We start from the raw sequence: 115,343 nt of genomic DNA, 5'->3' as shown, positions 1-115,343 counted from the left end.
GCGGAGGTGCGCGCCGGCTGCGACGAGGCGGCCGCGCGCGCGATCCTGCCGGTGATTCGCGCGGCGCTCACGCGGGCGCATGGCGTGGCTCCGGCGCGCATCGTGCTGCTGTGGCGCGGGAGCATCCTGCGCACGTCGAGCGGCAAGACCCGCCGGATCGCCACGCGCGACGCGCTGCTGCGCGGCGAGCTGCGGATCGTGGCCGACGACGGCGGCGACGCGGCCGACGATGCGCTCCTGGCCGAGATCGCCCGCTTCGTGCCCGGGGCCGCGACCGATCCCGCCGCCCGGCTCATCGACCTCGGGCTCGACTCGCTGTCGGCCGCGCGGCTGGCTGCCGCCGTGCGCGCGCGTCACGGCGTGGAACTGTCGTTCGCGACGCTGTTCGCAGCCTCGGCCGGGCAGCTGCGCGACATGATCGCCGACGGCCCGCGCGCGCCCGCCGCCGCGCCCGCCGCATTGCGGCAGTACGCCGCCGGGGAGCCGTTCGAGCTGTCCGAGATGCAGCAGGCCTACTGGATCGGCCAACAGGGCGGCGTGCCGCTCGGCAGCGTGGCGCCGCACATCCGCGTCGACTTCGAGGTCGACGCCGCGCGCGTGCCCGAGCTGGGCCGGCGCCTCGCGCAGCTCGTCGCGCGTCATCCGTCCTTGCGGATGACGGTGTGCGCGGACGGGCGCGGGGTGTTCGATGCGCACGCCTATGACCTGCCCCTGCCGCAGCAGGATCTGCGCGGACTCGACGCGGCGGCCGCGGACGAATGCCTGCGCGCGACGCGCGCGCTGCTGGCCGAGCGCGATGCGCAGCCCGTCGTCGCGGCCGTCACCCGCCTCACCGACAGCACGGCGATCCTGCACCTCCGGCTCGGGCTGCTGGCGGGCGACCTGCGCAGCTTCCTGCTGCTGATGCACGAACTGGTTCACGGCGCGGCCGACACGCCCGCGCCGTTCATCGCGCCGCTGCCGCCGCCGTCGCTGCCCGACGCGCACCGCGAGGCATGGCTGCGCCGGGTCGAATCGGTCGCGCCGGCCCCCGAACTGCCGATGACGATGGCGCTCGCCGAGGTCGCGGAGCCGCGTTTCGCCGCCTGTCGCGCGGAACTGAGCGCGCCGCTGTCCGCCGCGCTGACGGCGCGCGCGCAGGCGCTGGGCGTCACGCTCACGTCGCTGTGCATTGCCGCGTTCGCCGACGTGCTGCGGCTGTGGGCGGCGTCCCACGCCTTCACGCTCAACGTGACCTGCAATACGCGGGCGGCGCAGGCTGGGCAGGCGATCGGCGACTACACGAGCAATACCCTGCTGACGCTGAGCGCGCATCACGCATCGTTCGGCGCGTTCGCGCAGGCGGTGCAGCAGCAGGTGTGGGCCGATCTGGACGCGCCGTGGTGCTCCGGCGTATCGATCCTGCGCGAGCTGGCCCGCCGCAACGGCGCGCCCGTGCTGATGCCGGTGGTGCTGACGAGCCTGCTGTCGGGCGATCCGGCCGACGATCTGGCGATCCTCGACGGCATCGGGCGCGTGGTCGACATGGCCAATCCGACGCCGCAGGTGTCGCTGCACGCGATTCTCGGCCGGCGCGGCGAGCAGCTGGTCGTGATGTGGGAATCGGTCGCGCAGCTGTTCCCCGACGGCCTGGTCGACGCGATGTTCGCGACCTTCCTCGGCGCGCTGGAGACGATCGCGACCGAAGCGGCCGCCGTCGAACGGCCGACGATCGCGCGGCTCGCGCCGGAGCAGGCGGCGCGGCGCGCGGCCGCCAACGCCACCGGGGTCGCGCGCGCGCCGCGCCGGCTGGAGACGCCGATCGTCCATCATGCGCGGGCGACGCCCGAGGCGATCGCGGTGATGCAGGGCGGGACGACGTTGACGTATGGCGCGCTGCTGCGCGACGCGGAGGATATCGCCGGCGCGCTGCGGCAACGCGGCGTCGCGCGCGGCGAGGTGGTGGCGGCGATCGTCGCGCCGGGCCCGCGCGCGGTCGCGGCGCTGCTCGGCATCGTGTTGGCGGGCGCGGTGTACCTGCCGATCGAGCCGTCCTGGCCGATCGCGCGCATCGAGGAGCTGCTCGGGGAGGCGGGCGCGCGTCACGCGGTCACGACGGCGGGCGACCTGGCGCTGCCGGTGCCGACGCTGCGCCTCGACCTGCGGCTGCCGCGCAGCGCGCCGGAGCCGGACACGAGCACGGACACGAGCACGGACACGAGCACGGACACGGACACGAGCACGGACACGAGCACGGACACGAGCACGGACACGAGCACGAGCACGAGCACGAGCACGAGCACGGACACGGACACGAGCACGGACACGGACACGGACACGGACACGGACACGGACACGGACACGGACACGGACACGGACACGGACGACGCGGCCTACGTGATCTTCACGTCCGGTTCGACGGGGCGGCCGAAGGGCGTGCTGATCGCGCACGCCGCCGCCGCGAACACGATCGACGACCTCAACGCGCGTTTCGCGGTCGGCCCGGCCGATCGCGCGCTGTGCGTATCGTCGCTGGCCTTCGACCTGTCGGTCTACGACATCTTCGGCCTGCTCGCGGCGGGCGGCACGGTAGTGTTCCCCGAGCGCGCGCGCGATCCCGATGCGATCGCGCAGGCGCTGCGCGACGCACAGGTCACCATCTGGAACTCCGTGCCGGCCGTGCTCGAACTGCTGCTCGACGTGGCGGCGCCGCGCTCGCCGGATCTGCGCCTCGCGCTCCTGAGCGGCGACTGGATCGCGCCCGGGCTGGCCGCGCGGCTGCGCGACGCGTTTCCGGCGCTGCGGCCGATCAGCCTGGGCGGGGCGACGGAAGTGTCGATCTGGTCGGTCGTGCATCCGATCGCGCCCGCCGACGCGGCGCTCGCGTCGATTCCCTATGGCCGGCCGCTGTCGAACCAGCAGTGCTTCGTGCGCACGGCCGACGGCCGCGAGCGTCCGGACGGCGTGGTGGGCGAGCTGCTGCTCGGCGGACGCGGCCTCGCGCTCGCCTACCTCGGCAACGACGCGGAAACCGAACGCCGCTTCTTCCTCGACGCCGAGGGCCGGCGGCTGTACCGCACGGGCGACCTCGCGCGCTGGCTGCCCGACGGCGAACTCGAACTGCTGGGCCGCATGGACGGGCAGGTCAAGGTGCAGGGCTACCGGATCGAGCTGGGCGAGATCGAGGCGGCCGCGATGCGCGCGGGCTGCGTCGCGCGCGCGGTGGCGTCGGTGGCCAAGCGCAGCGGCGCGACGGTGATCCAGCTGCACGTGGTCGCGCACCCGGGGTCGCACGGCGACGTCGTCGCGGCCGTGCGCACCGAGCTGGTCCTGCATCTGCCCGCCTACATGCAGCCGCATCACGTGATGGTGCTCGATGCGCTGCCGCTCACGGCGAACGGCAAGGTCGACCGCGCCCGTCTCGCCGCCATGGCGGCCCCGTCGGCCGCGTCCGCCGCTCCGGTCCAGGCCCCGGTCGCGGCGCGCCGCGACACCTCGCTCGAGGCGACGATGCGCGCCGCGTTCGCCGAGGTGGTCGGCGTCGAGATCGACCCGCAGCAGGGTTTCTTCGATGCGGGCGCCACCTCGATGCACATCGTGCGGCTGCGCGCGCTGCTCGCGTCGCGCGGCGTCGCGGTGCCGCCGCTCGTCGAATTCTTCTCGCTGGCCACGATCCGCGCGCTCGCCGCGCGCGCCGGCTCGGGCGAGGCAACCCTTTCACCTACGACTGACGTCGACGGCGTACGCGCCTATCGACAGCGCGTACGCGCACGCAAGGAGGCTTTGTGATGACTTACGAAACACCCGTCGACGCCGTTGCCATCATCGGCGCCAGCTGCCGCCTGCCCGGCGCCGCCACCCTCGAACAGTTCTGGTCGATGATCGCCGACGGCCGGGTCGGGATCGAGCGCTTCGGCGCCGACGCGGCGCGCCGCGAGGGCGTGCCGGAGACGGTGCTGGCCCAGCCCGGCTTCGTCGGCGCGGGCGGCCCGCTCGACGGCGTCGACCAGTTCGACGCCGCGTACTTCGGCATCCCGCCGTCGCAGGCGGCGGCCATGGACCCGCAGCAGCGGATCTTCCTCGAATGCGTGCACGAGGCGCTCGAACGCGCCGGGCACGGCGCGGTGCGCGGCGCGCGCGTCGGCATCTGGGCCGGCTCGGCCAGCGTCGACTATCTCGTCGACCACGTGCGCGACCGGCTCGATCGCGCCTCGCCGAATCGCTATCTGCAGCAATGGGTCGGCGTCGACAAGGATTATCTCGCGACGCAGGTCGCCTACCGGCTCGACTTCGGCGGCCCGGCCATCACGCTGCAGACGGCCTGTTCGACCTCGCTCGTCGCGGTGGTCCAGGCCTTGCAGGCGCTGCTGAGCTTCCAGTGCGATTTCGCGGTCGCGGGCGGGGTCAGCGTCGCGCTGCCGCAGCGGCAGGGGCATGTATACGAGGAGGGCAGCATCCTGTCCGCGGACGGCGCGTGCCGGCCGTTCACGACCGACAGCAGCGGCACGGTGTTCGGCAACGGCGCGGGCGTGGTGGTGCTGCGCCGCCTGGAGGACGCGCTCGCCGACGGCGATCCGATCATGGCGGTGATCCGCGGCGGCGCGGTCAACAACGACGGCGCGGCGAAGGTCGGCTTCACCGCGCCGGGCGGCCGCGGGCAGAACGACGTGATCCGCCAGGCGCTCGCGCTCAGCGAGGTCGACGGGGCGTCGATCGGCTATGTCGAGACGCACGGCACGGGCACGGCGATCGGCGACGAGGTCGAACTGGCCGCGCTGCGTGCGGCGCTGGGCGAGCGCGCCGACGCCGACGCACGCTGCGCGCTCGGCACGCTGAAGGCGAATGTCGGGCATCTGAACGCGGCGGCGGGCGCGTGCGGGCTGATCAAGGCCGCGCTCGCGGTCGAGCACGGGCAGATTCCGGGCGCGCTCGGCGCGGCGCAGGCGATCGACGCGCTGCGCGGCGAGTCGGCGTTCTACCTGCCGGCGGCGACGACGCCGTGGGCGGCGCCGGTTCGACGCGCGGGCGTGAGTTCGTTCGGCATCGGCGGCACCAATGCGCACGTGATCATCGAGGCCGCGCCGCCGCGCGCGCCGCGCACGCCGCACGTCGCGCCGCTCCTGCTGCTGTCGGCGCGCGGCGACGCGGCGCTGTCCGCGTTGTGCGCGGACTATGCGGCGTTTCTCGAACGGAATCCCGAACTGCGGATCGAGGATGCGTGCCTGACGGCGGCCCTCGGGCGTCGTCATTGGGAGCAGCGCGCGGCGTTTCGCGCCGAATCCCGCGCGGAACTGATCGGTGCGCTGCGCGCATTCGCCGCCGGCGAGCGCGAAGCGGGCGTGATCGCGGCGGCGCTGCCGGCGCGCGTGCCGGAAGTGAGTTTCGCGTTCGGCGGCGTGCGCGACCTCGATGCGGCGCTGGCCGGCGTGCAGGCCTGGCAGGCGAGCGGCGTCACGCCGGCCAGCGTGTGCGCGACGGGCGACGGCGTGTTCGCGGCGGCCTTCGCGGCGGGCGCGCTGAGTCTCGACGATGCGCGGCAGCGCCGCGTGGCGCGCGCCGTCGCGCCGTCGCTGCTGTGGATCGGGGCGGCCTCGGGCCTGCCGCTCGACAGCGCGGAAGCCGTGCGCGACGAACTCGCGAACGCGAACGCGACGGCGGACGCCGCCGCCACGGCGGCGCTGGAAGCGGCGGGCGCGGAATACGTGCTCGATTTCGGCGAGGTGGCGCTGGGCGCGCAGGCGGCCGGCATGGCGTCGCTCGATCCGGCTTCGCCGGACACGCTCGCGCGGCTGTGGACGGCCGGCGTGACGCTCGATCTCGCACAGCACTACCGCGACGGCAACCGCGTGGTGCTGCCGACCTATCCGTTCCAGCGCGAACGCCACTGGATCGACCGCGCGCCGCGCTTCGCGACGGGCGGTGCGAGCCCGTTCCTCGGACGGCGTACTGACGCGCCCGCGCTGAACGCGATCTTCTTCGACGCCGAATGGAGCGTGGCCACGCTGCCGTTCCTGCAGGATCACGTGATCTACGACAAGGTCGTGGTGTCCGGCGCGGCGCTCGCGGTGATGATCGCCGACGGCGTGCGTGTGCTCACGGAATCGGACGCCTGCGTGCTGAGCGACCTGCGATTCCCGGCCGCGCTGGTGATTCCGCCGGGTGCGGCGCGGCACGTCCAGCTGCAACTGGTGCGGGACGGCGAGGGCTTCGAGGCCACGGTGCTGACGCCCGATTCCGCCGACATCCATGCGACGGCGCGGGTCGACGCGGGCGAAGCGCCGGGCGTCGCGCCGGCGCAGCCGGTGCAGGGCGAAGCGATCTCCGCCGCGCTGCTCGACGGCTGGCTGCGCGCGCGCAGCGTTGTCATGGGGCCGACCTTCCGGCGGCTCTCGGAGATGGTGGTCGGCGATGGCGAAGCATCCTGCGCGATGCGCGCCGACGCCGACGACGCGGGGTGGCAGCTGCACCCGGGGATTCTCGATTCGGTGCTGCAGCTGGTGGCGGCCGCCGCGCGGCCCGACGGCAGCAAGGCGTTCGTGCCGACCCGCATCGCGCGGCTCGCGCTGCACGGGCGCACGGGCGCCGGGATGCGCTGCCATGCGTCGGCCGGGCGCGGCGCGGCGAGCGTGTTCGACGCCAACCGGATGCTGATCGAGCTGACCGGCCTCGAATCGCGCGAGGTCACGCGCAATGAATTGCTGCGCATCGAGCCGCTGCGCGAGGGCTACGCGGTCGAATGGCGCGACGTGGCGGACGGCGAGCGCGCCGCGTTGCCGGAGCCGATCGTGATCCTGCGCGACGCGGGGCAGGTCGCGGCGGGCTTGGCCTCGCTGTTGCGCGACGAGCGCAAGGACACGCTGGTCGTGGCGAGCGTGGACGAGATTCCGTTCGACCGGGCGGGCCTGATCGTCGATTGCCGCGGGATCGAGGCGCGCGCGGACGCGCCCGCGCCGGCGCTCTACGAAGGGGCGCTCGCGTTGTTCGCGACGGCCGCGCGGCGCGACCTGCCGTGCCGGATCGCCGTCGTGCTCGCGCCGGATGCGCCCGCGGCCGCGCCGCTGCAGGCGCTGTCGCGCGCGGTGGCGATGGAAACGCCGCATCTCCAGACGCTCGCGCTGCATGCGGGCGACGCCCGCGCGATCCGTCGCGGCCTTGACTTCATCGACCGGGAGACCGAAGTCGCGGTGCGCGGCGAGGCGGTCAGCGCGCCGCGCTTCGACGAGCGCGCGCTGCCGCGCCGCGCGGATCTCGCGCTCGCGGGCGACGCGACCTGGCTGATCACGGGCGGCCTGGGCGAACTGGGCCTGCGCGTCGCGGGCTGGCTCGCCGCGCTCGGCGCGCGCACGCTGGTGCTGACCGGCCGCCGGCCGGCCGATGCCGCCGCCGAGGCGGTGCTGGCCGCGCTGCGCCGCGACGGCGTCGAGGTGCGGGTGAAGCAGGCCGACGTGGCGGTGGCGGCGGACGTCGATGCGCTGCTCGCCGAGATCGACGCGACGCTGCCGCCGCTGCGCGGGATCTGCCATCTGGCGGGCGTGGTCGAGGACCGCCTCGTCGTCGACGTCACGCCCGAGTCGCTGGCCGCGACCCTCGCCGGCAAGGCCCAGGGCGCATGGCTGCTGCACGAGTGCACCCGGCGTCATCCGCTCGAGCACTTCGTGCTGTTCTCGTCGGCCGCCGCCGCATTCGGCGCCGCGGGACAGTCGACCTACGCGATGGCGAACGCCTACCTCGACGCGCTCGCCGCGCACCGTCGCGCGCAAGGGCTGCCCGCGCAGTCGATGGCCTGGGGGCCGTGGCAGGACGTCGGCATGCTGGCCCGCACGAGCGCGACCGCGAAGCGGCGGCTCGCGCAGCTGGGCATCGGCCAGATCGACACCGAGTGCGGCCGCGCGACCTTCGAGATCGCGCTGGCGGCCGAGCTGCCGCCGCACATCGTGCTGCTGCCGGTCGACTGGCCGCGCCTGATCGAGCAGTGGCCGCCGCATGTGCCGGCGAGCCGCTTCGCCGGCATCGCCACCGCGCAGCCGGGCGCCGGCCTCACGTCGTCGGTCAGCGAGCTGCTGGCGCTGCCCGCCGACGAACGGCGGCCGCGCCTGTTCGCGCTGCTGGCGGAAGACGCGGCGGCCGTGACCGGCACGCCGCTCGCCTCGCTCGATCCGGAGCGCTCGCTGTTCGACTACGACCTCGATTCGCTGCTGATCACCGATCTGCGCGTGCGGCTCGAAAAACGTTTCGGCCGCACGATCTCGACCACGGTGATTTTTTCGAATCCGACCATCGCCGCGCTCGCGGACCATCTGGCGCGCACGCTGTTCGGCGCGACGGACAGCGCTCCGGCGACGCAGCCGGTGCCGGCTTCCGCCGCGCGGGCTCACGCCGCCGAGATCGAGCCGTCGACCGATACGGCGCAGCTGTCTCAAGAGGAGATCGTCGAAATGCTGTCCGCGAAACTGGACGAACTTCGCGGAGCGGGGGCGCGATGAGCCAGATCGATACGACTGCCCTGATGCAGAACGCGCTGCGCGAGATCGAGCGTCTGCAGCGCAAGCTCGGCGGCGTCGAGCAGCAGCTGCACGCGCCGATCGCCGTGGTCGGCATGGGTTGCCGCTTCGCGGGCGCCGATTCGCCGGAGGCGCTGTGGCAGCGCCTGCTCGACGGCGCGGACGGCGTGCGCGAGGTGCCGGCCGAGCGCTGGGACGCCGAGCGCTACTTCGATGCGGACCCGGACGCGAGCGGGCGCATCTACTGCCGGGCCGGCAGCTTTCTCGACGATGTGGCGTCGTTCGACGCCGGATTCTTCGGGATTTCGGCGCGCGAGGCGGCGATGCTCGATCCGCAGCAGCGCATGCTGCTCGAAGTGGTGTGGGAAGCGATCGAACGCGCCGGCATTCCGGCCGCCGAGCTGAAAGGCTCGGCGACGGGCGTGTTCGCGGGCGTGATGCACCAGGACTACGCGCACCGTTTCCGCGACGCGGACGACGTCGACCTGTACACGGCGTCGGGCAATGCGCCCAGCGTGCTCGCGGGCCGCGTGTCGCACGTGCTCGGCCTGCACGGGCCGACGCTCACGATCGACACGGCCTGTTCGTCGTCGCTGGTCGCCGTGCATCTTGCCTGCAATGCGCTGCGCGCGGGCGAATGCGACATCGCGATCGTCGGCGGGGTCAACGTCGTGCTGTCGCCGTTGTCGACCGCGGCCGAGTGTCGGGCGCACATGCTGTCGCCGAGCGGCCGCTGCCGTTCGTTCGACGACGGTGCGGACGGCTTCGTGCGCGGCGAGGGCTGCGGCGTGGTCGTGCTGCAGCGGCTCGCCGACGCGCAGGCCGCGGGCCGCGCGATCGATGCGCTGATCGCGGGTTCGGCGGTCAACCACGACGGCCGCAGCGCGGGGCTGACCGTGCCGAACGAGCATGCGCAGCGCGAGCTGGTGCGCAGCGCGCTGCGCGCGGCGCGCATCGACGCGTCGCAGGTGCGCTATGTCGAGGCGCACGGGACCGGCACCGCGCTCGGCGATCCGATCGAGGCGGCGGCGCTCGCCTCCGTGTTCGCGGGCCGCGCGCCGGACGCGCGCGTGCTGCTCGGGTCGATCAAGAGCAACTTCGGGCATCTCGAAGGCGCGGCCGGGATCGCCGGGCTGATCAAGGCGGCGCTCGCGGTGCGTCATGGCGTGGTGCCCGCCACGCTGCACGTGCGCACGCCCAATCGCGGCATCGAGTGGGACACGCTGCCGCTGCGCCTCGCGCTCGGCAACGAGCGCATCGACGCGGGCGACGCGCCCTGTGTCGCGGGCGTCAGTTCGTTCGGCTTCAGCGGCACCAATGCGCATGCGGTGGTCGTCGCGCCGCCGCGCGTCGATGAGGGCGGAGCGGCGCGTGATGTGGCCGAGGCTGAGGTTGAAGCTGAGGCGGGCGAGTGCTTGTTGACCGTCTCCGCGAAATCCGACGCCTCGCTGCGCGGCAATGCCGCGCGTTATGCCGATCACCTGACGGGTCTCGACGCGTCGGCGTGGGCGGCGGCCTGCCATGCGTCGCATGTCGCGCGTTCGCATTTCCCGCACCGGCTCGCGGTGGTCGCCGCGAGCGCCGACGCGATGGCGCGCGAGCTGCGCCGCTTCGCGCGCGGCGAGGACGCGGCCGTCGCGAGCGGCGTATGCGGCGCGATGCCGATCGGCCGCGCGGCGGCAACCGCCGAGGCTGACGCGGCGCAGGATCCGGCCGCGCGCCTGGCGGCGCTCGCGCAGCGCTACGTGGCCGGCCAGCCGGTCGACTGGCCGGCGGCGATCGTCGCCGGCGGCCGTCTCGCGCCGCTGCCGACCTATGCCTTCGACCGGCAACGCTACTGGGTCGACGAGCGCCGCGCGAACGCGTCGTCGCCGCTGTACCGCGTCGCCTGGCAGCCGGCGCCGACGCCGGCCGTCTCGCGCCGCCCGGGCGGCCGGATCGTCGCGGGCGATCCGGCGTGCTGCGCGGCGGTGGCGCGCGCGCTCGACGCCGTGGGCGAACGCTGCACGATCGTGGCCGCCGAGATCGAGGCGATCCGCGCGGCGGGCTCGGCCGAACACGGCATCGTGCTTGCGTTCGACGACGCGGCGCGCGAATCCGCGCGCGAGCCGGTGGCGGCCGTCGCGCGTCACGGCGCGCTGCTGGGCGCGCTCGCGCGCCATCTGGCCGAGACGCCGTCGGCGGGGCCCGTCACGGTCGTCACGCGCGGCGCGCTGGCGACCGGGCCGGCGGAGGACGTCGACCCGGTCGCCGCCGCGTTGAGCGCCGCCGTGCGGGTGGCGCGACGCGAGCAGGGCGAGGCGTGGCGCGGCACGATCGATGTCGACGGTGCGCCGGCCTCGTTCGACACGCTCGCGGCGCTGCTTGGCGACGCATCCGCCGAGGAGCAGCAGGCGGTGCGCGGCGCGACCGTGCTGGTGCCGCGCCTGCGGCGCGCGGGGGCCGGCGCGGCCGACGCGATCCCGGCACTCGACGCCGACGCGGCCTATGTCGTGACGGGCGGCACCGGCGCGCTCGGTCTCGCGACCGCGCGCTGGCTCGCGGGCCGCGGCGCGCGTCATCTGCTGTTGATCAGTCGCGGGGGCGAAACCGGCGAGGCCGTGCAGGCGGCCTGCGCGCGCTTGCGCGCCGACGGCGTCGAGGTGCGCGCGGCGGCGGCCGACATCGCCGACGAAGACGCGTTGCGCGAGGCGCTCGCCACGGCCGGCCGGCCGATTCGCGGCGTCGTGCACTGCGCGGGCGTCGTGCGCGATGCGCCGCTCGACACGCTGGACGCGGCGGCGTTCACGGCCGCGCTGCGCGCGAAAGTGGGCGGGGCGGTATTGCTGGAGCGCCTGACCGATGCGCAGCCGCTCGACTTCTTCCTGCTGTACTCGTCCATCTCGGTCGTGGTGGGCCGCCACGGGCAGGCGGCGTATGCCGCCGCGAACGCGTATCTCGACGCGCTCGCGCAGCGGCGCAGCGCGCGCGCGCGCCCGGCGCTGTCGATCGGCTGGGGGCTGTGGGCGGCCGGCATGGGGGCGGCGGACGCCAGGACGGCCGGCCGGATCCGTGCGGGCGGCCTGCATCCGCTCGGCGAAGCCGAGGCGTTCGCGGCGCTGGAGCAGGCCTTCACGGGCGAGCCGCATGTGATCGTCGCGGCGATCGATCTTGCGCGGATCGCCGCGCAGCCCGACCTGCCGCGCCTGATCGAAGGCCTCACCGGCCGCCCGCCGGCCCCGCGCGCGCGGACCTTGTCGTTCGAGCAGCTGCGCGGGCGCACGGCCGACGCGCGCCGCGCCTTGGTGGCCGAGTATCTCGACGCCGAATTGCGCGCGGTGCTGTCGAGCCCGGCGGCGCTGCCGCATCAAACCTCGCTGCTGGATCTCGGCGTCGACTCGCTGACCGGCGCGGAACTGCGCAATGCGCTCGAACGCGCGTTGGGCGTATCGGTTGCGATCACGCACCTGATCGACGGCTCGTCGCTCGACGCCTTGATCGCGCGCGTCATGACGCAGGTGGAACGACGGCTCGTGACCGAACAGACCTCGGCCGCCGGCGCCGACACGGAGGAAATCACGCTATGACCCTGGTCAGACTCATGACCGATCTCGCCGACGCGGGCATCACGCTGCACCGCCGCGGCGACCAGCTTCACGTCCAGGGGCCGCCGGGCGCGCTCGGCGGCGCGCTTGTCGCGCGGCTGCGCGACGCCAAGGAAGCGCTGCTGCGCGTACTCGACGACGACGAGGCGTCGCGCGCGAGCCCGCTCGCGCCGGCGCGGCCGGGCGAAGGCGGCGACGCGGCGGCGCTGTCGCCGGGACAGGCGCGCCTCGTCGCGGCGACGCGGCTCGGCGATCCGGCGATGTACAACGAACAGGCCGCGATCGAACTCGCGGATGCCGTCGACGCGGCGGCCATCGCCCGCGCGTTCGCGTCGCTCGCGCGCCGGCACGACATCCTGCGCACCGTGTTCGTCGACGGCGAGCCGCAGCGGCAGGCGGTATTGCCCGAGCCGGTCGTGCTGCTCGAACGGTGGGCGGTCGACGGCGACGACACGTTGCGCGCGCGCGCGGCGGAGCTGGCCCGCATGCCGTTCGCGAGCGGCGCGCCGATGTGGCGCGTCGATGTGTTCTCCACGCCCGAGCGGGCGGCCGTGCTCGTGCTGACGATCCACCATGCGATCTTCGATCGCTGGTCGATGAGCGTGCTGATCCGCGACTTCAGCGCGTATCTCGCTTCGCCGGATGCGCCGCCGGCGTCGACGCCGCCTCTGAGCTACCGCGACTTCGCGGCCTGGCAGCACCGCTGGATGGCGACGCCGGACTATGCCGCGCAGCTCGAGGACTGGGTGGACACGCTCGCCTCGGTCGACGAGGTGCCCGCGATCCGCGGCGATCGTGCCCGGCCGCCCGCGCCGAGCGGGCGCGGCGGCACCCTGCGCGTCGCGCTGCCGGCCGACTGCATCGAAGCGGCGGCGGCGTTCTCGCGGACGCACAACACGACGCTGTTCACGACCCTCTTCAGCGTGTTCGCGCTGCTTCAGCATCGCTATACGGGCGAGGCCCGGGTGCTGGCGCTGACGCCCGCGGCGAACCGGCCGTTCCAGGCGGCCGAGGACATCGCCGGCTACTTCGTCAATCTGGTCGCGCTCGCGGCGGACCTGCGCGACGGCGACAGTTTCGGCGCGCTGGTCGGCCGGATGCGTGACGTCACGGCGCGCGCCTTCGCGCGGCAGGGCGTGCCGCTCGATGCGATCGTCGACCGGCTGCGCGCGCGCGGCGGGCCGCGCCACGACCAGTTCGCGCAGACCGTGTTCGCGTTTCAGAACGTTCGCCTGCCCGCGGTGCACACCGCGAGCGGCACGGCGAGCCCGTTCGATCTCGACAGCCCGTTCGCGCGTTTCGATCTCTACCTGTCGATCGAAGGCGACGAGCGCGGCACCTTCGCGGTTTGGCAATACAACACCGACCTGTTCGACGCGGACACCATCCGCCAGCTCGGGGCGCATTACATCGCGCTCTTGCGCGCGGCGCTGGCCGCGCCGGAAGCGGAGGCGCACGCGTTGCCGATGCTGTCCGGCGACGATGAGGCGCAGCTGCGCGCATGGGGGCGGCATGCCGAGCCGTATCGCTCCGACGCCACGATCGTCGAGTTGTTCCGCGCATGCGCGGCGGCGCATCCCGAGCGCACCGCGCTCGAACAGGGCACCGCGCGCTGGTCCTACGCGGACCTCGATCGCTGGTCGGCGCGCGCGGCCGCACGCCTGCGCGCGGCGGGCGTCGCGCCGGGCGCGGTGGTGGGCGTCGCGGGCGAGCGCTCGCCGCGCCTGCTCGCCGCGTTCCTCGCGGTGCTGAAGGCGGGGGCGGCCTATCTGCCGCTCGATCCCGGCTATCCGGCGGCGCGCCTGGGCGCGCTGCTGGCCGACGCGGCGCCCGCGCTCGTGATCGTCGCCGACGGGCTCGACGCGGGCTGGCTCGGTGACTACGCCGGGCCGGTGCTGGGCCTGTCCGATTGCGAGGCCGAGGCGGACGGAGCGCCCGAGCGCGAGGCCCCCCGCGCCGAGGCGGACGACCTGGCCTACGTGATGTACACGTCGGGCTCGACCGGCCAGCCGAAGGGCGTGGCGATTCCGCATCGCGGCGTCGTGCGGCTCGCGACGGGCGGCGCGTATGCGCGGCTGGACGCCTCGACGGTGATGCTGCAGCAGTCGCCGCTCGGCTTCGACGCGTCGACGTTCGAGATCTGGGGCTGCTGGCTCAATGGCGGGCGGCTGGTGCTCGCGGCGTCCGGCATGCCGTTCTTCGATGCCGTGTCCGAGGCGATCGCGCGCGACGGCGTCACGACGATGTGGCTCACGGCCGACCTGTTCCGCATGATGGTCGAGGAGGAGCCGGCGGCGCTCGGCGGCCTGCGCGAGCTGCTGACGGGCGGCGACGCGCTGCCCGTCGCGAGTTGCCGCGCGTTTGTCGAGGCGTGCCCCGGTGTCGCGCTGATCAACGGCTACGGTCCGACGGAGAACACGACGTTCACCTGCAGCCACCGCGTGACGGCGGCCGACGTGCGGCGCGGCGCGATCCCGATCGGCCGGCCGATCGGCAACACCGAGGTACGCGTGGTCGACGCGCGGGGCGGCCTGGTTCCCGTCGGCGTGCCCGGCGAGCTGTGGGCGGGCGGCGACGGGCTGGCGCTCGGCTATCTCGGGCGCGCCGATCTGACGGCCGAGCGCTTCGTCGACGCACCGTCGCCCGACGGCGGGCGCTGGTATCGCACGGGCGACCTCGTGCGCTGGCGGCGTGACGGGGTGCTCGAATTCCTGGGCCGGATCGACTCGCAGGTCAAGCTGCGCGGCTATCGGATCGAACTCGGCGAGATCGAGGCGACGCTGGGCCATCACCCGGCGCTGAGCGGCTGCGCGGTGGCCTTGCGCCGCAGCGCGGCGGACGAGAAGCAACTGGTCGGGTATCTGGTCGCGCGGCCGGAGGCGGGCGAGGCCGTCGAGGCGGGCGAGGTGCAGGCCTGGCTCGCCGCGCGGCTGCCGGGCTATATGGTGCCGCGCACGTGGGTCCGGCTCGATGCGTTGCCGCAATCGGCGAACGGGAAGGTCGATCGCAAGCGCCTGCCGGAACCGGAGATCGAGATCGGGTCGGCGGCGGCGAGCAGCGAGGCCGAGGCCGCGCTGGTGGAGATCTGGCAGGGCCTGCTCGGGTTGGCGCGGGTGGGGGTGCGGGACAACTTCTTCGCGCTCGGCGGCGATTCGATCCTGAGCATCCAGATGGCGTCGCGCGCGGCGGAACGGGGGCTGCGCATCAGTCCGCAGCAGGTGTTCAGCTATCCGACGATTGCGGAGCTGGCCGCGCAGGGTTGCGAGGCGGAAGACGTTTCGGGCGTGGCGGCGGAGCAGGGCGAGGTGCGGGGCGAGGTGATGGCGGGGCCGATCCAGGCGTGGTATCTGGGCTGGCCGGGCGAGGACTGGGAACAGTTCAGCCAGGGCGCGTATCTGGAGCTGAACGAGCCGCTTGAGCCCGAGGTATTGATCGCCGCGCTGCAAGCGGTCGCGCAGCGGCACGATGCCTTGCGGATCGCGTGGCGGCACGACGGGAGCGCATGGCGTCAGGAAAGCGGCGCGGGTGCATCGGTCGAGGTGGAAATCGAGGATCTGCGGAGTCTGTCCGAGGCGGAGGCCGAGCAACGGCTGGAAGCGAGTGCGGCCGAACTGCAAGCGGGCCTGAGATTGAGCGGCCCGAGCCTGTGGGCGGCGCGCCTGTATCGAATGGAACGAGGCTGGCGACTGCTGTGGCTGGTGCATCACGCGTCGGTGGATGGCGTGTCGTGGCGGATCCTGTCGGACGATCTGTGGCGCGCGTATGCGGCCCTGCAAAAGGGCGAGCCGGTGAAGTGGCCGGCCAAGAGCGTGTCGTATCAGGCGTGGTCGCGGGAAATGTCGGCATGGTCGCGCGCGTTGCCGGAAGCGGAATTGCGGTACTGGCAGGAGATGGACGTGCCGGGTACGCCGCTGCCGGTGGACGGCGGGCATGTGTCGGAAAACACGGTCGCCACGGAGTCGCGCGTCTCGCTGGACTGGGATGCGGAAACGACCGAATGCTGGTTGCGGCAAGCGGGCGACGCCTACCGGATGCGCCCGGAAGAACTGCTGGTCGCGGCGCTGGCGCGCACCTTGTCGGACTGGACCGCGACCCCCGAATGCGTGCTGGACCTCGAAGGTCACGGCCGGGACGGTTTGACGGGCGTGGACGTCTCGCGGACGGTCGGCTGGTTCACGAGCCTGTATCCGCTGCGCCTGCCGCTGAGCGGCGATCTGTCGCGTGACCTGAAGTCGGTGAAGGAGCGGATGCGCGGCGTGCCGCACGGCGGGATCGGCTACGGGGCGCTGCGCCACGGCGCGCAGGCCCCGGAACTGGGCGCGCACGACCGCACGGTCTGCTTCAACTATCTGGGCCAATGGCGGCTGGACGAGGGCGGCGAACCACGCTCGGCCTGGCTCGGCGAAGCGCCGGGCGGCACACGCTCGGCCGCGATGCGGCGGCGCTACGCGCTCGACGTCGTGGCGCAGGTCCACGACGGCCGCCTGCGCGTCGACTGGCGCTACAGCACGGCGCTGCACGAAACAGCCACGATCACGGCGCTCGCCGCCGGGTTCCGCGATGCGCTGGACGCCGTGCTGGCCCACTGCCTGTCGCCGCGGGCGGGCGGCCTCACGCCGTCGGACCTGCCGCTCGCCCACCTCGACCAGCACGAGATCGACGCGATCGAGCGCGACCACCCGCGCCTGGAAGCGCTGTACGGCGTCACGCCGCTCCAGCAGGGCATCCTGTTCCATTCGATCGCCGACGGGAGCGCGTCGCTGTACGTCGAGCAGCTGCACTGGAAAATGACCGGCGCATTCGACGCGGCGCGGTTCCAGCGCGCCTGGTCGGACGTGGTCCAGGCGCATGCGTCGCTGCGCACGACCTTCCGCTGGCGCAACCTGAAAAGCGCGGTCCAGCTCGTCCACGACCGGCTCGAACCGGACTGGGACGTGCTCGACTGGGGCGCGCTGCCCGCCGACGCCCGCGCCGGCCGCTTCGCCGCGCTGGGCGAGCAGGACCGCGCACGCGGCTTCGATCTCGAACGCGGCCCGCTGCTGCGCGGCACGTTGATTCGCGAGCCCGGCGATGCGTGGCGCTTCCTGTGGAGCTACCACCACGCCGTCGTCGACGGCTGGTCGGTGCCGCTGATCCTGAAACAGGTGCTCGACCGCTACGCCGCGCTGCGCGCGGGCGACGCGCGTCCGCTGCCGGGCAGCCGCTTCCTGCCGTTCGTGAGCTGGCTGGCCGCGCGCGACCCGCGCGAGCAGGCCGCGTACTGGAAGCAGGTGCTGGACGGCATCGACGAGCCCACGCCGATCGGCTTCGCCTCGCCCGCGCGCGGCCCGCAACCGCAGGGCCAGGGCCGGCGCGCGTTCGCGTTCGACGCGGCGCTGCGCGATCAGGTCGACCGCGCGGCGCGGCAGGCCGGCGTGACGCGCGCGAGCCTGCTGACGGGCGCGTGGGCGCTGACGCTCGGCTATGCGGGCGGCGGGCGCGACGTTGTGTTCGGCACGACCCTGTCCGGCCGCCCCGCGACGCTGCCCGGCGTCGAACAGATGGTCGGGCTGTTCATCAACACGGTGCCGGTGCGCGTCGGCATCGACGACGACGCGCGCGTGTCGTCGTGGCTGCAGGACCTGCATCGCGGGCAGAGCGAACGGGCGCGGCTCGGCGCGGCGTCGCTCACGGACATCCAGCGCTGGGCGGGCTACGACGGCGGCGAGCTGCTGAGCAGCCTGTTCGTGGTCGAGAACTACCCGGTCGACCGGACGCTGGCCCGGCGCGACGTCGGGCTCGACGTCAGCGAGTTCGCCGCCGCCGAGACGCGCACCAACTATCCGCTCGTCGCGCAGCTGATCCCGGGCGCGGAAACCGTGCTCTACGTCGACTTCGATACGTCGCGTTATGACGACGAAGGGATCGGCCGGCTCGGCGCGAGCTTCCTGCACGTGCTCGCGCAACTTGCCGCGCGGCCGGACGCGCGGCTCGGCGAGATCGCGCTCGTCGACGACGGCGAAGCGCACCGGCTGATACACGCGTGGAACGCGACGCCGCCCGTCGGCGCGGGCGATCTGCTGCATGCGGGCATCGAGCGGCACGCGCGGCTGACGCCGCTCGCGCCCGCGATCGTCGGCGCGGACGACGCGATGAACTATCGCGAGCTGGCCGACGAGACGCTGCGCGTCGCGCGGGCCGTGGCGGCGGCGGGCGCGCGGCGCGAGCCGGTCGCGGTGCTGCTGCCGCGCGCCGCGCGCACGGTCGCCGCGTACTCGGGCGTGATGCGCGCGGGCTGCGCGTACGTGCCCGCCGATCCCGCGATGCCGCCGGGACGGCTGCGCGACCTGCTCGCGACGGTCGGCTACGTGCTGACGACGCGCGCGCATCTGCCGCTGCTCGAGGGCGTCGCGGCGCGCGCGATCGTGCTCGACGAGAGCGAGGCGGCGGATGCTGCGGCGGTCGATACCGCGGCGGTCGACACCGCGGCGGTCGCTACCGCATTGCCGGATGCCGCGCTGCCCGAGGTCGCGCCCGACGATCTCGCCTACGTGATGTTCACGTCGGGTTCGACCGGCAAACCGAAGGGCGTGATGATCACGCACCGCGCCGCGTCGCTGACGATCGAGGCGATTCTGCAGCGCCATGCGATCGGCGCGTCCGACCGGCTGATGTGCGTGTCGGCGGCGGGCTTCGACCTGTCGGTGTTCGATTTCTTCGGGGCGTTCGCGGCGGGCGCGGCGGTCGTGCTCGCGCCGGAATCGTCGACGGTCGCGCCGGGCGTCTGGCTCGACCTGATGGTGCGCGAGCGCGCGACCGTATGGGAATCCGTGCCGGCCGTGGTGGAGTTGCTGCTGCTCGAATGCCGGCAGCGCGGGCGCGCGCTGCCGCCCGCGCTGAAGCTCGTGATGATGAGCGGCGATCGCGTGCCGGTCGGGCTGCCCGCGCAGATCCGCGCGGCCGCGACCGCCGACATCGAGGTGTTCGCGCTCGGCGGCGCCACCGAGGCGGCCATCTGGTCGTGCTGGTACGACACGCGCGGGCTCGCGCCCGACGCCGCGTTCGTGCCGTATGGCCGGCATTTGCCGGGGCAGCGGCTGTATGTGCTGTCGTCGTCGCTGCAGGCGGTGCCGGTCGGCGTGCCGGGCGATCTGTGGATTGCCGGCGCGGGGGTGGCGCTCGGCTATCTCGGCCAGCCCGACCTGACGGCCTACCGGTTCGTCGACAACCCCTATGTGCCGGGCGAGCGGATGTACCGGACCGGCGACCGCGCGCGCGTGCTCGCCGACGGCAACCTCGAATTCCTCGGGCGGGTGGACGATCAGGTCAAGATCGGCGGCTTCCGGATCGAGATCGGCGAAATCGAGGCCGCGCTCGGGGCGGCGCCGGGCGTCGAACGCGGGGTGGCGTCGGTGATCGAGCGCGAGGGGCGGCGGATGATCGCGGGCTACGTGCTGTTGCGCGCGGACGCGACGTTCGACCTCGACGCGATCCGCGACACGCTCGCGCGGCGTCTGCCGCCTTACATGCGGCCCGCGTCGGTCATGGCGCTCGACAGCGTGCCGCTGAGCGCGAACGGGAAGGTCGACCGCAAGCGCCTGCCGGAACCGGAGATCGAGATCGGGTCGGCGGCGGCGAGCAGCGAGGCCGAGGCCGTGCTGGTGGAGATCTGGCAGGGCCTGCTCGGGTTGGCGCGGGTGGGGGTGCGGGACAACTTCTTCGCGCTCGGCGGCGATTCGATCCTGAGCATCCAGATGGCGTCGCGCGCGGCGGAACGGGGGCTGCGCATCAGTCCGCAGCAGGTGTTCAGCTATCCGACGATTGCGGAGCTGGCCGCGCAGGGTTGCGAGGCGGAAGACGTTTCGGGCGTGGCGGCAGAGCAGGGCGAGGTGCGGGGCGAGGTGATGGCGGGGCCGATCCAGGCGTGGTATCTGGGCTGGCCGGGCGAGGACTGGGAACAGTTCAGCCAGGGCGCGTATCTGGGGCTGCACGAGCCGCTTGAACCCGAGGTATTGATCGCCGCGCTGCAAGCGGTCGCGCAGCGGCACGATGCCTTGCGGATCGCGTGGCGGCATGACGGGAGCGCATGGCGTCAGGAAAGCGGCGCGGGTGCATCGGTCGAGGTGGAAATCGAGGATCTGCGCGGTCTGTCCGAGGCGGAGGCCGAGCAACGGCTGGAAGCGAGTGCGGCCGAACTGCAAGCGGGCCTGAGATTGAGCGGCCCGAGCCTGTGGGCGGCGCGCCTGTATCGAATGGAACGAGGCTGGCGACTGCTGTGGCTGGTGCATCACGCGTCGGTGGATGGCGTGTCGTGGCGGATCCTGTCGGACGATCTGTGGCGCGCGTATGCGGCCCTGCAAAAGGGCGAGCCGGTGAAGTGGCCGGCCAAGAGCGTGTCGTATCAGGCGTGGTCGCGGGAAATGTCGGCGTGGTCGCGCGCGTTGCCGGAAGCGGAATTGCGGTACTGGCAGGAGATGGACGTGCCGGGTACGCCGCTGCCAGTGGACGGCGGGCATGTGTCGGAAAACACGGTCGCCACGGAGTCGCGCGTCTCGCTGGACTGGGATGCGGAAACGACCGAATGCTGGTTGCGGCAAGCGGGCGACGCCTACCGGATGCGCCCGGAAGAACTGCTGGTCGCGGCGCTGGCGCGCACCTTGTGCACGTGGACCGAGACAACGGAGTGCGTGCTGGACCTCGAAGGTCACGGCCGGGACGGTTTGACGGGCGTGGACGTGTCTCGAACGGTCGGCTGGTTCACGAGCCTGTATCCGCTGCGCCTGCCGCTGAGCGGCGATCTGTCGCGTGACCTGAAGTCGGTGAAGGAGCGGATGCGCGGCGTGCCGCACGGCGGGATCGGCTACGGGGCGCTGCGCCACGGCGCGCAGGCCCCGGAACTGGGCGCGCACGACCGCACGGTCTGCTTCAACTATCTGGGCCAATGGCGGCTGGACGAGGGCGGCGAACCACGCTCGGCCTGGCTCGGCGAAGCGCCGGGCGGCATGCGCTCGGCCGCGATGCGGCGGCGCTACGCGCTCGACGTCGTGGCGCAGGTCCACGACGGCCGCCTGCGCGTCGACTGGCTGTACAGCACCGCGCTGCACCGGACGCAGACCGTCACCGCCCTTGCCGCCGGGTTCCGCGACGCGCTGGACGCCGTGCTGGCCCACTGCCTGTCGCCGCAGGCGGGCGGCCTCACGCCATCGGACCTGCCGCTCGCCCATCTCGACCAGAACGATATCGACGAAGTGCTACAGCTATTGAACGAGCAATCATGAATCCAACCTTGTCGAACACCGCCCAGCAAGCCCGCTCGAACGTCGAGACGATGCTGCCGCTGACGCCGACGCAGCAGGGCCTGCTGTTTCACACGCTGAAGGCGCCGGAGTCCGGCGTCTATTACGAGCAGGTCGGCTGCACCTTCCAGGCCGCGCTCGACGTCGCCGACTACCGGCGCGCGCTCGAAGCGGTGGTCGCACGCCACGGCGTGCTGCGCACCGGTTTTCTGTGGGATGGGCCGTCGAAGCCCGTCCAGGTCGTCTTCCGCCACGTCGAGCTGCCGTGGATCGAGGAAGACTGGCGGCACCTCGATCGCGACGAGCAGCAGCGCCGCCTTGCCGCCTATCGCGAGGCGGACCGGCGGCCGGGCTTTCACCTGAGCCGCGCGCCGCTGATGCGCTGCGCGTTGTTCCGCACCGGGGCGCAATGCTACGAATTCGTCTGGAGCTACCACCATCTGCTGCTCGACGGCTGGTCGGTGCAGATCGTGCTCGGGGAAGCGCTGGCCTGCTACGACGCGTACCGGCGCGGCGACGCGCCGGCCTTGCCGCCGCCCCAGCCGTACAGCGCGTTCCTGCGCTGGCTCGACGCGCAGGACGGCGCGGCGGCCGAGGCGTTCTGGCGCGCGCGCCTGGGCGACGTCCGCGCGGCCACGCCCCTGCCGCTCGCCGATGCCGCGCGGCCCGGCGACGCGAGCGGCCACGGCACGCTCGAACGCCTGCTCGATCCGAGCGCGAGCGATGCGCTGCAACAGCTGGCCCGCGCCTGCGAGGTCACGCCGAGCACGGTGATCCAGGCCGCGTGGGCGCTGCTGCTCGGCCGCGCGAGCGGCCGCGACGACGTGGTGTTCGGCACGACCGTCTCCGGCCGGCCCGCCGGCCTGCGCGGCGTCGAGCAGATGGTCGGGCTGTTCGTCAACGCGCTGCCGACGCGCGTGGCCATCGACCCGACGCTCACGCTCGGCGACTGGTTCCGGCGCCTGCATCGGCAGCACGTCGAGGCCGAGGCGTATGCATACACGCCGCTGCACGTGATTCCGGGCTGGAGCGGCGTCGCGCCCGGCGCGCCGCTGTTCGAGAGCCTCGTGGTGTTCGAGAACTATCCGGCGCACGCGGCGGCGAACCGCTATCGCGAGCAGCTGGGCGTGGCCGGCGTCGAGGTCGTCGAGCAGACCAATTACCCGCTGACCGTCGTCGCGATTCCGGGCGAGCGCCTGTGCCTGCGTGTGCACTTCGATCGGCAGCGCCTCGCGGAAGCGTCGGCGGCGCGCCTGCTCAAGATGCTCGCGACGCTGCTCGACCAGTTCCTGCGCGGCGGCGCGGCGCTGCGCGTCGGGCAGGTCTCGCTGCTCGGCGACGAGGCGGGCCGCGCGCTGGTCGCGCAGTGGAACGCGGCGGCGCGGCCCGCCGCCGACCCGGCGCGGCTGTGCCTGCACCGACGCTTCGAGGCCCAGGCGCGGATGCGGCCGGATGCGATCGCGGTGCAGTACGACGGCCGCTCGCTCAGCTACGCCGAACTCGAGCGTCGCGCGAACCGGCTCGCGTGGCGGCTCGATGCGGCGGGCGTGCGCGGCAACGTGCCGGTCGCGCTCGCGTTCGAGCGCGGCATCGACAGCATCGTCGCGATGCTGGCCGTGCTGAAGGCGGGCGCGTTCTATGTCCCGCTGGATCTCGACCATCCGCCGGAACGGCTCGCGTGGATGCTCGACGACATGCAGGCCGGCGTGCTGATCTGCGACGACGCGCGGCGCGAGCGCTTCGATGGCTTCGGCGGCGCGCGGCTCGTGATCGATGCCGATGTGGAGGCGGCCGCCGTGGACACGGCCGCCGTGGAGACGGCCGACGTCCGCGCCGAAGCGCCGCCGCCGCGCGATGCCTCGCCCACCGACCTCTGCTATGTGATCTACACGTCGGGTTCGACCGGGCAGCCGAAGGGCGTGTGCATCGAGCATCGCAATGTCGACCACCTGTTCGCGGCGACGCGGCAGACCTACGGCATCGGGCCGACGGACGTCTGGACCCAGTTCCACTCCTATGCGTTCGACTTCTCGGTGTGGGAAATCTGGGGCGCGCTGCTGCACGGCGGGCGGCTCGAAGTGGTGCCCTACGGCTGCTCGCGCACGCCGAACGCCTTTCTCGCGCTGCTCGCGCGCGCGGGCGTGACGATGCTGAGCCAGACCCCGACCGCGTTCAAGCAGCTGCTGCGCGCGCTGGACGACGCGCGGCAGCCGCTGCCGGCGAGCCTGCGCTACGTGTTCTTCGGCGGCGAAGCGACGATTCCGAGCCAGTTCGCCGCGTGCCTGAACGATGCGCACGGCGTCACGCTCGTCAACCTGTACGGGATCACCGAGACCACGGTCCATGTGACCGAGCGCGTGCTCGGCCCGGGCGACGCGCAATCGTCGCGCAGCCCGGTCGGCCGGCCCTTGCCCGGCTATCGCGTCTACCTGCTCGACGCGGCCGGGCATCCCGTGCCGCCGGGCGTGCCGGGCGAGATCCATGTCGGCGGAGAAGGCGTCGCGCGCGGCTATCACAACCGCCCCGAACTCGATCGCGCGCGCTTCGTCGCCGATCCGTTCGCGCCCGGCGCGCGCCTGTATCGCAGCGGCGATCTCGGCCGCTTCGATGCGCACGGCGAACTCGACTATCTGGGCCGCATCGACGATCAGGTCAAGATCCGCGGCTTCCGGATCGAGCTGGGCGAAGTGGAGGCGGCGCTGGCCCGGCACCCGGAAGTCGTCCACGCGGCGGTCATGGTCGACGACGCGACCGTCGATGGCCATGCGCAGCTGGTGGGGTTCATGGTGTTGCGCGACACCGGGCGCGTGTCCGGCGCGGCGCTGCGCGACTGGCTCGCGCAGCGCCTGCCGCCGCACGCGCTGCCCGCGCGCCTGATCGAGCTCGATGCGATTCCGCTCACGACCAACGGCAAGCTCGATCGCCGCCGGCTCGTCGACGCGCTGGCGGCCGACGGCGACGCGGCGCGACCGCACGTCGCGCCGCGCAATGCGGTCGAGCAGACCCTGGCCGATGTCTTCGCGTCGGTGCTCAAGCGCTCGACGGTCGGCGTCACGGACAATTTCTTCGAGCTGGGCGGCGACTCGATCCTGAGCATCCAGATCCTGTCGGCCGCGCACAAGGTCAGCATCGATTTCTCGCTCGACGACCTGATGCAGTCGCTGACCATCGAGCGGCTCGCGCCGCGCGTGCGGCCCGTCGGGGCGGCGGCGCCGGCCCCGGCCGCCCCGGCCGCGCGCGCGACGCCGTCGCGCGACCAGCCGTACGACGACGCGTATCCGCTCAGCGCGATGCAGATGGCGATGCTCGCCAACGAGATGCGGCACGGCCACGACTCCGCCTATCACAACGTCAACGATCAGCGCCTGGCCCTGCCGTTCGACGCCGCCGCGCTCGAAGCGGCGCTGCGCGGCGCGTTCGAGCGCCATCCGGCCTTGCGCACCGCGTTCGACCTGGCCGCCGACGACGAGCCGCTGCAGTACGTGCATCGCCGCGTGCCGTTGCCGCTGACCGTGCGCGACTGGCGCGGCCTCGATCCCGTGCAGCAGGACGCGCGGATCCGCGACTGGCGCGCGGCCGAGCAGCGCCTGCGGTTCGATGTCGCGCGTCCGCCGCTGATCCGCTTCACCGTGCATCGTCTGAGCGACGACACGATGCATATCGGCGTGACCAAGCATCACGCGATCCTCGACGGCTGGAGCTTCAATCTGCTGCTGTCCGAACTGATCTCCGACTACGCGGCGCGGCTGGCCGGCCGGGCGCTGACCCTCACCGCGCCCGCGAGCCGGTTTCGCGAGTTCGTCGAGCAGGAACGCGCGGCGGTCGGCTCCGACGCGCTGCGCGCCTGGTGGCGCGCGCGGCTCCAGGCGCTGCCCGTCACGCGGCTCACGCACGAGCCGGACGGCGATGCGACGCCGATGGCGGTGCCGATCTCGGCCGAGCAGTCGGCGCGCCTCGAAGCGCTCGCGGTGCGTGCGGGCGCGTCCGTGAAGAGCGTGCTGCTGACGGTGCATCTGCTCGCGCTGTCGCGCATCACGGGCATGCATGCGGTGACGAGCGGCGTCGTGTTCAACGGGCGCAGCGAGGGCGTCGACGGCGACCGCGTGCTGGGCCTGTTCCTGAACAGCCTGCCGCTCAGCTTCGACCTGACGGCCGGCACCCGCGACGCCGTCGCGCTGGTGCGCGCGGTGCAGGCGACCGAGATGGAAATCTTCAGTCGCCGGCGCTACCCGCTGATCGAACTGCATCGGCAGATCGGCACGGTGTTCGACGTGCTGTTCAACTTCACGCACTTCCGCGCGCTCGAGGAGGCCGTGCGCGACATCGACGTGTCCGAAGGCTACGCGACCGACATGACGAACGTGCCGCTCGTCGTGCAAAGCAGCGTCGACGGCCGGCACGGCGTGCTGCGGATCACGCTGGTGCCGTCGCGGCGGTATTTCTCGGCGGGGACCGTCGGCCGCTTCGTGGGCCACTACACGGACGCGATGCGCATGATGCTCGGCGAATCCGGGCCCGCCGGGCAGGCGGCCGATATGACGAACGCGGGCGACGCCGCCCGCCGCGGCGAGGCGTCGGCGCCCGCGGGATCGGCCGGGGGCGGGGTGTCCGCGGCCAATGCGCCCGCCGTCGCGCGACCGCATGGCGCGGCGCTGCGGCGCGAGCTGCGCGCGCTGTGGGCGGGCGTGCTCAAGCGCGAGGTGCCGTCCGACACGGCAGATTTCGGCGCGCTGGGCGGCGATTCGCTGCTGATGCTGCGGATCTGCTCGCGGGCGGGCCGGGCGTTCGGGCTCGACGCGCAGGTGGTGGCCCGCCTGCTGACGGCGCAGACGGTGGCCGAGCAGGCGCGCATGATCGAGACGGACGGCGCGGGCGGGGACGGGGCCCAGGTCGGCGCGCTCGTCGCGCTGTCCGCGCCCGGCGATGCGCCGCCGTTGTTCTTCGCGCCCGGCGCGGGCGGGCAGGCGTCGTATCTGCGCGCGCTCGCGGCCGAACTGCCGGATGCCTTCGCGGTCTGGGGCATGGCGCTGCCCGGGCCCGACGAAGGCGGCTCCGGCGCGAGCCGCGTCGAATCGATCGCGGCGGCGCTGCTCGCCGACATCCGGCGCGTGCAGCCGAGCGGCCCGTACCGCCTCGGCGGCCATTCGTTCGGCGGCTGGGTCGCCTTCGAGATCGCGCGGCAACTGCGCGAACAGGGCGAGGCGGTGGACTGGGTCGCGGTCGTCGACAGCCTGCCGCCGGGCCTCACGACGCAGCAGTCGCTCAAGTGGAACTGGTCGGGCGGGCGCTGGGTCGCGGAGATCGGTAACAGCTTCGCGCGCCTCGCCGATGCCGCGCTCGTCTTCGACGAAGGCGAATTCGACGGGCTCGACGACGCGCGGCAGGTCGAGCGTCTGCGCGCGCGCCTGATCGAGGCGGGCATCGTGCCGGACGAACTCGGCCTGTCCGAATTCGCGGCGCGCGTGCGCGCCTTCATCGCGCATTCGCTGACCGACTACGCCCCGGCGACGCGCTACGCGGGCGCGCTGCGCGTGATCGTCGCCGACGACGACCCGGATCGCGACGCGGGGGCGACGGAGCGCGACGCGCGCGTCGACGGATGGCGCGCGGCGGCCGCGGGCGAGGTGGCGGCGATCCGCTTGCCCGGCGATCACGTCGGCATCATGCGCGCGCCGTTCGTGGCCGGGCTCGCCGCCGCCCTGCGCGCGTGGCCCGAGCCGCGCGCCGTTTCAGTCATGGAAATCGAGGGAGAACAATGAATACACGAGTCACGGCATTCGCCGCTGTCGAGGCGGCGCTCGCGGAACCGGAAGCGGCGCTGGCGAACGGCGATTTCGAGGCGGTCGAACGCCTGATGAGCGACATCCGCGCGGCCAACCGGAGGCGCGGCCTCTGGCTGCCGCAGGTGTCGCGCGCGGACGGCGGCCTGGGCTTGAACCTGCTCGAACTGGTCGAGGTGGGCGAACTGCTGGGCCGCTCGCCGCTCGGCCATTACGCGGTCAACTATCAGGCGCCCGACGCCGGCAACATCGACGTGCTGCTCGAATACGCGACCCCCGCGCAGCGCCAGCGCTGGCTGGAGCCGCTGCTGCGCGGCGAGGTGCGCAGCTGCTTCGCGGCGACCGAGCCCGAATCCGCGGGGTCGAATCCGTCGTCGCTGAAGACGACGGCGGTGCGGCGCGACGGCGCGTGGCATCTGAGCGGCCGCAAGTGGTTCGCGTCCGGCGCCGATCGCGCGGGATTCGCGATCGTGCTGGCCGTCACCGACGAGGCCGCGCCGCTGCACGCGCGCACCAGCACCTTCATCGTGCCGGCCGACGCACCCGGGTTCCGCCACGTCCGCAACCTGCGCGTGATGGGCGACGAGGGCTACGGCTGGGCGAGCCACGGCGAGCTGGCGCTCGATGCATGCCGGGTCGGCGAGGACGCGATGCTCGGCAAGCCCGGCGAAGGCTTCGTCGTGCTGCAGGCGCGGCTCGCGACCGGGCGGCTGCATCATTGCGCGCGCTGGATCGGCGTGTGCGAGCGCGCGTTCGCGATCATGTGCCGGCGCGCGTGCCGGCGCGAACTCGCGGCAGGCGAGCTGCTGTCGTCGCGCCAGACCGTGCAGAACTGGATCGCCGAGAGCCGCGCATCGATCGACGCCGCGCGGCTGCTCGTGGCCCAGGCGGCGGCGCGCCTGCAGAATCGCCACGAGCGCGCGCAGATCGACATCTCGATCGCGAAGTTCTTCGTGGCCGGCGTGACGCAGACCGTCCTCGATCACGCGCTGCAGGTGCAGGGCGCGCTGGGCGTGAGCGGCGACACGATCCTCAACGTGCTCTGGCGGCACGAACGCGCGGGGCGCATCTACGACGGTCCGGACGAAGTCCACAAGGCGCTGGTCGCGCGCCATGCGCTCGCCGGCTTCCGGCGGGAGGCGTCATGAACGCGCGGATCGCGGAACAGGCGATGACGGCGCTCGGCCGCCCGGGCGCTGCCGCGCGCGCGACGCGCATCGGCGGCGGGCGGGCCAGCGAAGTGTTCCGGGTGCAGGGCGGCGAACGCGACGTCATCGCGTACTGGCTGCCCGAAGGCGGCGTGCGGGAGGCGCAGCGCCGCTTCGCCGTGCTGGACCGGCTGGCCGGCCAGTTCCGTCTCGCCCCGAAGCCGCTGGCGGTGGGCGACGCGGGCGCCGCCGCGCTGCTGCTGGTCGAACGGCTCGGCGGCGTCGCGCCGGCCGCGTGCGGGCCGCTCGGGCCCGGCACCGTGCGCCGCCTCGCGGAACAGTTCGTCGCGACGCTCGCGGCGCTGCACGCGCTCGAGATCGCGCCGGCCGACCGGCCGCCCGACTACCTGCGCCGCATCCTGGGCGAGTGGCGGCGGCGCTGGAACGCGGAGGCCGCGGGCGCGGCCGTCGACGCCGATTTCAGGGCCGTGGCGAACTGGCTGGCGGAGCGGATCCCGGACGCCGCGCCCGCCGCATTCCTGCACAACGACTACAAGCTCGACAACATCCTCGTCGATCCGGGCGATCCCGCGCGCGTGGTGGGCGTCGTGGACTGGGAGCTGGCGGCCGTCGGCCACCCGCTCGCCGATCTCGGCGCGGCGCTCGCGTACTGGATCGAGCCCGGCGATTCGTCGCTGCTGCGGCTCGACGCGCCCGGGCCGAGCTGCGCGCCGGGCGCGCCGACGCGCGCGGCGCTGGTCGAGCTGTACGCGGCCGCCGCCGGGCGCGACGTGGCGGAACCCGCCTACTGGTACGCGTACGGCCTGCTGCGGCTCGCCGTGATCACGCAGCAGCTGGCGCTGCGGCGTCGCGACGAAGGGCAGCGCGTGCCGCGCAGCGCGCTGATCGTGCGCTGGCTGCTCGATCGCGCGGCGCAGGCGTGCGGAAGCGGCCGGCTGTGAGGCCGCCCGCGCGCCATCCGATTCACCCCTGACCCAGGACACCTGATCCATGAACACTGAAGCATCCACGACGCCCATCGACGTCATCGTGATCGGCGGCAGTCACGCCGGGCAATCCGCCGCGCTGCAGATCGCGCGCGCGCGCCGGCGCGTGCTGGTCATCGACGCGGGCGCGCGCCGCAACCGCTTCGCCGCGCATTCGCACGGCGTGATCGGCCAGGACGGCCGTTCGCCCGACGCGATCGCGGCGGACGGCCGGGCGCAGTTGCTCGCCTATCCGAATGCGCAATGGCGGGCGGATACCGTCGTGCGCGCGGAGCGGACCGACACCGGCTATGCACTCCACTGCGCCTCGGGACAACGCTACGACGCGCGCCACCTGGTGCTCGCGTTCGGCGTGGTGGACGAATTGCCGGACCTGGCGGGGCTGCGCGAACGGTGGGGGCAAAGCGTATTCCACTGCCCGTACTGCCACGGCTATGAACTCGACCAGGGCCGCATCGGCGTGCTCGGGAGCGGGCCGCTGTCGTATCTGTCGGCGATGCTGATGCCCGAGTGGGGCGAGACCGTGTTCCTGACGGACGGCAGCTTCGAGCCCGACGAGGCGCAGCGCGAGGCGCTCGCGCAACGGGGCGTCGAGATCGTGCCCGAGCGGGTCGCGCGCATCGTCGAGCGCGCGAGCGTCGAACTGGTCGACGGACGCCGCCTCGTGTTCGACGGACTGTTCACGATGAATCGCATGCGCCTGTCGAGCGCCGTCGCGGAACAGCTGGGCTGCGTGATCGAGGCGGGGCCGCTCGGACCTTACGTGCGCACCGACGATGCGATGGAGACCTCGGTGCCGGGCGTGTTCGCGTGCGGCGACATCACGCACCGGGGCGGCACCGTGGCGCTCGCGATCGGCAACGGCGCGCTCGCGGGCATTGCCGCGCATCGCAAGCTGGTGTTCGCGTGACGCGCCTGCGCGTCGCGCCGGGGCGCTCCCTTTTCTCTTTATCGGAAACCGATCTGTGAGTTGGCAAAACGTATGTTTCTCGTGGCTGTTGCGCCGGACGGCCAAATCCCTGACCCGCAAGCCGACCCTGACGGCCCAGGACATGCGCGCGCGCAGCGCGAAGTGGGCGCGCGGCGAGGCGAAGCCGCCGCGCGGCTGGCGCGTGCGCCAGCTCGACGCGCAGGCCGTGCGCGGCGAGTGGATCGAGCCGGACGGCGACGCGCCGCGCGATGCGTCCGGGCGGGTCATCCTGTACCTGCACGGCGGCGGCTATTGCTTCTGTTCCCCGCTGACGCACCGGACCGTGGCCGCCGCGCTCGCGCAGGAAGCGGATGCGCGCGCGTTCTCGCTCGATTACCGACTCGCGCCGGAGCATCCGTTTCCCGCCGCCGTCGACGATACGCTGGCGGCCTATCGCGCGCTCCTGGACGACGGCGTGAGGCCGGACCGGATCGTGGTCGCGGGCGATTCGTCGGGAGGCGGGCTGGCGCTGGCGCTGCTGCTGTCGCTGCGCGACGCGGGCGAGCCGCTGCCGGCCGGCGCGGTGCTGTTCTCGCCGTGGACGGATCTGGCGGCGACGGGGGCGTCGCTCGCCGCGAACGATGCGTCCGACGTGATGCTGACGGCTGTCGCGGTGAAGAATTTTTCCCGCTACTACCTCGGCGACACCGCCGCCGATCATCCGGTCGCCTCGCCGCTCTACGGCGAGTATGCGGGCTTGCCCGACCTGTTCATTCAGGCGAGCGATTCCGAGGTGCTGCTGGACGACGCCGCGCGCGTGGCCAGGAAGGCGAGCGAAGCCGGCGTCGGAGTGGACTTCAAGGTGTGGCGGCGGCTGCCGCATGCGTGGGCCACGTTGACGCCCATGCTGCCCGAGGCGAGGGCGGCGATCCGGGAAGCCGGCGGATTCATCCGCAAGGTGGCGGCATGAGCTACGAATGGACGCCGGCGCGCGGCAGCACGTGGGTGGATGCCCCGCCGGCCGGCCCGCATGCGACGCTGCGGCTGTTCTGCTTTCCCTACGCGGGCGGGAGCGCGACGGTGTTTCGGGGCTGGGCGGAACGCTTCCCGGCCACGGTCGATGTGCGGCCGATGCATCCGCCGGGGCGCGGGCGGCGCTTTCACGATGCGCTGCTGTACCGCGTGGATCAGCTGGCCGACGAGGCGACGGCCGCGATCGCGCCGCTGCTCGACCGGCCTTATGCGCTGTTCGGGCACAGCATGGGCGCGAGCGTGGCGTTCGAGGTGGCCCAGTGCCTGAGGGAACGACACCTGCCGCAGCCGGCGTGCCTGATCGTGGCCGGGCGGGGCGCGCCGCATCTGGACGACCCCGATCCGCCGATTCACGGCCTGCCCGATCATCGCTTCCTGGAAGAGGTCATGCGGATGAACGGCACGCCGGACGACGTGATGACGCAACCCGACATCGTCAAGATCATTCTGCCGGTCCTGCGCGCGGATTTCGAGGCCATCGAGATGTACCGGCCCGCGCCGAGGCCGCCGCTCGCTTGCCGGATCGTCGCGCTGGGCGGGCGGGACGAAGCGGGGAGCGTCGCGGCGGCGGCGTCGTGGCGCGACTACGGCACGGGCGGGTTTCGCGAGGAAATCGTGCCCGGCGACCATTTCTTCCTGCGCGGGCGGGCCGACCGGGTGTTCGAGATCCTGAACGAGGAACTGGAACGGATCGGCGCGCCGGGGCGGAACCTTCCGCGCCGCTTCGACGCGCGCTGAGCGGACGCGCGGCCGGACGCATCGATCGGGTTCCTCGACGCGCCCGCCGATCCGAATGCCCGCCCCGAGAGGCCGGGGGCTCGACGCGATCGCCCGGATCGACATCGATCCGCCGCGTCGATTCGATCACGCAACCCTGCTGCGCGCCGGGACGGATCGTACCCGGACAGCATCGTCCGACGGTTCGCGAGGGCGGTCGGGTCGCCCGGGTTTTCCGCGGGATGCGCCCGGGCGTCCTCGGCTTGCGGGGCCGGGCGCTTCCGGCGGCGTCGAATGCGCGGCCGATGCCGCTCAGGCCGCTCGCTCATTCCGGAAAGCGCCGCGTGCATTCCTTCCCGCCGTCGTTTGGCCAGCCCGCGCACGGCGCGGGCGTCCGCTGCCCCATTTGCCCGCCGAACGCACGCATGGCGTCCTGCCGTGTCGTCGAGCCGCCGCGCGCCGCGCGAATCCGGAATCGATTGCGCCGTGCGGGATTGCACAAAATCGAAAGCACGCCGCGCGGAACGTGTTTAGCATGGGTGGACGCCTGTATTTGCGCGGTCTTTCCCAGATGAATCGGAGAACGGAATGATGAATATCGGCGCATTCGTCGCATGCGCGCGTTCGGGGCACCGCGTCGTCATCGGCAACGGCGAGCAGGGCCCGGTCGCCGCGGCGGCGCGACTCGGCGTCAAGGAGCGCGTGTTCGCATTCCTCGCCCACGTGCCCTTGTTGAAGCAGTGCGACGCCGTCCGACGCTACGTCGAGCAGGTGCGCGTGGAGAATCGCCGCACGCTCGAGGTGTTCGTGCTGGCGTTGTCGAAGCGCTACGGCGCGCAGGCCGCGCAGGCGGCGTTCGAACACGGCGCGCGCCGCGACGGCGCGGCGCTGGAGCGGCGTCTGGTGAGCAGCATGGTGTCGATCGCCGAACACTTTCACGGCAGCGGCGCGGCCAAGCCGTTGGCGCGCCACATCGTCTTCCGGTCGTGGGAGTCCCGTGGCTTCTCGCATCCCGGGCACGCGTCGATCACGATCAAGAACCAGGCGGCCGCCGATGTCGCGCGGCATGTGTACGAGCACGTCAGCTGGTGGCCGAGCCGCCCCGTGAGCGATCGGCCCTTCAGTCAGGTCGCGTCGCTGACCCTGGGCAACTATCGGTCGGACAAGCAGTCGGAGCTGTCGCCCAAGACGAAGCAGAAGCTCCAGGACGGGGCCGCGGCGCGCGAGAAGATCCGCGCGGACGGCTATCGCTACGCGAGCGCGGAGGAAATCGCGGATGCGCGTTTCTTTCCCAAGGCGGCCCAGAAGGCGGACGCGTCGCGGGAATGGGGGCTCAGCGCGCGCAAGGTGTATTTCCCCGCGATCGGCCGCAATCCGGACAAGGCGGGGTCGGCCGGCGAGGCGCGGTTCGTGCTGTTCGGCCTGGACGAGAGCGCGATCCTGCGCGATGCGCGCGCGGTGAAGCAGGGCTCGGCGGACGGCGCGTTGTCGTATCGGATGGCGAGCACGCAGGAGAACTGCGCGGCGGTCGCATTGCGCGTGCTGCGCGCGGGCGGCGCCGAACGGTTCGTGCCGTTTGCCGCCGCCTGGATCTCCGAGGACCCGAATCGCGCCCACGCCTACGCGCAAGCCGTCCAGACCCGGATCGACGCGTTGAACCGGCAGCGCGCCGATATCGCGCGCCATTGCGCGGCGCTGTGCGACAGGCCGTCGGTCCGCGACGCCTGGCAGGCGTTCTCCGCCGCCGGGCCGGACCCGGCGCGCGCCGCGCGCCTCGACGACTGCGCCCGGCAGGTCGAGCGGCTCGGCGCGTATTTCACGCAGCTGTCCGACCCGCGCCTCGATCGCGCGGACGCGGATCTCGCGAACGCGATGCGGCGCTGCGCGCCGGCCGCCGGCGACGACGTCGCCGCGCTGACGCGCAAGGCCGGCGTCCTCGTCGAGACCCTCGCGCGCCGTCTCGACGCGCCGCCGAAGGACGACCGGGCGGCGCTGAGGCAGCGGAGCGCGCAGGCGATGATCGAACAGATCGAGGCATTCATGTCGATCGCGATCGCCGCGTGAGGCCGCCGGGCCGAACCGTCACGACCCTCACAACCGATCGGGAACCCCACGCCATGAACCTGCCTTCCGAATGCCTGGCCGCCCTGGCCGGGCGAGTTCGCCTGCCGCTCGAATTCGACGCCCACGGACAATGTTTCCTGCTGCTCGACGGGACGCTGATGATCTCCCTGCGCCGCGTCGAGAAGGCGGTGATCCTGTACGGGATGCTCGGCGAGTGTCCGGAATACGCATCCGCCGCATTCTGCAAGCGGGTGCTGGCGGCCACGCTCGACGTGTCGGAGGCGGGCGGCGGCATCGGATACGACGAGGAGACGGGCGCGCTCATGTTGATCGAGCGCGTCCCGATGGCGCGGCTTGGCGCGGACGCGAACGCCTTCGTCGATGCGTTCGACGCCTTCGCGACCCGCCTGGAACACCTGCTCGTCGCGTTCGGGGACGCCGGCGCGAGCGAGACGCAATGGCGAGCGCAGGCGACGGACGAACGGCTTCGCGCTGAAATCATTCCGTGACATACGCGGGCTACCTTCCCGTTCACGCGCCGGATCGACGATGCGCGCGCGGAACCGTTCGTCCGGCGTCGGACGAGGGAACAGGTGAGCAATCAAGAATCGAGTATGGACGCGAATAGACCGTGTGAAAAAGTGCTGGTGGTGGACAACTATCCGATCGTGCGCAACGGCGTCGAGGTCGTGCTGCGGGAGCGGTACGCGGGCATCGACGTGCGCGGCGTGTCCGACATGGACGCGGCGCGCGACCGCTGCCGGCTCGACCGGCCGGATCTGGTGCTGCTGGACCTGATGCTGTGGGGCGGCGATCCGTTGCCGGAAATGGGCGCGATCCGACGCGCGCAGCCGGGCATCCGGTTCGTCGTGTTCACGGCGCTTCGCTCGGAGGCGCGCGCGGCCGACGCGCTCCGCGACGGCGCGTCGGGCTATCTGACCAAGTGGTGCGGCACCGACGACATGGTGCGGGCGATCGCGCGCGTGATGGGCGGTCACACCTACATCGATCCGCTGCTCGACGAGGCGAAGGTGACGTCGGCAGTAGGCGGCCGCGCGCCGCGCGCGTCCGACGACGAGCTGACGCGTCGCGAAAAGGAGGTGTTGAAGCTGATCGCCGACGGGATGCGCAACCGCGAGATCGCGTCGCTGCTGAACATCAGCCCGAAAACCGTCGATTGTCATCGGCAGCGGCTCATGCAGAAGCTCGATGCGCACAACATCGCGAACGTCATCCATTGGGCGTATCGAAACGGCTATGCGGATGCCGGTGCGTTCCGGCCGTGACGGGCGCGGTCGCCGGGCGATTCGCGCGCGTCCCGCGCCCGCGTGCGCGGCGATGCGTCGCGTTTTCCATGTCTCTTCCCCTCTCATTGTCGTCGGCCGTCGGGAACGCTGCGCGCCCGGGCACCCCGGGCGGCCGCCCGGCCTCCTCCTCGACGTCCTCGACGTTGCCGGCGGCCGGGCGGTAGACGAGATTGACCGGCTCCCTCGGCGCGACCCGGCCGTGGGTTGTCGCGCGGTGTGCGTCTTTTCGGCCTCGTGCGTGCCTGGGCGACGCCGGTATCGAGGGAAGCGCGAAGCCGCCGTCAGCCGCGGGTCTCGCTCCGGGTCACCGCTTCCGCCTCGGCGGCGCATGACATGAACAGACGCGCATGCGATGACGATCGAATGCGGCCCGACGCGAAGACGGCTGCGTATTCGCGCACGTGAGACGACCCATGCAGGAAAACGCCAACGATAGGGATCAGGCGCGGCGATTTCGCGCCGCGTTCGCCGCGCCCGAGCCTCACGCCGCCGCCTTCGTGCGCGGCGATATGCTGAATGCCGTCGTGCTGTTGCTGCTGTTGTTCTACGCGAATCATCTGTTGTCGCGGCCCGGCGCGTGCACCTCGCTCAATCACACCCTGTCCGCGGTGGTATGGCCCGCGCCGGTGCTCGGCATCGCGCTGCTGCTGCATTGCGAGCGACCGTCGACGCAATGGCTCGGCGCATCGGCGCTGTTCGCCACGCTGCTCCTCGCCGGGTCGCTCGACTGGGTGCCGTGGCACGTCGACGCATTGTTCGCCGCCGTCAATGTGATCGAGGCCGTGGCGGGCGCATGGCTGGCCCGGCGCTACGTGACGATCGGCGGCGGCGCCACGCTGCGCGGCTTCGCGCTGTTCGTGCTGCTGCTGCCGGTGGGCGTGGCGGCACTGCATGCGACGCTCGCCGCGGCGATCCTGTCGGTGTGGATGAACGGCCGCGCGTGGTCGAGCGAATGGTCGCGCGCCTATGCGGCGAACGCGCTCGCGTTGCTCGCGCTGCTGCCGGCGTTGTTGACCTGGAACGCGCGCGCGTGTCGCGCGGCGTGGTCGCGGCATCGCAGCGGCTTGCCCATGCTCGCGGTATTCGGCGCGCTGTGCTGTGCGTCGATATGGCGCGACCAGGCGGAGATCGCGCGTGCGCTGCTTGCGCTGTCGCTGTGCTGGGTCGCGCTGGAAGGCGGCCTGTTGCTGGTGTCCCAGTGCAATGCGGCCGCCGCGATCGGCCTGATCGCGCTCACGCTGAGCGGGCGCGGCCCCTATGCGTTCCACCACGACGGCCACGGCGTCTGGGCGTTGCAGGTCGACCTGATCGGCGTCGCGATCCTGTCGATGTGCATCGCGATCGTCACGAGCGAGCGACGCCGGCTTGCGCAACAGATCGATCGTTCGCGCCGCTTCGAGTCGCTGGGGTTCTTCGCGGGGGGCATCGTCCACGATTTCAACAACGTGCTGACGACGATCGACGGCTATACGGAATATGCGGCCGAGCAGCTCGCGCGCGGCGAGCGTGCCGATGCGTCGCTCGATGAAGTGCACCGCGCGGTCGGGCTCGGACGCGATCTGGCGATGCAGGTGCTGCTCGCGGCGCGGCGCGGGGAGCCGGTGCTGACGCGGGTCGACGTCGACGAGATCGTCGACGAGGTGCTGCGCGGCGCGCACGCCGGCGCACGGCGCGGCATCGCCGTCGTCCGGTGCGGCGACGTCGGGCGCGTGCTCGTCGCCGACCGCAGCCAGGTGGCGCGCGCGCTCGTCAACCTGGTCGGCAATGCGATGCGCGCGGCGCGCACGACAGTGCGCGTGCGGGTCGGCGGCGGCGTGTCCGCCGCCGACGCGTTCGATGCCGTGATCGGGGAACCGTGGCCGCCCGGCGCGGCGTGGATCGAAGTGTGCGACGACGGCGAGGGGATCGAGGCCGACCCGCTCGACCGGATCTTCGAGCCGTTCTATACGCAGCGCCCGGGTGCGGCGGGCACCGGGCTCGGCCTCGCGATCGTTGCGGGGGCGGCGATCGCGCATCGCGGGCAGATCGCGGTCGCGACGCGGCGCGGCAAAGGAAGCCGTTTCAGGCTCACCTTGCCGGCGGCGGGCGGCGCGGGCGCGTTGGATTGGCACCGCGGCGCAGGGCGGCCGGGATGAGGAAACGATGGATACGATGAAAATGGCGGCCGTGCTCGTCGTCGAGGATGAGGCGCCGATGCGGCGCCTGCTTTGCCACTACCTCGCGGGTCACGGGATGACCGTGGACGGCGTCGGGACCGCGGCCGACGCGGTCGCTTCGGTGGCGCGGCGCGACTACGACATGGTGCTGCTCGATCTCGGCCTGCCCGACGGCGACGGCATCGACATCCTGCTGGGCTGGCGCGATTCGTATCGCTTTCCGCTCATCTGCCTGACGGGCCGCAACGAGGAAGCGGATCGCATCATGGGCCTCGAGTTCGGCGCGGACGATTATCTGGCGAAGCCCTATTCGCTGCGCGAGGTGCTGGCCCGCATGCGCGCGCTGTGGCGGCGGACCGGGCCGTCCGCGACGCCGGTGCGCAGCAGGCGTCCGCGCGCGTACCAGTTCGACGGCTGGACCCTGGACCTGGAGACGCGGCGTCTGTCGTCGCGCGACGCGCGGGAGGTGCCGCTGACCGTCAGCGAGTTCAACCTGCTCGCATGTTTCCTCGGTTCGCCGTCGCGCATCGTCACGCGCACCCAGTTGCTCGAATGCACGCGTGCGTGCGACGACGTGTTCGATCGGGCCATCGATATGCAGATCTGGCGCCTGCGCCGGAAGATCGAGCGCAATCCGAAGCAGCCGGCGCTGATCCGCACCGAACGCGGCATCGGCTATTACTTCGGCGCGCAGAAGGTGGAGACGTTATGGGCGTGACGGCGTGTCCGCGCGCGGGGCGATGCGGCGCGCGCTGCGCCTGATACGTCTGACGCGTCTGACGCGTCTGACGCGCTGACCGGCGCGGAGGGGGATCTGCGGAGACGGCCGGCTCTCGCCCGCCGCGACGACGTGGAGCCATCGATGCGCGAGTGCGCTGGAGCGGCGACGCGTCACGTGAGCAGGGTCGGGGCGTCGACGCGCGGCGGAGCCTCGATCGTGTCGAAGAGGCCCCAGCCGTGCTGGATATGGCCGTCGTTGCATGGCCCTTCCATCGAACGGAGCGTGTCGTTGAACTCGTCCATGTAGATGGGCCGCTGCGCCGTGGCCGACGCATCGCTGGCGACGTCGGGCGGACCGCCGCGCGCCGCGTCGGGGGCGGCGCGTTCGCAGCCGCCCAGGCCGACGGCCGACGCGACGAGCGCGGCGAGCATCCAGGGAAGGGGGCGGGATGGCGTCATGGGGTATGCCTTCTTGACAGGGTTCGAGGGGGGCCGTGCGCGGGCGGCGATCACCATTGCCAGCTCATTCCGATGCCGACCGTGTTGCCGCCGGCGCTCAGCGCGACGCCGGCCTTGATCTTGAGGTTCTCGCCGATGCGCGCGGTGCCGCCGAGCGCAACGGCGCGATGGCCCTTGTAGACCGCGCCGCCCACGCCGATCGACAGGGTCTTGTCGCGATCGACGTCGGGCAGCATCGCCAGCGCGGCCGCGCCGGCGACGCCGGAATAGGCGTTGCGCGCCGTCTCGGTGATGCTGTGTTGCAGGTCGCCGAGGCGTTGCTCGGTATAGGTGCGCGCGTTCGACATGGCCGCGCCGAGCTGCGCGACATTCACGGCGTCGGTGCCGTGCGTGCCCGCGGCGATGTGCGCAATCTGGCGTTCGTCGCCGGGCCGACCGACGGAGACCGTGTTGTCGCGGTCCGCGACCGCGCCCGCGCCGAGCGCGACGGCGCGCTGCCCGGAGGCGTGCGCGTCCGCGCCCAGGGCGAGCGAGCGCGCGCCATCCGCGCGTGCATGCCGCCCGCCCGCGAAGGCGTCCTGTGCCCCGGCGCTTGCATGCGCGCCGACGGCGATCGCGTGCTCGCCTGTCGCCGAGGGCGGCCCGGAGGTCGAGTGGATCGCAACGAACGACGTGGCGTCGCGCGCCGGTGCGGCGGGTTGGGAGGCAGCCGACGGCGCGGGCGACGGGGCGGTGCGCGGGCTTCGCCGCCACGATGGCACCCGCGGCGGATCGCGCAGGACGAAGGCGGGGCGTCCCGCCGCGGGGGCGACGGGCGGCGAGGCGGCCGGAGTGGTCGTGGCGGAGGCCGGCAGTGGCGAGGGCGGATCGGGCCATGCGGGTGAAGGCGGCAGTTCGGCTCCGCTTGGCGCGGGAGGCGGCGCGGGGCTGTGCGGTGACGCGTCCGGCGTGTTGGCCGCGGATGCGTGCAAGGGCGACGGGGAATCGGGCCAAGGGGATGCAGACGGCAGTCCGGAACCGCGCGACGCGGGAGGCGGCATGGCGTTGTGCGGTGACGCGTCCGGCGTGTTGGTCGCGGATGCGTGCAAGGGCGACGGGGGATCGGGCCAAGGGGATGCAGGCGGCAGTCCGGAACCGCGCGACGCGGGAGGCGGCATGGCGTTGTGCGGTGACGCGTCCGGCGTGTTGGCCGCGGATGCGTGCAAGGGTGACGGGGGATCGGGCCAAGGAGATGCAGGCGGCAGTCCGGAACCGCTCGACGCGGGAGGCGGCATGGGACTGTGGATCGACGCGGCGGGCGTGTTGGCTACGGACGCATGCAGGGACGAAGGCGGATCGGGCCAAGCAGGCGGAGGCGGCACGGGGCTGTGGATCGACGCGACGGGCGTGTTGACCACGGTTGCATGCACGGACGGCGGGCGTCCGGACCCGCCCGGCAGGGGCGGCGGCACGGGGGCGCGATGCGAAGCGGCCGGCATCGTGACCACGGACGCGTGTGCGGGCGACGGGGAATCGGGCGGGAACGTCGCGGGGACCGGGGACGGCCGCCCCGATCCGGTCGGCGGCTGCGTGAAGGCGTGCGGCGACGCGGGGTGAGGAGAGGCAGGCCCGTGGGGCGTGTGTCTCGACGGCGGCGGCGAGGACGCGGGGTCCTCGCTGTCGAACCATCCCGGATCGATCGGCGACCCGGGGGTCGAGGGCGTCGAGGGCATTGAGGGTTCGAGGAACTCACGGCGCGACTCGAGCGCGTTCCGCAGCACGCTGGCCAGATCATGGGATGCGGGCGGCACGCGGGTTGCCGGCCTGGATCCGGGCTGCGCGCTGTTCACCGGTCGCAAGGCGACGCCGCCCCGGATGGCCGCGAGCAGATCCGCGCGCGGATCGCCGGGCCCGGGGACGACGGCGCACGCGTCGGCCGCGAAGCCGAGCGCCAGCGGCGCGATGGACGAACAGACGAGGCGCGCGAGCCGTCGCGATCGAGGGGGTGAAACGGCGCGCCTCGTGCCTGCTTCGTGACGGGAGAAAGAACAGCAGCGATATCTCATGGCGATGGGATGAAGCGAAAGGGGCGGGGCGAGGGACGGTTCCGGCACTCAGCAGGCGATGCCGGGAATCGCGCGCAGCACGTGCTTGACCTGCTCGACGCTGATGAGCCGCGCGCATTCGAACTGGCGCAGGGTTCCCGCGTGGCGCGGGCACGACGACGGGTCGGCTTCGTCGAACGCCGCGCCGGGATCGTTCCAGCAGCTGTTGCAGGCGTGTCCGTTCATGACCCGGTGGGCCGTGCCGAACTCGCTGACCGGGTGGGTGACGCCGCCGATCAGCACGGTCGGCGTGCCGACCGCCCACGCGAGCCAGGGCAGGTCGCCCGGCACGCCGATGAAGCATTCGGCATGGCGCAGCCAGCGCGCACGTTCGACCCACGGCAGGTCGGGTGGCAAGCCGTGCGCGTAGCGCGCGAGCACGCTGCTTTCGTCCACGAGGGCGGGCGACGGGGAATCGATGCAGACGACGTCGTAGCCGGCGTCCGTCAGGCACCGCAGCAACGCGTGCCAGCCTCCCGGCCGTTCCCAGCGCGCGGCGCGCCACGCGCTTTGCGCGGCGACGCAGACATAGCGGCGCGCGAGCGGTCGGCTGTCGTGCGCGAGCGCGATGCGCGGCGGCGTTTCACGCGGCTCGACGCCGAGCATGTACGCGGCGCTGCGATGCATGCCGACGAGCTGCGGCGGGCTCGGCTGATAGGCGTGCGCCTGCGCGCCGCCGAAGCGCCCGAGCCGATAGGTCGCGTAGTACTGCTCGGGCCTGACGTCATCGGGCGTCACGAATGCGATGTCGGGATAGCCGGGCTTCAACAGCGCAAGCAAGGGTTCCGGCATCGAGCAGGTGAGCCGGCAGTGGTGCCGACGCTGGAACTGCACCGCATAGCTGAACCAGCCGAGGGCTTCGCCGGGGCGGTCCGCCTGAAACTGCATCAGCACCGGCTTGTCGCGCGCGTCGAACCGGTGTTCGAACACGCGCCGCGCCCCCGCGTCGATTTCGATCGAGAACGGCACGAAATGCTTTTTCGTGCTCGTGACCTGGCCCGCGCCGATGCGCGTGTCGAACAGCATCGTGTCGGTCTGCCCATCGCGAAGGCGCACGGTCCATTCCCCGTCCGGCAACGCGATGCGGCAACCGTCGTTGAAATCGAAGCGCATCCCGTCGAAGCCCGTCCAGGTCGGGAGGTCGGGCGGGGCCACGAAGCGTCGGGTGTCCGCCGGTTCGGGAACGGGGGCGGCTGCGGGCGGCGGGGCACAGGTGCGCGGATCGTGTACGGGCGGAGCATAGGGGCCGATGGGCAACATCGGGCCGGATACCGTGATCTTCGGCGCGCGGGGCGCACCGTGCCCGTCGGCATAGGAGAGAGATCCGTACATGGTCATGATCGTGTCAGGAAAGAAACGTCGCGACGAGGCGGGACGTGCGACCGGCGCGGCGTGTAGCAGCGGGCGGTCGTTCGGTGCGGGCGCATGCGGTGAGCGTTCATGGCGGTGTTCGGTACGATTCGGATGACTGACGGATGGCGTGACACAGCGGCGCGGATCGGTGCAGGCCGCGTTCGTGCATCGGATCGATGAAGCATGGGCCGCGATTATTTCAGGCGGACGCCGCGTCCGCGTCGGGTAAATCACCGATATCCGGTGCGCGGCGTCGGTCGCGTGGCGCGGACGTGCGCGACAAGCGCAGCACGGCGGCGTGCGCCGCATCGTCGGAAGCGGGAAAGCGGGTTGTCGAGGCGTGGCGGCATTCGCGAGGGAATCCGCCTGGGGGGACGAGCCTTCGCCTGATCGATCAGCGTGATATTCGGCGGCCCGGCTTCCTTGCCGCGCTGGTGGAGGATCGGCCCGGCCGCCGAATCTCCCGGTGCCGCCCGGATTCGCGGCAGGCGCCGGTGTTCCGGCGCCGCGTCGGGCAAGACATCACGGAACGGCCCAACCGGGCCGTCGACGGCTTCGGCGTGGTCGCGCCGATAGGGCGGCAATACAGATGCCTCCGCCGATACGGGCGGCCTCCTTTCCGTGAAACGAGGTCAATCCCCAGACAAGGCCGGCAAGCTATCGAGAAATTCAGTGATGCGATATAGATCGGCCGACGTTGAAATATACCTGTAGCGTTTATTCGCATAAACGGGAGGCGCGCCGTCACATGGAGCCAGCAGGCGGGGGAAGCAGGGCGTTGAGTCGATGAGTGTCTTCAGCGCGATGCAGGCGGCGTTATCCATCACAACGATCAGATCGTCGATGCGTGATCTGACTGCTGCGTAGCGTTTTTGCCTGATCAGGCTGGCAAGCGTATCCGTGCTCGACGCGCCAGTTGCCTCGTCATCCGCGAACTCCGTGCTGTCGTGCGAGTGGAAAGGCCGCGCGCGTTCCAGCGCCTGTGCGAACTGTTCCGGTATATTTCATCTCGATCCCGTCGGGCCGGGTTCCCCGTCCCTGGTGATGCTCACGCTTGTCGTTGGCGTGGATTTTGATGCATCGCCGTTCGAGACAAGGCGCTTCATTCAATGCGTTAGCTGGAGATCGGGCGGATTTTACGAATGCCGGCCAATCCTCGCGCTTGCGATGTGGCGGTGCGATCGAGGACGGATCGGCAACCGCGAAATACGCGATTCAACCCGCTTGCCCCCTCGCGCCGGATCGGAAATCCCGGGGCGAACCGCCTACGATTCGTTTGAAAGCGTGGCTGAATGCGTTGTCGGAATCGTAGCCCGGCGATTGCGCGACCACGGACACGGACGCATCCGAACGGCGCAACATCCGTATCGCGAGCTGCATGCGCCAGCGCAGCACGTATTCCAGCGGGCCGAAACTCATCTGTTGCTTGAAGCGGGCCGCAAGCGTCGAGCGCGAGAGATGGCAGCATGCCGCGAGATCGGCGACGGTCCAGCGCCGCGCGGGTTCGTCGTGGATCGCCGCGAGCGCCGTCGCGATGCGCGGGTCGGTGAACGCCGCGAGCCAGGTGGCCTCGCTGTGCGCGTGAGCGTCCGCGTGGAGCCGCAGGATTTGCACCAGCATCATGTGCACGAGATGACGAACCATCAGGGGAGCGCCGATCGAGGTCGCGCCGAATTCCTGCGCGAGCCGCTGCAGCGCCCAGCGCAGCACCGTTGCCGGTTCCGAACGGCCGTTCACGATCACGACCGGGGGCTTGTCTGCGGCGTGCCGGCCGCCTTTGGGGGAAAGCGACGCATGCCGCCAGGGCGGGCAAGGCTGGGTCGAGCGCCTCGGTGGCCAACGGCGGCCGCGCCGCCCTGGCCGATGAGATGAATCGCGTGGCGGATACAGCGACATTTCAAATATATATTCTCACTCAAAAACCGTAAAAATATTGAAAGAAAAATACGGAAAATTGAGCGTGATATTAAATTACATAGTCAACTACTTAGCACGCGTTGCGGTGCGGAGAATGAAATTCTTACCCTTTTTATTAGCGTGTCCTATGCTGATTCGACAAGAGCGAAGCGATCCCGCAATACGTGATTTCATTGCCTGAAAATGATCATTATGCAATGAAAAAGCCATTAAAAATAGATTGGAGACGGTATTCGACGAAGCGCAATCCCATGCATAGGGCGACGAGCGAATGAACGCAACGGCGTAGGCCGGCATGCGCGGGGCGGCTGTGTGTCCGAGCATGCCGGACCTGGCGTCGCGCACCGGCCCCGCGCGACGATCGCGCGCGCCCGGAATACTGGAAAGAGCGGCGCGCCGTCGTACCGGACGCCGATTGCCGCATCGGCGGCGTCATGATGCAACGGGGAACACCATGAGCATTTCAGCGCGCGACGAACAGAATCAGCCGGTCGATCTGTGGTTTGCCTACAAGGTGCCGAAGCTCGTGGGCAGCGCGGACAGCGCGGGCGCCACCGGCTACGAGTACGCGTATTACGACCGTACGGTCGGCGCGCTCGCGAAATCGCCGAACCTGATGAACGACAAGCAGGGCGCGCTGTTCTACACGCTCGACGCGGTGTTCGGCAATCCGGCCGGCACGTTCGGCTGGGTGCTCTACAACGACGAGATGCCGTCCAGCGCGGATCGCAGCAACAACGACACGCTCGGCCACACGAAGGGCATCATCGCCTTCGACACCGCATCGGATTCCGCCTTCTGGCTGCTCCATTCGTGGCCGAAGTACGCGAGCCCGTCCGAACCCGGCGTGCCGACGCCGATCTACGGCCAGACCTTCATGTGCCTGAGCCTCGATCTCGCGACGGCGGGCAAGCTGGCGGCGCAGATGGCGCTGAACCAGCAGCCGCAGGTGTACCTGCCGCGCACCGCGAACCTGCCGGCCGATCATCCGCTGTACGTGCTCACGCAGCCGCTCAGCGTATCGACGCCCGGCGATTCGAGCGTGGTGCCGCTCAGTACGCGCGGCGGCGTGCCGTTCACGGTGATCGCGAAGAACCGCAATTGGGGCAAGGATTTCTGGAACGCTCTCGTCGGCCCCACGTTGGACGCCACCATGAACGTCGAAACCTGGATCCGCGGCAAGATCCCGCCGATCCTCGACAGCGACGGCGTGCACAAGACCTTCGACATCAAGTACATCGATCTGCGCAAGCTCGGCGCGCCGTGGGCCTGGCCGGAAACCCAGGATCATGCGAAGTGGGGCATCACCACGACCGGCAACTGGGTGTGTGTCGGCGACATCAACCGGATGGTGTCGCAGGAGAAGCGCGGCGGCGGCACGATCGCGCTCCAGGACCCGGTGCTGTGGACGGCGCTGTCGCAGACGGACCTGATCATTCCGCCGCCGGGCAGAACCCGCGCGCAGGCGCTCGCGATGATCCAGGCGACGCACGCCGCGCCGGCGGCCTAGCAGCGCCCGTCGCGCGTGCCGCCCCGCCGCTCCTGCCGCGCCGCCCAACCCGCTGTCCTCTTCTTCCCGGAGCCTCGCCATGAATGCGAATCCCGTGCCGGACACGCCCGCGTCGATCCTGACCCGCCACACCGACGTCGTGCCCGAGGTCGTGCCGCGCGCGAGCCCGAGCCTGCCGCCCATCGACTGGCGCAGGATCGGCCAGCAGGCGCCGGCGCGCATCGCGTCGGGCGCGCGCACGCCGTACGATCCGCTGCCGCGCGCCGACATCGTGATCATCACCTGGACGAGCGCCGAGTGGTTCGCGCTCGATCACGTGTTCGTGAACAGCGACACGGTAGGCGACGCCTCGCAGTACGGCTGGCGCGACGGCTGGCTGCCGTACTGCCGGGGCGCGTCCGGGTATGCGGCCGACGCGCAGTCGGGCGCGCTGTGGGGGCTGTTCCAGATGGTGCGGATCGTCGACCGGTCGGGCCGACCCTGGAACGTGCTGCTGTTCAAGTCGAATGCGCATCTCGCGCATGCGCCCTGGCTGGACGGCCTCGCGGCGATGGTCCGCTGCATCGTCGAGGATGCGCGGCCGGACCGCCTCTATACGATCGGCACGGCGGGCGGGGCGCGCGCCGATCAGCGGCTCGGCGATACGGTCGTCGCGAACGCGACGCTGCTCGAACTGCAGCGGCCCCAGAACACGACGAGCCCCGACGACGGCAACATGGCGCGCTGCCCGACCTGGTATCCGTCGACGGCGCTGGTCGGCGCCGTGGAGCGCGAGCTGCTGTTCCGGATGAACGAGGTCGTGACGCAGCAGTCGCTGCAGCGCCTGTTCGACCAGTTGAAGGCGCAGCATCCGAACGATCCGGGATTGAGCGAGCTGACGCTCGCGGATCTGCTCAACGACGCGCTGCGGCCGGAGTGCCTGGGCGCGCCGGCGATCCGGCCGCTCAAGGACACGCCGCTCCTCACGACGGATTTCTACTACATCGCGGAGGGCCGCCGCGCGGATGCGTACGCGTGCCTGGAGATGGACGACGCGATCATCGCGCAGGAGGCGAACCGGCTCGGCGTGCGCTTTGCGTGCGTGCGCAACATCTCGGACCCGGTCGTTCCGAACCGCACCCGGCACGGCGCGCCGATCGCCGACGCCACCCGCGCCGACTGGTCGGGGCTGATCTACACGACGTTCGGCACGCATACCAGCTACAACGGCGCGCTGGCCGCGTGGGCGACGATCGCGGGCGAAGGCTCGGCGGTCTACAACCCGAGCCGCAGTCCCGCGCGGCACGCGGCGTCTCACGATGCGCACGCGCAGGATCCGCTTGAAGTCCAGCTGGCGTTCCAGGTGCGCGCATGCGGCACCTGCTCGTTCTTCTGGCCCGAGGATCTGAAGCAGCGCACCTACGGCCCCTATACGGCGTTCGATTTCGACGTCGAGCAGCCGTACGCGGCGAGCGGCGGCTACGGCGGGGCGTCGCGCTGGGTGCAGGGCCGCACGCGGCCGCCCGCGTTCCCGAACGGCGAGGTGATCGACGGCTGCCGCAAGGCGCCGATCATGACGATCGGCATCAATCCGAACCTGACCGCGTTCCTGCCGGGCCAGACGGGCGCGGCATGGTGCTATCCGGATTTCTCGTCCGACGACGACACCAGCGCGTGGGCGAAGTACGCGTGGTACTACCGCTACCGGACCGTCTACCAGGAGAAGCTGGATCTCGACTTCGTGCGGCGCTTCCTGCTCCCCGAAGGGCAGGTCGTCGCGCCGCGCGGCGGCGTGGTGACGGCGGCGCTTCGCCCGGACGCGAGCGCGGCCTGGACCATCACGGTGCGCTACGACGGCGACGCCGTCGATACGGTGGTCGCCGTGCCGGGCAGGCAGGGCGCGTTTCCGTATGTCCTGCTGTTCGATCCGTACCCGCCGCGCAACCGCTTCGAGAAAGGCGACGTGCTCGTCGCGCAGGTCTCGGTGCCCGAGGGCATCCAGGTCGACGTGTTGCAGCAGCCGCAGGGCTACTACATGCAGTTCGTCCCGGTGCTCGACCAGTTCGAGGGCGTGCTGCGGCATGCGGGGCATCCGGGCGCGTCGCTGCGCGTCGGCGAGGACGTCTGCCAGCTGGACATGGTCGCGTGCGCGTCGCCGCACTGGAACGCGGGCTTTCTCGGCGGCAGCCCCGCGAGCATCGCGACCATCGTCGACAACTGCGTGAGCCGCAACGCGTGGGCGATCAAGCAGATCGTGCAGACGCGGCCGGCGGTGCTGTACGTGGTCAGCCAGTCGAGCTGGAACATGTTCTATTCGGCGTTCGGCGCGCACGTGAAGCGCGATCCGCCGATCTCGACGCATCCGGCCGACAAGGATTTCACGCTGCTGCGCGAAACCACCGATCCGGCGCATCCGGCCTATCTCGACATCGACGCGACGATCGACGGCCAGCGCTACCAGAACCGCACGCGGCTCGTCATCACGCCGCACTTCTCGTACAACAGCGACTTTCTGGCGCAGTACCGGCTGAGTCCGACCGACTGGGCGGCGTTCGCGCAGGCGCAGCCGGCCTGCGTCGCCGCGCTCGTGCCGGCCAACGGCTTCACGGTCGTGCCGCCCGATCCCCACTACCCGAATGACTACACCGCGATCCAGCTGCCGGCCGACACCGATGCGGCGGCCGCGGCGCGCGCCTGGCTCGCGCATCAGTACCCGGACGCCTACCGCGCGCTCGCGCCTGGCTATGTCGAACCGCACGCGCTGATGGCGTCGGTGCTGGCGGATATGTACGCGCACGGTCAGCTCGCCTGGCAGGACACCGCGACGGGCGGCTATCTGGGCCGCACGCAGGGGTCGTGTCAGTTCTGCGTGAACCGGCACTGGCAGTTCCTCGGCGAATGCCGCTACGGCAAGACCAGCGAGACGCCGCCGCCGGCCGGCTGGCTCGCGAAAGTCGCCGAGTCGATCGTCAAGACCGGCAGGCCGGCGGTGCCGTTCGCCGCCGCCGCGCTGCGCCCGGACGGGCCGGCCACCGTTGCGGAATCGGGAGAAGCGCAATGAACGGACAGGATCTTGCCGCCCCGCGGGCCGTCGCGCCCGACGCGGTGCGGGTATGGCGCGGCTTCCGGCTGCCGGCGCTGGCGCTCGACCAGTTCATGAACAAGCTCGGCACGGTGTTCGTGCCAGCCACCGTGAAGATGCAGATCGACGCGGGCCTGTGCGCGTACGCGCCGACGGTGCCGGCCGGGCTGCCGGGCAAGCCCGATGCGGTGCCCGACGAGACGGCGATCCTGTTCTGGGCGTCGCAGTCGACGTACTGGAACGGCTTCACCCGGCTCGCGGTGCGCACCTACACGCTGACGCACGGCGGCGTGTATCTGACGCAGGACAACCAGAGCCGCGCCGATTTCCCGGTCCGGTTCGCCGGTTCGCTCACGGCCGATCAACCGGTGTATCTGTTCGACCAGCCGGCCGACTGGATGCACGGCGCGGTCCGGCATGTGGTGGCGGCGCGTCCGGCCGCCGTCGATCCCGCGTCGTTCCGCGCGTCGGTCGCGAAGGCGCTGACCGAGATCCGCAACGGTGTCCCGCTCGACGGCGCGATCGCGTGCGCGGGCGACGACTACCTCGTGTACTGGGAGCTGGGGCCGGTCGCGGTGGGCGCCGCGCAGGGCGCCACTGGCGTGCCGCTGCTGCAGCCGCTGCTGAGCGGCTGGAACGCCGCGTTCGCGCCGGCGCCGACCTTCCTGCCGATCGGGCTGTGGGACGAATGGGCGGGCATGGACGTGCGCGCGGGCAGCAGCTTCAACCTTCAGTTCGAACGGGAAGCACGCGGATGAACACGCCCCGGGAATCCTTCCCCGTCGCGCCCGACGCGGTGTACGTGTGGCGCGGCTTCCGGTCTCCCGCGCTCGGCTACGCGCAGTTCGCGCAGTTTCTCGGCAGCGTGTTCGTGCCCGCCTGCGCGTTGCTGCAACCGCCCGTCGGCCTGCGCGCCTACCTGCCCGCGATGGTGCCGCAGGACGGCAAGCCGCCCGCCGTGCCCGACCAGACCGCGCTGATGTTCTGGGCGACGCCGCAGTCGCACGATCGCGCGGAGAAGGCGATCGCGGTGCGGATCTACCAGAACCTGCACGGCGACGTGTACGACATGGCGCGCAGCAAACTGCCGGAAGTGCCGGTCGCCTTGGGCGGCGCGCTGCAGGCCGAACAGCCGTACTTCCTGCTTGAGCGGCCGGCCGACTGGATGATCGGCAGCGTCGGGCACGTGGTGGGCGCGCGCCGCGTGGATCTGAGCGCGGCCGACTTCCTGACGGCGGCCTTTGCGTGGGCGTCGGCGCTGCGCGCGCAGCCGCCCGAAGGCATCGACGGCGCGCTCGTGTGCTGCGGCAACGACTACGCGGTCGCGTGGGCGCACAGCCCGAGCGCGCAGGCGCAGCCCGGCGCGGCCCTCGACGGGCTTGCCGCGCTGACGACGCCGGTGCTGCGCGCGGCCGCGCGGCCGCTCGCGCTGCCGGCGGGGCTGTGGGACGACTGGCCGGGACTCGACCTGACGCAGGACAGCTGCCTGAACCTGCAGTTTCCGCGCCCGCGCGCCTCGCGCGCCGCGCCGCGCGAACCGGAGGCGCGATGAAGCCGATCGAACATTTCGAGGCGCCGCATCTCGCGCTGTGGAAGTCGTGCGTGGCCGAGGTGCTGGCGCGCTCGCTGGATGCGGCGCGCGATCCCGCCGCCGCGATCGACTGCGGGCATCCGCTCGTCGACGCCACCGACCGCTACTGTCGCGCGATGCACGACAACCTGCCGCTCGATGCGCCGGCGGCGGACAGCGACGACGAAGCGGCGGTGCAGGCCTATCTGTCGTACCTGCATCACCGGCGCGCGCATGCGCGCATCGCCGGCGCGGCCGACCTCGAGCGCGACCTGGAACAGCAGACGCAGCAGTACAAGTTCGGCAATCCGCTGTGGCAGCAGATGTATGTGCAGTACTACAAGTATTACTGGCAGTACCCGTTCCACAAGGGCGGCGAGCCGCAGTACCGGTCGTGGCAGGCGCCCGGCCCCGGCAACGGCGACCTGGGCTACGGCGTGATCGAGTGGCGGCTGCCGTCGCGCGCGCGGATCGCGATCGTCGGCGACATCGGCACCGGCACGGACGTCGCCGCCGCGGTGCTGGTCGCCGCGCTGAAGTTCGAGCCCGACGCGATCCTGCATCTCGGCGACGTCTATTTCTCCGGCACCCATTTCGAGACCGAGCATCGGCTGGTCGGTCTGGTGCGCGCGGTGCTGCGCGGCGCGCGGCGGCGCGTGCCGTTCTTCACGGTGCCGGGCAATCACGAGTATTTCACGGGCGCGGTCGCGTACCTGCAGGCGCTCGATTCCGGCGCGCTGATCGACCAGCCCGCGCAGCGGCAGGCCGCGAGCTATTTCTGCCTGCGCAGCGCCGACGACGGCTGGCAGTTTCTCGGCCTCGACACCGGCTATCACGGGCACTACATGAACGTCGCGGCCTCGGCGCAGCAGGCGACGCTCGATCGGCTGCACATCGGCCCGGTCGAGACGGCGGGCGCGGCGGCGAGCCCGCACTGGCCCACCGACGTCAATCCGTACTTCCGCCGCGCGTCGCGCGCCGACCTGCCGCGCCGCGACACCACCGCGCCGGACGATCAGGTGTTCGTGCGCCCCGACGAGGTCGCCTGGCATCTCGACAAGCTCACGCGCTTCCCCGGCCGTTCGATCCTGCTGTCGCATCACCAGCTGTATTCGGCGCTCGACGTATGCGGCATCGCGCAGCGGCCGTTGGCGGGATCGAGCGCGCCGGACCCGGCCGACTTCAACCGCGCGTGGGTGGACACCGCGCTGTGGCGGCAGTTCGGCGCGATGTTCGGCGACCGGGTGGCCGCGTGGCTCTGGGGCCACGAGCACAATCTCGGTATTTTCGCGGACGGCTATCGGCCGGCCGACTGGCCGACGGGCGAGGGCGACGCCGAGGGCGAGGCCGCGCAGATCTTCAAGGCGCTGCCCAAGGGGCGCTGCGCGGGCCACAGCGCGATCCCCGTCCAGGCGGGCGAGGCGCCCTACGCGCAGAAATTCCCGGTGCCGCTGCAACGGCCGGACCTGACGCTCGGCCTGACGGACGGCTGGTACAACCGTGGCTTCCAGCTGCTCGAGCTGGCGGGCGCGGGACAGCCCGCCCGGCTCAGCTATTTCCAGATCGAAGGCGCGGACCCCGCGCCCCTGCCGATTTACGTCGAATCGATCGCCTGAGCCGACGCGGCGCGATCGGTCATTGCCAGAGGAGCGCATGCATATGAGCAGCATCTATTCGATCAGTCCCGTCAAGGGATCGGACCAGGTGGCGCTGGAACAGGTGTGGAACGGCGCGCAGCTGCCCGCCGGCTACAGCGGCTTCACGGTGCTGCGGACCGGCGGGCGGAGCCATCTGATCGCCTACGACAAGGCGACGCAGAAGACCGACGCGTACGCCTTGACCGGGCGCGCGCCGTGGGTGAGCGCCGTCGATGCGGCGCTCGATCTGTCGGGCGGCCCGTGGGACAGCCTGGACACCTTCGTGCTGGGCAACGTCCCCTACCTGCTCACATACCGAGCGGACACCGGCACGTTCGGCTTCTTCACGGTCAAGGACGGCCTCGCGACCTCGCCGCCGTATACGTTCGCGCTGCCGCGCAACACGCCCACGCACCACTTCACCAACGTCGCGCCGTATACGTCGCTCGGCCAGCAATACCTGCTCGGCTACGACGCGGACACCGGACAGGTCGCCAACTTCAGCGTCGCCGTGACGCCGGTCTCGAAGGACGGCGTGCCGCCGCTGCTCGCGCTCAACGTCTGGTATCACCAGTGGGCGAAAGGCTGGACGCAGTTCTCGTTGTTCCAGCTCGGCGGCGCCAACTTCTTCTTCAAGATCAACACGGCCAAGCTCAACGTCAACATCGACCACATCCAGGACAATCCCGCGCTCGGCACCGTCGAGGTCGGCAGCTATCTGCAGGATCAGCTGCCCGACGCGCTGCGCATCAGCAGCGCCGCGTGCGTGCCGTGGGCGCACGGCGAGCCGTATCTGATCACCTACATCGCGCAGGACGGCACGACGGCCGTCTATAGGATCCACGCGGACTGCCTCGGCTGGACCCGGGCAGGCTCGGCCGCGACGCCGGCGGGGGCGGCCCGCGTCGTGCCGTACCGGCTCGACGACACCGCCTACGCACTGTTCTATTGACGCCGACCGACAGGAGACCCGCCATGAACCCGAGCACCGTATCGCCGGCCGATCGCGACCTGGCCTGGATCAAGGCCGCGCTGCAGAGCGCCATCGAACTCGAATACTCGACCTTGCCGCTCTATCTGTCCGCGATGTTCTCGCTCGAAGTGCAGAACTATTCCGCGTACAACGCGATCCGCAGCGTCGTGATGGAGGAGATGGTGCACATGGCCATCGTGTCCAACCTGCTCGCGGCGCTGGGTGGCACGCCGCAGTTTCGCGGCATCCGCATCGACTATCCGGTGCAGGGCCTGCCGGGCGGCGCGGAACCCGATCTCACGGTCGGCCTCGCGCGATACGCGAAGCCGCAGCTGCAGAATTTCATGCGGATCGAGATGCCCGCGTTCCTGCTCAAGCAACTCGGGCGCGCCGAGACCTACCCGACGATCGCGGCGTTCTACGCGGGCATCCGCGACGCGGTCGGTCGCAATGCCGACGCGGTGCGGGCCGCCGTGAAGGCGGGCGGGACCTCCAACCAGGTGGGCGACGATATCGGCTTCGCGACGGTGACGTACTCGCCCGACGCCGATCCCGTCGAGGCGTTTCATGCGGGCATCGACGAGATCCTTCAGCAGGGCGAAGGAGCGGGCAGGGGCGACGTGCTGACGCCCGGTGTGTTCGAAGGAGAAAAGTCGCACTACGCGCGCTTCGCCGAGTTGTACTACGGCGCGTGCTATCAGGCGCCGGTGCCGCCGGTGCCGTTCGACCGGCACACCGAGCCGCGCTTCTTCGCCGGCGCCCCGCTCGCTGCGCCGGTGGTCGTCAACACACTCGCGGTGCCGCGCGACGGCTACGCGGCGCTGCTCGCGCTCGATCCGAACCAGGCCGCGGTGAGCGCCGATCTCGAGGCGTTCGATACGGGATTCTCGACGATACTCGCCACGCTCGACGTCGTGTGGAACGGCCCCGCGGGCGGCTCGTGGAAATCGCTCGGCGCGGCGGTGCACGGGATGGTGGATCTGCGGGTGCTGTCGTGCTTCAACATCCTGCGCCATCCGGTGCCGGCGGCGGCGCTGGCGCGGCTGGACACGCTGTATCCGGACGAGATCGCGTTCCTGCGAACCTATACCGATCTGTCGAAGCCGGTGTTCTACGGCCCGCGCTTCCGCAACGTGAATGCGCCGGCTTAGGGCCACGCCGGCCCGGGGCGGCGGAGGATCTCCGGGCGGGCAGACCGTGCCGAGGATGACGGGCGCCGTCGCGCCGCCCGCCTGCGTCTGACGATCCGCGCGCGCCGGATCGCAATCGGGCGCGCGTCACCCGTCGCGGAAAATCGCCGCGTAGGCGCTCAGCGCGGGCACCCCGCCCAGGTGGGCATACAGCACCTTCGCGCCCGCCTCGAATTCCCCGCGCCGCACCTTGTCGATCATCCCGTGCATCGATTTCCCTTCATACACGGGATCGGTCAGCACGCCTTCGAGTCGCGCGCACAGCCGGATCGCCTCCAGCGTGCCGTCGTTCGGCAAGCCGTATTCGGGGCCGGCATAGCGCGTATCGAGCACGACGTCCTGCGCGTCGATCCGGCGGCCGAGTTCCACGAGGTCAGCCGTATGCTGCGCGATGCGCGTGATCTGCGCATGGGTTTTCTCCGGCGTCGCCGATGCGTCGATCCCGATCACGCGGTTCGCGCGCCCGTCGGCCGCGAAGCCGACGACCATCCCCGCCTGCGTGCTGCCCGTCACCGAGCAGACGACGACGTAGTCGAACCTGAAGCCGAGTTCGGCTTCCTGCCGGCGGACTTCCTCGGCGAAGCCGACGAAGCCCAGGCCGCCGAGCGGATGCTCGGAGCAGCCGGCCGGCACCGGATACGGCTTGCCGCCCGCCCGCCGCACGCTGTCCATCGCTTCTTCCCAGCTGCGGCGGATACCGATGTCGAAGCCGTCCGGCGCGAGCCGCACGTCGGCGCCCATCATGCGCGACAGCTGGATGTTGCCGACCCGGTCGTACACGGGATCGTCGTAGTTGACCCAGTGCTCCTGCACGAGCACGCATTTCATCCCGAGATGCGCGGCGACGGCCGCGACCTGCCGCGTCTGGTTCGACTGGACGCCGCCGATCGAGACGAGCGTGTCCGCGCCCTGTGCGAGCGCGTCGGGGATCAGGTATTCGAGCTTGCGGGTCTTGTTGCCGCCGAACGCGAGGCCGCTGTTGCAGTCTTCGCGCTTCGCGTACAGCTCGACCTTGCCGCCGAGGTGCGCGCTCAGGCGCTTGAGCGGCTGGATCGGCGTCGGTCCGAACGTCAGCGGGTAACGGGGGAAGCGGTGCAGGTTCATCGAATCGGTCTCCGGAAAGGCGGGCTGAGCACGGAAAGCGGTGGGTTCGGAAGGCGCTGGCGCGCCGTCTCCCGATGCAAAAATGATAGGCGTGCGAGCGCGAAATGAGCTTGCGAAATGAATATCGTCGGCCTACGTTGATGAACGTCGATATGACCAATGACGCAATATGCATTCACCTCACGGGAGGAGAACCTAATGAAATTAGGCGGAAGGACGAGGGCGGCGCCCGGAGCCGTACCTGGGCTCGATCGCATCGATCGCGCGATCCTCAAGCAGCTCCAGGCGGACGCGTCGATCTCGAACGTGAGCCTGGCCGCCAAGGTGAAGCTGAGCGCGCCGGCGTGCCTGCGGCGCGTCGAGCGGCTCAAGGAGATGGGCATGATCCGCGGGATCGTCGCGCTGCTCGACCCGAAGCCGCTCGGCGCCGGCATGCTCGTCGTGATCGGCTTCGTGCTCGATCGCTCGACGCCGGAAGCGTTCGCCGCATTCGAGAAGGCCGCGCAGAAAGTGTCGGGATGCGTCGAATGCCACGTCGTGACCGGCGAGTTCGACTATTTCATGCTGGTGCGCACGCGCGACAACGCGAGCTTCAACCGGCTGCACGCGGAGCAGCTCCTCTACCTGCCCGGCGTGCGGCAGGTGCGGTCGTTCATGGTGCTCAAGGAGATCCTGTCGACGCATGCGCTGCCGGTATAGCGCAAGACGGCATCGTTGCAACGTCCGCGTGTGTGCATGGAAGCATGCGCATCGCGACGATTTCCGCTTGATCGCGCGGCTGCGGGATCGATGGTCGTCAAGGCGATGCGGTGCGGTAGGGGGCGATGAGGCAAAGTGCATCGGTCGCGCAGCGGCGCGGCGTCCCTACGCCGACTGCGGCGGAGCCGGGGCCTCAAGCGGCCAGCGGTCATCGCTGGTCGTTGAGGCCGTGCCGTGTGGACGGAAATCGCCCGATGCCGGGGCGACGTTTCAGGCCGATGCAGCGTCAATGGCCCTTGTACAGCTCAAGCAATTGATTCTGCATCCGCATCATTTCATGGTTGTAGTCCATTTCCATTTTGGCCATCGCGTCTTCGTGGTCCATTTTCATCTGCATCATTTTTTGCTGGATCGTGATTGCCTGGGCCCGCTGATCAGGCGTCAGCTTTTCCATCATCATGCCCCAGTCGGGCCCGTACATGCCTCCGCGCCCGATTCCTCCGTCCGCGTGGGCCACGCCCGTCACCATGCACAACGCCACCATGCCGGCCGACACCAAACCTTTGACTGTGTTCATATTGCCTCCGATTGTTGGAACTGCGACCTACTCACCACACCATCACGCCCGCTCACGTCAGCGTCGCGACTCAGGGGTTGCGCGCGCCAGCACGTGATCGATCGAGATCGCGCCCGGTCCCCATGCCACGATGGCCAGCGCCATCGCTGCCCAGGTAATGTGAATCGGCCAGCCGTCCGGAATGGTCAGCTCGATGACGCATGTCATCAGAAACAGGCCCGCGGCCGCAAACCGGGTACCGAAGCCGAGCATCAACAGGACGGGAAAGCCGACCTCGCCGCAGGCCGACAGGAAGGCCACGACGGCCGGCGCCGGAAACGGATAGGGGCCGCCTGGAAGATGCAGCTGAAATTCATCGGTGAAGAGGGCGATCGCCGTGTCGTTCAATTGAAGAAAGCCATGCCACTTGAGGATGCCGGACTTCCAGAACGGCACGGACAAGGCAAGGCGCAGTACAAGCTGTGTCAGCCACGGCCGCGCAAGCTGCCCGATCCAATCGCTGGATTTTCCGATCGTCACGGCAAGACGAACGGCCAAGGCGGGCTTCGTTTCCGGTTGGTTGGACATCACGCTCAGTCTCCAGGTTGAATGGCGGTAAATACGCCGGATGAAATCATGTCCGTCAGGTTGGCCGCGAGATCGAAACAGGGCGTTTCGTCGAGCGCCGCGGCCACGGCGGCGCCCAGCGATTCGCCTGCGATCAGGGCGCTCAGAAAAGCGGCGCCGCCGGCCGGCAGGCGGAACACCGAGACGTCCTGGTCCGGTCGGGTGACGAGCGCGTCTTCCCTGTCGCTCGAACACAGCGGCTCGACCGGCCCGCTCCGGCGGTTCATCGTGAAGATGGCGACGGCCGGGTAGGCGGACCGAATGATGCGGGTCGCGGGGTGCGCGACGAAGCAGACGTCAGCCAGGCGTTCGGGCGCGATGGCTTCGAATGCCCGAGGCGGCACAACCGGTCGATCGGCCGCGTGATATGCGTCGAGCCACGCCCGTTCGATGCGCGCGACATCCGCGAGCCAGGGCATGTCCTGCGCGTATTCGTAGGCGTCGATGAAATCCGGAAAGCCGCGCCCATACTCGAACAGCAACGGCGAACTCGGCGGTGTCGCGCGAGCGTAGAAGCGGGCCAGCGCCCGGAAGAACGTGTCGCCCGTGATGCGCTGAACCGCCGGATATACCGCGGCAAGCGTGTCGATGAGGCTCACGATGACGTTGTTGCGGTAGACGTTGTAGCGTTTGACGACGTTCTTCCCCGCTGCGGCGCGCAGCTCCGCCGGCGCCTCGGCGGCAGGGTCGATCAGGCCGCGTGCGAAAGCCGCCGCAAATCCCGTCGCGTTCGCGGATGCCCGGTTGTCACGTCTCATCGTGTTCACCTGCAGTCGTCGGGATGGGATGCTTGTGCATGAGCTGGCGTGCCGCGAGCGCCTGCGATTGCAATACCGGCCATGCGGGAACCTTGCTGTCCCACTCGACCAGGGTCGGGACCGGGCCCGTCCGAGCGATGACGTTTTCATAGAGCGACCACACCGGGCTCGCCACCGCGCAGTCATGGCTATCGATCAGCAACGGTTCGCCTTCATCGTCGGTTTGCTCGGTATGACCCGCCAGATGAATTTCGCCGACGCGCCCAAGCGGGAACGCATCCAGATAGGCCGCGGCGGAATAGCCGTGGTTCGTCGCGGAAACGAATACGTTGTTGACGTCCAGCAGCAATCCGCAGCCGGTGCGTCGCGCCACCGATGCGATGAATTCCGTCTCGCTCATCGTCGACGACGAAAACGCGACATAGGTGGCCGGGTTCTCGAGCAGGATCGGACGTCGAATCGCTTCCTGGACCTCGTCGATATGCCGGCATACTCTCGCGAGCGTCTCCGCTGTATACGGCAGCGGGAGCAGGTCGTTGAAGAACGTGCCGGCATGCGTCGACCAGGCCAGATGCTCGGAGACGAGCGCCGGCTCGCAGCGCGCAATCAGGTCGCGAAAACGCGCCAGGTGCGGTTGGTCCAGCGGCTCGCTTCCGCCTATCGACATGCCCACGCCGTGAATCGAAAGCGGGTAGGCGTCGCGGATGCGGGCCAGGGCGCGATGCGGGGGACCGCCGGCGCCCATGTAATTCTCGGCGTGCACTTCGAAGAAACTGTCGTTGGTACGGTCAGCCAGGATGGCCGCGAGATGCTCGTGCTTGAAACTGGTGCCGATCCATCCCGCGGCGTCCGTTGCCGGGCGACGGGGAAGCGTGTCAGGGCGCATTGCCGCAAAGTGGATGAATTCGCTCATCGCCGTCCCCGTATGCCGCGCAGGCGGTGATCAGGACTTGATCGGCGTGAGCGAGCCGTGGGCGCCGCCCGGCACGGTGATGCTCGCGCACGTCCCGCCCTGGACGAACTTCCACGAGTTGCCCTGGAAATCCATCGTCGACGTGCCCTGGCACGTGGTGCCCGGACCTGCCGCGCAATCGTTCTGTCCTTTCAGGGCAACGCCGAAGCATTTCTCCTTGTGAGCGGCGGTGGCCGCCTTGACTTCCGCCTGGGTCAAGGGTGCAGCCTGCGCCGTCGCCGCAAGCAGGGTGGCCACTGCGCTGGCCAGCAGGGCGGAACTCACCACGGTTTTATTTGCAGACATTGAATTTCTCCATGAAGTTGATGAGGCATGCCGGGAAATTGCGGCTGCCGAAATGAATCAGGACTTGGTTCGAAGTAACGCTTCCTTGTTGTATGCCGTTTCATCGAACCCACTCCGGTGCGGCCTACTACGGAAAACACTCGAATGACGAATTCGCCATACCGCGCCTGCCGCGAAGGCTTGTCCGTGCCGACGACGGATCAGCATCATCGATCGACCGTGCATACGACGCATCATTCACGCTTGAATATGGCGGAATAAAGTGAAACAAAAGCCCGTTGTATTTCTTGTCGACCGCCTGGCAGATCGAGCGCGCTGTAAGTCCTGTCGACTCGATCCGTTCAGAACGTATGGAAATACTAGCGGATGGGTGGTGTCGGATTCCTCACGAAAAATTAAATTTATCGTGATATCTGACGTGAGCGTGTGTGCGCCGCGGCATCACTGATTTTTCATAGGTATCCGCATGAAAGAACAGTAATCCGTAATTTTTCTGATCTGTGCGGGGGCATCGCGCGCGGCTGCGCGTTTCGTCACGAAGCGACGCAGCCCCATTCCCGGTGCGATTCGGCAGGCTTGGCGCGATCGCGGCCACCTGAGGGTGCCTCGGGCCCGGAAAACGATGCGCGTGCCGCTGCAGGCGCCGGGCGTATAGCGAAACGTCACCGAGGGGGTCGCGCCATCGTAGCGCGGCGTTGCGCCGGACTGCTTCACGAGCGCATCGGTATCGGCCCAGAAGAGAGGCGTGCCGGAATAGTCGGCGCGCCAATCGTAGCCGTATGACGGCAGGCCGCTCAGGATCGCCGTGTGCGTATTGGGTTCATTCACCACGCTGGTCAGCCTCGGCGTGCTGCGGCCGTTCCTGCCGTTGTATGGGCGACGGCTCGGCGTCGCGTCGCCATCCGCCGTGATTCAGTGGCCGGGCGCGACCTTCTTCGGTACGGCGATCACCGCGCCGCTCTTGGGGAAACTGGCGGCGTTGCGCGGGCCCATGGGCATGACGATCGCCGGATTGCCGCCCGCGATCGCCATCGCGGTGAGCGCGGCTGGTTGCGCAGCCGGGATGGGTTTGCGCAAGCGGATGGGGGCGCGTTGCGCGGGATCGCGAAACGGGCGTGGAATCGGGTGCCCGCCGCGCCTATCCCTGCGCTATGATGCGACACCCATTCCTTCCAAGGCGGCCATGAAACGTCTCTTTCCGTTAGCCATTCTGTCGTGCGCGGGATTGATCTGCACCGCGTCGTTCGCTTCCACCCAAGGCAAACAGCCCGTTCCCGCGTACGTGGAGCCGATCGCCGCCGCGGCGCCCGGCATGCTGGTGCAAAGCCTGGACGGGCCGGTCACGAACGCGGAAATCCAGTCGTTCGTCGATTTTGCACAAACGTTGCAGCCGCAACCGACCAATGTCGGCAATGCATGGGCGCAAGGGCCCAGCGGCGAAAACCTCAAGGCCATGTCGCTGGTCTACGACATTGCGCCGCGCAAGGAAATTCTGGACAAGATGGTGTCGTTCTGCGACACGCTGCTGTCGCAGCGCAACGACATCCTGCCGGCGCCCGCGGGGCAGCGCGTCATCTGGACGGGCCGCATCGATCCGGTGTGGCCGAACGATCCGGACGGTCATCCGATCGAGACGGGCGGCGAGCAGGGCGACCCGGTGGGGCACCTGGGCAGCTGCGCCGCGCAGATCCTGAAGACGCCGGCGCTGTACGGCCAGGCCGTCGCGGGCGGCGACCCGTTCCATTTCGGCGCGACGTACCTGGAGCGCGCCCGGCGCTATGTCGCCGAGGCGGACAAGACGGTCGATGCGCACATCCTGTCATCGCTGCTGACGCTCGACAGCGCCAAGCACATGTCGTTCGCCAAGGCCTCCCCCTACAAGTCCGGCCAGCCGGTGCCGTGGAACCAGCAGATGATGTTCGCCTATGGTTTCCTCAAGCTGGCGCAGGCGCACGATCTGCTGAAGGACGACCCGAAGCGGGTCCAGCGTTACGACCAGATCGTCAAGGCCAACCTCGAATGGTTCATCGGCGACGGCCTGACGCGCTACGCGGACAAGCAGGGGCGCACCGCCTTCGACTGGGGCTACGCGATGCCGGCCGTGTCCCGTGAAGACGGCAATCACGGCAGCCTCGATGTCGCCGGGTTCTATCGGCTGTCCCAGAGCGGCCGCTATGGCGTCGACATCACCTGGATGGCGCCCATGGTCAATACGGTCATGGATGTCCTGCGGCTCGGCGATCGCAGCTTCGCGGGCCGGTTGAACGGCACGAGCGGCGACGGCAACAGCAAGGGCACGAACTATCTGCGCAGCGGCTATCTGTTTCTCGCGCTGCTGCAGCCCGATGTCTACGCCAGGATGATGGGCGACGGCGGCATCCGGGTCGGCGGCATCAGCAACATCGGCGCCTACTCGCGCTTTCTGTGGGTGAAGGATCAGCGGGCCCGCGGCAAGTGAGGGCAAGCGGCGCGTGAGTCGTTCACCGGCGCGCGCCCGATCCCGGGCGTCGAGGCGGCGCCCGGCCGCCGCCTCGACGGCCTTCCGCCGATCCGCTTCACGCATCGTCGCCGGTTCGTTCCGGTTGTACACGCCGGACGCGGCTGCTTCATCCGGCGGGAACGCGATAGCCTAACCCGGGACCTGAGGGAGGGATGTGAGGAAGGGGATGATTCTCGCGCTTAATGCCACGGCAATATCGATCGTCGTTGGCTTTTTTCTGTCGGTTTGCTATCGGATGGCTTTTCCGCTGGGGCGGCACGACTGGCAAATCTCGATTGCCGAATTATGTTTGATGCTGCCGATGGCGATCGGTGCATTTTGGCTGTTGGCGCGAGCGTTAAGAAAAGATCGGTCAGGAACGCGCTTCTATAAGTTCATCTGCTGGATAGCCGACGGCGGGCCCACTCGCCGCCTGACCGCATCCGCGATCGGTGCAATCCTGTTGGTTCAGTGCTTGAAATTGGCGGCTTCGATCATGAGGTCGGTGTTTTAATCGGGATTCCATATGAATGGGGGCGTTGGCTTACGCATTGCCGGCCCCTCGTTCGCCGCGCGATCGGCCAGCCACGCGGCCATGACGGGCAGGCGTCGCGCGCGGTAAGGGACGTGCACCGCCTATCGCGCAGACGTGCCGGCGATCGCCGAGTCGTTGCCGCTGCAGCCGGACAGGAATGTCCGGGGGCGCATGGCGTCGGTGGTCAAGCCGTCCGTGAACACGCCGAAGCAAGGGCGGCGCAGAGGTTCGTGCCGCCGTGGTGACAATCTCGCATGGGAGAGGGCGCCTGGCCGGCAGCGTGTCGATGCCGATCGAGCACGCACAGGTCTGGGTATCGACGTGCATGACGACCCTGGGCGGACTTCAACTCATCAACTCATGGCGTCCTGGCCTGGGAACAGGTCGCGCGCGCACTCCGGAGCCCTTCCGCATACGCCGCGTCGAACGCCTGGGCCGTCATTTGCGCGCCGAACCGGGCCTGCAGCCGCTCGCGGGACCATTTGCCGTTTCCCGCCGCGGCCGCCAGCAGGTTGAATGCAATCGCCTGCGCGGGGTCCTGGGCGTTGAACTTGCCGGAGGGGTAGTTCGTGGCGAGCAGGCCGGCGGCCAGCGGGTCGCATTGGCTGGCGGCCTCCTTCAGATGGCTCAGCGCGTCGTCTTTCCAGCGTTTGACGTCCGGATCGTCCGGGTTCGCGCCGGCCGATGGAACCGTGCCGGTGCCATCCGGGCCTTCCAGGTAGAAATCGATCTGCGCGTCCGCCCGTCCCGTGCGTGCGGCCAGCGCGAGAAACCGCAGGCGCTCCTGTACCTCGGCCGGCGTGACGCCGGCGCATGGATGCGTCGTATCGGCGGGCGCGGATGACGCGCTGCCGGCGTCGCGCTGCGTCGGATTCGCGGCGCAAAGCGATTCCGCCAAGTAGACCCGATAGGCCGCATCGGGGTTGCCCAGGCGCGCCGCGCCCTCGTATTGCGCGACGTACTGCGCCACCGTCTTGCCGCCCAGGTCGATGATCCTGCCGCTGCTGCCGATCAAGGCCGGTGCATCGACGACATTCCCGCCCGCGCCCGGCGAAGCCGATGACGAGAAGGTCGACGCGCCGCGTTCCTCGACCTGCGCATCCCGGGCGCGCGCGCCCGGACCCGGGGCGGGGTCCGGGCTGCGCGCGGCGTGATAGACGCCGGCCAGCACGCATCCCGCGACGCCGAGGGCGAGCCAGTATGCGGGCTTCATGCTCGCGAGGGTGTCCGGGCGCGGATCGAGGGGCTTATTGCCAGAGATAGCAGTAGGTTTCGTTGCTTTCGAGATTGTTGCCCAGCGCGGGCTGCGACAGATCCTTGACCCAGCCGTTCGGATCCGTCGGCGTCGGCGTATCGCCGCAGTTCGTATGGACCCAGTGGATCCCGACGTCGCCGCCCGTGTAGAGTTCGCCGCACAGTTCGAGCTGATCGCCGACCTGAATCTGGTTCAGCGGCGTCGGCACGCTTTTCTGGTTGCGGGAGTAGCCGTTCGCAAAGACATTGTCCATCGCGACGTCGTAGATGACGCCGTCGGTGCCGAGCAGGCTCACGTGGGTGTGTGACAGATAGATGCCTTGCAGCGCCGAGCCGGACTTGAACGTGGGCGGAGTCTGGACGGTGCCGGTCAGCAGGGTTCCGCCTTGACAGACATCGGCGGCGAGCGCGGACAGGGAAGCGACGGATAACGCCAGGGCAACAAGAATCTTCTTCAATTGAACCCCCTCGAAATTTGAATTGAATGCGTGGAACGGAATCGTGTCGCGCTCGCAGTCGGTGAGTGCCGCGTTCGACACGATTCCAATTGTTAAGATATCGAATGAATGATGACGAGGGGATGAAAATTCAAAACATTGGATTTTAGATATTTGTTGGGCGGAGAATTAATTCGATGTTCTATTTTAATTAATGGAATTCGATGGAAAATGAAAGTGAGGCGAAAGCGTTGTGTTTGACGGCTAGCGGGGGAAGGCGGCGGCGCTCAAGGCGCGTGGTGTTGAGCGGGCTTCTGGCGCAGCATCGCGCATGATTGCGGCGGCATCGGCGTGAACCGGTCACTCGTCAAGATCGGCAAGGCTCGGATCAGGAGGCGCAAGATGCCCGGAGGGGCGGCGATCTTCCTGAGGGGATTTTCGATGCGGGGCAGTCGCCATTGAATTGTAAATATCGACCTGAATGACCTTGATCTTTCCAGTCTCGGCTTCCTCTCGTTGCCGATGATGTGCTCTTCGTTGAATCGTTTTTTCACGGCCGTTTCGCTCGGGAACGGACGCTGCGCCGTCATCGTACTCACCTCGATCTGCACGTCGTGCCGTGCAGGACCCAAGCGCGCGCGATCGCGCCGCTGAAGAACACGGCGAAACGGGATTTAGGCGTATCTCGATGCGGAAGGCGAGGCGAGCGCGTCCCGGCCGCTCAGCCACGGGCACCCTGAAACGATCCTCGACCGATTCCGGATTGCGTCGGCTCGCCGGCGCGTCGATCGGCCGCACGTCGCTCGATCCGCGCGCCGGCCATGCTGCGCGCCAATCCCGGCCGGTATCAGCGGGCTCGGTGGATATCGTGCGTGACGAAGCCGGCCTCGTTGTCGGGCGGTGCGAGGCCATCCTTGACGGCGAGCGTCTTGCGGATATCCTCCAGACCTGTCGCCCAGCGATCGCGCATGGTCGACAGGCCGAACTGCGCATCCTTGTACTGATTCTCCGAGGGCTTTTGCTGGTAGATCAGATGCTGCACGTTGTAGCGCCGGCCGGACGAGACCTCTTCGGCCTGCTGGCACCACGGATCGCTCCTGCGCACATCCTCCGGCACGTGCCCGAGCACGCGATGCAGAAGGCTGCGATAGCGCTGTTCGCGCTGCAGCGTATCGGTCACGAAGCGGGTCCGGCTCGAATACTGGACATCCTTGGTGCGTTCGGCGACGTCGTCCAGCGACTGCGGCAGCGGCCCATGCGCGCTCCACAGATCGACCTGGAACGCGAGCGTGTCGCGTCGCGGCGACGCGCGCAGCACTTCCATGAGCGGCGTGTTCGAGACGATGCCGCCGTCCCAGTAGAACTCGCCGTCGATCTCGACGGGCGGGAACGCGGGCGGCAGCGCGCCCGAGGCCATGAAATGCTCGGGCCGCAGGGTCGTCTTCGTGTTGTCGAAGTAGATGAAGTTGCCGGTGCCTACGTTCACGGCGCCCACCGACACCCGCGTTTCGCCCGAGTTGATGCGGTCGAAATCGCACAGCTTGAGCAGCGTTGCGCGCAGCGCGGAGGTGTCGTAGTAGCTGACCTTGCCGGGCGGTTGGGCTGCGCCCGGCAGCGGCGGCGGGAAGCGCGGCGTGAAGAAGCCGCGCTGGCCCTGCAGGAACGCGCTGGCCGTCTGGGTCGCGGTGAGCATCGAGCGGATGTGTTCGTGGCCGTTGAACAGCGCGTATTCGAAAGCGGCCGGCAGTGCGGGGAGGAACGCGGGCTGGCAGATCGTTTCCCAGAATTCGCGCAGGCGCTCGACGCGCCGTTCCGGCGGATTGCCGGCGATCAGCGCGGTGTTGAGCGCGCCGATCGAGATGCCGGCGATCCAGTCGAGCGGAACGCCTGCTTCATGCAGGCCCTCGAACACTCCCGCCTGGTAGGCGCCGAGCGCGCCGCCGCCTTGCAGCACGAGCGCGATCGTCTCGTACGGCAGCAGGTGAGCCGGCCGCCCCCCGGCCTCGCTGTGCAGATCGGCCGGATCGACGGTCTGTTTTTCGGTACGGGCGCGCGGCTTCATTGCATGAACCATCCGTGACTGACGATGAACGACTGGCCGGTCAGCGCCGCGCTCGGGAACGCGGACAGGAACAGCACCGTCTGCGCGACGTCCTCGACCGTGGTGAACACGCCGTCCACCGTGTTGCCGAGCATCACCTTCTTGATCACGTCGTCTTCGCTGATGCCGAGTTCCTTCGCCTGCTCCGGAATCTGCTTGTCGACGAGCGGCGTGCGCACGAAGCCCGGACACACCACGTGCGAGCGCACGTTGTGCTTCGCGCCTTCCTTGGCCAGCACGCGCGCGAGGCCCAGCAGCCCGTGCTTCGCCGTCACATAGGCCGACTTCAGCGGCGACGCCTCGTGCGAGTGCACCGAGCCCATGTAGATCACCACGCCGCCGCGATCGTCCTTGTACATGTACTTGAGCGCCGCCTTGGTCGTCAGGAACGCGCCGTCGACGTGGATCGCCTGCATCTTCTTCCAGTCCGAGAACGCATAGTTCTCGATCGGATTCACGATCTGGATGCCCGCGTTCGACACCAGGATGTCGATCGTGCCGAAGGCCGCCGCCACCTTGTCGATCCCGCTGTTGACCGCTTCCTCGCTGGTCACGTCCATCGCGACGCCGATCGCTTTGCCGCCCGCCTGCCTGATCTGTTCCGCCACCGCGTTCGCGCCGTCCTGGTTCAGGTCCGCGATCGCCACCGCCGCGCCCGCCTTCGCCAGTTCCAGCGCGATCTCCTTGCCGATCCCGCTCGCCGCGCCCGTCACGACAGCGACTTTTCCGTTCAGATTGCTCATATCAATGTCTTGTAAAGAGGGGAAGGGCCTCGGCCGCCAGGCAAGCATCGGTTGACCCGCCGGCCCCGGCATCGGTGCACGCGCCTCGATGCATGCAGGCGCCGCCGGATGCCCACTCGCGCGACGGGCGTGGCCGGGCGCGCTCGCTGGTCCGGTGCATGCACGATCACGCGGGAGAACCCGGTACGCCGCGCGTACCGATCCGCTCGGGCAAGGCCCGTTTAACGCTCCGCGTAGTCGATGCCGGTCAGCGGACCCAGTTGGGCAATGGTCGTGAAGTGCGCTTCGTGTTTCGTGTCGATATCGAGCACCCGGACGTTGCCGCCGAGATCCGTCACGAACGCGCGCCGACCGCGTGCGTCGAGCGACACGCCGATTCCCTCTTTCAGATCGCGCGCGAGTACTTCGCGATCGATCAATCCGGACGCGGTGATCCTGGCGCGGTTCAGCGTGTTGCCGTCGTCCGTGTCGCTGCCGCGATCGGTCCAGTACAGCACGCCGTTGTCGTGATCGAGATCGAGATCGATCGGCTCCGGCAGGTCGGCCAACAGGCATTCGACGTCCGGGCGCTGGTCGGGGCGCGCGCCCGCGGGCGGCTCGATGTTTGCCCTGAAGATACGACCTTGGCCGGCGTCCGGCGGCCCCTTCTGGGTCCAGTAGACATGACCGTTCGCCTTGTCCAGCACGATGCCGACGCAGTGGCGGGTCGCGTCGGCCGTGTCGGCGGGGAACTCGCCCGTGCGCACGAGTTCGGTGACCTCCGCGCCGTCGAGCCGGGCACGCATGACGCGCATGCCTTCGCGGTCGCACCAGTAAAGATGGCCGCCCGGCTTGTCGAGCACCAGTTCCTTCGGCGTTCCGGCCTGGCCGCTCGGCACCAGCACGCGGTGGCCGGTCCCGTCGAGATACGCGCATTCGATCGTGCCGTCGTTCGGCGGAACCGGACGGCTGGTCGGATCGCTGTCGATCAGGTGGATGCCGGTGCCCATGTTGGTCCAGTACACGATGTTGCTTTCGGCATCGACCTTGATGCCGTCGGGCGTTCGGGTCAGATTCCCGAGCACCGTTTGATGGGACCCATCGGGTGACAGGGCAATGATCGCGGGCGGGCGCGCCTGCAGGACATACAACGTACCGTCATGCTGTGTCGTCACGATAAGGTTTCCTAATGTTGTCGCGAGGATTGCCGTCGGTTCGCACGGGCGGATGGAATTCATTTCCATCGAACGGGCTGTCGATAGCGTACACGCGTCAGGCCTTCGAAAGCCTGGCCTGAGCGGCGGGCATTTGTTAACGATTGTCAAGATAAATTGGGGGAGTATTAATGGCGCGATCCGATGACGGATGAGGCGCTCCGAAAATTTCGTACGCCGTGAGACCGGGCGGGCGCGACGGATTGGAACGCGCCATAGGGCGGATCGCGAAGCGGCGACACATGCCGGGATTCGAGGCACGCGACGATGAACGCCTCACATTGAACGAATCGCCCGGGAACGGGACCGTGCCGGTGGTTGGTGGCGCGGGAGGACGGCGATGCGCCATCGTCACCGGAATGGTTAGGCCCCTGGACGGCACCGCTGCCTCCCCGGGGAGGCGCTCGAAGCGATTCCGGATGAATCGATTCGAGGCGCACTCAAGGAGCGGACTTTCATATACGTAAAGAGCGAGGTGACCGTTCTAATTCGATCGGCTTCTTGCCCGGCAGCTTCCGGTCTACCGGCGATGATCGGCTGTCGACTCAACAAGACCGCTGGAGTCGATGCATCGATTGATGCCAGGGGGTGTGCAATTCTTTATATTTGTTTTATTGAGTGAGCAGTGATTGGCAATCGGTTTCATCAACGCGAATCTATAGCAAGACGAAACATCAGGGGTGCGATGCCGGCATGAGCGGATTGAGCGGTTTTCCGTCGTTCTCCGGATACATCAGCTTCGCTGATGCAATCCGGAGGGAGCGGAGCAGGCCGTACGAGAAGGCGCTTCACCGACGCATGCAAACGCGAAGCCGGACTTCCGGCCGCCTGTGCGCCGGCGTGATGGGCGTGCCGCAGGCGAACGGTGCGGTGTCGATCGTGTTGTTCTCTGGTTCGACCTGCACCGGCAAACTGCATCGGGATCGACAGCACCCGGTCGAACCGCCGGGCGGCAAGCTGCGTGTCGCGACCGTCCGCGGGAACGCCAGCCGTTCCGGACGACAGGCCGGCGTCCCGCTGTCTCGATCGCGTCGACACGCATCAATGCATCGTCCAATTCGTGACCTTGACGATGGCGGCATCGACATTCTTGAGGCTCGTCTGGCCTTCCTGCATCAGGGTGCTCCATTCCTGCACGCGATGGGTGCCGTTCGGCGGTTGGTTGAAATCGTGCGTGTCGACCACCTTCGCGCGCTCGGCATAGAACTTCGTCATGAACGTCTTCTCGTCCACGCTGTTGCCGGAGCGGGCCAGCAGGCCTTCGAGCGAATTCTTGTCGCCCGTTGCGCCTTGGTTGAGCGCCGTGTCGACGAAGGAGCCGATGGTCAGCGCCGAATTGAAGCCGCGCTGCCGCGCCTGCGCCACGCTGTATCCGATGTAGACGTTGTAGAACGTACGCCACATCGCCTCGCGCCAGTTCGCATTGCTTTGCAGCGCGTTGATCTTTCCGCAGAACGTCTTCGCGCTGTCGGTGATCTTCAGGATCGATCCGGACATGCTGCCGTGTACGCCGATGCGTGACAGCCCGCCCTGGATCGAGGGATTCGAGGCGCCGCCGACGGCGTCATATTCCTTGAACAGTGCCGGCGCATCGGGGCCGGTGTCGTTCGGACCGCCGGTCGTGGCGCCGAAGATGCCGATGGTGTAGCCCCGATCGTCACCGATATTCTCGCAATAGCCGTAGAACTTCGTCCATTCGAGGGTGTCCTGTTCCGGCTTGTTGATCAGCTTCATGATGTTGTCCCATTGCTCGCCATCGAGTTGGGTCTTCGATTTCAGGAACTGCAGCGTGGCCGGCGAGAAATTGGCGTCGTGGTCGAGTAGCCGGGCATCGATCCGGGTCGGCGTGCAGGCCGCACCGGTTACCCACGGCTGCCCGCTGCCGTCGAGACCGCTGCTGAGGGACGGCGCGTTACCTTGCGTCCGGTAGGCGGCCGTGTAGTTCACGCCTGTGTCGCTGACGACATTCCCGGGCTGATAAATGCGGTTTCCCGACCAGGGCGCATCGCAGATCTCCGCGTTCGCGGACTGTCCCGCATCGCTTCCCGTGGCGAGCTGCGCATTGGCGCTCCAGGGAAAGGAAAGCAGCCCGGACAGTGCAGCGGAAATCGACATGATCTTCAGCGTTTGAATCGACGTTTTTTTCATCTTGAACGCTCCGTTGTGAATGGTATTTTTCAATCAATTCAAGAAAATCGCGACGAGCAGACGGCGCGATTTTTACAGCACACGACATGGCCGCGCGCGATACGTGCGCGCCAAGGTGTTGATGCCGGTGGGAAACAGCGACCAACGTGTCACGGTGGATTCGACCGGAATGCCGGAGCAGGCGAATCCGCCGAGGATGCAGAAAAATCCGCTGCGCGAAACCGCGCTTCTAGCGATGGGTCAGGGAAAGTGCATGGAATTTGACGACGGTGCCGGGGGCTGTCGTCGGTGTGCCCGAGCTGGCCGTTTGGTCGTAGTTGCCGGCCTTGAAATAGAAGTCCTCTCCCTCGAAGCTCGCATCCATCGTGAAGGATCGGGTGGTGTGATTGATCTTCACGCCTATCGTCGTGCCGGACAGACTCAGTTCATAGCTGAACGGCGTCCCGAGCGTGACGTCCGCGATCGGATAGGTTGTGGATTTCCCACCCTGGTTGGTTGCCTCGAGCAAGAGCTGCACGACGCCTTTCGATGTCACTTGTATTTCACACAGCGGCTTGCTGGGCCCGGAGCCCTGGAAAATCTGGCCGATCGTGGTGTGGTCGGGCACCTGGACCACGGAGACGGTTGCCTGCAGGAGATTCGTTCCGGCGGGGGGCCATGCCGTATTTTCACGCAGCTCGGTCCGGGGATGCTGCGATCCCGATGTGGTCCATCCGCGCCGAGGGTCCATCATGACCATCGCGCCGTCCGACTTGTCCGTGTAGAAGTAATACGGATTCGTATATCCCGCCGCGAGGCTATCCGCGTTCACGGTGTCGACGCTGCCCGATGCCCCGGTGGGGAGTTGGAGCGTGAAGGGCGCGAGGTTGAAATTCAATCCGGGCGGGTTCGCCGGGCTCAAGGCAGGAAGCGCCGCATCGATCGTCTGCCCGGCTTGCATCAAGGCGGCGGGAGAAACCGCATGGCCTGGGCTGTCCCCCCCGCACGCCGAGAGCATGCCTCCAAGCAGGGCGGCGACAAGGCAGGCTGCGATCGAATCTCTCATGGGGCCGTCTCTCGTTGTTTGAATTAATCTTGGATGGCGAATAGGTTACCTTTATTTTCAAATCGACGGTGAATAAAAATCACTATTTTATTTTATAAAATATTGTTAATTATTCTATTGTTGTATGATTCAATCGGATGATTTTATTGGCGAGTGCTTCCAATAAATTCATGGTGGCGAATGAATTTTTGGTGAACCTTGCAATCAGGATTGCAAGCGCAATGGCACGGGATGGATGGCTGATCGGCGAACTTCGTCGCGGCATGGCCGGATGTTTCGAATTGCATGATCGGCGCACGGCGCGACCCGCCATGTTCGAGCGACTTTTCTGTGCACCGGAGCCGTTGCGAGGCGCCGTTCGGTTTGTCGAGCCGTGTCACGAGGTGAGACCGTGGACCCATCCGGTTCAAGCGATCGTCATCGCGACCGTCCCGGTTGCGTTCATCACCAGTGTTCCCTGAGGGCGGCGGCGATCAACCTATATGCTCAAACACGACATTTTTATTGAGCGGAAACGCGACATCTGAGCCTGGGACCCATACTCAATGTCGAGGCCGGATTCAGATGTCGTAGCGCGGGCTCAATATAGATGCCGCATATTTCATCGGTCGCTCCATCATTTAGCGAAGCGCCGAGCTTGAAGGGGCAGGACGCTGACATTCGATCCATGCACCTTGCCAGGCCGTCGGCCCGCTTGATCGGCTTGAGGCGCGCCCCGTGGAGCCGCCGCTTCGATGCCCACTTCCGTGAAGGCACGCGGTGCCATGCTGCGCTTGGGTTGTTCGGACCCGATCCAGAGCGGATCACGATCGGCTGTCTTTCCTGGCACGGAAGCGTGGAATTCGGGGGCGAAGCACCAAGCCGTATCGCTGCTGGGTAAGCCTACACTCAGCAGGAAAGCCGCGGGAATCAAAACCATCCCTGCCATTACAGGGTCGACTCCGGTTATCTGATAATCCATGGAATTAATAAAGAATTTCATTTAAAGTTTGAAAATATTTCTTGATAAAAATAAATAATATTTATATATTGATACCGTCATCCGCTGATCGAATAAAAGCGGCTGCGTGCGACACGTCTCGACCTCGCCAAATCCAAGAGAGATCTGCGGGCCTCCGATGTGTCATGCATTTACGGGGAATCCGACATGACGTCCGCAACGCATAGCCAGTTCGACGGGCTGGCCGCTCTATACGAAAACATGGCAACGTGGCCATTTCGAAGAGATATTGAAATACCCAGCGTGCTGGAAGTAGTGGGAGACGTGGCGGGCAAGGATATTCTCGATTTCGGCTGTGGAGACGGTACCTACTCGCGCATCCTTAAGCAAAGAGGCGCGCGCAGGGTGACCGGATTCGATGAGGCCGAAGGCATGTTGCGGCATGCGTGCGATCGCGAGTCCGGCGAACACCTGGGCATCGATTTCGTGTCGCGGCTCGATCCGGATCTCGATCACCGGTTCGATCTCGTATTGGGCGTGTATGTGTTGCCCTATGCGGCGGACAAGTCGGCGCTCGAGCAAATGTGCGCGAGCATGAAGCGGCTGCTACGCCCCGGCGGCCGGCTTGTCACGCTTCCGATTCATCCCGAGTATGTCGCAGACCCTGCCTACTACGCGTGTTATGGCTTTTCGCTGACGCAGACCCCCGCGCACGAGGATGGCGGAGAAGTCCGGATCGAGCTGTTTCATTCGGGATACGGCGGTACCGTGACCGCATGGTATTGGTCCAAGGCGTCACTCGATGCGGCGTTACGGGCGGCCGGCTTTGAGCATATCGTCCATCGCAACCCTCTGCCGTCGGCGCTGACGCCCATCGAGCACGCACCCGAGACACTTCGCCCATATCTGTCGCGACCTCACGCCGTGATTCTGGATTGTCGGTAGACATCGCACATCGCGCGCCACCGACCCGCGTCACCGCCGCTTTTTTCCCAACGTCCCGGAGTTTTCCATGCGTTGTCACACACCGTCTGTCCGCTGAGCGGTACCGGGAAGAGGTTGGCGCGATGAGGAACGGCACAGCGGGCAAGGTCGTGCTGACCTGGCGCGCCTGAACGAGACGCAAGGGGGCGCAGGCTATGCAACTGTCGGTGGAAATCATCGAGTCGATTGAACGGATTGTGCCCGGCGCATACGAATCGTTCTTTCACGCCAGTGGCGCCTCTCTTTTTTACGATCCGCAGTTCCTGCGTGCGGCGGAACGTTCACCGCTGCTGCCGGCGCTCGGTACCTACTATGTTCTCGTTTTGCATGGGCGGCGGATCGTCGCGTTCATGCCCGTCTATCTGCAAAGGCTCATGGTCGTCGATCCCCTGGGTGTGCTGAGGCAGAACGCGGGACTCGTGGACGACGGCTGCGACCTTGCGCTGCTCAGTCATATCATGCACTGCTTCACGAGCACTATCCCGTCGATCGTCGGATCACCGCATGTATATCCGCTGATGTTCGATGCGCTTGCGGACCTCGCGCAATGCACTGGCGCCCGATACTACGGTTTGCTGAACGTTTGCGACGAAATGCTGCTTGCGGCTGCGATCGATCGCGGCATGCATGTGAACTACATGGTGGATCGCTTCTATACGGATCTCGACAGGTTCGGCGACTTCGACGATTTCGTCGAGCAACTACCGGCCGACGGCCGAAGGGAGATGAATCGCCAGCTTCGGAAATTCACCGCCAGCGGCGCCTGCTCGCAGATCATCGCGCCGCCGTTCGACGGCCGACTGCAACAGCTCGCCGCGCTGTGCCACGCGACCACGTCACGCCATGGGACGCCGCAATACTTCCCCACCGTTCCGTTAGCGGAGTTTTGCCGACTTTGCGGCAGCCTCGTGCGCCTGTGCACGATCGAAACCGGAGGGCGAGTCGTCGGCGGCCTCATATGTTTCGAGGGCCCCGATACGTTCTACACGTGGTCTGCTGGCGTCACGTACGACCAGACGGATTTCAGTCCCTACACGATCGCGTTCGCGGCGTCGTACCGGTATGCGTTCGAACGCAACCTGCGTCGCCTCGAAGGCGGCCGGCTCAACGCGAGAATCAAGACCCGGCTGGGGATGCGGCCGGGCCGGCTCTATGCCGTCACGAGCGACGACCTGAAACCCGCTGCCGCTCGCGTCGCCTCACTCAATCACATGGCAGTTTCGGAAACAACTGATTCTATCGACTCTTCGTTGCGAAAGGAGTAAGCCCAATGACTATGCTTAATACGGTTGCATTGGCGGACGATTTCCGCACATTCCCAGCAAGAGTCAAAGGCCGGGTGCGCTCGCGGCACCATCCCGAGTATGCGGGCTGGCACCGGCGCTCGACGTGGAATGGACGTTCGTTCGAGCGCTATCCCGAGTACATCGTGAAAGTGGAGTGCGAGGACGACATCGTTCAGGCGATTGACTTCGCGCACGCGCACGGGATGCGCATCAGCGTGCGGGGCGGCGGCCACAGCTACAGCGGCTGTTTTCTGCGCGAGGGCGGCATGCTTCTCGACCTCTCGGAGATGCAGGACATTCGCGTTGAGGTCGCCGCGCGCCGGGCGATCGTTCAACCTGGCGTGACGAGCCGCCAGTTGAGCGAAAGCCTCGCCGCGCATGATCTCGCCTTTCCGACTGGCCATGGAGGCGGCGTCGCGATCAGCGGGTTTCTGCTCGGCGGCGGACTTGGCATCAATTGCACTTCATGGGGTGGGATGAGCCTCTTCAACGTGCTGGCCATGGACGCCGTCACCGCCGACGGCCGGATCCGCCACCTCAGCGCCGACAGCGAGCCTGACCTTTTCTGGGCCGCCAGAGGCTGTGGCCCGACCGCGTTCTTCGTCGTCACCCGCTTCTACCTGGCTTGCGAGCCGCTGCCGCACGCGATGACGACCAACACGTATCGTGTGCCGTTCGGAAGACTCGCGGCGCTGTTGACGGAAATCGAACGCATCCGACCCGCCCCGGCCTTGCAGGTCATGCTCGCGGTGGTCCCATCGGCAAGCGTCACCGCAGCCGAATGCAGTCGCGAAGGCCTGCTCAGTACGATCGCGTTTGCCGACAATGCATCGCAGGCGAACGCATTGCACGCGGCGCTCGCCTCCAGGCTGCCCGACGGTTGGCTCACGCCGGTGGAAGAAGATCAGGCATCCAGCTTCGAAGCCATTTATAGGCAGACGGATGCCATGATGGCCGCGAAGCGCTTCCGGACCGACAACATTCTCACGGACAGGGCGGAAGACGCTGTTCGGATTCTCGCGTCGCATTTGCCTCGCCAACCGTCTCCGGCAAGCGTGCCGCTCTTCATCTGGCGTGGCATGCACGCGTTTGAGGACGCGGCCTATTCGGCGCACGGCAGGTTCTTCCTGTCGACTTACGCTCAATGGAACGACGCCGCCGACGACGAAGTCAACCGGGAGTGGCTCAAGTGCTTGTATGACGAGCTCGCGACAGTCGCGTCCGGATGCTATATCAACGAATTTGACATCGAGACGCGCGCACTGGACATCGCCCGCTGCTTCTCCGCGGAAAACTGGCGGCGGCTCGTGGAATTACGGCGGCGCTATGACCCGGACGGCGTCTTTCACGATGTCACCACATTGACGCCGCGCGTGTGACATACAACTCGGAAAGAGACCTGCATTTGCCGGAGCGTCACGTGCCGGTGCGTCGCGCATTGCGGTCGCGCCGCAGCGATCGTGCGGCCACAGCACGCGACCCGCTCCGACCCGCTCCGACTCGGACGCGTCCTCGATGCCGATCGCTCTTTGATGAGGCACGCGAAGCTCGATGCGGCGGAGCGGTCGATCGATCCGGCCCGGGTCAAGCGGCTCGATCTGTTCGGGAAGGCGGGGGCCGCGATGGACGGCGCACGCCGAGCACAATTGACGTTGCGGGCCGGTGACGGAGGCGGAGATCCGGCCGTTCGTCGACTTCGCGCAAGCGCTCCGGCCGAAGCCGGCCAACCTCGGTAACGCAAGGGCTGAGCGGAGACAAGCTCAAGGCCATGTCGCGGGTCTACGACAGGGCGCCGCGCAAGGAAATTCCGGACAAGGGGGCGTCGTTTCGCGACACGCGGTTGTTGTTGCGTTGCTCGCCGGCGTCCCCCAATCGGCCAGGGCCTGTCCGCCACGCAATCATGAGCCGACTCGCGCGGGTTGCATGCGTCAGGACGCTTGCGGACGGCAGGTCAGCGCGCGCGGTCAAACGCCGCCGGACATCGATCGCGCCGACGCATGGCCGCCCGTTCGGCTGGTTGGAACGCGCCCGCCGCCTGCTTTCCGGACCGGGTCCGCCATCGCCGCCCATTGAAGAAAAGACGATCGCGAAAGTATGCCGGCGGATCACCTATGGATGAATCGCGGTGTTTTTCCTACCATGACTTCGCCGAAACGACACGTATCGAAGGAAGCCGCCGCACATTTCGGCGAGGAGGGGTCTGGGGAGCAACGGAACAGGGAAGTCAGTTAAGCCCGGCGAACGTACCCGAAGTACTTCATAGATCGCTCCCCCCGGTCAATGGGCGCAGCTCTCCACGCGCGATGGACTTCGGCACCGAGAACGAATCGGGAGCGCGACTTGCGTTTGAGCGGTCCCGGTGTCGGGCTGTCGGCGCACTTGTCGTCGCCTCGTGCGGGCCCCGCGCTAGTCGCTGACGATCGCGATCGCGCCCAGCACGACGAACAGCGTGCCGGCGAGAAACTGGCCGATCCGTAGCGCGTGGCCGCCCGGCGACACGCGGGCGCGCAACGGATGGGCGAGCAGGATGCAGAACACGTCGGCGGCGGAAAACAGCAGGTTCGCGCAAGCGCCGAGCAGGAACAGTTGCCAGCCGAGCCCGATCGACGCGTCCGGATCGGTGAATTGCAGCAGGAACGAAAAATAGAACAGCGCCGATTTCGGATTCGACGCCTCGATGAACGCGCTCGACGACACGACGTTGCGCGGCACGTCGATCGCCGCGTCCTGCCCGACGGGCGCGCGGATGCGCTGGATACCGAGCCAGACCAGATAGGCGCCGCCGACCACCTTAAGCACGTGATACAGCATCGGCGACGTCTTCAGCACCGCGACCGCACCGAGCGCGACGATGCAGATCTGGAAGAAGGCGCCGAGATGAATGCCGAGCGCGGACAGGAAGCCGGCCCGCCGCCCGTGCTGCAGCGTCAACGATACGGTCTGCAGCAGCGCGGGCCCCGGGATGAAACCGAAGCCGATGCAGGTCAGGCCGAAGAACAGCGCTTGCTCGGGCGACATCAGAGATCGTCTCCGATCACGATGCCGAGCCGGCCGCATTCGCCGCGCACCCGATCGCGCGCGATGGCAAGCCGCTCCTTCGACAGCTCGGGCATGAACACGCCGATATAGTCGTCGATGGCGGCCTCGCGATCGAAGATATCGACGTTCCGGTAGCGATCGGCCACGTCCTGCCGCCGTGCGCGACTTCCGATCGCGAGACCCAGTCGGGCCGACATCGTTTCAGCCTCGTCTGGATCGGTCAGATAGCGAAATTCCTTCGAGCCCGGTTCCGGCGACAGCAATTCGATGTCGGCGCTGATGATCACATCCCGCCCGACCTTGAGGAATGCGATGTAGGTCTCGATGTTTTCCTCCAGCAACGCCTCGTTCATTCCCAGATGCCCCAGCACGAATCCCGCCTTGATCGCCACGCCATGCGTGCGCGCATTGTGCAGCGCCCGCAAATTGGCGTCGGCCATCCGCTTCGCGGCCGCCACCGGATCCTTGTTGCGCAGTGGCTTGTTGAGCGCCTGCAGCGAACGCGCGGCGCCCGCGTCGACGCCCACGAACAGAATGCGGAAGCCGATCCCGCGCATTGCTTTCAGTACCTGCTCCTTCTCCATGCCGTCCGCGCGCGCGTAGCCGACCAGGACCGGGCGCGCGTCCGCCGGTAACGCGCGCCACCACGACGGCGTCGACTCCGCCATGTCGAGCATCAGCCGCGCGAACGTGAGCGGCAGTTCGTCGGCCGTTACGTACAGGTAATCGTAGCCCGCCTCCCACGCGCTGCGGATGACGGACCACGCGTGATCCGCCGGCAGTTCGTTCTTCCACATGCTGCCATACTGGATCGAGCAGAACGAACAGGCATCGTCGCCGCTGAACTTGATGCAACCGCGCCCGATTTCGACCGGCACGCCCTTGCGTACCTGCCGCCCGGTCAATGCCAGGATCCGCCGGCCCAGGCGCCGGGTGAAATTCTCGGTGTAGACGGCGGTATGCGGCAAAGTCCGGTCGATCAGGCTGTAGTCGATGACGCGGTTCACCGCCTCACGAATCGTCGGATCAGCGACGATTCGCCCGGATTCCAGACGAACCGACCCGGGATAAACGCTGGCGGCTCGCGCGTGCTGCCGATCCCTCAGGAAATCGACCAGACCGCCATACACTTCGTTGCCGACGAATCCGCAGTCGATCAGTTCGCCGTGGCGATCGAGGATCTCGCGGCTCAATGCCGTGAAGTGATCGTTGCCGACCACGATCGCGATATGCGGATCGATGGATTTGACCGCGTGAGCGATCCGGATAGCGGCTTCGTAATTCGCCGTGATCGCACTGAGGCAGACGGCAAGGGTGCGGCTGGCCCGCTCGCGGACCGCCGTGAGGATACGGTCGAGCGGATGAATCACGCCATCGACATAATGGCCCTCAAAGCCCGGCAGCGCGTCGACATGGGAAGCCAGCGATAGGATGCCGAGATGCGGGAAATTGGCCCAGTCGGTATGTTGAATGCCCTTCGATACGACGATATTGTTCGCTTCGCCCGCGCCGTCCGCATCCAGATCGTTGCTGTTCGGCGGATTGATGAAAAATACGATGGCCCTCGGCTCACTCATGGCGCAGTTCTCTCGATATTGTGGATCTTGTCTGGAAACTACTACAACCGGCCAGCCCATGCCTCCGCGGGCAGACGGAACCCTCGGGTGACGACCTTACCGCTTTTCTCGTACGCACGGAAGGGCCCGCGACGGCATCCGGCAACGGATGCCGTCCGCCGATATCCGATGCCCGGACCTGGCGTCGACAGGCATGCTGCGCGACGCGCCGCAGACGACATGATAGGCTTGCGGGCGCCAGATCCAGTCAAGGGCTGTTGTCTGGTGATCGATATGGATTATTGTTTAGGAATATGAAATGTTTATGTTTTTGCCGTTCTTACTGGCGCTTGCCACGATGGGACAAGTCGCTCGCGGAAAATATACGTCGAGTCTCGTTCTGTTTCTCGTCACCCTGGTCGTGACCCTGGCTTCGTTCGAGCATCATGCAACTGATGCGCTCCAACTGACCTTCTAGTCGCGGGAACAGCGCATGAATGCAACTATCAATCAGCAGGCGGCGCAGCCCGCGTGGAGCAGCCGGAATCTGAACAGCCTCGCGCTGTTGGGCGTTTGCCTGGCGTTGGGCATTGCCTTTTACTACCAACTCGCTTTCGGCGAATTGCCCTGTCCGCTTTGTCTGTTGCAAAGGGCGGGTTTGATTCTCATCGGGATTGGCTTGGCGTTGAACGTGCGGTTCGGCGTACGCGGCCTGCATTACGGCGCGGTGCTCGTCGCAGCCGTGGCGACGGGCGCGATCGCGGTTCGTCAGGTTCTGCTGCACATCGTTCCCGGCACCGGCGCGTATGGGTCATCCTTGCTCGGCCTCCATTTCTATACCTGGGCCGCCATCGCCTCGATCGTGGTCGTGGTGTTCGTCGCGCTCATGCTGCTCTTGCCGGGTGACGAGCGTTCCGGATCGCCATCCAACGATATCAATACGATGGGCAAGATAGCCATTGCGCTCTTTCTCGTGATGATCGCGGCGAACCTGGCGTCGACCCTGCTCGAATGCGGATTCGGCCAATGCGCCGACGATCCCGTGGTCTATCAGTGGTTGAGCCATACCTGACGCGAGCGCGTGATCTGTCCAGGCCGACGCCTTCCTGGAGTAGATCGGAATCCTGGAGGTTGGCGCGACTGTGTTGAGTCGGCGCTTCACCTCAAGGGGTGGGGCGCCCTCAGCATCGAGGTCGGATGATGGACGGAAGTAAGGTTCGTCGCGGAAGACCGCGGCGGCGGCTTTCGGTGCAGTGGGCAATCTGACGCCGGCAGCAATGCGATCGGGATGCTGGATGGGCCACCGGGTTGACCGAGTGGCATGGCCGTCGGAGGCACGCCGAGCCTTGTCGCTGTATCGGATACCGGTTGGCGGCGCGCCGCGCTGCCGGGTTGCCCGTCCTCGCCGGTGCGCTGCGTCGATTTGTCCGTCGCGGACGCCGACCTTCATGCTTTCCCTTGCCGTCGCGCCTACGCGCTCAGTCGAGGGGCCGCGACGTCCCCGAGCCATTTCGCGGACGTCTCTTCTGTCCCGGAGAGACGCGCGACGCGCGCGGCCGCACGCGCCGGCGGCGAGGCCCGTCAAATCGGCACGGATGGCGCACGCCGAGGCTCAGAGGAAATCCCTGATCAGTATCGTCATCCACCGCCAGGCGCCTCCGCAGCCGGCGGCCCGGCAGCGCGCATCGGGATCCGCCAGCAAGCGGCGCTTGGCATCGCTCACCGGGCTGGCGTTGCGCAGGTAGTACGCCGCGCTGTCCTGCAAGGGATCGAGGCCGTCCTCGGGGATATCCATCCACAGGCCGTTTTCCGTATTCAGGCGGGCCGACAGCGGATCGAAATTGAAGCTGCCGAGATAATACCGATGGTCGTCGATGCGGATCAGCTTGGCGTGCATCATGCGGTTCTCCCGGTCGTTGTACTCGCGCACCTCGATCCCGGCATCGACCAAGCCGGACAGGTCGTCGGCATAGGCGCGGCCGACCGCGGGAAATTCCTGCGTGATGCTCGCCAGCGAGGCGCTCACCAGGATCACGCGGACGCCTTCGCGCTGCTTGCGCTCAAGCGTCTCGCGCAGTTCCGGCACCAGGATCAGGTAGGGGGTGATGACCAGGATCTCGCGTTGTGCCGTATCGAACGCGGACAGCATGTCCTGCAACGTGCCGGGCGAGCGCTTGTCGGGCTCGTCGTGGACATAGCGCAGGCGCTCGCAGGCGATCGGCATCCAGCCAGGATCGACATCCGCACCGGAAGCGGGCGCGGCGTCGGGATCGGCAGGCCTGTCGGAGGCGGTCGGCGTATCGGCCGCGGCCGGGTTCGCCGCCGGGGCCGTACCGTCGGGCGGAGCCAGCAGCCACTTGCGCCAATAGCGGATGCGCGCCGGGTCAAGCGTGGCATAACCCCGCGAGAGGCCATAGGGACTTTCGATGCCGAGGAATTTTTCCGGCTCGGGGTGCACTGCTGCCGGGCTGTCCCAGAACAGGTCGAAATGCCGGTGCATGGCGTGCAGGGCGGAAGCGTCTTGGCCGGCGTCGCCCGACACCATCAGATCGCGCTCGCTGAGCCAGTTGCGAAAGCTTGGATCCCAGATCGAGGTGCTGCCGATCACGGCCGTGTCGCCGACCAGGAACAGCTTGTCGTGCATGCGATGCGCGATCCCGATGAGATGGGATCGTGGGTGGAAGATTCGCAGTTCGATGCCGGGCGCCACCTCGTGCAGCGCGACGATGAGCTCATCCTCGAGGGGAAAGTGCGGCTCGGGGCCGATGCCGTCGATCAGCAGCTTGACCGGCACGCCGCGGCGCGCGGCCCCGGCCAGATGACGCAGCAGCAGGCCGCCGGTCTGATCGATTTCGAAGATGTAGGCGAGGACGCGGATCTGCTCGGCGGGCGTGGCATGGTCGACCAGTGCGATCCGCGACTGCATCAGCTGGCCGTCGTCGAGATTGGCGACCAGGTCGACGCATTGCGCGTGGCCCTGCAGGGAAAGGGCAAGCATGCATGCCGGGATGAGCGCCAGGCTTCTTCTTGTGGCGGTCATGATGCGGTGAATGGGTTCAAGATGTCTCGGGCCCTGCGTTCTCAAATGTCTGGAATGGCGGAAATCAAATACCTTACGAGTACCTTGTGTTCAGGCACGGCCGAGGCATCGTGTCCGGCTGCGATGCGTATTTCACCAGGCCGCCCCTATGCCGCGCACAGGGGGAAGGCATTTGCGTCAAGGATATCTTCATTGGCGAGTGGGGCGGAAATCCGGCGTTCCGGCGTTCCGGGGCACCGGTGAGCCGCCGGAGACGGCTGAAGCGTGGCGCAAGCGGGCACGCGTGTCGAGTCCCGGCTGCTCCGGGCGTTGCCGACTGAGGCAGGCATGATGCGAATTGAGCTGCCTGGCAATTTGTGCGAATCTGTCTCGCCGACCTCGGCGTTCATCCTTTCCTACTGGCCCGTTTTGTGAGACAAGCATGGTCTTCGATCGAGGTGCGCGTCCGAAGCGGACCGCTTTCGTTTTTGCAGGCGGGGGCAGCCTCGGTGCGATCGAGGTGGGCATGCTGCGCGAACTGCTCAATTACGGTGAACGGCCCGACTTCGTGGTCGGCGCGTCCGCCGGCGCGATCAACGCCGCCTATTTCGCCGGACAGCCCGACCGCGACGGCGTCGCGAATCTCGAAGCACTGTGGTGCAACATCCGCCGGCGCGACATCATGCCGTTTTCCATGCTCGGCCTGTTGAGGACCATTCTTCAGAATCGCGCACACCTCGTCGAAACGACTGCGCTGCGAATGCTGCTGGAAAGGCATCTGCGGTATCAGTACGTGGAGCGCGCGTCGCTGCCGCTGCACGTCGTCGCGACCGATATGCTCAGCGGCAGCGAAATCGTGCTGTCGTCGGGCCTCGTCGTCGACGCCGTACTCGCCAGCGCGGCCATCCCGGGCGTATTTCCGCCGGTACGGATCGACGATCGGCTGATGGTTGACGGCGGCGTTGCAAACAATACGCCGATTTCGATTGCCGTCGCACAGGGCGCGACGCGTATCGTCGTGCTGCCGGCGGGCTTTGCATGCGCGTTGCATAAGCCGCCGGCGAGCGCAATCGCCCAGGCGATGCATGCGCTTACCCTCGTGATCGCACGCCAGCTCGTGCGCGATTTGGCGTTCTACGAGACGCGCGCCGATATCTTCGTGGTGCCTCCCTTGTGTCCGCTCGACGTTTCGCCGTACGACTACACCCGGTGCAGGGCGCTGATCGAACTGGCGGCCGAGCGGACCCGTGCGTGGCTCGGCGATGGCGGTTTCGAACGGACCTGCATTCCGGGCGCGCTGCACGAGCATACGCACTCGGTTGAACGGTGACGTTGGTGCTTAGAGCCTGACCGACGCCTCGCGCCCGAGGATGGGGTCATGCCGATTGAACACGATCCGGCGATCTATGACGACAGGGGCGCCTTGTGACGGCTTCGACCGCGGATGCCGACGATCCACTTCGTGCCGTCAGCCGAGATGCGCTTGCCGGAGCCTCGAAACCTCGGCGGCGCAAATCGGTTGTAGGCGCTGATGACTTTCACGATCGCTTTGTCGAGGCACGCCTCGGTCACGTATTTCAAATTCAGCCACGCGACTTGCTTTCGGCTGAGATTCTTGACTGACCGCGCCGTCTGCGTTGGCCCGAGATTGCAGCCGCAGCAGAACAGCGTCGTGATGAAGCGTTTGCGCGGCTCGTCGAGCTTCGCCTCGAATCCGGAAGCCAGTGTGCCGGTAAGCAAGGCGTCGATATGATCGTCAAGGCGTTGTCGCGGGAAATCTTGGCACGCGGCTGCATCACGACACGCGTGTTGCTGCCGGAACAGGATTTGACGACCGGTACGCTGACGCTCTCACTGATTCCGGGTGTGATTCGGCAGGTCCGTTTCGCCGACGAGAAATTGCGCGGCACGTGGAAGACCGCTTTCCCGGCCGGTGACGGCGAAGTGCTGAACCTGTGTGACCTTGAATCGGCCAAACGGGTCAAGCGATCTACGCCGGGCTGGACGATGGACGGGTATGGGGGCCGCAGCCGGTCGTGCTTGTCGGCAGGCAACTCGCGGGTGCGGTGATAGGTGTCAGGGGCAGTGTCGCAACGCGCTTCGGCGGGTACGGCTACGACCGGTTTGTCGGCACGCCGGTGTACAAGCCATCCGGTTTCCCAACGGCCCGGGCCACGCTCGGTTTCCAGGTGACGGCGCAGTTTTGATGAAGAAACAACTGAACTGCTCGGTGCGTCGTGGCCCCGACGAGGCTGGCGAGGATCGGGAACTGACCGCGTTTCCGACCGCGCAGATCGCCTTGGTCTTGTCCGCGGCACGCCGTTTTGGCGTACCGGCGGCGGATACAGGCAGGGAATTGGCTGAATTATCCTAATCCGGCGCGCTAAGATCGCCGTGGCATGCGTCGTATCCCGACGGTATGACGCGTGCCGACCGTTCTTCCAGGGAGCCCCCTCATGACATCACGCTTCCAGCGCCGGCGCGGCGCGCCCGTCGTCGCCGCCTCATTCCCGCCGTCTCGTGCATGCGCGTTCGTTTGCGCCGCCATGCTGCTGACGGCCGCCGCGACCACCGCGCACGCGCAGCGAAACGCCGCGGTCGCGCACCCGCTGCCCACGACGACGGGCGAATTGCGCGTCGGCGTCCAGGTCGACGTCGGCAGCTTCACCATGGACGACGCCACGCGCATTCGCGAAACCGGTTTCGAGTTCGTGCGGTTGGGCGTGTGGGCCGACAGCCTCGGATCGCGCAAGTATCAACAACAGCTCGAGACCGCGTTCGCCCAGGCGAAAGCCGCGAGCCTCGGGGTATTGATGACGGTCCGGTCGTTGAACCCGTTCGGCACGCTGCCGGTCGATCCGTCCCTGCGCGCCGCCGTGCTCGAAAGCGCCGGCGCGACCTTCGGGCGCGCGGTCGCGGGGCTGGTCCAGGCGCATGCGGGCCAACTGCTCGCGGTCGAGATCTGGAACGAGCCGGACCTCGCGAAGTACTGGCCGCCCGGCGACGTGGAGGCGACCTTGCCGCCTTACATGCAGGCCGCCTGCGCGCAGTGGACGACGCTCGGCCGGCAGGTGCCGGTGCTCGGGCTGGGCTTCGCGCGGCCGCCGTCGAAAGGCTCGCTGCCCGACGCGCTGCTCGCGCAGGTCGTGCAGCGCGCACCCGGCTGCCTGGGCGGCGTGTCGTATCACGCCTATGGGATGACGGGCCCGCAGATATCCGCGGTCAGCGCGGACCTCCACGAGCGCTACCGGTTGCCCGCCGTCATCACCGAGTGGGGGGTGCCGTCGATTCCGGCCACGGGCGGCGACGCGGGTCAGGCCGCGCAGGTCGCGGCGTTCCTGTCGGCCGTGCGCGGCACCGGCGCGCCGCTCGTATCGATCTACGAATGGAAGGATTCGCCGAACGGCATCGACCTCGCCCAGCGCAACTATGGGCTCGTGACGGTCGGCGGGATGGCGAAGGCGGCGCTCGGCGCGGCCGGCGCGGAACTGCCGCGCGTCGAGGATCCGGTCGACCCGCCGCCGCAGTCATCGGGCGGCCCCGCGCCATCCCACCCCTGACCCGGATGCCGCGCTCGACGGCCGCGCGCGGGGCACCAGCAAGGTCATCGACAGCAGCGCGACGCTGGACAGATGCCGCATGTAGCTGCCGAGATCCGGCTCGAACAGCATCGACACCGCGACGTGCCCGATCACGAGACTGGCAAGCACGATGTCCGACGGTCGCCCCACCGTGTCGCGCGTCCGGCGCAGCGCCCGCAGCGCGGGCGCGACGGCGAGCGCGACGAACGCCTGCATCGCGACTTCCTTTGGCCCCGGCGAAAACAGCGGCGCGAGATTGAGCTTGCCGATCGCATACAGATAGTCGACGACGAATCCGTGGAACGACGACGGATCGACCGGATTGTAGAAGCTCGTGCGCGCGCCGAACGGCGACGCGTACACCAGGTAGTCGACCGCCATGTCGCGCGGATGCAGCAGCGCGTAGTAGACCCAGCCTGGCAGCAACGCGAAGCCCGACGCGGCGGCCGCGCCCAGCACCAGCCGGCCGCGCGTCGACAGGGCGTAGAACGCCACGCATCCGAGCGCGATGACGGCGATCAGGGCGAAGTAGCTGCGGATGAACCCCGCGTACAGGCCGTAGAGCCCGAGCGCGGCGACGAGCGTGCCGCGTACCCCGTGACGGCGCGCGGCTGCCGCGACGAGCAACGAGATCAGCACGACGAGCGTGTCCTTGCTGGCCACGAACAGATTGAAGAACACACAGGGCGCGGACAGCACGAACGCCGCTGCCATCAGCCCGAAGCGATTCGCCGGACCCAGCATCGCCCAGATGAACCACGCGCCGATGCCCGCGATCAACAGGTCGACGCCGCCGCCGAACCATCCATAGAGCTTGCCGACGGCGTCGAACGAGGTGTCGGCGAAGGTGTCCGCGCCACCCATCTGCGCCTGGATCTTCTCGGCGTCGCGAAAGATGAACTCAGGCAGCAGCGCGCCTGCGTTGCGATACAGCACCAGATAGCCGAACACATAAGCGGCCGCGACGGCGCGTACCACACCGCGGCTGAGTCGCCGTCCCCTCGGTGGGTGGTCATAGCGCATGGCGCTTCACTTCCCGCGACGGCGTGAAGCGTCCGGTTCGGCCGCCCGCGTCCGCCCGGACGAGCAGCCCGCCGAAGCCCGCGGCGAGCAGCACGCTGACGAGCAGGTGGCCGCAGGCCGCGCCGAGTACGCCGTGCGCGCGGATCGCATAGCCGATGACGGGCAGGCTGCCTGCCGTGAACAGCGCCGTGGCAAGCGCGAACGCGCGGCCTGCCCGCAGTGCGATCGCGGCGGCCCACAGCAGGTCGATCGCGCCGCGCAGCACGAACGACAGCAGCAGGATCGCGAGCAACAGCGTGCCGGCCGCGTCGAGCGGTTCGCGCGCCATCCGGAACAGCGGCTCGCGCACCGCGAGAATCGCGGCCGACAGCAGCAGCGTCGCGCCGAGCGACGCGAGCAGCGCACGCCGCAACGTGGGCGCGAACGCGTGCGGCTCGGTCGCGGCGGCACGGGTGAGCGCGGGGCCGGCCGTCGACACGATCGCCGCGAAGGCGATCGTCTGAATCGCGTTCGCGATCGACCACGCGAACACGTAGCGCCCGAGCGCATCCGCGTCGACGAGCCGCGAGGCGATCAGCCGCTCCGCGTATTGCAGGCCGGCGAGCAGCGCCGCGCCGACATAGAACGACAGGCCGTCTCGCCAGAGCGCAAGCGTGCCGGCGGCGCTGTCCACGCGGGTGGCCGCCGAGCAGGCGTCGGCCGCCGACGTGGCGAGCACGCGCCACGCCCAGCCGATCACGGTCACGTTGACCGCGACCCAAAGCCATAAAACAGTATCAAGCCGAACGATCGCGCCCGACGCGAGGCCGGCGATCGCGAGCGCCGGCCACGCGCCGGTGCGCGCGAACAGCATCAGCGACGCCGTCCGGGCGCGATGCAGCGAGAACACATATGTGTTGCACTCGAATGCATAGTGCTCGGCGATCGCGACCGCGACGATCGTGAGCCCGATGGCGGCGCGCGGCCCGTGTGCGGCCGAAAGCAGGTTCGTGTGCATCAGCAGCAGCGCGCCGGCGCCGAGCAGCAGATACGCCAGCGCATAGACGAAGCCGACCGAGCGCGCGTCACGGATCGCCTGGCGCGGCGCGGGCAGCGCGAGCCGACGGTTCAGTTCCGCGCTGAAGCCGAGGCCGAGCACTTTCGAGGTGATCACCGAGACCGCGATCGCGATCCCGTAGTCGGCGACCGCCGCGAAGCCGAGTACGCGCGCGATCACGATCGTCAGCGCGAATTTCGCGCCGAGCGCGGCGATCCGCAACGCGATGCGCATCAACATGGCGCGGTCTCCAACGGCATCGCCGCGTCGCGCAGGGCCGCGACGAGACGCGCGCGTTCGACCCGCAGCGCATCGGCTCGGCTCGTCGCCGCCTCCCAGAAGCGTAAGGCGGCGCGCGGCGCGTACAGATGGTCGGCGACGGCATCGGCGTCGAAATCGGCCGCGTTGACGACCCAATCGTCGAGACCCAGATCCGCGTAAGCGCCGAATCCTTTGCGTTCGTAGCTGAGATGGAAGGCCGGCACGCCGGCGAGGATCGATTCGAGCGCGCCGTGAAGTCGCACGGAGACGACGAAATCGGGCGGGTCGTCGGCGAGCACCTGGCGCAGGGACGGCAACGGGCGGGCGACGCCGAGCCGGCGGTAGAACGCCGCGTCGTCGTTGCCGCGCCCCGTGCTTTGCACCGCGAGCGTGATCCGGCTGCGGGACTCGAGCCGCGCGATCAGGCGATCGAGCGCGCGCCGGTAGCGGGTGCGCTGCGCTCGGCTCCAGCGCGGCGCGTCGCGCAGGACCAATGCGATGTGACGCACCGGCGCGACGGCGCCCGGCGCATCGGCGCCCGGCGCATCGGCGCCCGGCACATCGGCGCCCGGCGCGACGGCCGGGCCCGGCAGCCGCATGCCGAACGCGAGCACCGCGAGGTCGGGGGCGCGGCGCGTGTTCCGATTGCCGCCCAACATCGCGAGCGAGCGGTCGTCGCGCACGAACACGACAGCGCACGCGTCGAGCAGCGAGGTGACGTGCTTCCGCCACGCGCGCGACATGAACGGCAGGCCGGCGCGCGCGGGACCGATGCTTTGCGGCAGATAGACCGCGGGCTTGCCCGACGCCCGCGCGGCGCGCAGCTGCAACAGATGGCCGGCTTCGAGCCGCAGCGCTTCGGTGAGCGTGCGAGCGCGCAGGTAGCCGCCGCCGACGCCGACGATCAGATCGGCATCGGCGAGCACCGGCGCGAGCGCGGCGGGCCCGCGCGACGACAGCCAGGCGCGCGCCACGGCCGCGAGGCGGCGCGCGACGCCGTGCTGCGCGAGCACGGGCGCGCCGAGCGGGTCGCCGGCGTCGGCGAACGAGTCGGGATCGGCGGCGACGATGGTGGTGCGCACGCCGTCGCCGAATGCCTCGCGCAGCAGTTCGACGGACAGATCGACGAGCAGTCCGTCGCCTGAGTTGCGACGGCTGTACGCGTGCAGCAGGACGACATGGAAAGGGCGTGTCATGAGCGGGTTCCGAAGACAGTTTCGTGATAGACGTTCAGCGTGCGGCGCACCATGCGCGCCGCGCTGAACCGTTCGATCGCGCGGTCGCAGTTGGCGCTGAGGCGAGCGAGCGCGCGCCGGTCGTCGTACAGCGTCCCGATCGCGGCGGCGAGCGGCTCGGCCGTCTCCTCGTTCGCGACGACGACGCCGATCCGCTCGGCCGCGACCAGTTCCTCGGCGCCCGCGACGCGGGTGGTGACGATCGGCAGGCGCGCGGCCATCGCTTCCAGATACACATACGGGAAGCCCTCGTAGCGGCTCGGCAGCACGAACAGGTCGAACGCGTTGAAGTAGCGGCGCGCGTCGGCGATCTCGCCGAGCGGCCGCACGTTGGGCGGATACGCACCGCGCGGACGGGCGGCGCTTTCCTCCAGGTCGCCGCTGCCGATCACGGCGATCTCGATCGCCTTGCCGTAGCGCTCGGCGAGCCGGTCGGCCGCGCTCATCAGGCGATCGAGACCCTTCTGGAACGAGAAGCGCCCGACGAAGCCGACCGTGAAGCCTTCCGGCGCGAGGCCAAGCGCTTCGCGCGCGGCGGCGCGCGGCAGGCGCGGGAAATCGGGCACGCCGTTGTGGATCACGGTCGTGAGGCCGAGCGGCAATTTGAGCGCGTGACGCGCGTGATGCGCCTCGTCGATCGATACGGCGATCAGTCGATCCGTCAGCCACTTGCCGAGCAGGCGCTCGATCGCGCCGTAGAACAGGCGCTGCGCGCGTGTCAGATGCGGGTTCAGCGTATAGAGTGCATGCGGCGTATAGACATGCCGCCACGATCCGCGGCATGCGCGGGCGAGCGCGCCCGCCTTCGAGCTGTGACTGTGCACGACGTCCGGCGCGATGCGCGCCAGATGCCGGAACAAGTGCGCGAACGCGCGAGTGTCCCGCCACGACACCGCGCGCCCCATCGGCACGCGTGCGAACGACGCGCAGCGGCTGACCGTGCGTTGCGTGAGGATCTGCGCATCGAAGCGATTGCCGGCTGGCGCGATCAAGTGGATCTCGACGCCGGCGTCGGCGAGCCCGTCGATCAGGTCGGCGACATGGACGCCGACACCGCCGCCCGCCGCCTCGACGACAAGCGCGACGCTCAGCGGGCGTCGCGCGTTCGCCGCGTCGCGCGGGCCGGGTCGTGGAACGGGCGTCGCAACGGCGACGTGCTGCGAGGTTTCTTTCTGCGACGTGGTCATGGTCTTCTCCATCGAGCGGCGGCTTGCAATACGCGCCGTACCCACCCGGGATGGGGCAGCGCGCCGTAGTCGTATTGGGTGTAGCGGTAGCCCTCGTATTTGCCGCCGTAGCCGCCCAGGCGCGGTGCGAATCCGTTGAGCACCGCGCCGGCGGACGTGACGCCGCCGCGGCGCAACCGCTTCAGCGATTCGCGCAGATCGCCGATGCGGGTCTGTCCCGCGCGGACGATCATCAGCACGATGGGCGCGTGGCGGCCGATCACGGTCGCGTCCGCCGCGGCGAGCACGGGCGGCGCGTCGATCAGCACGTAGTCGTAGCGGGCGCGCAGCGTATCGAGCAGCGGGCCGAGATGCGGGCCGAACAACAGCGCATCGGGATTCGCGGGCAGCGCGCCGGTCGTCAGCAGGTCGACGTGCGGGGCCACCTCGGGGCGCAGCGCGGCGTCGACCGGCATCGCGCCGTCGAGCACCTCCGCGAGGCCGGGCTGGCGCGCCAGACCAAAATACTGATTCAGATGGCCGCGCCGCAGGTCGGCGTCGACCACGGCGACGCGATGGCCGCTGCCGCCGAGCACGGCGGCGAGATTGGCGATCACGAACGACTTGCCCGCGCCCGGCTCGGCGCTCGTGATGAGCAGCGTACTGTTGCTCGCGCCCGACTGGCCGAAGCGCAGCGCGGTGCGCAGGCTGCGCAGGCTCTCGACCGCCGGATCGCCGGGCGCGTTGACGGCGAGCAGATGCTGGCCGCCCGCGAGCGCGGTGATGTGGCGATGGAGCGCGCGCTGCGCGGCGGCGGCGGGCACCACGGCGTAGACGTCGAGCGGCAGCGCGCGCTCGATCTCGTCCGGGCTCGCGACGCCGCCGAACAGCAGGTCGCGGGCGAATGCGAACGCGATGCCGAGCACGCAGCCGGCGAGCGTCCCGCCCAGTATCAGAACGAGTTTGTTCGGCTTGACGGGATCGTCGGGCACCACCGGAAAATCGACGATCCGCACGTTGCCGACTTGCCCTGCCTTGACGAGTTGCAGCTGCTGCACATTGTTGAGCAACGCCGTGTAGAGGTCGGTGTGAACGCGCACGTCGAGCGTGAGACGCGCGACGTCCTGCTGAAGATCCGGCATGCGCTTGATCTGGCGCTCGATGTCCGCCTGCGCCGCGCGCAGCGCGCCGATCTGGCGATCGAGCGCGACCAGGCTCGGGTGGCGCTGATTGAAACGCGTCGTCAGTTCGTCGCGCTTCTGTTGCAGCAGCAGAAGCTGCGTGCGCGTCTGCGCGTCCTGCTGCAGGCTGAGACGGGCTTCCTCGGGCAGGTCGATGGTGCCGTTCTGGTTGCGCATCGCTGTGAAGCGCGCCTCGGCGTCCTGCAACTGCCGTTTCATCGTCGGCAGCTGCCGTTCGAGGAAGGCCAGCGATTGCGCGGCGTCGGCGGACTTGCGCGCGACGTTCTGCGCCGCGTACTGGCGGCCGATTTCACTGAGCAGGCGTTCGACGCGGCCGGGATCGTCGCCCGTCAGCGTCGCGATCACGACGCCCGACTGCTTGACGCGTTCCTGGACGGTCAAGGCGTCCTGCACATCGCCGATGATCTGGCTGCGCGACTGGCGCACCAGCGCGAAGCGCGTGCCGGGCGGCGCCTGGAACCCGGCGACGTCGAGCGTGAGCGGGCCGTACGCCGACGCGATGGTCGCCGGCGCGCCGACGCGGCCTTGCACCGGCGCGTCGACGCCGGGGCCGCTCAGCAGCCAGACGCCCGGGAGCGGCGTCGTCAGCGTGAAGCGCTCGCCTTCCAGCGCGGCGGGCACGTCGAAGCGCGCGATGTCCGCGCTTTCGGCGCCCCACGCATAGCCCCCGAAGCCGGCGAGCCAGGCGGGCGGCACGCCGCCGATCAGCCGCGACAGCGGCGCGCCGATCAACGGCAAGCGCTTGGGCCGTGCGTCGACGAAGTAGCGGACGCGATCGACCGAACGGGTCACGACAAGCCGCGATGCGACGATCTGCGCTTCCGCGGCGGCGGACGATTTCACGTCGAAGAGCGCCGAGACGTCCGCGACCAGATTGTTGGCGGCCGCGCCTTCGGGGGCACTCTCGACCTGGATCATCATGTCGGCCTGATAGCGGGGCGGCAGCAAAACCGCGCCGAGCGCGCCGAACAGCAGGCCGGCGAGGGTGGCCGCGACGATCCAGCGGTGCTGGGCGATCAGGATGTCCAGCACGCCGACGAGATCGAGTTCGTCGCGGAGATCGTCGGGAAAATCTGCAGCAGTGGACATGGCGATAATCAGTGGGTGGGTCGTCGCGGGCGGCGGAACGGAAGACGGGGTTTCAAGGCCCGGACAGGGCGGCGGCCGCGTCGATCCGATCGCGCCAGTGCGTGACGCAGCGCTCGAGGTGATCCAGGCACGCGGCGAATGTCTCGGGCGGGCCGCCGTATGGATCGGCGACATCGGGTGGGCCGACGCCGGGCCCGGCGAGATTGAACACGCGGCCGCGCGTGAACGGGTAACGCGCCTCGAGGCGGCGGCGCTGCGCGGTTTCCATCACGAGGATCAGGTCGGCCCGTGCGCAGGCGAGGGCGGTCAGCGCTTGCGCGCGGTGCACGGACAGATCGAGCCCGCGAAGGCGGGCCGCATCGCACGCGCCTTGCGCCGCGGGGGCGCCGCCCCGCGCGGCGATGCCGGCCGAGCGGATCGTCACGTGCGGCAGCGCGCGCCGCAGCAGCGCCTCCGCGAGCGGGCTGCGGCAGAGGTTCGCGTGGCAGACGACCAGGATCGAACCGATCACCACCAGCCTCCCTTCGCGGCATTCTGCACGTTGTAGGCCGCCGTCGTGCCACCGAGAAGCTGCGCGATCACGCGGTTCCAGCGCACGATGCCGGGCGCGTCGACGTAGACGACATCGTCGGGTCGCAGTTCGATCTGCTGGGCGAGCGCGAAGCCCTGCGGCGATTTCGCGTTCAGGTGGTACACCTGGGCATCGATCGGGCGGCTGAGCGCGAGCGGATCGCGGCGCACGTCGCGCAGTTCCCGGACATTCTCGGGCGGGCGCACCAGATAGATCTGTGACGGATCGCTCGTCTCCTGGCTCGGTTGCGCCATGCCAAGCGCTTGCGACAGCGTGAGGCGGCCATCGGAGCGGAACTTGACCGCGCCGGGACGCTGCACCTCGCCGAGCACGAACACGTTGAAGTCGCTCTGCGGCGGCACGCGCAGCACGTCGCCGTCGACGAGCGGGACGCGGCTCGCGTCCAGTCCGCGCGACGTGTACTCCGGCAGGCAGACGCCGTAGCGTCGGCCGGCGCGCAGCAGCGTCATGCGGCTCGCGTCGCCCGTGCTGAGCACGCCGTCCGCCTCGTGCAGCGCCTGCGCGAGCGTCATCGGCACGTCGGTGATCGGTTTCACGCCGGGCGAATGCACTTCGCCGTTCACGTACACCTTCTTGCTGCGGTAGCCGATCACGCGCAGCGAGATCTGCGGATCGTGGATGTACGGCTCGAGCGCGGCCTCGAGCCGCTGCTGCGCCTCGATCTCGGTCATGCCGCCGACCCGGAAGCGCTTCACGTACGGAAACTGCAGCAGGCCGTCCTCGCTGACGACGTAGCCCGGCAGCCGCTGGCTCGCGAGGCCGACGCTCTGCGGCTGCGCGCCGCCCGTCGAGCCGATGTCGTAGGTGAGATTCGGCATCACCAGTTCGGGGTGGTCCCAGACGATGACGGAAATCACGTCGGCCGGGCCGATCCGGTAAGGCTCGCCCATGCCCGCGAGCGCATCGGTCTCGCAACGTTTCGCGAGTGCCTGTTCGTTGAGCGCGTCGAGTTGCGCGATATTCGACGGAGCGAGTTCGGTGACCGCGATCGGCGGCCCGGCCAGCGCGCGCGCGTCGAACTTCATGCCGGGTGCGAGCACACAGCCGGACAGTCCGCACAGCAACGACAGAAGGGCGCACCCGCGTGCAAGCCCAGGAAGTGGAAACAGCATCGTCGATTCGAATGAGAGTGGGAAAGACTGCCGCGCCGCCCCGCCCGGGGATCCGCGGCGCGGACCCGCCGAGGCGGCCGCGGACGACGCGCGGCCGGATCAGTGTGCGTTGGCGCCTCTGAACCCTTTCAGGACGGTGAGCAGCACGATCTTCAGGTCGAACCAGAAGGTTCGGTTGCGAATGTAGTAAAGGTCGAACGCGACGCGGTCCGCCATGTTCTCGACGCGTCCGGTTTCGCCGCGCAGGCCGTTGACCTGGGCCCAGCCGGTGATGCCCGGCTTGATCCGGTAGCGATACATGTAGTGCTTGACGAGGTTCTTGTAGAACTCGTCATGCTGGGTCGCGTGCGGACGCGGTCCCACGACCGACATCTCGCCGCGCAGCACGTTGAGGAACTGCGGCAGTTCGTCCAGGCTCGTGCGGCGCAGGAACGCGCCAATCCGGGTGATGCGTGGATCGTGCCGCGTCGCCTGCGTGACCTGGTTGGCGTGCTCGTGATGCACGACCATCGAGCGGAATTTGTAGATCGTGAAGACCGCGCCGTCGGCGCCCATGCGGCGCTGGCGAAACAGCACGGGACCGGGGGACGACAGCTTCACGGCGATCGCGATCGTGGCGAGCGCCGGCGCGAGCCCGATCAGCGCGAGCGCGGCGAACATGCGGTCGAAGATCGCCTTCGGCACGATCTGCAGGCGGTTGACGGGCGAGGTCACGATATTGATCGCCGGGACGCCGAGCAGCTCGACGGCGCCGGCGTCGCCGAACGCGAGGCTGCCGAGGTCGGGGAAGAAACGGATGTTGACGAAATCGTGCTGGAAGGTCTCGACGAACCATTCGACGGGCTGCGCCTCGCCCGGCCGGCCGACGATCCAGACTTCCGACACCTGCTCGCGACGCACCGCGACGACGAACTCCTCCAGCCGGCGGGTAACGGGCACGCCGAGCACGTTCGTGTTGTCGTGTTCGCGCATATCGAACACGATCGCGGGCCTGAAACCGGCGTGGCGGGCGAGCAGGACCCGCTTCACCATGCGGCGGATCTCGGTGTCGCCCGCCACGATCGCGACCGCGCGGCCGTTGCGGCCGGTGCTGCGCAGATAATTGAGCGTCGCGCGGATCGACACTTTCGTGCACAGCAGCCCGACGATCGACAGCAGGCTCCACAGCGCGAACCAGCCGCGCGACACCAGCGTGGATTCGCGCGTCGTGAACACCAGCACCACGTTCATCGCTTGCACGGTCGTCCAGGCGAGCAGCGTGTTGAGCAGCAGCGCGAACACCGGCTTGCCGCGCCAGGAGCGGTAGACGTCGAACAGCGGAAAGATCACGAGCGACAGCGCGACCGAGGAGCCGACGAGCAGGGCCTGGAGATCGGAGAAGCCGCTCGCGGTGTCGAACCGCAACAGATGCGCGCCCAAGGCGGCGAGCAGGATCAGGAAGACGTCCGCGAGTTGCGACAGAGTGGGAATCATGCGGCCCTCCCCGCGGCGGCGCGGTAGCGCGCCGTCACGCGATACTCGGTGGGCGACATCGCCAGGCGCTGGCGGAACAGCTTCGCGAGGCGGTCTCCGCAGCCGAGTCCGGCGCGGCGCGCGATCTTGTCGACCGGCAGGTCCAGGTCGGCGAGCAGCGCGCAGGCGAGATCGAGACGCGCGCGCAACAGGTACTCGGACGGCGTCACCCCCATCTCCAGCTTGAAGCGGCGCAGGAAATTGCGCTCGCTCATCGACGCCATCTGCGCGGCGTCGGGGATCGACAGGCACTGTTCGCAATCCTCGCGCATCCGGTGCGCGACGGCTTTGATCGGTTCGCTGATGCGCGCCGGCAGCGTGTCGGGCCATGCGTTCGGCGGAGCCGCGAGGCGGGCGGTCGTCAGTTGCTGCGCGACGCGCGTGGCGAGCCCGGCGTTCGACGTGCGACGCACCAGCGACAGCGCGTGGCCGGCGGCGTCTGCGTACTGCGGCTCGTTGACGCCCTGCATCGCGGGCATCGCGACGAGCGCGAGACCCTCGCGGTAGGCGGTCTCGCGGACGTTCGGGTGGGCGAGCAGCCGCCGCCAGTCGAGCGCCTCATCAGCGGAACGGGGGGCATCGCCTACGACGAACAGCATGTCGAAACAGCCCGCGTGCCGCACGTCGGCGCGCTCCGTCCACGTACACATGCCGGAGCGCGATCGCACCATTCCGCCCCGCGCGGAGAGCCAGTTCACCGCGTAGGGCCGCGAGCCCGGCGCATGCAGGCGGTTGGCTAGATCAAAGATTTCGGCCACGTTGCTCGCGTCGGGCAGCGGAAAGAGATCCTGCAACAGGATGCCGATCTGCCAGGTGACGCGGGCCGGCGCGGAAGCGGCGGCAGGAGGAACGCAATCGACGAGTACGGAAAAATCGGCAGCATTGTCCATTGATATCCCACTGTATATTTACGGATTCCTTTCTGAAATTGAATATTAAGGCTTGTAAAGCCATGAGCCGATAGCGGCGTCGGATCGAGCCTGCATATTGTCGGATTTTGTCGGGGATTTGCCGCAAAGCGAAAATCCCGAGCATTGATACTAAATAAATGATCGAATTGTTATTGGTTTTATATTTTATTTAGAAGCCTTCAGTGAGGCTGGGGCATGCGACGGCGGCAGTCGGGGCAAGTAAAACGATATGATAAGTTCGAAGCGAATACGCGGTTTTACGTAGCCGGAGAACCAGGTATTCGTGTGTTCGGCCAGCCAACGATACCGTCCGAGCAGCTCGCCGCTTTGCTTGTGGCGATGGGCCTGCGAGCCGTGGCGCTTACCGACTTCACATGATACTGGCAACGAGTAAAGTCGGAATCCTTGTCCGAAGTCAATTTAATGGGGCGTCTTTAGTACGCTTGGGTTTGATGGAGACAGTGAGTTGGCGGCCACTTTTTGTCACCGCGATTCAAGGAAGTTGCTGGGCGGCGCCAATTATCCTGGCTGGTTTGAATTGAGTCGCGAACGTTTGGCTCGGGTCTGGCGAGATTTTTTTGGCTTTGCCTTTCTTCCACTGAGTACGCTAATTCGGCTGATAAATCGGATGCAGGAATATTCCGAGTTGACATGACTTTTCTCCGCGGCAAAGTGAGTGGCGAGGCCGCGGGAGGCGGTTGCAGAACGCCGCCTTCGTCCGTACCGGCAGACCTCGATGAGTGAGCGACGGCGAACCCGAGATTCATCGATTGTCGCGCTGCGCCTGATTCGCGTCGGCGACTCGAAGCACGCGCCCCAGGCGCTTGTGTTCGATGCAGCGCCTTGATCGATTTCGTCCAGGCGGTCCTCCTTATTACCTGCAGCGCAACACACGGCCATCGGTCAGGCTTTCGATCCCATGCGGTCGATCAGCTTCCGTTCTCGTGCGTATCCTCCAGCAAGTACATCAGCCGGGCGCACTGTACCGTAAGCGATTTCGTCACTTTTCCCAGCTCGGGCCGCCGTCGGCGCCAAGTCCAAATTCTCGTCGGGTGCGTATTGAAGCCGCTCTTCGGCGGCTTTGCGAAGCGCGCGTTGTAAGCGGCCATGGAAGAGGGCATATACCGCTGCCCTCTCGATCCTGATTCTCCGTGCGCGGCGGATCGCCGGCCGCGTGCGCGGCCGGCCTCGAACGCATCATGGACAGGCCGTGCGTCGCATGTACCAGTCCGCCCGCGGCTCCGTCTCGACCCGCGTGCCTTTCGGCACCGACGTGTTCAGCAAAACGAACTGCCAGCACTGGTGACGTGCATCGTCGGTCAGCGTGACCGGCCGGTTGACGTCGACGCGCCGTGGCTCATCGTGCTCGAGCAGATAGACGAAATCGCCGTTGATCTTGCTGACGACGTGGCCGGGCAGCAACTGGCTGCGCTGGCCGCCGTTTGCCGTCAGCCGCAGCCATGGGGTGTCGTCCCCCGCGGTGCGAAAGGTCATGATCCGCATCGGCCCCGCCGGATGCATGACGACCCATGCCGCGACATACTGGGCGCCCAGGTGCCTGGGAAGCTGCGCCGGCCAGGGCGAGATGCTGACCTGCTGTTCGTCGAGCCGGAATTGCAGCCCGGCCTTCGCATGCAACTCGAAGTGCGGCACGAGCACCTCCGCCGCCGCGCCTGCCACGGGCGGCGGGGAGAGACCGTCGATTCGCAGGGGTTCCGCGGGAAGCGGCATCGACAATCCGAGAAGTACGGCGACAGCGGCGCCCCGCAAACCGAAAGTGGCCATCCATGATCTCCCGTTACTTGGCGCTGACTTGCTTCAGATGCGCGAGCAAGGCCGCGGGCAGGGCTTCTTCCGTCTCGATCCGGCTGACCTTGATCAGCGGCGGCTGAACGGCGCCGATCCCAAAGCTTTGCGCGATTCCGACGAGGTTGTAGTTCTTGCCGGTCACCAGCGCGAGATGATCCCAGTCATTGTAGTCGCGCAGGATCGCATAGACGGGTCGGCCGAAGTTGTCCGTCTGAGCCGTCAGCGACAATAGGTACGGAACTTCCTGCTTGACGCCGTCCAGGTTCCAGTCGCCAAAAGCGGTGGGCACGGCCCCCGCACCCCGGCCGACATAGTCATTTTCGCTGAGCGCATTCTCGTTCAGGTTGAGGCCGCTACCGTCGGAGTAGTCGATCTTGAAGCTGTCCGAGGTCGGGCCGTGCGGTAACGCGTTGGCGGGATACGTCCCCGCCGCATAGATTGCGTTCGGCATCCTCGTATTGGGCACCGGGACGCCGTCCCAGGCATTCCGACGATAGTAGTAGCGCTCGACTGCATCAGTGCCGGTGCCGTCGGTGGGTACGCCCGACAGCTGGTACAGATAGTTCATGATGCTGAGGTAGTTCGGCTTATTGTTGATGCCTACGTCGCCGCCGTGTTGCAGACCCAGGCTATGGCCGAATTCGTGCATCAGCGTGGCGGCCTGGTAGTTCACGCGTATCATTTTCCCTGCGTCACTCAGGTCGTTCGCGAGGGCCCCTCCTAAGGTCACGAGCGCCTTGTTGCCGGGTAGCTCGGAAGAACCGGACGATCCCGCGCCGCCGTTGCTCCGTTGCGAAGAGGCAAGCAGACCATAGCGGAAGAAGGCCCGGCGTCGCGGATCGACGTACTGGCTATAGTATGAATACATCGACGTGCAGCCGTCGTCGAGCTGTGTGCGGCTCGGATTCTCGCCGAGCGTGGTGACCTGCGAGCACCTGTTGAAGGGGCGTTCGTGGCTCTTGCCGTCAAGATTGTAGTGAGTGCCGTCGACATTGGCGGAGAAGCGTGTCCCCGCATCGAAGTGCACCACGATGTGGTGCGGGTTGAACGCATTGACCATCTTGGTCAGCGCGGCCTCCTGCAACTGGCGGGCCGTGTCCTGGCGAGCCGCGCCGGCGTCGTCGCCCATGTAGTCAAGCTGGATGAACATGTCCTTCTGTCCCTTCCGCGCGCCCATCGCGTACAGGTTCAGGCCTGCGTAGGTTCCGCTCGCAGCCTTGGCCGTGTCGGGGATACCGTCGTGATCGCTGTCCGTGACGCCCGCCGCCACGTCGTTGGGCCCGCCGGGCGTCGGGAAGTTGACCAACGTCCAGTCCTTGCTGGTTCCGGTGACGGTGAAATGGTTGCTGAGACGGACGAGGGACTGGTCATGCGTGTCCAGCGGATCCAGTGACTGGCTGCCGACGTAAGTCGCCGGAGGTGTGGCGAAAGCCGGCACGCTCGGGCCTGCCCACGCGGCCCTGGTGAGCGGAGCGGTGGTGTTCGCGCCGAAGCGGACGAAGTCCACCGTTTTTGCCGCCGCCGTCGCGGTTTTGGCCGCCTGCAGCTCGATGAATCCGCCGCTGTTGCTCCAGTACGGCAGGTAGGTCTCGCTGGCGTCGAGAATGTAGACGACCTTGCTGGTGTCGGTCACGGTCGAATTCGTCAGGTAGGACGACTTCTTCCCCGCGATCACGACGTAGCCGTGGGCCGGGATCGCCACGTCAGGCAGCGCGTAGTCGACCGATTCGCTGATCTGCGACGGATCGTTCTGTTCGATGCCGCCGGTGCGCAGCACGTAGTCCCTCAGGTTCACCGCGACATCCTGCTTGTTGTACAGCTCCACCCACGCGACGCTGTTGGTCACGACTCCCGTGTCATAGTTCTTGTCCTGGCGAAAGTTGCCCGCCACTTCACTGATGAACAACCCGGTCGGCGCGACCTCGGCGGCTCGCTGTTCCGCCATGGATTGAGCGGATTGGGCGGCGTTCGCCTGTGCTGATGTACCGGCGGCGGAGGACGGCGCGGGGCTGCCGTCACCGCCGCAGGCGGTGAGAAGCAGCGCGGCGCAGAACGGGAAGAGCTTCCAGAGCATGTGCAGCCCGGCATGGCGTATGCAGACGTGACGCATAGTGTTCCCTCTGTGTGGCGGCGGCGGGCCCGAACGGCGCTGAGAACCGACCAGCCTGCCATTTATGTTTGATAGTGAAGAAATTTCAGTGGGTGAGCGATCTTGCTTAAGCGCACGAAAAACAGGTAGTCCTCCTAAAAATATAAAGTGATAATTTCCATGCTGCTTTCCGATAATCGAACCCTGTCGGTTAATAAGATCCAATATGTGAACACGTCTCTTTACGAAATGCTTTCGCGTGCTTTAACGTTGACAGGATGGGTTGCAGCTGACTTTCCGCTGCGGGTTCCTATGAAATCCACTGACTCGCGTTCACATTCTCACAAGCGCTGAGAAGGCGAGATAGTTGCCCGCGAGCTTGTCGTATCGAGTGGCGACGCGACGAAATTTTTGATGCGATTGAAGAAGCGTTCAACGATGTGTCGAGTTCGGTGCAGCACTCGGCTGTGCCGACGTTTGGCCTTTCGATTCGACCGTGGCGGGATGACAACCTTGCCACGCGCGGCACGGATCGCATTCGCACAGGCATCCGAGTCGTAGCCTTTGTCGGGAATTCCCGCGCCCGTGCGCACATGCTCGACCCAGGCGTGCGCGCACGAATTATCGACAACCTGTCCCACGGAGAGGCTCATGCGCAGGGGGCGTCCGGCTTCATCGCCAGCCAGAGGCGGCTTGGTCGTCAGTCCACCGCGCGAACGCCTTCCTTGCCTGGCAAAACCGATTCGATTTGCGCCCACCTCCATCGGGCACAGCTTGCCATCCGCAAGCATCAACAGAGCGGCTGCCCGCGTGCGCGTGTCCTGGTACGGATGATTGATCGGCAGCGGCTGCAAGATCTTCCCCTCGATTTAAATCAGTACACCGATGCACTTAGTTCAGCGCTCCAACGAGCGGTTTCGCCGAAGTTGGAAAACTTCAATCCCGTTTGCCAGCAATACTTATCATCATCGCGTGGCGTTTATCGCGCATTGCTAAACATAATGAATGGTGGCTTGTAAAACTGCGAAATATTTAAGACGAGATGAAGCGACAATCAAATTAAAGAAGCAAGTCATTTTCACAAAAATCGACAAATTTTCCGGCGAAACGCCGAGATCCAGGTTAAAGCCACTGCGTTATACCGAGGTCGGTCGTCGATATTCAGCCGCTCGGTATCGGGACGTAATGGCCTTGCCGGATCAAGCGCCCGCGTGAGGCCGTCCACGCATTAACGCGCCGGCTCCATCCCCGCGGCGACGAAAGCCTCGACCGCCGCAAGGATCTGGCTTTCCGTCAGGCGCTGGGCCTGCACATGCCGGACCGTTTCCGTCCGGATCGGTCGAAACACCGTCGATGTATCGCATCCCCACACGAACAGCACGGGGCGACCGAGTTCCGCTGCAAGATGGCTGAGTCCCGTGGACCCGCCAATGCACGCGTGCGCACTGGCGATCAGGTCGACCAGTTCGCCGCCGGACAGGTCGGTCAACACGTCGACGCCGGGCGGCCAGGCGGCCAGGCCGCGCACGGCGGACAGGCCGACCACGGCGGTCGGCGCGCGCGACGACGCGAACGCGGCGATGGCCTGCCAGCAACCCAGCTGCTGACAGCCCGTCATCGCATGGGGAAACAGCAGCAGGCGGGCGCCGGGTGCGCCGGTCGTGCGCAGTGCCGGTCTCGGGCGGCCCTGATCGGGCAGATCCAGCATGCTTCTGAATATGTCGGCGAAGTGCGCATGGCCCCAGCGCCGCACGCTGGCCGGGTCGTCCCATTCGCGCGTCGCGCGCGGATGGATCGGTGTGTCGAACAGATGTCGGTAGGCGGGCCAGTCGAGCCAGGCATTCAGCTGCTGCAGATCGATCACGCCGCCGCGCGGCCGCAGCGAGCGGGCGAGCCGGAAGGACGCGGGTTCGGTCGCGACGCAACGGAATTCGATGTTGTCGATGCCGAAGCGCTCCAGCACACCGGCGACGGTCGGCGTCGCGACATAGATCAGGCGCGCATGCGCGCGGCTCGCCTCGTGGGCGATCTCCCAGGTCAGCAGGTTGTCGCCGATTTTCGTGATGTCGGGCGGAAAGTAATAGGCCGTCGAATTCATCGCGCTCCGCTTGGTAGGGTCGCGAGATCGTCGCGGCGACACGGGCGATCGTCGGGAATATCGGACATCTAATCATTTGCGGATTTTCCGGGGCAACTACCAATTCAGGTAGTTACGCGTCGGGGGAAAAGGGGTTGCAATCACCGCACGGCATCGACGACGCATGTGGACGGAGCGAGTCCGCATGCGCGTCCGGCGAACCCGGCACGTACGCAGGGCGCGGCGCCGTGCTTCAGGCGCCCGGCTCCCCACTCAGTCCCTGACGGGAAGAGAGAACATGCGTACCCAGACAGTCCGCTTTCACGATACCCGCTCCCCGGACGTACCCGAGGTGCATGCGAGCCTGCCGCGCGCAATCTATGTCGAGTTGACCGACCTGTGCAATCTGACTTGCCCGATGTGCCGGTGCAGTCCGGTCAAGGGCAACATCCTGCCGTTGCCGCTGTTCTCGGAGATGGCCGCGGCCCTGTTTCCATCCGCCGATTTCGTCGATCTGCGCGGTTGGGGGGAAAGCACGATCATCCCTGATTTCGAACGTTACCTCGACGTCGCACAGGCCTATCCGGTCAGGGTCAAGCTGATCACGAACGGGGTCGCGCGCCGGCCGGGGCTGTGGGCGAGGCTCGGCCGCGACGGGATCACGGTCGGCGTGTCGTTCGATGCCGCCGACGCCGACCTGTTCCACGCGCTGCGCGGCGGGGCGGACCTGGGTCAGGTGATCGCGAATCTCCGGATGCTGGTCGATGCGCAGCGTAACGCCGGCCACGATCCGGGCGAGCGGCTCTATTTCTGCATCACGGCGAGCGGCCGCAACGTCGGGCAGCTCGACCGGATCGTCGAAACCGGCATGGCGCTCGGCGTGCGGCGTTTCAAGATCGAGCCGCTGCACGCGGCCGACGACGATCCCGACCGCCTCGAGCGCCACGCGGACAAGATCCCGCCGGCGCTCGCCCGGCTGGCCGCGCTCAGCCGCGACCACGACCTGATGATCGAACTGTCGGCGTCGCTGCTGCCCGCCGGCACCCGCGGCGATGCGGTGCGCAAGACCTGCATCCATCCGTGGGAATACCTGTATATCAACAGCCGAGGCCGCCTCGGCTTCTGCGATCACCTCAACGGTCGCGACGAATACACGTTCGGGGACTGGCAGACGGACGGCTTTGCCGCGTTCTGGAACGGCGCCGCGATGCGCCGGCTGCGCGCCGAGCACCTGAGCCGGCTGTCCGGCGACACGATTACCCAGTGCGTCGACTGCAACTGGTGTTACGAGCGTCGCTATATGGATCTCGAGGACTGGATCGCGCCGGACTGGTCGGCTTATCGCGTAACGGTGTAAACGGACGGAGATCGGGATGCAGGCAAACGATGTGCCCTGGTTGTCGAATTTCTATGATCCCGCGCTGTTCGATGCGGGGGCGGGGGAGAGCGACTCCATCGCGACGATCTCCCACTACCGCGCCCAGCTCGCGGGCACGGAACAGGATGTGGCCGACATCGGCTGCGGGACGGGACGGATCGCCCTGCGGTTGATCGACGATGGTCATCGCGTCCATGGCGTCGACACGTCGGAGACGATGCTGGCGCCACTGGGCCGCAAGGCGGAGCGCCTGCCGCGCGACGCGCGCGACCGGCTCGACCGGTGGCATGTCGACGTGCTCGCGCCGGCGCCGCCGCGAACGTTCGACGCACTGATCACCATGGACGATTTCGTCAGCCACTTCGACACGCGTTCGATCGAGCGCTTCTTCCAGGTCGCGGCGACGTGGCTCAAGCCGGACGGCGTATTGCTGTGCGACCTGCGGGTGCGCGGCGCGCCTCGCGGCGGCGTCGGCGGGTTTCCCGAAACCTACGGCCTCACCGAGGGCATGCGGACGGAGGACGGCATGCGGCATGCCGCGATGATGGGCTGGGAAGAATACGATCCCGCCAACCGCCGGCTGGTCAGCCACCAGATCTACAGTTTCATCGACGTTGACGTTGACGTTGACGGCCGCGAGGCGCAGCGGGTCTGGACGACGATCGTTCAGTACAACCATTCGAATGCGCTGCTGATCGATGCGGCGGAACGGGCGGGATTCTCCCTGGAATCGGCGACCGGCCGCGCCGGCGAGACGGAGGCCGGCGGGCAGGGCGGCTATTTCCGGTGGCGCCGGCAGCGGGCCGCGTGACATGGCGTTCGATCTGATCTGGGTCGTGCCGTCGCTGGCCAATCTCGGCGGCACCGAGTACGCGGCCGTCACGTTCGCGAAGCTGATCGCGGCCGATGGTCACCGGTTGCGCTTCGTCACCGGGCGGGGCGCGCATCCATCCTGGCGGGCGCGGCTGCGCGACGACGAAAGCGGGCGGCTCGATCTGATCGAGGCGGAGCAGGATTCACCATTGGCGCTATGCGCGCTGGCGCGCCGCCTGCATCAGACGGCGCCGGCCGACCTGATCCAGTTCATGCCGATCGAGGCGCATTGCCTGGCATGGCTGAGCGATGCCCCCGCGCTGCCCGTCGCGGGCTGGGAGCCGACTGACCTGAGCGCGCGCTGCTGGTGGCTGTCCGATGCGCTCGATACGCTGATTCATCGGCTCGACGCGCTGCTGGTTTTCAATCCCGACGCGGCCAGCCATGCGGTGCGCCGCTATGGCTATCGCGGCGGGATACACGTGGTGCCGAACACGGTGGCGCCCGCCGGACCGTACGTGCCGTCCGTCCGCGCCGGGTCCGCCCCGGTAGTGGGCTGCATCGCCCGGCTCTCGGCGGAGAAGGGGATCGAATTCCTGCTGGCCGCGTTCGGCTTGTTGCGGCGGACGATGCCGGCGGCGCGGCTCGCGATCTGGGGAGACGGCGACGACCGGACGCGGCTAGGCGAGCTGGCCACGATGCTCGATATCGCGTCCCAGGTCGAGTTTCGGGGGGCGTTCGCGCCGTTCAGCGCGATCGACGACATCGCGCACGCGGCCGACGTGTTCGTCTCGAGTTCGCTGTTCGAAGGCGCGCCGGTGGCGTTGCTGGAGCTGGCGGCGCGCGGCCGGCCGGTCGTCGCGACCGGAACCGCCGGTGCGCGCTGGGTTTGCGGCAGCGACTACGACTGGATCGTGCCGATCGGCGATACCGGCGGCCTCGCGGCCGCGCTCGCGAGCCTGCTCGCGTCGGAGCCGTCGCGCCGCGCCGCGGGGGCGCGACTGACGAGCCGCTTCACGCAGTGTTTTTCGCCCGAGCAGTCGGTCGGCGCGCTGCGCACGGCCTACGCGACGATGCTCGGACATGCGGCCGCCGGATGAGCGCGGCGCCAGTGCTCTATTTGTCCCCGCATCGCGACGACATCGCCTATTCGCTGGCTGGCCGGCTCCTTTGCGCGGCCGCGTCGCGCTCGGCCGGCGTCGCCGTCACGGTGTTCACGCGCAGCAATTTCGCACCGTATGCGCGGCCGGGACTCGGCATCGCGGCGATCACGCGGCTGCGCGGCGCGGAGGATGCCGAAGCGTATCGCGCGCTGCGCTTGCGCAGCCTGTCGCTGCCGTTCGCCGAAGCGCCGCTGCGCGGCTACCGCACGGTCGATGCGCTGTTCGTCGACGATGCCGTCGCGATGCGCGATCCGGCCGTCGGCGCGCTGGTCCGGCACCTGACGACGCTGAACGCGATGCTCCGGCCGCGCGTGGTCTATGCGCCGCTCGGTATCGGCGGCCACGTCGATCATCTCGTGACCCGCGTCGCCGCCCAGGCGGCGTTCGCCTCGCGGTGCGAGGTGTGGCTGTACGAGGACCTGCCTTACGCGGGCGAGCTGGACGCGCGCGCTTACGGGACGGAGCTGGCACGCCGGACCGGCCGGGCCCGGCCGGCTCTCACGCCGAACGGCGCATGGCTGGCGGACAAGCTGCGCGTGCTGGCCGGCTATACGTCGCAAGTCGCGCGGAAGGACCTGCGCGCCGTCGTCGCACATACCTATCGAATTGGAGGCGAGCGTGTCTGGTGCTGTCGTTGATGTGTGTGTTCTGACTTTCGCGGTCGATCGTCCGGAGGCGCTGGCGCGTTGCATCGCGAGCGTCGCGGCGCAATCCGTCCGGCATCGCGTGCGGCATCGCGTGCTGTCGGAGCGGATCGACGCGCTGCGTGCCGCCGCCCCGCTGGCGGGCTGGCGCGACGCGGTCGAGTGGCGCGCGCTTGACGGCGCGCCATTCCAGGGCGCGTCGTCGCCGCGCATTGCGCGCCTGCGCGCAGCGGCGCTGGACGACGTCGAGACGCCGTTCGTCTGCTTTCTCGACGATGACAACGCGCTCGATCCGCATCATGTCGAATCGCTGCTGAACCTGATCGAACGCGACGGACTCGATGCCGCGCACGCGTGGCGCTTCGTCAGGAATCCGGATGGGTCGCCGTTCTCGTTCGATCGCTATCCGTGGCACGACGATCCCGACATCGCCGCGCGGCTTTATCGCGCGTGCATCGAGCACGGCGTCATCGTGCCGGGCGACCCGGTGATGCGCGACGGCGCGTCGGTTGCCGCGGAGGATGCGGACTGGGCGACGGTGGACATGAACGAATGGCTGTTCCGGACGGCCGTGCTGCGGCGGGTCGGTTTCGACACCGCTTTCAGCGCGGCCGATCTGCGGATGCGGGTGGGCGAGGACGACAAACTCTACCGGCGCTGCGTCGATGCGGCGATCCGTTTCGCGTGCAGCCGCCGGCCGAGCGTGCAGTACTACCTGGGGGGCGTGTCGAACCTGCGTGTGACGAGCGGCCCGACCCTCGATCGTTGACGGAGAGCATCGCATGAGTGAACTGGCTTGGGAAGGCGGGCGCGCGGTACGCGATCGGCCGTGGCCGCGCTGGCCGCGCACGACGGACGCGCTGGAGCGGGAAGTCGTCGAGGTGCTGCGCAGCGGCCGCTGGGCGGTCAGCGGGTTGTCGAACGGGCCGCAGGACGCCTACGACACACGCTTCGCGCGCGCGTTCGCCGCGTACAACGGCGTCGAACACTGCATCCCGACGGCGAACGGCACCAGTGCGCTGATGTGCGCGATGCGCGCGCTTGGGATCGGCGCCGGTGACGAGGTCCTCGTGCCGGCGCTGACCTGGGTGGCCTGCGCGAGCGCGGTGAGCGCGGTCGGCGCGACGCCGGTGCTCGTCGACATCGATCCGGCGTCGCTTTGCATCGATCCGCGCCGGGCGCGCGACGCGATCACGCCGCGCACGCGCGCGCTGATGGTGGTGCACCTGTACAACGCGATCGCGGATCTCGATGCGCTGACCGCGCTTGCGCAGCAGGCCGGCGTCGCATTGATCGAGGACTGCGCGCAGGCGCACGGCGCGCTCTGGCGAGGCCGGCGGGTCGGGTCGATCGGCACGGTCGGCACCTTCAGCATGCAGAACGGCAAAGTGCTGACGGCCGGCGAGGGCGGCGCCTGCATCTGCCGCGACGGCGAGCTGGCCGACCGGATCTATCGCGCGCGCTCGGACGGGCGCCGGCTGACGGCGCAGCGCGCGCCGGAAGGGCGGATGGATCTCGAGGACGCCGGCGGGATCTTCGCGCAGAATTTCTGCCTGAGCGAACTGCAGGCGGCGATGCTGCACGTGCGCCTGGCGGATCTCGACGACGAGAATCGCCGGCGGGGGCAGCGCGCGCAGCGGTTGCGCCGCGCGTTGACGGAAATCGGTGGCTTCGGCCTCCAGCACAGCGCGCCCGGCAGCGACGCGACGACGCTCTATCACTTTCCCGTGCGTCTCGAGCACCCGGTGTTCGACGGCGTCGAGGCAACCCGGTTCGGCGCCGCGCTGTCCGCCGAACTGCGCTGCTGGGTCCATCCGCCCTATGCGCCGCTCGACCGGCACGCGCTGCTCGCCCCCGGCACGGCGGAGGCGCGCGCGCCGCTGCCGCATGCGCTCGACGCGCATCGCCGGCACATCGTGCTGCCGCACTGGCTGTTTCTCGGCGACGAGGCCGACATCGACGATCTCGCCGCCGCCTTCGACAAGCTCAAGCGCCACGCGCACCGACTCCGGGCCTGAATCATGGAACAGACGCAAGGCTGCGACTTTCGCGGCGACGAGGCCGCGGCAACGCCCGGTGCCGTCGATACGATGGATTTCCGTTTCGGCGCGCGCGACATGCGGTTTCTGCTCGGCTATCGGTGCACGGACGCGCTGGCCGAACAGATCGCGGGGTTGACCGACCATGTCGTGTTGGTGGCCGACGCGCGAGTGCATGCGCTGTGGGGGGCGGAGCTGGTCCGCGCACTGCGGGCGCGGGTCAGGGTGTCCAGCATCCTGGTCGAGGCGACCGAAGCCGCCAAGTCGCTCGACCGCGTCCAGTCGATCCTTGACGAGGCAGTCGGCGCGGGCGCGACGCGACGCTCGGTGGTGGTCTCGTTCGGCGGCGGCCTCACCGGCAATCTCGCGGGACTCGCCGCCGGATTGCTGTTTCGCGGCGTCCGGCTGGTGCATGTGCCAACGACCCTGCTGGCAATGTCCGATTCCGTGCTGTCGCAGAAGCAGGCCGTCAACGGGCTGGGCGCGAAGAATCTGTACGGCCTCTACCATCCCGCCCAGCTGAGCGGCGTCGACGTACAGTACCTGCATACGTTGCCGCCGGCCGAGTTCTCGGCGGGCGTGGTCGAGCTGTGCAAGAACGGGCTGGCGTTCGACGCGGCGTCGCTGCCGTACTACGACGCAATCGCGGGGCGCGCCGATCCCGCCGCATGGTGCGCGCTCGTCAAGCTGGGCGTCGCCGCGAAGCAGCGGCTGCTGGACGACGATCCGTTCGAGCAGCAGCAGGGCGTCGTGCTCGAATACGGGCATACGGTCGGTCACGCACTGGAGCTGGAGACGGGCACGCTGACCCACGGCCACGCGGTCGGCCTCGGCATGCTGGTCGCGGCGGCGATATCGCGTGCGCGCGGCTGGTTGACGGAGGCGGAGGAAGCGCGCCACGCAGACCTGCTGTCACGCGCGCGTGCGCCCGTGACGCTGCCGGGCCCGGTCGATACGGCGGCAGTGGTCGAGCGCATCCGGCGCGACAACAAGCGCGGCCGGATCGCGCTGAAACCGCGCGAACATTCGTTCGTGCTGCTGGAACGCCTCGGCCGGCCGGCCGTGACCGCGGGGTTGCCGCTCGTGGCGGTCGACGAAGCGGAACTGGTCGACGGCTTCGCGAAACTCGCGTCCGGTTATTACGCCGTCGCCGGAAGTGTGCGATGAGGCGGACCGTGGGCATCTCGATCAAACGCACGCATGGGCTGGGCAATCTCGTCATGTTGCTGCCCGTCGTGGACAAGCTGGCCGCGCAGGGCGTCGACGTGCATCTCGTGACCCGGCCCGACTGGATCGAGGCCGTTCAGTCGGGCCGGCCCGACGTGACCTGCTCGGCGACGGCGCGCGCCGGGACGATCGATCTCGACGCGGCCACCTGCACACTGGCGCCGACGACGCACCGGACCCTGGAATTCGCCCGTCTGCTGCGCGTGACGGGGCCGTTCGACGCGCCGCGCCTGCATGTGCCGAAGACGTGGAGCGAGCCGTTCGTCCGACATGCGGGCGCGCTGGTGATTGCGCCGGAATCCGGTCATCCTGCGCGCAGCTGGCCGGTCGCGCATCTGAAGGCGCTCGCATCGCGACTCGCGCGCGAGCACGTGGTGCTGAGCGGCCTGAGCGAGACACCCGCGCTGCCGTGCCGCGCCGATCTGCGCGGCCGGCTGAGCCTGCCGCAATTGCTCGGGCTGCTCGACCAGGCGCGCGCGGTGCTGTGCTTCGATTCAGGCATGCTGCATCTGGCGATGGCGCGCGCGGTCCCGACGCTGGCGATATTCGGCGGCATCGAGCCGCGCTTTCGCGCGACCCGGCAACAACGGGTGCGGGTCCTGCAGGCCGAACTCGACTGTTGTCCGTGCAACAAGGCGGAAACCTGCGCGGGCCGCTATCCGTGCCTGGCGCAGATCGCGCCCGAACAGGTGGTTGAGGCGCTGGCGTCGATCGACCGGCTCGCGCAGCGTGAAATTCTCCGCATCAAGGTGCCGGCATGCCTGCACTGACCGATGCGCTTGCCTATGTCGACCCGGTACGGATCGATGCCGCCGTATCCGCCGCGAACGAGCGGGGGCGACCGCTCTATCTGCTCGTGCTGGCCACCAAGCCTTGCTACATCAAGCTGGCCAGTCTGGTGCACGCCTGCCTCGCGGCGGAGGTGCCGTTCCTGCTCGTCGACAGCGGCCAGCATTACGATCTCGAACTGACGGGCGCGAAGCGGGAGCTGGGCTACGACGAGCACGTCGCGGTGTTGTTCGGCATTCGCGGCACCTTGCTCGAACGCGCTGCGCACCTCGCCCGCGGAATCGACGCGCTGGGCGAGCAACTCGCGCGACGCGGCAGCCGGACCGCCATCGTGCCGGTCGTGTCGGGCGACACGTCGACGGCGGCGCTATTTCCGCAGTACTGGTATTTCGCGAACGGCGTGCGCAGCGTGCACGTCGAGGCGGGGTTGCGCAGCCTGGGGCCGTCATGGCCAGGCGGCTGGGAAGCGCTGGACGACGTCCGGGCGCAGCGCACCGGCGCATGGACGGCGTGTCATGACGAGCCGTTTCCGGAGGGCATCGATACCCGGCTCGCGTCCGTCGCATCGGATCTGCTGCTGGCGCCCGTCGAGCGCAACGTCGATCAGTTGGTGCGGGAAGGGTACCCGGCCGGGCGGATCGCCCGTGTGGGTTCGCTGAGCAGCGACGCGGTCCGGCTCGCGCACGCGGCGGCCGGATCGGCATCGCTGTTCCAGCGCTATCCGCGGCTGGCGTCGGGGCGCTGGCTCAGGGTCGACCTGCATCGTCGCGAGAACATGACGCCCGCGCGGCTGCGGGCGGTGCTGGAGGGCGTGGCCCGGCTGAGCCGCGCGGGCGTGCAGGTCGTGCTGGTGAAGACCAATGCGCTCCTCGGCGCGCTGCATCAGCATGCACTGGAAGGCCTGCTCGACGACGCGGCCCGGCATGGCGTGATGATCCATGAACTGTGGCCGGGCTACGTCGACGTGATCGCGTTTCTCGCGTCGCCGCATTGCCACGCGGTGTATACCGACAGCGGCGGCCTGCAGGAGGAAGCGGCCGTGCTCGGCGTGCCGTGCATCACGTGCCGTTTCAGCACCGACCGCCCGGAAACCGTGCTGGATGCGGAAACCAATCTGCTGGTGCCGCCGTTGTCGGCGGCATTCGTTTACGCGCAGCTGGACTTGCTGTTGCGGGAGGATCCCGAAGCTAGCTGGCCCGGCCTGTCGCGGGGCGGCGAGTTTTACGGGCAGTCGGTCGGCGCGGGCATCGCCCGGCTGCTGGCGGACTATCAGCCCGCCACGCCGCTGGCTGGCTCGCGCGCGCGCTTCGAACGACGCTGACCGGGGGGGCGAAGCGCGTGATTGTCATCGATTGATGACGATCGCCATGCATTCCGGAGTACGGTGATGTGGGCGAATTTTGCGCAGCTCCCGGCGCAGCTGTTCCGGTGATGTTTGCCGTTCCGGTTCGATGATTTCCCCAGGCCGGTACGAGTTTTACTTCCGGAATGGATCAACTTTCACTTCGTCGAACGGCAGGTCGTGATCGAGACGGAAAGCGTGGTGGGCAACACGGTGTTCGCGCGGCACCGGCCGCTGCGCCGCGCCCGGCAAGGCATTCCGGACAGGGCCCAAAAAATATTCCCAGTTTGGTCAAAAAAGTGAAGGGGGCATTATGGAAGCAATGGGCCCCTGCGCTCACATTCAACTAAGTCTGCTGCTCGCGGCTGCCAACAAGGTCCGTTGGCAGCCTCCCTCTGGCGTCCTGCTGGCCCAGCTTCCTGGCAAAGCCCCCTTAGTCAATCTTCGGCCGGGTTTCGTCACAGGAACGTGCCGACGTGAGAACAGGGTTTATCTTGCCGTTGCCGAGGCCCGCCGCCAGAACGTCCCGCTCGCGTCGTCCAGTGCGGCGCAACTTTAGTTGAAAGCGGAATTGACCTTGAACCCCTGCGCAGCAAGGGTTTTCGGGAAATATTGCGGTGCGCGATGGTAGTAACAAAATTAGTTGCGTGAGCGGCCCGCGAGCCGCTGCCTGACGCGCTACGGTGCGTCTCTTCTTCATCGACATATCCATGATTTTTACACCTCATGATATGCCCCGCACACGAAATCACGGATAGGTCCGGGGGATGCGGCTGACGCCGGAACTGCTTGCGGCTTTCAGTCCATAGCAGACTCACCATTTCAATCGCTTTGGTCTGTTCAAGTTGAACGCATTCCCCCTGAATTTCCTATACCTGGCAAAAATGTGCCGAACCGGGGTAGCTAGTTATTGGGAACCCATTTCCATTTCTGGTAGGAAAGGTTGTTGCAACTGTAAGTATTGACCTTGGCATTAAGTACGCCGCCACCGCTTGCATCCAGACACTGATTGGACCCCACGTTCAGAAATGCTTGAGTGGACGGTATGTAAAGCCATTCCTGGCTACTGCTTTGATTGCATGCGGTCGCCTGGACTGGCGAGCCGGATTGCAGGCACAAACCCCGGTCAACGAGCTTCAGATGATTACTTGCGTCTATGCTGAGGATCTGGTTCGCATCTTTTGTCGTGCAATTCCATAGACCCACGTTGCTGCCCCCAGCTAGCGTATCAGCACAGTATCCATTGACTGCATTCTGGAGCAGCGACTGATTGTTGACTGAACCGGCCTGGTTGACGGTGGCAGTACATGCGAGATCTGAAGTACAGACTGAACTGGCAATGGACTGGCAATTACCGTAGGTGTTGGTCGAAGCCGACGTTGCCGGATGCCCGTCCAGGTTCGGGGTCCGGAAAACGGCGGTGGTCGGCGGAACGTTGGAGCAGCTCGCGTATTGTTGCGCTCCCTGAGTAAAGTTCTCGACGAACTGGCTCACGGTGCCCTGCAGAAGGCCTTGCGAAGCGGGAACGTAAATATCACCGATCGTCGTGGAATGCCCGGCCTGATCGGTAACTGTCGCCCGCCAGGTGGAGTTACCGCTACCGGAGCCGGTAGCAACCGGAAAGACGGAAAGGGTGTAGGTTGAACCCTCAACCCAACTGTAGTTTATTTTGCACTGTATGCCGGTACCTTCGCCGCCGAATGACTGGCATTGGGCAGCAGTTGAAGGTGCCGCAGCTGATACGTTCCAGATAGAAAATATGGCGATCTTCTGGGTGCCGGAATTCTGCTGTATCCCCACATACCCGCCAATTCCACCCAAGAACCAGAACTGGTTGGCATAAAATGTATTTCCGTTTGCGCCAGGCTCATGAGTCACCTGCACACTGGTGTTAATCCGACTTCCGCTTGAATTCGGTGAAAATGAAAATGAATTTGAAACCATCCCGCCGGCGATGACAGCACTCGAAATGCTAGGCCACAAAAGAATCGGAGCGAGAAGTATCGATATGTAGCGAAAAAGCCTTGCTTTCCTGAGCATTTTATTCCCTATCTTTGTTGTATTTGCACGCTGTTCAATCCGCACGCTTAAAGTACCTTGATAAACAGGTTGAATAAGCTTGTTTGATTGTATGGGCGCACGTTGCTATATGAGTCCGGGGCTGACACTCCGCGTTGTACGGCAATGCCAACGGCGAGGCAATGTCATGCAGCATGAAGAACGCCCCCGTCTGCGCGCAGATCAGAAAATACGTGCCGGCTGGGCGCGGGCGCGACTCGGGACAACACAGCCGGCAAGGCCGACTCCACGGCTCGCCAGCAACATCGTTGCGATAAGACCTTTCATGCAAACTCCTTAAAATTTTCCAGGAAAGGCTTCTTCCGCCATGTTTTTCCCATGCCGTAAACAAAGGTACGACCTGATGGCCAAGGCAGTTCAGCCACTACCACGACTATCGCCGCTCAGTGTAGCCGTCCCCGTGCAGAGGATCGTGAAAAATTGTTACGCCCCGAAAGAGGTATTCGGGTAGTGCATGCGCAGAGGTCGCGCCGGGAATTCGGACAGGTCGGTAAGTGGAACGGTCGGGGCTGATCTGGTCGTAGGGGCCAGAAAAAGGAACCTGAAGAGGGCAAAAAGAAGCCTCCAGCCGCATAGCCCGGTATTCAAGGCAAAGGCGCGGCGTTGGCAGTCCTGAAGATGGGCTTCGAGCGCCGGCGCGACACGAGACATTGGGGGCCAAACTCCCGCAATCGACCAACCAACCGACGCACCTGCCGCGCCGTCAACCCGAGTCGTTCGGCTGCACGCCAGCCACGGCTTCAACTTGCCGTCAGCCACATTCAGTTCACCCAGGCAGGCCCGACGCGCTCGCGGCTGATAAACGCTCGGCGGCCGCTGCCGGCGCGGAATCCACAATCCAGCCCTCGTCATGAGCTTGCGCGCCGTTTCCTTCGACAACTTTAGTCCATGGCACTCCCCAAAGCTTCTCGCAAGCCAGCGTCGGCCCGAAATCGGCGTAGCGCTCATGAATAACGGTGAGGGCACGTAACGCCAGCCCGTCGTCGAGCTTGCGGTTGCCTGGCCGGCCGCGACGGCCCGAAGCTACGCCGCTGGCTCCTTGCTCTCGATTCGGATGACCAACCGTTCCACCTGGCGCACGCTCCGGCCCAGACGTTCAGCCGCACGCCCAGGCTTCAAGCCCGTGTCCACCACGGCCTGGATTACCTTGAGTCGATCAAGCTCTCGTATTGTCAGTGTCACCAATCCGACTGGCTGCATGGTCGGCTCCCGTGCTTGCTCAACGAGCCGCCCAGCATGCCAGCAGTCAAAAACACGGCATCTTGAAATAGCCAGAACACGACATTAGGATATGGCCGCTACAATCAATTTTTTTCGATAAATTCCGTTATGTCAAATTCAAGATTCATCGCGGGAAACCGTGGAAGCTTTGGGTACAGTTGGTAATCTGACGCCAATGGAGACGGGCGTTGGAGGCCAAATTGCTGGATCGCAAAGCACTACAGGCATTGGGATGCTGGACGGGCTACCGGGTTGAGC

The 115,343-nt window shown here is 68.2% G+C and carries 81 protein-coding genes and 5 pseudogenes (1 of these 86 running past the window's edge); 46 read left to right on the top strand and 40 right to left on the bottom strand.

What is annotated here, in order from left to right; translation table 11 throughout:
• The 13 genes and pseudogenes from AC1RQF_RS14030 to AC1RQF_RS13970 form a co-directional block, all read left to right on the top strand.
• Nucleotides 1-3,768, top strand: partial view of an acyl carrier protein gene (locus AC1RQF_RS14030; protein WP_492872287.1) — the 3' portion only. Its footprint begins 1,392 nt before the window's first position; the window shows 3,768 of its 5,160 coding nt (coding positions 1,393-5,160); its start codon lies beyond the left edge, outside the window; it ends in the stop codon at nucleotides 3,766-3,768.
• Nucleotides 3,768-8,462, top strand: a complete 4,695-nt coding sequence (locus AC1RQF_RS14025; protein WP_492872277.1) for an SDR family NAD(P)-dependent oxidoreductase — start codon at nucleotides 3,768-3,770, stop codon at nucleotides 8,460-8,462. Before AC1RQF_RS14030 ends, AC1RQF_RS14025 begins: the two co-directional genes overlap by 1 nt.
• On the top strand, nucleotides 8,459-12,046 hold the full coding sequence (locus AC1RQF_RS14020; protein WP_492872276.1) for a type I polyketide synthase: 3,588 nt from the start codon (nucleotides 8,459-8,461) through the stop codon (nucleotides 12,044-12,046). The genes AC1RQF_RS14025 and AC1RQF_RS14020 overlap by 4 nt, the downstream gene beginning before the upstream one ends.
• Nucleotides 12,043-21,321, top strand: a complete 9,279-nt coding sequence (locus AC1RQF_RS14015; protein WP_492872275.1) for an amino acid adenylation domain-containing protein — start codon at nucleotides 12,043-12,045, stop codon at nucleotides 21,319-21,321. Before AC1RQF_RS14020 ends, AC1RQF_RS14015 begins: the two co-directional genes overlap by 4 nt.
• On the top strand, nucleotides 21,318-27,098 hold the full coding sequence (locus tag AC1RQF_RS14010) for an amino acid adenylation domain-containing protein (RefSeq protein WP_492872274.1): 5,781 nt from the start codon (nucleotides 21,318-21,320) through the stop codon (nucleotides 27,096-27,098). Before AC1RQF_RS14015 ends, AC1RQF_RS14010 begins: the two co-directional genes overlap by 4 nt.
• The gene (locus tag AC1RQF_RS14005; RefSeq protein WP_273995384.1) at nucleotides 27,095-28,267 is read left to right on the top strand and encodes an acyl-CoA dehydrogenase family protein; all 1,173 of its coding nucleotides are present in this window, start codon (nucleotides 27,095-27,097) and stop codon (nucleotides 28,265-28,267) included. Before AC1RQF_RS14010 ends, AC1RQF_RS14005 begins: the two co-directional genes overlap by 4 nt.
• A complete protein-coding gene (locus AC1RQF_RS14000; protein ID WP_492872273.1) occupies nucleotides 28,264-29,229 on the top strand; it encodes a phosphotransferase family protein in 966 nt (321 codons plus the stop codon). The genes AC1RQF_RS14005 and AC1RQF_RS14000 overlap by 4 nt, the downstream gene beginning before the upstream one ends.
• A gap of 49 nt (nucleotides 29,230-29,278) precedes the next feature.
• Nucleotides 29,279-30,184 (top strand): NAD(P)/FAD-dependent oxidoreductase, encoded by a 906-nt coding sequence (locus AC1RQF_RS13995; protein WP_492872272.1) that lies wholly within the window; start codon nucleotides 29,279-29,281, stop codon nucleotides 30,182-30,184.
• A gap of 55 nt (nucleotides 30,185-30,239) precedes the next feature.
• Entirely contained in the window at nucleotides 30,240-31,154 is a 915-nt protein-coding gene (locus AC1RQF_RS13990; RefSeq protein ID WP_273995387.1) for an alpha/beta hydrolase, read from the top strand.
• Complete coding sequence (locus AC1RQF_RS13985; protein ID WP_273995388.1) at nucleotides 31,151-31,954, top strand: thioesterase II family protein; 804 nt, start codon at nucleotides 31,151-31,153, stop codon at nucleotides 31,952-31,954. The genes AC1RQF_RS13990 and AC1RQF_RS13985 overlap by 4 nt, the downstream gene beginning before the upstream one ends.
• A 567-nt stretch (nucleotides 31,955-32,521) precedes the next feature.
• A complete protein-coding gene (locus tag AC1RQF_RS13980; protein WP_492872271.1) occupies nucleotides 32,522-33,997 on the top strand; it encodes a type III secretion system effector BopA family protein in 1,476 nt (491 codons plus the stop codon).
• 53 nt (nucleotides 33,998-34,050) lie between these two features.
• Nucleotides 34,051-34,506, top strand: coding sequence for a chaperone SicP (gene sicP / locus AC1RQF_RS13975; RefSeq protein WP_273995391.1), 456 nt, complete (start codon nucleotides 34,051-34,053; stop codon nucleotides 34,504-34,506).
• A gap of 132 nt (nucleotides 34,507-34,638) precedes the next feature.
• Nucleotides 34,639-35,282 (top strand): annotated as a pseudogene (locus tag AC1RQF_RS13970) (LuxR C-terminal-related transcriptional regulator); the annotation flags it as partial.
• 303 nt (nucleotides 35,283-35,585) lie between these two features.
• On the opposite strand, the gene AC1RQF_RS13965 reads toward AC1RQF_RS13970, so the two are convergent.
• On the bottom strand, nucleotides 35,586-35,861 hold the full coding sequence (locus AC1RQF_RS13965; RefSeq protein ID WP_273995392.1) for a hypothetical protein: 276 nt from the start codon (nucleotides 35,859-35,861) through the stop codon (nucleotides 35,586-35,588).
• Here AC1RQF_RS13965 and AC1RQF_RS13960 point away from each other — a divergent pair.
• The gene (locus AC1RQF_RS13960; RefSeq protein ID WP_492872286.1) at nucleotides 35,835-37,439 is read left to right on the top strand and encodes an ATP-binding protein; all 1,605 of its coding nucleotides are present in this window, start codon (nucleotides 35,835-35,837) and stop codon (nucleotides 37,437-37,439) included. The genes AC1RQF_RS13965 and AC1RQF_RS13960 overlap by 27 nt on opposite strands.
• 7 nt (nucleotides 37,440-37,446) lie before the next feature.
• Nucleotides 37,447-38,178: a response regulator transcription factor gene (locus tag AC1RQF_RS13955; protein ID WP_273995393.1), complete on the top strand. Its 732-nt coding sequence runs from the start codon at nucleotides 37,447-37,449 to the stop codon at nucleotides 38,176-38,178.
• A 173-nt stretch (nucleotides 38,179-38,351) separates the two neighbouring features.
• Here AC1RQF_RS13955 and AC1RQF_RS13950 read toward each other — a convergent pair whose 3' ends face one another.
• On the bottom strand, nucleotides 38,352-38,639 hold the full coding sequence (locus AC1RQF_RS13950; RefSeq protein ID WP_273995394.1) for a hypothetical protein: 288 nt from the start codon (nucleotides 38,637-38,639) through the stop codon (nucleotides 38,352-38,354).
• 50 nt (nucleotides 38,640-38,689) lie between these two features.
• Complete coding sequence (locus AC1RQF_RS13945) at nucleotides 38,690-39,400, bottom strand: YadA family autotransporter adhesin (protein ID WP_273995396.1); 711 nt, start codon at nucleotides 39,398-39,400, stop codon at nucleotides 38,690-38,692.
• Between the two features lie 511 nt (nucleotides 39,401-39,911).
• Between AC1RQF_RS13945 and AC1RQF_RS13940 the strand changes: the two genes are divergently transcribed.
• On the top strand, nucleotides 39,912-40,235 hold the full coding sequence (locus tag AC1RQF_RS13940) for a hypothetical protein (protein WP_492872270.1): 324 nt from the start codon (nucleotides 39,912-39,914) through the stop codon (nucleotides 40,233-40,235).
• 497 nt (nucleotides 40,236-40,732) lie between these two features.
• Here the strand turns inward: AC1RQF_RS13940 and AC1RQF_RS13935 are convergent, their stop codons facing one another.
• Both AC1RQF_RS13935 and AC1RQF_RS13930 read right to left on the bottom strand, forming a co-directional pair.
• Complete coding sequence (locus AC1RQF_RS13935) at nucleotides 40,733-42,055, bottom strand: autotransporter strand-loop-strand O-heptosyltransferase (protein ID WP_492872269.1); 1,323 nt, start codon at nucleotides 42,053-42,055, stop codon at nucleotides 40,733-40,735.
• A gap of 1,236 nt (nucleotides 42,056-43,291) precedes the next feature.
• Entirely contained in the window at nucleotides 43,292-43,972 is a 681-nt protein-coding gene (locus AC1RQF_RS13930; protein ID WP_492872268.1) for a helix-turn-helix transcriptional regulator, read from the bottom strand.
• 475 nt (nucleotides 43,973-44,447) lie between these two features.
• Here AC1RQF_RS13930 and AC1RQF_RS13925 point away from each other — a divergent pair, with 475 nt between their 5' ends.
• The 7 genes from AC1RQF_RS13925 (at nucleotide 44,448) to AC1RQF_RS13895 (ending at nucleotide 53,895) form a co-directional block, all read left to right on the top strand.
• Complete coding sequence (locus AC1RQF_RS13925; protein WP_273995403.1) at nucleotides 44,448-45,503, top strand: deoxyribonuclease II family protein; 1,056 nt, start codon at nucleotides 44,448-44,450, stop codon at nucleotides 45,501-45,503.
• 79 nt (nucleotides 45,504-45,582) lie between these two features.
• Complete coding sequence (locus tag AC1RQF_RS13920; protein WP_492872267.1) at nucleotides 45,583-48,543, top strand: phosphorylase family protein; 2,961 nt, start codon at nucleotides 45,583-45,585, stop codon at nucleotides 48,541-48,543.
• On the top strand, nucleotides 48,540-49,322 hold the full coding sequence (locus AC1RQF_RS13915; protein ID WP_273995405.1) for a hypothetical protein: 783 nt from the start codon (nucleotides 48,540-48,542) through the stop codon (nucleotides 49,320-49,322). The genes AC1RQF_RS13920 and AC1RQF_RS13915 overlap by 4 nt, the downstream gene beginning before the upstream one ends.
• Nucleotides 49,319-50,116 carry a hypothetical protein gene (locus AC1RQF_RS13910; RefSeq protein ID WP_273995406.1) on the top strand — a complete coding sequence of 266 codons (798 nt, stop codon included), beginning with the start codon at nucleotides 49,319-49,321 and terminating at the stop codon, nucleotides 50,114-50,116. The genes AC1RQF_RS13915 and AC1RQF_RS13910 overlap by 4 nt, the downstream gene beginning before the upstream one ends.
• The gene (locus AC1RQF_RS13905; RefSeq protein ID WP_273995407.1) at nucleotides 50,113-51,750 is read left to right on the top strand and encodes a metallophosphoesterase family protein; all 1,638 of its coding nucleotides are present in this window, start codon (nucleotides 50,113-50,115) and stop codon (nucleotides 51,748-51,750) included. The genes AC1RQF_RS13910 and AC1RQF_RS13905 overlap by 4 nt, the downstream gene beginning before the upstream one ends.
• Before the next feature lie 43 nt (nucleotides 51,751-51,793).
• The gene (locus tag AC1RQF_RS13900) at nucleotides 51,794-52,723 is read left to right on the top strand and encodes a hypothetical protein (RefSeq protein ID WP_273995408.1); all 930 of its coding nucleotides are present in this window, start codon (nucleotides 51,794-51,796) and stop codon (nucleotides 52,721-52,723) included.
• Between the two features lie 23 nt (nucleotides 52,724-52,746).
• Nucleotides 52,747-53,895 carry a ferritin-like domain-containing protein gene (locus AC1RQF_RS13895; protein WP_273995409.1) on the top strand — a complete coding sequence of 383 codons (1,149 nt, stop codon included), beginning with the start codon at nucleotides 52,747-52,749 and terminating at the stop codon, nucleotides 53,893-53,895.
• Nucleotides 53,896-54,021: 126 nt separating this feature from the next.
• On the opposite strand, the gene AC1RQF_RS13890 is transcribed toward AC1RQF_RS13895, so the two are convergent.
• Nucleotides 54,022-55,038, bottom strand: a complete 1,017-nt coding sequence (locus tag AC1RQF_RS13890; RefSeq protein WP_273995410.1) for a 1-aminocyclopropane-1-carboxylate deaminase — start codon at nucleotides 55,036-55,038, stop codon at nucleotides 54,022-54,024.
• A gap of 198 nt (nucleotides 55,039-55,236) precedes the next feature.
• Here AC1RQF_RS13890 and AC1RQF_RS13885 point away from each other — a divergent pair, with 198 nt between their 5' ends.
• Nucleotides 55,237-55,737, top strand: a complete 501-nt coding sequence (locus AC1RQF_RS13885) for an Lrp/AsnC family transcriptional regulator (protein WP_492872266.1) — start codon at nucleotides 55,237-55,239, stop codon at nucleotides 55,735-55,737.
• Between the two features lie 286 nt (nucleotides 55,738-56,023).
• Here the strand turns inward: AC1RQF_RS13885 and AC1RQF_RS13880 are convergent, their stop codons facing one another.
• The 6 genes from AC1RQF_RS13880 to AC1RQF_RS13855 form a co-directional block, all read right to left on the bottom strand.
• The gene (locus AC1RQF_RS13880; RefSeq protein WP_273995413.1) at nucleotides 56,024-56,314 is read right to left on the bottom strand and encodes a hypothetical protein; all 291 of its coding nucleotides are present in this window, start codon (nucleotides 56,312-56,314) and stop codon (nucleotides 56,024-56,026) included.
• A 57-nt stretch (nucleotides 56,315-56,371) separates the two neighbouring features.
• Nucleotides 56,372-56,881, bottom strand: coding sequence for a DoxX family protein (locus AC1RQF_RS13875; protein WP_273995414.1), 510 nt, complete (start codon nucleotides 56,879-56,881; stop codon nucleotides 56,372-56,374).
• 5 nt (nucleotides 56,882-56,886) lie between these two features.
• Nucleotides 56,887-57,678, bottom strand: coding sequence for an HvfC/BufC N-terminal domain-containing protein (locus tag AC1RQF_RS13870; protein WP_273995417.1), 792 nt, complete (start codon nucleotides 57,676-57,678; stop codon nucleotides 56,887-56,889).
• Entirely contained in the window at nucleotides 57,668-58,564 is an 897-nt protein-coding gene (bufB, locus tag AC1RQF_RS13865; protein ID WP_273995655.1) for an MNIO family bufferin maturase, read from the bottom strand. The genes AC1RQF_RS13870 and bufB overlap by 11 nt, the downstream gene beginning before the upstream one ends.
• A 57-nt stretch (nucleotides 58,565-58,621) precedes the next feature.
• Complete coding sequence (locus AC1RQF_RS13860; protein WP_273995419.1) at nucleotides 58,622-58,936, bottom strand: BufA1 family periplasmic bufferin-type metallophore; 315 nt, start codon at nucleotides 58,934-58,936, stop codon at nucleotides 58,622-58,624.
• Between the two features lie 441 nt (nucleotides 58,937-59,377).
• The gene (locus tag AC1RQF_RS13855; RefSeq protein ID WP_492872265.1) at nucleotides 59,378-59,767 is read right to left on the bottom strand and encodes a hypothetical protein; all 390 of its coding nucleotides are present in this window, start codon (nucleotides 59,765-59,767) and stop codon (nucleotides 59,378-59,380) included.
• Nucleotides 59,768-59,948: 181 nt separating this feature from the next.
• Between AC1RQF_RS13855 and AC1RQF_RS13850 the strand changes: the two genes are divergently transcribed.
• Both AC1RQF_RS13850 and AC1RQF_RS13845 read left to right on the top strand, forming a co-directional pair.
• Nucleotides 59,949-61,394, top strand: a complete 1,446-nt coding sequence (locus AC1RQF_RS13850; RefSeq protein WP_492872264.1) for a hypothetical protein — start codon at nucleotides 59,949-59,951, stop codon at nucleotides 61,392-61,394.
• A 208-nt stretch (nucleotides 61,395-61,602) separates the two neighbouring features.
• Nucleotides 61,603-61,929, top strand: a complete 327-nt coding sequence (locus AC1RQF_RS13845) for a hypothetical protein (protein ID WP_492872263.1) — start codon at nucleotides 61,603-61,605, stop codon at nucleotides 61,927-61,929.
• A 379-nt stretch (nucleotides 61,930-62,308) separates the two neighbouring features.
• Here AC1RQF_RS13845 and AC1RQF_RS13840 read toward each other — a convergent pair whose 3' ends face one another.
• The 8 genes from AC1RQF_RS13840 to AC1RQF_RS13805 all read right to left on the bottom strand — a co-directional run bounded on the left by AC1RQF_RS13840 (nucleotide 62,309) and on the right by AC1RQF_RS13805 (nucleotide 70,871).
• Complete coding sequence (locus AC1RQF_RS13840; protein ID WP_273995425.1) at nucleotides 62,309-63,121, bottom strand: hypothetical protein; 813 nt, start codon at nucleotides 63,119-63,121, stop codon at nucleotides 62,309-62,311.
• 76 nt (nucleotides 63,122-63,197) lie between these two features.
• Nucleotides 63,198-63,662, bottom strand: coding sequence for a hypothetical protein (locus AC1RQF_RS13835; RefSeq protein WP_273995426.1), 465 nt, complete (start codon nucleotides 63,660-63,662; stop codon nucleotides 63,198-63,200).
• A gap of 266 nt (nucleotides 63,663-63,928) precedes the next feature.
• On the bottom strand, nucleotides 63,929-64,231 hold the full coding sequence (locus tag AC1RQF_RS13830; protein ID WP_273995427.1) for a hypothetical protein: 303 nt from the start codon (nucleotides 64,229-64,231) through the stop codon (nucleotides 63,929-63,931).
• A gap of 257 nt (nucleotides 64,232-64,488) precedes the next feature.
• On the bottom strand, nucleotides 64,489-65,703 hold the full coding sequence (locus AC1RQF_RS13825) for a patatin-like phospholipase family protein (protein WP_273995429.1): 1,215 nt from the start codon (nucleotides 65,701-65,703) through the stop codon (nucleotides 64,489-64,491).
• A complete protein-coding gene (locus AC1RQF_RS13820; protein WP_492872262.1) occupies nucleotides 65,700-66,485 on the bottom strand; it encodes a 3-hydroxybutyrate dehydrogenase in 786 nt (261 codons plus the stop codon). The genes AC1RQF_RS13825 and AC1RQF_RS13820 overlap by 4 nt, the downstream gene beginning before the upstream one ends.
• 221 nt (nucleotides 66,486-66,706) lie before the next feature.
• Nucleotides 66,707-67,639, bottom strand: a complete 933-nt coding sequence (locus AC1RQF_RS13815; RefSeq protein ID WP_273995433.1) for an NHL repeat-containing protein — start codon at nucleotides 67,637-67,639, stop codon at nucleotides 66,707-66,709.
• Nucleotides 67,640-68,719: 1,080 nt separating this feature from the next.
• The gene (locus tag AC1RQF_RS13810; RefSeq protein WP_492872261.1) at nucleotides 68,720-69,859 is read right to left on the bottom strand and encodes a chitosanase; all 1,140 of its coding nucleotides are present in this window, start codon (nucleotides 69,857-69,859) and stop codon (nucleotides 68,720-68,722) included.
• 196 nt (nucleotides 69,860-70,055) lie between these two features.
• Nucleotides 70,056-70,871, bottom strand: coding sequence for a polysaccharide lyase family 7 protein (locus AC1RQF_RS13805; RefSeq protein WP_273995435.1), 816 nt, complete (start codon nucleotides 70,869-70,871; stop codon nucleotides 70,056-70,058).
• Between the two features lie 137 nt (nucleotides 70,872-71,008).
• Here AC1RQF_RS13805 and AC1RQF_RS13800 point away from each other — a divergent pair, with 137 nt between their 5' ends.
• On the top strand, nucleotides 71,009-71,332 hold the full coding sequence (locus tag AC1RQF_RS13800; RefSeq protein ID WP_492872260.1) for a hypothetical protein: 324 nt from the start codon (nucleotides 71,009-71,011) through the stop codon (nucleotides 71,330-71,332).
• A 155-nt stretch (nucleotides 71,333-71,487) separates the two neighbouring features.
• Here AC1RQF_RS13800 and AC1RQF_RS13795 read toward each other — a convergent pair whose 3' ends face one another.
• Nucleotides 71,488-71,853 (bottom strand): hypothetical protein, encoded by a 366-nt coding sequence (locus AC1RQF_RS13795; RefSeq protein ID WP_492872259.1) that lies wholly within the window; start codon nucleotides 71,851-71,853, stop codon nucleotides 71,488-71,490.
• Nucleotides 71,854-72,018: 165 nt separating this feature from the next.
• On the opposite strand from AC1RQF_RS13795, the gene AC1RQF_RS13790 reads away from it, so the two are divergent.
• The 3 genes from AC1RQF_RS13790 to AC1RQF_RS13780 all read left to right on the top strand — a co-directional run bounded on the left by AC1RQF_RS13790 (nucleotide 72,019) and on the right by AC1RQF_RS13780 (nucleotide 75,460).
• Entirely contained in the window at nucleotides 72,019-72,756 is a 738-nt protein-coding gene (locus AC1RQF_RS13790; RefSeq protein WP_492872258.1) for a class I SAM-dependent methyltransferase, read from the top strand.
• A 194-nt stretch (nucleotides 72,757-72,950) separates the two neighbouring features.
• Complete coding sequence (locus tag AC1RQF_RS13785; protein WP_492872257.1) at nucleotides 72,951-74,060, top strand: GNAT family N-acetyltransferase; 1,110 nt, start codon at nucleotides 72,951-72,953, stop codon at nucleotides 74,058-74,060.
• 5 nt (nucleotides 74,061-74,065) lie between these two features.
• A complete protein-coding gene (locus AC1RQF_RS13780) occupies nucleotides 74,066-75,460 on the top strand; it encodes an FAD-binding oxidoreductase (protein ID WP_492872256.1) in 1,395 nt (464 codons plus the stop codon).
• 1,027 nt (nucleotides 75,461-76,487) lie between these two features.
• On the opposite strand, the gene AC1RQF_RS13775 is transcribed toward AC1RQF_RS13780, so the two are convergent.
• Nucleotides 76,488-77,099, bottom strand: a complete 612-nt coding sequence (locus tag AC1RQF_RS13775) for a LysE family translocator (protein ID WP_273995441.1) — start codon at nucleotides 77,097-77,099, stop codon at nucleotides 76,488-76,490.
• Nucleotides 77,099-78,697: a B12-binding domain-containing radical SAM protein gene (locus tag AC1RQF_RS13770; RefSeq protein WP_273995442.1), complete on the bottom strand. Its 1,599-nt coding sequence runs from the start codon at nucleotides 78,695-78,697 to the stop codon at nucleotides 77,099-77,101. The genes AC1RQF_RS13775 and AC1RQF_RS13770 overlap by 1 nt, the downstream gene beginning before the upstream one ends.
• A 298-nt stretch (nucleotides 78,698-78,995) precedes the next feature.
• Here AC1RQF_RS13770 and AC1RQF_RS13765 point away from each other — a divergent pair, with 298 nt between their 5' ends.
• Both AC1RQF_RS13765 and AC1RQF_RS13760 read left to right on the top strand, forming a co-directional pair.
• The gene (locus AC1RQF_RS13765) at nucleotides 78,996-79,154 is read left to right on the top strand and encodes a DUF5993 family protein (RefSeq protein ID WP_273995443.1); all 159 of its coding nucleotides are present in this window, start codon (nucleotides 78,996-78,998) and stop codon (nucleotides 79,152-79,154) included.
• Nucleotides 79,155-79,169: 15 nt separating this feature from the next.
• The gene (locus AC1RQF_RS13760; RefSeq protein WP_492872255.1) at nucleotides 79,170-79,748 is read left to right on the top strand and encodes a disulfide bond formation protein B; all 579 of its coding nucleotides are present in this window, start codon (nucleotides 79,170-79,172) and stop codon (nucleotides 79,746-79,748) included.
• A gap of 540 nt (nucleotides 79,749-80,288) precedes the next feature.
• Here the strand turns inward: AC1RQF_RS13760 and AC1RQF_RS13755 are convergent.
• On the bottom strand, nucleotides 80,289-81,716 hold the full coding sequence (locus tag AC1RQF_RS13755) for a phospholipase D-like domain-containing protein (protein WP_492872254.1): 1,428 nt from the start codon (nucleotides 81,714-81,716) through the stop codon (nucleotides 80,289-80,291).
• Nucleotides 81,717-82,137: 421 nt separating this feature from the next.
• On the opposite strand from AC1RQF_RS13755, the gene AC1RQF_RS13750 reads away from it, so the two are divergent.
• A complete protein-coding gene (locus tag AC1RQF_RS13750) occupies nucleotides 82,138-83,025 on the top strand; it encodes a patatin-like phospholipase family protein (RefSeq protein ID WP_273995446.1) in 888 nt (295 codons plus the stop codon).
• A gap of 119 nt (nucleotides 83,026-83,144) precedes the next feature.
• Here AC1RQF_RS13750 and AC1RQF_RS13745 read toward each other — a convergent pair.
• Nucleotides 83,145-83,378, bottom strand: a pseudogene (locus AC1RQF_RS13745) (Tn3 family transposase); the annotation flags it as partial.
• Between the two features lie 66 nt (nucleotides 83,379-83,444).
• On the opposite strand from AC1RQF_RS13745, the gene AC1RQF_RS13740 reads away from it, so the two are divergent.
• The 4 genes and pseudogenes from AC1RQF_RS13740 to AC1RQF_RS13725 all read left to right on the top strand — a co-directional run bounded on the left by AC1RQF_RS13740 (nucleotide 83,445) and on the right by AC1RQF_RS13725 (nucleotide 85,255).
• Nucleotides 83,445-83,765 (top strand): POTRA domain-containing protein, encoded by a 321-nt coding sequence (locus AC1RQF_RS13740; RefSeq protein ID WP_492872253.1) that lies wholly within the window; start codon nucleotides 83,445-83,447, stop codon nucleotides 83,763-83,765.
• Nucleotides 83,663-83,902, top strand: a pseudogene (locus AC1RQF_RS13735) (ShlB/FhaC/HecB family hemolysin secretion/activation protein); the annotation flags it as partial. The gene AC1RQF_RS13740 and the pseudogene AC1RQF_RS13735, both read left to right, overlap by 103 nt.
• Complete coding sequence (locus AC1RQF_RS13730; protein WP_492872252.1) at nucleotides 83,902-84,069, top strand: hypothetical protein; 168 nt, start codon at nucleotides 83,902-83,904, stop codon at nucleotides 84,067-84,069. The pseudogene AC1RQF_RS13735 and the gene AC1RQF_RS13730, both read left to right, overlap by 1 nt.
• Before the next feature lie 82 nt (nucleotides 84,070-84,151).
• Complete coding sequence (locus tag AC1RQF_RS13725) at nucleotides 84,152-85,255, top strand: hypothetical protein (protein ID WP_273995448.1); 1,104 nt, start codon at nucleotides 84,152-84,154, stop codon at nucleotides 85,253-85,255.
• Here the strand turns inward: AC1RQF_RS13725 and AC1RQF_RS13720 are convergent.
• The 13 genes and pseudogenes from AC1RQF_RS13720 to AC1RQF_RS13660 form a co-directional block, all read right to left on the bottom strand.
• Nucleotides 85,223-86,254: a hypothetical protein gene (locus AC1RQF_RS13720; protein WP_273995449.1), complete on the bottom strand. Its 1,032-nt coding sequence runs from the start codon at nucleotides 86,252-86,254 to the stop codon at nucleotides 85,223-85,225. The genes AC1RQF_RS13725 and AC1RQF_RS13720 overlap by 33 nt on opposite strands.
• Nucleotides 86,255-86,288: 34 nt before the next feature.
• On the bottom strand, nucleotides 86,289-87,575 hold the full coding sequence (locus tag AC1RQF_RS13715; protein ID WP_273995450.1) for a lipopolysaccharide biosynthesis protein: 1,287 nt from the start codon (nucleotides 87,573-87,575) through the stop codon (nucleotides 86,289-86,291).
• Complete coding sequence (locus AC1RQF_RS13710; RefSeq protein ID WP_492872251.1) at nucleotides 87,569-88,792, bottom strand: polysaccharide pyruvyl transferase family protein; 1,224 nt, start codon at nucleotides 88,790-88,792, stop codon at nucleotides 87,569-87,571. The genes AC1RQF_RS13715 and AC1RQF_RS13710 overlap by 7 nt, the downstream gene beginning before the upstream one ends.
• Nucleotides 88,789-90,018, bottom strand: coding sequence for a glycosyltransferase (locus tag AC1RQF_RS13705; protein ID WP_273995452.1), 1,230 nt, complete (start codon nucleotides 90,016-90,018; stop codon nucleotides 88,789-88,791). The genes AC1RQF_RS13710 and AC1RQF_RS13705 overlap by 4 nt, the downstream gene beginning before the upstream one ends.
• The gene (locus AC1RQF_RS13700; RefSeq protein WP_273995453.1) at nucleotides 90,015-92,288 is read right to left on the bottom strand and encodes a polysaccharide biosynthesis tyrosine autokinase; all 2,274 of its coding nucleotides are present in this window, start codon (nucleotides 92,286-92,288) and stop codon (nucleotides 90,015-90,017) included. Before AC1RQF_RS13700 ends, AC1RQF_RS13705 begins: the two co-directional genes overlap by 4 nt.
• Before the next feature lie 52 nt (nucleotides 92,289-92,340).
• The gene (locus AC1RQF_RS13695; RefSeq protein ID WP_492872250.1) at nucleotides 92,341-92,799 is read right to left on the bottom strand and encodes an arsenate reductase/protein-tyrosine-phosphatase family protein; all 459 of its coding nucleotides are present in this window, start codon (nucleotides 92,797-92,799) and stop codon (nucleotides 92,341-92,343) included.
• Entirely contained in the window at nucleotides 92,796-93,905 is a 1,110-nt protein-coding gene (locus AC1RQF_RS13690) for a polysaccharide biosynthesis/export family protein (RefSeq protein WP_273995455.1), read from the bottom strand. The genes AC1RQF_RS13695 and AC1RQF_RS13690 overlap by 4 nt, the downstream gene beginning before the upstream one ends.
• 186 nt (nucleotides 93,906-94,091) lie before the next feature.
• The gene (locus tag AC1RQF_RS13685) at nucleotides 94,092-95,465 is read right to left on the bottom strand and encodes an undecaprenyl-phosphate glucose phosphotransferase (protein WP_273995456.1); all 1,374 of its coding nucleotides are present in this window, start codon (nucleotides 95,463-95,465) and stop codon (nucleotides 94,092-94,094) included.
• Entirely contained in the window at nucleotides 95,462-96,394 is a 933-nt protein-coding gene (locus tag AC1RQF_RS13680) for a helix-turn-helix domain-containing protein (RefSeq protein WP_273995457.1), read from the bottom strand. Before AC1RQF_RS13680 ends, AC1RQF_RS13685 begins: the two co-directional genes overlap by 4 nt.
• Before the next feature lie 1,218 nt (nucleotides 96,395-97,612).
• Nucleotides 97,613-98,200 carry a hypothetical protein gene (locus AC1RQF_RS13675; RefSeq protein ID WP_273995458.1) on the bottom strand — a complete coding sequence of 196 codons (588 nt, stop codon included), beginning with the start codon at nucleotides 98,198-98,200 and terminating at the stop codon, nucleotides 97,613-97,615.
• Between the two features lie 13 nt (nucleotides 98,201-98,213).
• The gene (locus AC1RQF_RS13670) at nucleotides 98,214-100,298 is read right to left on the bottom strand and encodes a hypothetical protein (RefSeq protein WP_273995459.1); all 2,085 of its coding nucleotides are present in this window, start codon (nucleotides 100,296-100,298) and stop codon (nucleotides 98,214-98,216) included.
• Nucleotides 100,299-100,646: 348 nt separating this feature from the next.
• Nucleotides 100,647-101,032 (bottom strand): annotated as a pseudogene (locus AC1RQF_RS13665) (IS5 family transposase); the annotation flags it as partial.
• Nucleotides 101,033-101,541: 509 nt separating this feature from the next.
• Nucleotides 101,542-102,411 carry a glycosyltransferase family 9 protein gene (locus AC1RQF_RS13660; RefSeq protein ID WP_273995460.1) on the bottom strand — a complete coding sequence of 290 codons (870 nt, stop codon included), beginning with the start codon at nucleotides 102,409-102,411 and terminating at the stop codon, nucleotides 101,542-101,544.
• A 277-nt stretch (nucleotides 102,412-102,688) separates the two neighbouring features.
• Here AC1RQF_RS13660 and AC1RQF_RS13655 point away from each other — a divergent pair, with 277 nt between their 5' ends.
• Genes AC1RQF_RS13655 through AC1RQF_RS13615 form a run of 9 tightly spaced genes read left to right on the top strand, consistent with a single transcriptional unit; the run spans nucleotide 102,689 to nucleotide 111,764 of the window.
• Nucleotides 102,689-103,747: a radical SAM protein gene (locus AC1RQF_RS13655; protein WP_492872249.1), complete on the top strand. Its 1,059-nt coding sequence runs from the start codon at nucleotides 102,689-102,691 to the stop codon at nucleotides 103,745-103,747.
• 16 nt (nucleotides 103,748-103,763) lie between these two features.
• The gene (locus tag AC1RQF_RS13650) at nucleotides 103,764-104,579 is read left to right on the top strand and encodes a class I SAM-dependent methyltransferase (RefSeq protein WP_492872248.1); all 816 of its coding nucleotides are present in this window, start codon (nucleotides 103,764-103,766) and stop codon (nucleotides 104,577-104,579) included.
• A 1-nt stretch (nucleotide 104,580) separates the two neighbouring features.
• Nucleotides 104,581-105,681 carry a glycosyltransferase gene (locus tag AC1RQF_RS13645; protein ID WP_273995463.1) on the top strand — a complete coding sequence of 367 codons (1,101 nt, stop codon included), beginning with the start codon at nucleotides 104,581-104,583 and terminating at the stop codon, nucleotides 105,679-105,681.
• Between the two features lie 11 nt (nucleotides 105,682-105,692).
• Nucleotides 105,693-106,382, top strand: coding sequence for a PIG-L deacetylase family protein (locus tag AC1RQF_RS13640; RefSeq protein ID WP_492872247.1), 690 nt, complete (start codon nucleotides 105,693-105,695; stop codon nucleotides 106,380-106,382).
• A gap of 1 nt (nucleotide 106,383) precedes the next feature.
• Nucleotides 106,384-107,157, top strand: coding sequence for a glycosyltransferase (locus AC1RQF_RS13635; RefSeq protein WP_492872246.1), 774 nt, complete (start codon nucleotides 106,384-106,386; stop codon nucleotides 107,155-107,157).
• A 13-nt stretch (nucleotides 107,158-107,170) separates the two neighbouring features.
• Complete coding sequence (locus AC1RQF_RS13630; protein ID WP_492872245.1) at nucleotides 107,171-108,406, top strand: DegT/DnrJ/EryC1/StrS family aminotransferase; 1,236 nt, start codon at nucleotides 107,171-107,173, stop codon at nucleotides 108,404-108,406.
• A gap of 3 nt (nucleotides 108,407-108,409) precedes the next feature.
• Entirely contained in the window at nucleotides 108,410-109,594 is a 1,185-nt protein-coding gene (locus AC1RQF_RS13625) for a 2-deoxy-scyllo-inosose synthase (protein ID WP_273995467.1), read from the top strand.
• Entirely contained in the window at nucleotides 109,591-110,424 is an 834-nt protein-coding gene (locus tag AC1RQF_RS13620; RefSeq protein ID WP_273995468.1) for a glycosyltransferase family 9 protein, read from the top strand. Before AC1RQF_RS13625 ends, AC1RQF_RS13620 begins: the two co-directional genes overlap by 4 nt.
• The gene (locus tag AC1RQF_RS13615) at nucleotides 110,412-111,764 is read left to right on the top strand and encodes a UDP-N-acetylglucosamine 2-epimerase (RefSeq protein WP_492872244.1); all 1,353 of its coding nucleotides are present in this window, start codon (nucleotides 110,412-110,414) and stop codon (nucleotides 111,762-111,764) included. The genes AC1RQF_RS13620 and AC1RQF_RS13615 overlap by 13 nt, the downstream gene beginning before the upstream one ends.
• A gap of 924 nt (nucleotides 111,765-112,688) precedes the next feature.
• On the opposite strand, the gene AC1RQF_RS13610 is transcribed toward AC1RQF_RS13615, so the two are convergent.
• Both AC1RQF_RS13610 and AC1RQF_RS13605 read right to left on the bottom strand, forming a co-directional pair.
• The gene (locus tag AC1RQF_RS13610; RefSeq protein WP_273995471.1) at nucleotides 112,689-113,870 is read right to left on the bottom strand and encodes an RICIN domain-containing protein; all 1,182 of its coding nucleotides are present in this window, start codon (nucleotides 113,868-113,870) and stop codon (nucleotides 112,689-112,691) included.
• A 690-nt stretch (nucleotides 113,871-114,560) separates the two neighbouring features.
• Nucleotides 114,561-115,064, bottom strand: a pseudogene (locus tag AC1RQF_RS13605) (helix-turn-helix domain-containing protein); the annotation flags it as partial.
• Between the last annotated feature and the right edge of the window lie 279 nt (nucleotides 115,065-115,343).

This window comes from Burkholderia sp. GW821-FHT14F03 (assembly GCF_058803765.1).
Note: the sequence above shows the minus strand (reverse complement) of the source record. Positions and strands in the feature narration are given on the sequence as shown.

Bases quoted from the DNA above. Each gene is read 5' to 3' on its own strand.
- AC1RQF_RS14025 (WP_492872277.1), top strand. From the start codon at position 3,768: ATGACTTACGAAACACCCGTCGACGCCGTTGCCATCATCGGCGCCAGC.
- AC1RQF_RS14020 (WP_492872276.1), top strand. From the start codon at position 8,459: ATGAGCCAGATCGATACGACTGCCCTGATGCAGAACGCGCTGCGCGAG.
- AC1RQF_RS14015 (WP_492872275.1), top strand. From the start codon at position 12,043: ATGACCCTGGTCAGACTCATGACCGATCTCGCCGACGCGGGCATCACG.
- AC1RQF_RS14010 (WP_492872274.1), top strand. From the start codon at position 21,318: ATGAATCCAACCTTGTCGAACACCGCCCAGCAAGCCCGCTCGAACGTC.
- AC1RQF_RS14005 (WP_273995384.1), top strand. From the start codon at position 27,095: ATGAATACACGAGTCACGGCATTCGCCGCTGTCGAGGCGGCGCTCGCG.
- AC1RQF_RS14000 (WP_492872273.1), top strand. From the start codon at position 28,264: ATGAACGCGCGGATCGCGGAACAGGCGATGACGGCGCTCGGCCGCCCG.
- AC1RQF_RS13995 (WP_492872272.1), top strand. From the start codon at position 29,279: ATGAACACTGAAGCATCCACGACGCCCATCGACGTCATCGTGATCGGC.
- AC1RQF_RS13985 (WP_273995388.1), top strand. From the start codon at position 31,151: ATGAGCTACGAATGGACGCCGGCGCGCGGCAGCACGTGGGTGGATGCC.
- AC1RQF_RS13980 (WP_492872271.1), top strand. From the start codon at position 32,522: ATGATGAATATCGGCGCATTCGTCGCATGCGCGCGTTCGGGGCACCGC.
- sicP (WP_273995391.1), top strand. From the start codon at position 34,051: ATGAACCTGCCTTCCGAATGCCTGGCCGCCCTGGCCGGGCGAGTTCGC.
- AC1RQF_RS13965 (WP_273995392.1), bottom strand. From the start codon at position 35,861: ATGATTCGCGTAGAACAACAGCAGCAACAGCACGACGGCATTCAGCAT.
- AC1RQF_RS13955 (WP_273995393.1), top strand. From the start codon at position 37,447: ATGGATACGATGAAAATGGCGGCCGTGCTCGTCGTCGAGGATGAGGCG.
- AC1RQF_RS13950 (WP_273995394.1), bottom strand. From the start codon at position 38,639: ATGACGCCATCCCGCCCCCTTCCCTGGATGCTCGCCGCGCTCGTCGCG.
- AC1RQF_RS13940 (WP_492872270.1), top strand. From the start codon at position 39,912: ATGGGACTGTGGATCGACGCGGCGGGCGTGTTGGCTACGGACGCATGC.
- AC1RQF_RS13935 (WP_492872269.1), bottom strand. From the start codon at position 42,055: ATGTACGGATCTCTCTCCTATGCCGACGGGCACGGTGCGCCCCGCGCG.
- AC1RQF_RS13930 (WP_492872268.1), bottom strand. From the start codon at position 43,972: ATGTCGCTGTATCCGCCACGCGATTCATCTCATCGGCCAGGGCGGCGC.
- AC1RQF_RS13925 (WP_273995403.1), top strand. From the start codon at position 44,448: ATGAGCATTTCAGCGCGCGACGAACAGAATCAGCCGGTCGATCTGTGG.
- AC1RQF_RS13920 (WP_492872267.1), top strand. From the start codon at position 45,583: ATGAATGCGAATCCCGTGCCGGACACGCCCGCGTCGATCCTGACCCGC.
- AC1RQF_RS13915 (WP_273995405.1), top strand. From the start codon at position 48,540: ATGAACGGACAGGATCTTGCCGCCCCGCGGGCCGTCGCGCCCGACGCG.
- AC1RQF_RS13910 (WP_273995406.1), top strand. From the start codon at position 49,319: ATGAACACGCCCCGGGAATCCTTCCCCGTCGCGCCCGACGCGGTGTAC.
- AC1RQF_RS13905 (WP_273995407.1), top strand. From the start codon at position 50,113: ATGAAGCCGATCGAACATTTCGAGGCGCCGCATCTCGCGCTGTGGAAG.
- AC1RQF_RS13900 (WP_273995408.1), top strand. From the start codon at position 51,794: ATGAGCAGCATCTATTCGATCAGTCCCGTCAAGGGATCGGACCAGGTG.
- AC1RQF_RS13895 (WP_273995409.1), top strand. From the start codon at position 52,747: ATGAACCCGAGCACCGTATCGCCGGCCGATCGCGACCTGGCCTGGATC.
- AC1RQF_RS13890 (WP_273995410.1), bottom strand. From the start codon at position 55,038: ATGAACCTGCACCGCTTCCCCCGTTACCCGCTGACGTTCGGACCGACG.
- AC1RQF_RS13885 (WP_492872266.1), top strand. From the start codon at position 55,237: ATGAAATTAGGCGGAAGGACGAGGGCGGCGCCCGGAGCCGTACCTGGG.
- AC1RQF_RS13880 (WP_273995413.1), bottom strand. From the start codon at position 56,314: ATGAACACAGTCAAAGGTTTGGTGTCGGCCGGCATGGTGGCGTTGTGC.
- AC1RQF_RS13875 (WP_273995414.1), bottom strand. From the start codon at position 56,881: ATGTCCAACCAACCGGAAACGAAGCCCGCCTTGGCCGTTCGTCTTGCC.
- AC1RQF_RS13870 (WP_273995417.1), bottom strand. From the start codon at position 57,678: ATGAGACGTGACAACCGGGCATCCGCGAACGCGACGGGATTTGCGGCG.
- bufB (WP_273995655.1), bottom strand. From the start codon at position 58,564: ATGCGCCCTGACACGCTTCCCCGTCGCCCGGCAACGGACGCCGCGGGA.
- AC1RQF_RS13860 (WP_273995419.1), bottom strand. From the start codon at position 58,936: ATGTCTGCAAATAAAACCGTGGTGAGTTCCGCCCTGCTGGCCAGCGCA.
- AC1RQF_RS13845 (WP_492872263.1), top strand. From the start codon at position 61,603: ATGATTCTCGCGCTTAATGCCACGGCAATATCGATCGTCGTTGGCTTT.
- AC1RQF_RS13830 (WP_273995427.1), bottom strand. From the start codon at position 64,231: ATGACGGCGCAGCGTCCGTTCCCGAGCGAAACGGCCGTGAAAAAACGA.
- AC1RQF_RS13825 (WP_273995429.1), bottom strand. From the start codon at position 65,703: ATGAAGCCGCGCGCCCGTACCGAAAAACAGACCGTCGATCCGGCCGAT.
- AC1RQF_RS13820 (WP_492872262.1), bottom strand. From the start codon at position 66,485: ATGAGCAATCTGAACGGAAAAGTCGCTGTCGTGACGGGCGCGGCGAGC.
- AC1RQF_RS13805 (WP_273995435.1), bottom strand. From the start codon at position 70,871: ATGAGAGATTCGATCGCAGCCTGCCTTGTCGCCGCCCTGCTTGGAGGC.
- AC1RQF_RS13800 (WP_492872260.1), top strand. From the start codon at position 71,009: ATGATTTTATTGGCGAGTGCTTCCAATAAATTCATGGTGGCGAATGAA.
- AC1RQF_RS13795 (WP_492872259.1), bottom strand. From the start codon at position 71,853: ATGAAATTCTTTATTAATTCCATGGATTATCAGATAACCGGAGTCGAC.
- AC1RQF_RS13790 (WP_492872258.1), top strand. From the start codon at position 72,019: ATGACGTCCGCAACGCATAGCCAGTTCGACGGGCTGGCCGCTCTATAC.
- AC1RQF_RS13785 (WP_492872257.1), top strand. From the start codon at position 72,951: ATGCAACTGTCGGTGGAAATCATCGAGTCGATTGAACGGATTGTGCCC.
- AC1RQF_RS13780 (WP_492872256.1), top strand. From the start codon at position 74,066: ATGACTATGCTTAATACGGTTGCATTGGCGGACGATTTCCGCACATTC.
- AC1RQF_RS13775 (WP_273995441.1), bottom strand. From the start codon at position 77,099: ATGTCGCCCGAGCAAGCGCTGTTCTTCGGCCTGACCTGCATCGGCTTC.
- AC1RQF_RS13770 (WP_273995442.1), bottom strand. From the start codon at position 78,697: ATGAGTGAGCCGAGGGCCATCGTATTTTTCATCAATCCGCCGAACAGC.
- AC1RQF_RS13765 (WP_273995443.1), top strand. From the start codon at position 78,996: ATGTTTATGTTTTTGCCGTTCTTACTGGCGCTTGCCACGATGGGACAA.
- AC1RQF_RS13760 (WP_492872255.1), top strand. From the start codon at position 79,170: ATGAATGCAACTATCAATCAGCAGGCGGCGCAGCCCGCGTGGAGCAGC.
- AC1RQF_RS13755 (WP_492872254.1), bottom strand. From the start codon at position 81,716: ATGACCGCCACAAGAAGAAGCCTGGCGCTCATCCCGGCATGCATGCTT.
- AC1RQF_RS13750 (WP_273995446.1), top strand. From the start codon at position 82,138: ATGGTCTTCGATCGAGGTGCGCGTCCGAAGCGGACCGCTTTCGTTTTT.
- AC1RQF_RS13740 (WP_492872253.1), top strand. From the start codon at position 83,445: ATGATCGTCAAGGCGTTGTCGCGGGAAATCTTGGCACGCGGCTGCATC.
- AC1RQF_RS13730 (WP_492872252.1), top strand. From the start codon at position 83,902: ATGAAGAAACAACTGAACTGCTCGGTGCGTCGTGGCCCCGACGAGGCT.
- AC1RQF_RS13725 (WP_273995448.1), top strand. From the start codon at position 84,152: ATGACATCACGCTTCCAGCGCCGGCGCGGCGCGCCCGTCGTCGCCGCC.
- AC1RQF_RS13715 (WP_273995450.1), bottom strand. From the start codon at position 87,575: ATGTTGATGCGCATCGCGTTGCGGATCGCCGCGCTCGGCGCGAAATTC.
- AC1RQF_RS13710 (WP_492872251.1), bottom strand. From the start codon at position 88,792: ATGACACGCCCTTTCCATGTCGTCCTGCTGCACGCGTACAGCCGTCGC.
- AC1RQF_RS13705 (WP_273995452.1), bottom strand. From the start codon at position 90,018: ATGACCACGTCGCAGAAAGAAACCTCGCAGCACGTCGCCGTTGCGACG.
- AC1RQF_RS13700 (WP_273995453.1), bottom strand. From the start codon at position 92,288: ATGTCCACTGCTGCAGATTTTCCCGACGATCTCCGCGACGAACTCGAT.
- AC1RQF_RS13690 (WP_273995455.1), bottom strand. From the start codon at position 93,905: ATGAAGTTCGACGCGCGCGCGCTGGCCGGGCCGCCGATCGCGGTCACC.
- AC1RQF_RS13685 (WP_273995456.1), bottom strand. From the start codon at position 95,465: ATGATTCCCACTCTGTCGCAACTCGCGGACGTCTTCCTGATCCTGCTC.
- AC1RQF_RS13680 (WP_273995457.1), bottom strand. From the start codon at position 96,394: ATGGACAATGCTGCCGATTTTTCCGTACTCGTCGATTGCGTTCCTCCT.
- AC1RQF_RS13675 (WP_273995458.1), bottom strand. From the start codon at position 98,200: ATGGCCACTTTCGGTTTGCGGGGCGCCGCTGTCGCCGTACTTCTCGGA.
- AC1RQF_RS13670 (WP_273995459.1), bottom strand. From the start codon at position 100,298: ATGCTCTGGAAGCTCTTCCCGTTCTGCGCCGCGCTGCTTCTCACCGCC.
- AC1RQF_RS13660 (WP_273995460.1), bottom strand. From the start codon at position 102,411: ATGAATTCGACGGCCTATTACTTTCCGCCCGACATCACGAAAATCGGC.
- AC1RQF_RS13655 (WP_492872249.1), top strand. From the start codon at position 102,689: ATGCGTACCCAGACAGTCCGCTTTCACGATACCCGCTCCCCGGACGTA.
- AC1RQF_RS13650 (WP_492872248.1), top strand. From the start codon at position 103,764: ATGCAGGCAAACGATGTGCCCTGGTTGTCGAATTTCTATGATCCCGCG.
- AC1RQF_RS13645 (WP_273995463.1), top strand. From the start codon at position 104,581: ATGGCGTTCGATCTGATCTGGGTCGTGCCGTCGCTGGCCAATCTCGGC.
- AC1RQF_RS13630 (WP_492872245.1), top strand. From the start codon at position 107,171: ATGAGTGAACTGGCTTGGGAAGGCGGGCGCGCGGTACGCGATCGGCCG.
- AC1RQF_RS13625 (WP_273995467.1), top strand. From the start codon at position 108,410: ATGGAACAGACGCAAGGCTGCGACTTTCGCGGCGACGAGGCCGCGGCA.
- AC1RQF_RS13620 (WP_273995468.1), top strand. From the start codon at position 109,591: ATGAGGCGGACCGTGGGCATCTCGATCAAACGCACGCATGGGCTGGGC.
- AC1RQF_RS13615 (WP_492872244.1), top strand. From the start codon at position 110,412: ATGCCTGCACTGACCGATGCGCTTGCCTATGTCGACCCGGTACGGATC.